The sequence below is a fragment of the Bartonella taylorii 8TBB genome (genome assembly GCF_902825155.1).
GTDB lineage: Bacteria > Pseudomonadota > Alphaproteobacteria > Rhizobiales > Rhizobiaceae > Bartonella > Bartonella taylorii_A.
The window spans coordinates 230,686-346,028 of record NZ_CADEAG010000001.1; the positions used below are offsets into that span (position 1 = coordinate 230,686).

A 115,343-nucleotide genomic window follows, 5' to 3' on the forward strand; every position below is an offset into this window, starting at 1 on the left:
GCACGCTATGACTTTCAAAACGCAGAGCAATCACACACGAATACCGCACATTCTGCCACACAGATAAAGCAAACTACAATTATAGGTCTGTTACGCATGAGCGAAAAAAATGGTTTTTTTCCACGCAAAAATAATCCTGACACGAACTTATGGTACACGCGCGATCTTCCCGCTATGGCACAAAAGCTTGGTCTCCCTACTGTTGCTCCTTATTTTATCGATGCTGGGAAAAAAACAGCTACACAAGCAACTCTCCCCATAGCCGGTTTGACCATTGTACACTTTCAAAACAATCATCTTGTCTATGCTATTACGTGGTTTACCTTAGCTGCAGGCGTTCTAGGAGCCTTTCTTTTTCTACTACGGCAAAAAAGCTAAAAAAGATAAGAAGCAACACCTCATAAAACATAGCTGTTAAATGGCTTTGCTTTAAGCAAGCATATACTCCCATAACAGCGCATACCCTACACCACCGTGTTGGGAATTTTACACGCCATTCTCTTTGCTTTTTCAAGAAACAGCAGACACAAAGGTGAATACACAAAAACCACCCATACACGTGCCCTCTTCATTGCAGAAAAAACAGAGAAAAAAAACGCCGCTCCCCATAATAAAGCATTCTCTCAAATGCCCCCACAAATTTTAGAAAGACTTATGAGAATAAAGCCGCGCAATTGAATCAATATTGCCACGATAGATGCCAAGATCATTAAGCTCATATGTTGAAAGATGACTCAACGCATTAACCGTCCGCCGATAACGACGCCAATTATTATAAGAACGCAAAATATTCATACTCTTCACCTCAACCTACGTTACTCTTTCTAAGGTATAAGGTAGAGCAAAATACAAAAAAGAGTTGTGCTATAACTTCATAACAGATATGCATACACAACATAATAAGCTCATTTAAAACTTATCTCTTTCTAAACAGTGAGCTCATTAAAAGCCGTTAATGGTGAAAATGCGGCAAATCTATAAAAATCATAGCCAGACCATGCGCAGCAACATCACTTTTTCATCACACATTAAGCTACCCAGTGGAAAAACTGCTGTTGTACCCACTTCAGCAGCTGCTAATAACTACACCCAGTTATCACAAAAGAAGCTTATTAAAACACTTGTCTCGTTTGAAAAAAGCACCCCTGAAAACTGTTAATGACGAAAATGCCGCACACCTGTAAAAACCATAGCTAAACCATGCGTATCGGCAGCGGCAATCACCTCTTCATCACGCATTGACCCTCCCGGTTGAATAACCGCTGTTACACCCGCTTCAGCAGCTGCTAATAAGCCATCTGCAAAAGGAAAAAAAGCATCCGATGCAACCACAGACCCTTTCGCAAGAGATTCTGTTAAGCCTGCTCTCCTTGCACTTTCTTCAGCTTTACGCGCAGCGATTTTTGCTGAATCAATGCGGCTCATTTGGCCCGCACCAATTCCAACTGTTGCGCTGTTTTTTGCATAAACGATAGCATTTGATTTGACGTGCTTCACCACCCGAAAAGCAAAATGAAGATCACGCATTTCATCTTGACTTGGCACTCGCTTTGTTACCACTTGCAGTTTGAGATCATCAACTACCACATTATCACGCGACTGCACTAAAATCCCACCCGCAAGCGTTTTAGCAATCAACCCTCCACAACGGGGATTAGGGACACCACCTGTTACCAGCAAACGAAGATTTTTTTTGCCTGCAATAATTTCACGTGCCGCCATTGTCGCATCAGGAGCAATAATCACTTCCGTGAAAATTTTAACAATCTCTTCCGCACATTCTTCATCAAGAGGTTGATTTAACGCAATAATTCCACCAAACGCTGAGACATTATCACACCGTAGAGCTTTCAAATAAGCCTCTTTCAAACTCCGCCCTTCTGCAACGCCACAAGGGTTTGCATGTTTAATAAGAGCAACAGCAGCAGTCCTTTTGGGATCAAATTCTGCCACAAGCTCAAATGCCGCATCTGTATCATTCATATTGTTATAAGAGAGTGCTTTGCCTTGCAAAAGTTCAGCTGTTGCAACACCATAACGTTTGTCACTATTGCGATAAAATGCCGCCTGTTGATGCGGATTTTCCCCATAACGCATAACGCTTTCAAGATGACCAGAAAAACTTTGCCAAGATGGTGTTTCAATTTTTAAATCCTGTGCAAACCATGCCGCTATCGCCGCATCATAAGCAGCAGTGTGTTCATAAGCACGCATTGCTAATTGACGTCGTATGGACAAGCTTAAACACCCATCATGCTTATTTAATTCAGCGAGAACCAACTCATAATCACGCACCGCTGTTACAACACCTGTATAAGCATGATTCTTTGCCGCAGCGCGGATCATTGCCGGTCCACCGATATCAATATTTTCAAGAATTGTTTGCCTATCCGCTCCAGATTGTGAAGTTTCTTCAAAAGGATAAAGATTCACTACCAGAAGATCGATTCCACGGATACCATGTTTCTCCATCGCATCTGCATGACTAGGATTCTCTCTTACCCCTAAGAGAGCACCATGAATTAAGGGATGGAGTGTTTTGACACGTCCATCCATTATTTCCGGAAACCCTGTAACTTCAGCAACATCTTTTACTGGTAAACCAGCAGTCATTAAGGCTTTAGCTGTTCCTCCTGTTGAAATCAATTCAACACCATAAGCGTGAAGCGCTTGTGCAAATGCAACCACACCCGTTTTATCAGACACAGAAAAAAGAACACGGCGAACCCGATGAAGATCAGGTATGGGAAAATTTTTTGCAACAACACCCATAACAGGAACCCTAAAAATGAAATGGTTAAAATTCTAACAGAACTGACTTATATGCATAAAATCAGTTTACACATTCATAGCACATGCCTTTATCAAAATACACTGAAAGGATAGAACGCTTTTTTTAACACACTAGAAAATAACTTTCTTTATCAATGTTATAAAAAAGCAAATCATTGTTCTAACGAACGGCGGATAAAACGCCAACGAACCTTTTCCTGAAATGCGGGACGAAAATATAAAACAATCTGTTGTGTGCGTTGCGGACCTGTTAATGCAGCAAAATCAATTGAATCTTCAAGACAAATATCAGCGTCAGGTGATATAAAATACCACACGTGCTCATCCCCCACAGCTAAACGCACACGCTTGCCATCGTAGTTGACTTGAACTTGCGGGTGAAGATGAAAGCGAACGGCAACATTATTTTGTTCACTTTGATCTACCTTATGTCTCTTGGAAGGCCCCTTGTTTGGCATAAAAAAGCGATCAAAACCCTCGATCATTTCCCCATTTGTCGCTAAAATAAGACCACGTTCATGAACAAGATTAAAAGGCCGCACATAACCATTATGGCTCGCAATAAAACCCGTTTTCTCTGAATCCTCTATACGACGCACTTTAACATCCGTTGGTCCCTCAAGCAAAAATGAAACGCCACTTCTCTTTTTTTTATGAAAAATTCCCACCGAACAATCATTAATCGTTGCTGTTGAATGTGCTGCTGTGACACGCCCTAAATGTCGATATTCCTCACGCCCATAAGGATTAACACCCGTGTTGATAATAAAGCGGCTCCCTTGTGAAGACATTTCAAAAGACAAACACCCTGAACAAGCGTGCTCCGCAGCAGAGCGTGGGGGAAACTTTCCTGTATCCGCAAGCACTGTCGTTTTATTGGCTTGTAAACGCTGAAACCCTGAATGGCGTGCATAACTAAAAGGATGCCCCGCAGTCTCATCAAGCTGCAAAATTGCCAATAAGCGTTCGGAAACAAGGGGGCCAACCCCATTAAAATGCGCTAATGTTTGGTCTTCATGAATAAAAAATCGTAAAGCTGGCAACATACGCTCAACAGAATCAATCAAAACACGCGGTGCTGTTTCATTGCTGTGCATAAAAAGATGACGTAAAGACAATAAATCCGATAACAAATTGAGTAAAATGATAGGACTACGCGAAATATGTCCACCATCAACCAAGATTTGGTGTGAAAGCTCTTCGATGAGGAAGGTTTGCACCTTTTTTTTCATTGCCGCAGAAACAGGTAAAGCAAGAGATGCAAATGTCAAAGCTGCTGCTGCTTGTAAACGTTGATCATTGTTTTCCATACTAGAAATCGTGACACGCAAATAACGAAATTGGAAACCAAGCGCACGCAAAAAGTGTTTCTCAAACCGCTCACTTGCTCCTTGCAAGAGCATTTTCGAATGACAGATCCACGAAATTAAACGCCGTGCTACAACCGGTGCACTCCAAGCAAGCCCCGTTACTTTTTTGCCACCATGATGAAGCCAATCTTCTAAGAGAGAACGCGCATGTGCCGCAGCTAAATCACTCTGTGCTGCCGCCATATGCCGCAACCAATGAAAATCATGAAGAGCTGCTTCCCATTCCGGTGTTGGTGGAACTAATGAAAAAGGGGAAGCAGCACCAGAATAAACAATATGGCCGGCAAAAGCAAAACGACCGTGATAAAATTCGTGTGCCATCACCGGATCAGCTAAATGCAAATCAACGGGATGCGCTAAAATTTTATGGGGACGAAACCCTGAAAATCGCCAACGAAACAGCGGCCCTACCCATAAACGCCGCATAAATTGGTGTGCCCCATATACTAAATCGGACGTTTTTACCTGAGGTCCTCTTACCGCAATTGCCACAATCTATCTCCATACATGCTGAATCATGTACAATTTCGGCCATTTTAGTAAATGAACCGTTAATTAAGATACTTTCCGCAAGCGCGCTGCAAAAAAACCATCCATTCCTAAAAACACTTTTTTCTCATCAGTAAAATTTTTGTGACAAAAATCAGCAGGCGTTGTTCGCAAAGTCCCCGCAAAAGTGAGCAAATGCGCCAGTGCGCCCATTTCCTCTGCACAAATAGGTTCTAAAACAATGTCACCACGTGCCGATAAAACTTTCTCAATGAGATCTTCACCTTCTTCTCTCGCCAATGAACAATTGGAAAAAACAATGCATCCCCCCTTCTTTACCAAAGCAATTGCCGCCGAAAGTAAATCATATTGCAACGCCGCTAATTTAATGACATCGTCTATCGATTTCGTCCATAAAATATCCGGATGACGCCGTATTGTTCCTGTGGAAGAACAAGGAGCATCAAGAAGAACAGCATCAAAAAGCTGTTCGGGATGAAAATTTCTCACATCCCCCTGCCAAGTGCGAACTGAAAAATGAAGCCGCTCCATATTTTCTTTTAAGCGCTTTACCCGATTAGCAGACATATCAACAGCTGTCACATCAGCCCCCTGCAAAGCTAATTGTGCTGTTTTTCCTCCCGGACTCGCACAAAGATCAGCAACATTTTTGCCCTGAATATTTCCAAGTAAACAAGCAGGCAATGCTGCAGCAAAATCTTGCACCCACCAAGCCCCTTGCCTATAGCCTGGTAAATCAGAAACAGAACAATCCACATGGCTTAACCGAACCGAACCATTGGGCAAAACAACACCGCCAAGCCGCTTAGCCCATCCAACACTGTCGGATTTAACTGTCAAATCGAGAGGGGGCGGAGTACTTTGAATTTCTAAAATCTGTTCAGCCTTTTCTTCTCCATAAGCTGACATTAACAGCTCCCCAAACCACACCGGAATTCCTTCAACGGTAGGAAGCTGTTGGCGCAACACATCTGCCTCACGTGCAACATTGCGTAAAAGAGCATTCACCATCCCTGAAAAACGGTGCATACGAGGATCAAGTTTAGCTACACGCACCGCTAAATCAATCGCAGCATGATCAGGAATATCAAGGTAAAGAATCTGTGCCACACTGATATGCAAAAGATGTTGCAATGAAAATGCTTGCGAAGGCAAAGACCGCACCAAAAAGCGTGATAAAGCAACTGTAATTTGTCCCCGATGACGCAACGCCGCTGCCAAAATAGCACGACACAGTAAACGATCTCGATGTGAAAAACTTAAATATTGTGGATGTCCATATTCATTATCCGTTAAACCCGAAAGAGACGCATGCTTATCAAGCACCGCCCCTAAAAGACGAACACACACCTGCCGAACAGCTAATCCCGGAACATTTTTTTCGGACACCTGCCCCGCTTTCTCGCGCTTCAAAACAACACCTTTATGCTTTTGTTCTCTTAAGAGCTCTATGATCGCGTTCTTTTTGAATCTTCATAACGAAGCCAAGAAGGACGTTTTGTAACGCGTCGAACAGTACCATTTTCCTGATTATCTGATACACGGGTTTGCACATTATGCTCCAAATCTTCATAATCTAAGCCCTTGCTTTTTTCATGCCAATCACCTTCTTTATTCCATCCCATACCTTTGCGTATAGCCCCCTTCATCTCCTCTGCTTGTCGACGAAGAGCCGCAATACGATTCGCAGTCGCCGGATGGGTAGAAAAAAGGCTATCAGCTCCTTCTCCGCTCAACGGATTGATAATAAACATATGTGCTGTTGCCGGATTATGCTCTGCTTCCTCATTGTATATTCCACGCCCACCATCGGCAATTTTACGCAATGCCGAAGCCAACCATAAAGGATTACCACATATTTCAGCTCCCCGCCGATCAGCAGCATATTCACGCGTACGACTAATAGCCATTTGCACCAACATTGCCGCAAAAGGCGCCACAAGCAAAGCAATAATGCCCCCAAGCCCTCCACCATGAGAATTTTCTGAAGAATTACGCGGCCCCCCCATAAAAAAAGCGAAATTCCCAAGCATAGAAATCGCTCCCGCAATCGTTGCAGTCAGAGTCATTGTTAACGTATCACGGTGCTCAATATGTGCTAGCTCATGCGCCATAACACCCGCAATTTCTTCCACACTCAATTTCTCTAACAACCCAGTACTCGCAGCAACAGCTGCATTTTGAGGATTGCGTCCCGTAGCAAAAGCATTTGGCTGCGCACTCTCAATAACATAAATTTTTGGTTGAGGAAGAGAAACTTTTTGTGCTAAATCGCTCACAATCTTATAATAAACTGGTGACGAATGCTGATCAACTTCACGCGCACCATACATGCGTAAAACGATTTTATCCGAATTCCAATAAGAAAAAAAATTCAAACCACTTGCCATCAAGAGAGCAATGATCATACCACTACCTCCCCCAACAAGATAACCAACCCCTATAAAAAGAGCGGTCATAAAAGCCAAAAGCATTGCCGTACGCATTATATTCATTACTCAAAAAACTCCATGATAAAAGACAATCATTTCTATATGATGGGGTTTTCTTTCTGCTTCTTCAATGGAATAGGTGTAAAATGGATAGAAAAGATAAGAAAATAAGCAAGCAAAATGCAACCACGGATAAACAGCAATTCCTCTCTCCCGCAGCACAACGCGCCCTAAACGAAGCTGAAGAAAGACGTAAGCATAAAATAAAGGAAGAAGTACCTTTAGAAAATGGTGGACGCGGTGGTAAAGACCCTTCACGCTATGGAGACTGGGAAATTAAAGGCCGCGCCATCGATTTTTAAAAGAATCATATTGACTTAAAAAAAACAAATACCCTCTTAAAGAAAATCCGTTTTTGGCAGGCAAAAACGGATAATATTTATTTTCTCTGCAAAAATTTTAAAAGTACGGTTTATTACTTTTAAGTGCAATCACGCTTCTTCTGCTACTGCAGCAGCTGCTTCTTCAGCAGCTTGCTTTGCTGCCGCAATGCGCTCTTGTGCCTTTTTGCCAGGTTCACCTTTGTGTGGATTATTGCGGGACGGACGCTTTTTTAAACCAGCCGCATCCAAAAACCGTAAAACGCGATCTGTTGGCTGTGCACCTTGACCAAGCCAATATTGAATACGTTCTTCGTTCAGCTTCACACGTGGTCCATCTTTAGGTAACATGGGATCCCATGCACCAACACGCTCAAGAAACCGCCCATCACGCGGACTACGAACATCCGCAACCACAATGTGATAGTAAGGACGCTTTTTAGAGCCTCCACGGGACAAACGAATTTTTAATGCCATATTTTATCTCCTATTTTCAGCTCTGGCTTTCGTTTAAATTTACTTGCTTTGTTTTTGTTCTTCAGCAATCAACTCATGATGATGCACAACCTCTTTAATGATAAACTTCAAAAATCTTTCAGCAAAATCAGGATCGAGATGGCTATCTATAGCCAATTGGCGCAACCGCTCAACTTGACGCTGCTCACGCAAAGTGTCGACTGTAGGCAAATCATAACGCGCCTTTAAGTGCCCAACAGCTTGCGTACAACGAAAACGCTCTGCCAAAATATGAACCAACGCTGCATCAAAATTATCGATAGAGACACGCAAATGGGCTAATTCATTCAATATTTTTTCCTGCATGATATTTCCTTCTTTCTTTACATCTTATTTTTTCTTGAGATGCTGAGGAAACATCCCCTTATCGGCAGTGTTATTGGAAAGACTAGGAAAAGTAAGCCCCCCACGCCCTGGAAGACCAGGTAAAGCCTTCCCTCCATTACTACTTTCAATCTGTTTTTGAAGTGTTGAGAGCTGCTTTGGATCAAACCCCGATAAATCAGGCAGAACTTTTGAATCGCTACCAACAGCTCCCATACTACCAAGCCCCATCTTAGCACCAAGCCCTCCTAACATTTTTCCCATCAAACCGCCTTTGCCCTTACCTCCCATAGCCTTGATCATATCAGCCATTTGACGATGCATTTTCAAAAGCTTATTAATATCAGCAGCACTTGTACCAGAACCCTTGGCAATCCGTTGTTTACGACTATGTTTCAAAACTTCAGGATGAGCACGCTCTAAGGGGGTCATTGACGAAATAATAGCCAATTGACGATTAAACAAACGATCATCAAGTCCCGCAGCAGCAATCTGATCTTTTACCTTACCAAAACCAGGCAACATTCCCATAATGCCGCCCATTCCGCCAAGTTTTTTCATTTTCTGCAATTGTTCCGCAAGATCATTGAGATCGAATTTTCCAGCCTGCATTTTTTTTGCAAAAGCGGCCGCTTTCTCATGATCCATTGTTTCAGCAGCTTTTTCAACTAAAGAAACAATATCACCCATTCCGAGAATACGATCAGCGATGCGGCTGGGATGGAACTCTTCCAAAGCATCTATTTTTTCACCAGTTCCAATTGCTTTAATCGGCTTCCCTGTAACAGCACGCATTGAAAGAGCCGCACCACCACGGCCATCACTATCCATACGTGTTAAAATAATTCCTGTAATTCCTACACGCTCATCAAAAGAACGTGCAAGATGAACAGCATCTTGACCAGTAAGACTATCAGCAACCAACATAATTTCATGAGGCAGAGAACATGCTTTAATCGCAGCCAATTCAAGCATTAAAGCTTCATCAATATGGTTACGGCCTGCTGTATCAAGAATCAACACATCATAACCGCCTAGTTTAGCTGCTTGTACCGCACGTGTTGCAATATCGACGGGAGACTGATCCGCAATAATAGGCAAACTTGCAAGTTGTGCCTGTTCTCCTAATTGGCGGAGTTGTTCCTGTGCTGCAGGACGGCGTGTATCTAATGACGCCATGAGAACTTTTTTATTATTTTTGTCCGTGAATCGCTTTGCAAGCTTTGCTGTTGTTGTTGTTTTTCCCGAACCTTGTAAACCTATCATCATGATAACAACAGGTGCTGGTGCATTTAAATCACTCAGAACGCCTTCATTTCCAAGAACATTAACCAATTCATCATGAACAATTTTGACAACCATCTGTCCAGGTTTAATTGATTTAACAATTGCAGCCCCAACAGCTTTTTCACGGACCCTATCGGTAAAAGAACGCGCGACATCAAGTGCAACATCAGCTTCCAATAAAGCGCGACGAATTTCGCGCAGAGCCTCTACTACATCCTGATCCGACAAAGCTCCACGCCCTGTCAAATGAGACAGTATGGAGCCAAGGCGCTCTTGTAAGGATTCAAACATTATCTACCTCATTGCTGCATAACACACAAACCAAAGTGGCATCCGAGGACGCATCGCGTTGTCGGATGTTGACCTCTGAGATCTCTTTATACCCTTAAAACGGGGTCTCAGTCAGTGGCTCCAAGTTAATTTTGTACCGAAAGCTCTTTCTTTCAAACAATAAAACCCTACCTTTGTCAAGATTTATCATACAATATCTTTAAAGAGAGCAAGAACTATACTTCAAAATTCTTAACCTCAACAGGCATAAAACAACCTGTTTCCTGTTCCATATTCCATAATTCACCGCTTGAAATATTAAACCAAACCCCATGCAGCGTTAAAATACCCTGATCTTTTCTTGCCTTTATCCACGGAAATGTTTCTAAATTCTTCAATGAATGACAAATAGAAAGTTGCTCTAATGCGATCTGCTGTTCTGACGCGGACAGCGACTTATTGCCAATAACTGCTTGTGCTGCTGGCGCCAAAAGGTTTATCCATTGACCAATAAAATCATTTGACGATAGAGACTTACACTTCCCCTTAAGAGCCGTGCTAATGCCCCCACAATGCGCATGACCAAAAACAACAATATGCTTAACTTCAAGCAATTGCACCGCATATTCAAGAGCTGCTGATGTTGCATGATATTGGTCATCCGGAGAAAAAGGAGGAACCAAATTTGCCACATTACGTAGCGTAAAAATTTCGCCTGGTTTAGTATCAAAAACTGTTTCTGGTACTACACGTGAATCACAACAAGCAATAACCAAAACCTCCGGTTTTTGCCCCTCAAGCGCTAATTGTTGATAATGCGCTATTTTATATGAAAAATGATTTTTTATAAAGGATCGGTAACCACTTAAAAGTCTTCTTGGTAAACACATAATTCTCTATTTACTTTCATTTGTATATTTTAACAAACAGATTATTAACATAAAAAAATACTAAAAATGTCCTCTCATCGTTGCAAAATATTTCCCTAGAAGAGCAAATTATTACTGTAAAACGAAAGCAACAAGTTTATCCTCTCCAAATAAATAACTATTCTCTTTAGAGAGAAGGTGTTAAAGTGCAGGAAACAATATAATGGTCTGCTCCTATTGGAGAAAAGACCCCCAAGAAACAAAGAGGGAAGATTATTGTGTTACAACAAAAAACATCAGAGATAAAAAACAATCAAGATAAAATAGAACAAATCCTTTTTGCTCATACCGATAAAGAAGATGTCGCCTGTTACGAGAACAAGGAACTCCAAAAAGCCGCGAGCATCGCCGTTGACGCTTTTAATCTCCATAAAGCAGGAAAAAGTACCATCTGCTTTGAACAAAATTTGACCCGTAACAACAAACCCATAACCGTTATCACCCTTGTCAACGATAATAAACCCTTCCTGCTTGATTCGATTTTAAATGTCTTTAATCAGCACAAAAATCATATTTATTTGATTGCGCACCCCGTCCTTGATTGTGCCTCAGGACAACGCATCAGCCTCATGCAAATTCATATCGAGCCATTAAACGAACAGCAGATACAAAAACTCCAAGATGAGATCGCCTTAGTTCTTGAACAAGTTAATGCAGCTGTGCAAGACTGGAAAGCTATGCTTAAAGAAGTCGAAAAGCATATCCATGCCTATCAAACAAATCTCCCAGCCCACTACAAACAAGAAGGCGAAAAAGCCATTGAATTTCTTAACTGGTTGATGGACCATAATTTCATCTTCCTTGGCATGCGCACTTATAACTTCACCAAAAACCAAGAACCTACAAAAGCCTTTACAGCCAGCGACATTGAATTGGGTATTCTCACCGATGCCTCTATTCGTATTATTGGCGATGCACGGGTGGAAGAACCTCCCCAAGAAATCCTCTCTTTTATGGAAAGCGATAACCTGCTTATTGTGACGAAAGCCAACAGCCGTTCAAAAATTCACCGTCCTGTTTGGCTCGATTATATTGGTCTTAAAATCTTTGATAAAGAAGGCAAGTTATGTGGAGAATTGCGCATTGTAGGGTTATTTACTTCCTCAGCTTATACGCGCTCTATATCGCAAATCCCTTTCTTAAAGGAAAAAGCAAAAACCATTATTCAACGCCTTGGATACAATCGGGCTGACTATTCTGGAAAAGCACTCATCAGTGTTTTAGAAACATATCCAAGAGATGAAATGTTTCGCTCTGACGTTGATACATTGACAGAAAATGCCAAACTTATCCTGCAATTAGACGAACGCCCACGTCTACGAGTACTCGCCCATGTTGATTCTTTTGGGCGCTTTGTTTCTATACTTGTCTATGTTCCTCGTGACCAATATAGCAGCAATATTCGCGAAAAAATTGGTGAATACTTTGTTGAACTCTACAAAGGTGATTTTTTCGAATCCTATCCACTCTTCTTAGAAAGCACCCTCATCCGCGTTCATTATATCATCCATCGCAAAGGGAGCGAAAGCGCCCCTGTTGTTGAGCGCACAGTGCTTGAACAAAATGTTCGTTCCATAGCACGCAGCTGGGAAGACAGCGTTCAAACCATAGCTATTACCCGCAAAGCAACAGACCAACAAATGCGTTTAGCTAGCCAATTTCCCAACAGCTATCGTGATTTATTCTCAGCTGAAGATGCAATTGAAGACGCCGGAAATATTTTAAGTCTTCATGATAAAAAACCGCTTTTCGTTACTTTTTATCATACACACAACAAAGAAAAACAAAGCATTTCTCTTCGACTCTTTCACCGCCGTGAAGCACTAGCCCTTTCCAAGCGCGTACCACTCCTTGAAAATATGGGGTTTCGGGTCATAGCTGAGCAAACACTTGAATTACCAGATGGCAATGGACACTCTGTGTATCTTCATGTTATGCAACTAGAAAGCGCCTTCCAACTTTGTATCGATTTCGACAAAAACGGTCAAAAGCACGCCGAAACATTTGAAGCTATTTGGTCCCACGATGCTGATAATGATGCTTTTAATGCTTTAACCCAAACAGCTCAACTTGATTGGCATGAAATTGTCATTTTGCGCCATTATGGACGCTATCTCCAACAAGCTGGAATCCCTTATTCACAAGACCGCGTTGCCCAAACTTTAAACGCCTATCCAGACATTGCCCAAGATCTTTATGCTCTGTTTTATTTGAAATTTCATCAAAGTCATACAGAAAAAGAACGAGAAAAAAACCAACAGGACATTCAACAACGCATTGAAGAAAAGTTGCAAAAAGTATCAGGTTTAGATGATGATCTCATCTTACGTCGTTATCGTAATCTTATCGATGCGAGTTTACGCACAAATGCCTATACTCCTCTAGAAAATGGTAACCCACGGCGTATTTTAGCAACCAAGTTGGATCCACGCCAAATTGAAGGCTTACCTGAACCGCGTCCTTATCGAGAAATTTTTGTTTATGGACCAGAAGTTGAAGGGGTGCATTTGCGCTTTGGTCCTATCGCACGTGGTGGAATTCGTTGGTCTGATCGTGCATTGGATTATCGCACTGAAGTGCTCAGCCTAGTCAAAGCTCAACAGGTTAAAAATGCAGTCATCGTTCCTGTTGGTGCAAAAGGTGGATTTTATCCTCATCGCCTTCCCCAAACCAATGACCGCGGCGTAATCATAGAAGCCGCACGTCAAGCTTATATTGACTTTATCACGGCTTTACTTTCCATCACCGATAATCTGGTTAACGGTAAAATAAAAACTCCTCACAACATCATCTGTCATGATGACCATGATCCTTATTTTGTTGTAGCTGCCGACAAAGGCACAGCAACCTTTTCTGATACAGCAAACAGCATCAGCCAAGCAAACCACTTTTGGCTCGATGATGCTTTTGCCTCTGGAGGTTCAGCAGGCTATGACCACAAAGCCATTGGGATTACAGCTAAAGGTGCATGGGAAGCAGTTAAAAGACATTTTCGAGAATCTTTTAATCACGATATTCAAACAACTCCCTTCACCTGTATCGGCGTTGGTGACATGTCTGGCGATGTTTTTGGCAATGGAATGCTCCTTTCCAAACAAACAAAACTTATTGCTGCCTTTGACCACCGCGATATCTTTATTGACCCAGATCCAAACATAGCTGAAAGCTATGCAGAACGTATGCGCCTCTTTCAACTTCCTCGCTCAAGCTGGCAGGATTACGACCATACAAAACTATCAAAGGGTGGTGGTATCTTTTCACGCACAGCAAAGACCATTACTCTCTCACCCGAAGCAGCACAAGCCATTGGCTTTGAAAAACAAACGGGAACACCCTTTGAAATTATCTCTGCACTTCTTAAAGCACCTGTTGATCTTCTATGGTTTGGCGGCATTGGTACCTATATCCGTGCAACAACAGAAACTGATGCACAAGTAGGGGATCGTGCGAATGACGCACTCCGCATTACCGGTGAACAGGTTCGTGCAAAAGTTATTGGTGAGGGCGCTAATCTTGGCGTTACGCAACGTGGTCGAATTGAATATGTCTTAAACGGTGGACGATGCAATACGGACGCCATTGATAACTCTGCAGGTGTTAACTGTTCAGATGTTGAAGTCAATATCAAAATTGTTCTCGCATCAGCGCTCCGTGCAAAAACACTTACAAAAGAAGCACGCAACGAACTCTTGAAAAAAATGACTCCACAAGTTGAACAATTAGTCCTACGCAACAATTATTTGCAACCTCTTGCTCTTTCTTTGGCTGAAAGCCAAAGTATTGCTGACTTGCCTTATCAGATACGCTTTATGCATGATTTGGAACAAAAAAAGCTTCTAGATCGTAGAGTTGAAATTCTTCCTGATGAGCAAATTTTGCGGAAAAGAATAACACAAGGTCAAGGCCTTATACGTCCAGAACTTGCCGTTATTTTGGCATATGCCAAATTAACTCTAAAAGAAGAAATCGTCCACAGCCCCATTATTGATGATTGTTATTTTGATGCAATCTTGTTGAACTATTTCCCAACTCAAATTCAAACAAGCTTTGAGAAAGAAATCATTAATCATCAGTTGCGTCGTAATATTATTGCAACACTGATTGCAAACGATATTGTGAATCGTGGAGGACCTACTTTTGTTAATCAACTACAAGATGCAACAGAACAAAAGGTTGAAAATATTATCCGTGTTTTCATTGCAATCCGTGACGGTTTTGAAATACCCCAATTATCTAATCAAATTGATAAGCTTGATAATAAGATACCCGGTCTTGTCCAAAACAAATTCTACGCAACTATTACTTCGATGCTCTTTGAGACAACAAACTGGGGTTTGCGCAATACGGACCTTTCGACTCCATTAGAAGAACTTGTAAAAACAATGAAACAAGCTCGTAGCGTTATTGAAGAACAACTGACACACTCCAACGATAAAGATATTAATCAAAAAATTAAAGAAAAAACGCTCCATTATAGTGAAGAAGGAGCACCAAAATCTTTAGCAAAACAATTGGCTCTGTTAGAAGCTGCTCCAATAATTTGTGACATTTCTTTGATTGCAAAACAAAGCAACAGCGACCTTATTAAAACAGCAGAAATCTATTTTTCACTAGCTCAAATCATTCGTATAAACCGCATTAATGAAGCAAGTCGAACAATTCCTGTACTGGATTATTATGATAGTATGGCTTTAAGCCAAGCCAAAGAAAATATTGCCGAAAGCTTACGAAAAATTGTTACGAAAATCTTGAAAAATTATGGAGCAAAAGAAACTTCCTTTGCTGCTTGGAAAAAAACAAATGAAGAGCAAATTCATAATGTAACCAACCGCATTGGTACCCTCATTGAAAACGATCTCAACATTTCTCGTTTTACCTTTGCAGCAGGGATGATTGCTCAACTGCAAAAAACTACCTTTCAAACTTAAAGCGGTGCGAGACGGCCAAGTTTTAAAAAACCTAATTTTGCCCATCCATGACTAACCAACAAAGGGATAACAGGATAGCCATCTGCATTTTTAGGCATAGCACCCAAAACAAAAAATAAAGCTTGTAGATTATTAGCTTGCTCAGGAAACAAGCGCTGCATAGTGGTAAGAAGATCCATATGCTTCACAAAGACAAGTTCAAATTTTGCTGTCAAATATCCTTCATTATCAAAGGAAAAGGGTCCACTTATACCCAATACACCACCTGTATGGAAAACCAATTCACCACGCTTTAAAATGCCGCTTTTGCCATACAAATGCTGTTTCCAACTGTCTCTTCCCTTTTCAAACAGATGAGGCACATCATTAAGCGCCCATGTCAAATTGCCATCAATTTTTGGAAAATCAACAAGGTAAGGTGCAAGAAACATGGAAGAATCCAAACTATCAAAGGTAACATGCCCTGATAAGCGATTCTTCTCGTGCTTAATATCAAACCGTACGAATTCTGCCGTTATTTTTGGGGGCTCACTTTTTTGATCTAACGGATACACAACTGTGTCATCAACATCTCTCAAAGAGACCTGATCTTCAACATTTTCTTGTGTTGTTTTTTTATCAGTCGTCTGCGATTCTAATTTACTTTGTAATTTTTGATCTTCACCAGATGTGGTAAGGATAGAAACTTTAAGCCCTTCAGCCATAAGCTTCAGTGTTTTCCCCACCCTCCAAGAAGGCTCAGTTTCAATCACCAAATTGTGCCAGTATGATACTATAGGAGTTTTTCCGGCAAAAAGAATTGATGCAGGAGAATGAATATTAAATTCTATCCGATGGGGTGCATAAATTGGTGCACCAACCGTCAAACGCCCCGTTGATAAAGAAAACCCGCGCAAAGGCCAAGCAAACTGAAACTGATCACAAACAACACCAATACGTAACGGATAACCATTCTTGCGTAGATGTTCGCATACAACCGTCATATCCCGCGAAGACGCATCTGCGAGTATAACGGAAGCACGATCTTCTATTTTACGTGAAAAAAAAACCAGAATGAGCTATAAATGAATATCAGAATAAAGCAAAATATCCCACAAAGCAAATAGCTTAAAGAAAAGCTTTTCCGTATTGATTTCAATGGAAACAACATAGACAAAATGAAAACGCTCCTTATCTCACGATGATGTTAACTCTCACACACCTACGACGGATGTACAAAAAATTTGTTGCAATGCATTTTCAAACCATTGGCTTAAAGCCTGATCGTAGATTAAACGGCCTTTCAAATGTGCAGAAGCGGGTTGAGCACCTTTTTCGGTCAATTTATGCGCTGATCGAATCACTAAACGTCGCATCATAGCACGCGTGAATTCAGCATGAAATTGCAAGCCCCATGCATTGTTCCCATAACGAAAAGCTTGTGTAGGATATGTGCAACCTGTTGCCAAAAGCACTGCCTCTTTAGGTAAATCATAAATACCTTCATCATGAAAATGGTAGACCATTTCTGGCCAATTCATCAACGCCTTTCCTTGTGAAGTAGCTTCTAAAGGATACCAGCCAACTTCAACAGTTCCATCGCTTCTTGTACCAACACGCCCTCCTAGATTTTGCGCTAACATTTGTGCCCCAAGACAAATACCCAAAAAAGGCTTATTCTCTTTCAATGACAAAGAAATCCAATCAATTTCTTCATTAATATAAGCTTCCCTGTCATTCACACTCATCGGTCCCCCCAAAATAACGACACCAGCATAGTGCTCCAATGTATCAGGGAGTTTTTGTCCTAAAATAGGACGATAAACATCAAGAACAAAACCGTTTTGTTGCAAAAATTTCCCCAAACGACCAGTATATGTAGATCGACGATGAATAACGACTGCAATTCTCGGTTTGCTCTTTCTTGGCTTTTTATCGAGACACCTTTGACTTAAAAACATTTTTTAACTACTCACTTTTACAACCAAGTAAAGTTTTATTTTTTAAGCACAAAAGAATAATTTTGGCGAACAATATTCACTATAACCCTCTTTTTTAAAATAAACGAAATTTCTTCTTTGGCAAAGGATCCCCCTCTTCTTCTGTTTTAACCCCAGGATCATCAACATTTAAGTGAGTTTGACTGAAAGCTTTAACAGCTTGCTTTTTTGTAACTTGTTTCTCTACCTGCATATTATGCAAAAAAGAATCCTCTACAGGAGGTAATTCTTCAAGCATTTTAGTTTCAACACCAGAGCCTTCTCCCACAATATCTTCATCTTCTTTATTTTGTTTTTTGGGCACAATATCGGCAGCCTCTAATGTGAGAGGAGGCATGCGGGAAGGCGCTCTCCATTCAAAGCAACCTAGACGTCCACTTATTGGAGAAACCGGCAACCAAGAAGAAAAAATGGTCTCATCACAAATCCACACCGGATCGCGTTCAGCACGAAGTGCCAAGGAAAGCCATTGACGCACGGCCCCCTGATTATTTCCCTGTGCCTCTTCAATATCTGCCAACAACAAATAAACACTTTCTCGCGGATGATATTGCAGTGCTTTTTGAGCTTGCTCCCTTGCGAGTACCATTTCACCAGAATCCAAAGCAGCTTTGGCAATCAGGAAAGTCGATTCAAATGTATCTTTATTATAAGAAGCAAGTGTCTTAGCCTTTTTCAATCGCCCAATGGCCCCTTCTTCTCTTTTAAGATAAAGCGCCCCTAAATCAGGATGAGGTTCTTTCTGCCAAGCTGTAATAATCATTTTATCCGCTTTACGCGTTTCATTTAATTTATAAAGAATATCAGCGGCAATGACTGTTATTGGAACGAAATCAGGTGCCAATTTATGTGCTTTTAAAATAGCAGTACGTGCTTCAGCAGGGTGAGTCTCAAACAGATGAAGAGCCTGCCCACTTAATAGCAAAGCCTGTGTATGTTGACGCTCTGGAGTTGAGCGGGCAGAGCGCGGTAAAGTTTTTTGTGCTCGCTCAAAGATACCGAGTGCTTTGTCCCATTGCCCACTCACGCTGAGCTGATCAAGTACTGCTTGATGAGCCCATAAAAGTGCTGGCGATAAAGCCAACGCTTCTTCTGCATATTGCTGTGCTGCTTCATAAGCTTTGCTCTTCATAGCTTCACGAAACAAACCGTATAGCCCTGCCAATTTTGTCGGCGCTTCTTTTCTCATCTCTTCATAAAGACCAATGGCGCGCAGAGAATTATTTTGCAAAGATAAGGTTTGAGCTTGTAAAAGCTTTACTAACGGCTCATGTTTGCCTGCAAGATATTTTATAACTTGAGCTTCCATTTCTTGTGCCAAAATACCATCTCCAGCAAAAACTGCAAGAAGCCCCTGTGAAAGAGCTTCATAACCACGCTTTTGGTGACGTTTATAAAAGTAATTGGAGAGAGCACGAGGTAGAGAAAAAAATACAGATAAAAGCCACCATAAAAACGCCAGAATCCCGAACAGTAAAATGAGCGCACTTAAAGCTGTGAGCAATGAAAAAGAAAACCGAAAGTGCAAAAATGTTATAATAAAAACACTATTGTGATTAGCTACCCACCCAAAAGCAAGACCGAGCACACATACAACAAAACTATAAATAAAAACACGTATCATCTTGAGCCTATTTACATCTTTGTTGCCTTAAAAGATCCTTGTTGCACGGACACAAGCAACTGTTGAAGAAAATGATGAACAGCAATATGTGTTTCAAGCTGATGAACAAAATCCACCGAAACATCTTTTGCATTTTTGGGCAACATTTGCCATTCACTCAAAGCCTTTTCATAATCACCCGCTTGAATAGCAACTTCCATCCGTGCCGCAATTGCCCCCAATGTCATACCTTCAACATTGCCAATCGGCCGTGAAACAATGAGACCTTTTACCCATGCCAAAATCCGCCCAAAAAAACCAACATCTGACGCAACATCATTTTGCGTACCAACGATTGCATCCGCAACACGAGCAAAATCAGCTGAAAGTTGCGCTGAACTTGGAAGACCGACCATGGCTGTCTTTTGCAACAGATCAAGTCCATCAATTGAAGGTGATAATTGCTGTAACAGTTTTAATTCATTACTATAAGATCCACCACGCTCTACAGCGTTTTTTAGAGAACTGATTGCAATAAAGAGTGCCGTATTTATTTTCTGCTCATCATTTTTTGCAGCAATTTCTTCCTGCATAATCTTTAATTGTTGTTTTAACACAGCAAGATCATTTGCATTGCTTTGTCCAGCGGACAAAGCTGTTTCTATCTCTTTTGATACATCTGCTAAAGTTTGCGCAGATTCTTCAAGACCTCTCACTTTTTCCTCTAAAACCACAAAAGCTTTTCTGTTTTCTTCTTGCGATGCTTCATCATTTCGCGTTGTTTCAACCTGTCGTGATGAAAAAGAGGAAAACTCTGTTTTCAACGCATCAATTTCTTGAAACACTTGCCCCAATTGCTCTCTTATTTCTGCTCCTTGACTTTTTGCAGTTTCGGCAATCTGTAAAGCTTTTTCCTCACCCATATGATTTTCAGCTAAAGAAGAAGGAAGTAAACCCGCCCATTGAAACCCTATAAAAAGACCTAAAACAATGAGACCACCCAAAATTCCTGAAATAAGCGAGAACAGCCAAGTTAAACCAGACACGTGTTTACTCTGCATACTTTGTTTCTCTATTGTACCCGTTTCTACGGAGTTTTGTATGATTTTCTCTGAATCATGATTCACGGCTTCATGTTCAATCGCAGGCTTTTTACGGCGATCACCAACATAATGTGGTTTAACTTTTGGTTTTGAAGAGTCTACCATCTTTGTCACTTTTTGTGTATAATTTCTTTTAACGATAAAATAATAGAATGAAAAAAGTTTTAAAAATTAAGATTTTCTCAAATATCATAACCTATTTTACACTCTCTTCTTACAAAGAGTATAACTTCCCAGAAATTTCCAACTCCACACCTTTATCAGGAACAGTTATAATTGTATACTTAAATAAATAGGCTTTTGAAAACACATCAGCATTCTATACTAAAAGATACAACTTCATTTTTAACCAAAGCCATTCACTTTAGAGAAAGTGCTAAAACACATTTTTTCATAGAGAAACAAACTCCAAAAGAAGTTCCCCCAAGAGAAATTCTTTGCATCTTTGCCTATCCGTGGTACGCACACAGGAAAGAATCTTCAACATAAGGTTTTATTTGAAATGCGCCTGTTGGGAATAGAAACAAGTTGCGATGAAACAGCGGCAGCTGTCGTGGAATACAACAATGAAGAAAGCAGCAAAATTCTTTCCAATATTGTTTGGAGCCAAATTGATCATCATGCACCCTACGGCGGTGTTGTTCCTGAAATTGCCGCCCGTGCCCATGTTGAAATTCTCGATAGTTTAATTCTGAAAGCACTAACAGAAGCGAATACAAAATTAAAAGAGATTGATGCCATTGCAGCCACAAGTGGCCCTGGTTTGATAGGAGGGTTGTTGGTAGGTGTTATGAGTGCAAAAGCACTCTCTCTTGCCACTGGAAAACCTTTTATTGCCGTCAATCATCTGGAAGGGCATGCTTTAACAGCCGTGCTAACGCATAATGTCGCGTTTCCCTATTTATTGCTGTTAGTTTCAGGTGGTCATACACAAACAATTCTTGTTCACGGGATAGGCAACTACCAGCGTTTAGGAACCACTATTGATGACGCGTTGGGAGAAGCTTTTGATAAAACAGCAAAACTTTTAGGTCTTCCTTATCCGGGCGGTCCAGCACTTGAAAAAGCAGCTTTATTGGGTGATAAAAATCGTATCCCTCTTCCACGACCTTTAAAAGGTGAAAAACGGCTAGATTTCTCTTTTTCTGGTCTCAAAACCGCCGTTCGGCAAGCAGCAACAGCCATGGCTCCCCTTACAGAAAGTGATGTTGCCGACATTGCGGCAAGTTTTCAAGCAGCAGTTACCGATACAGTACATGATCGCGTTCATCTGGCTCTTCAACACTTTACCCATGAATATCCCCTCTCTCACTATCAAAACCGCCGTCCTCCTGCTTTAGTTGTCGCAGGCGGAGTTGCCGCCAACCAAGCCATTCGATCCACGTTGCAAGAACTGGCACACCAACACGGTTTTGAATTTATAGCTCCCCCTCTTTCCTTGTGTACGGATAATGCTGCAATGATTGCTTTTGCTGGTGCACAAAAACTCGCACGAGGAGAAACAAGCCCTCTTGATATTGCCCCCCGCTCACGCTGGCCTTTAGACGAAAAAGCTGCCCCCTTAATCGGGATGGGACGCCGTGGCACAAAAGCATAAGAAAAAGAGAGCAGTGCTTATATCATCCACGAAGAACAATATGGAACACCATTATTGAACATCTGCCTGTTGCCATTATCCCCATTGCTATTATCACTTATCACTGTATATTTTAAGCTTTTGGAACCAATCTTCTTGCACCATTTTTTCAACTCAAAACGCCGTATTAACGAGTTTTTCCAGACCAAAGTTAAAAAACGCCTAAACTTCTCATATTTAACGCTTTACTTTAAGCCTATTTTTCAACGACACGCATATCTTTTCTACCGGAAATGAGCGAGAGAAGATAAGACATCTCCATAAACCATATAAAATATATAGCTCATTTTTCTACCACACCTCAATTATTTCCAACAAAGAAGAAACAAATCGATAATATGCACCCTTTACTCCACTCCATTTTAAAAATCATACTTGATGGTGTTATATAGATGTTTATAAAAAACACACATGACTTATGAAATACAGGACAGTCTATGAAAAGGAGAGCGCATGGCGTATTGGCTTTTTAAATCTGAACCCCATAAATGGTCATGGGACATGCAAAAACAAAGAGGTGCTGATGGCGAACAATGGGATGGTGTCCGCAATTATCAAGCCCGTAACAATATGCGCGCAATGAAATATGGTGATAAAGGTTTTTTTTATCATTCAAATACAGGATTAGAAATCGTAGGCATTGTAGAAGTCTGTGCTGAAGCACATCCTGATTCTACCACCTCTGATCCACGCTGGGAATGTGTGGATATCCGTGCACTCTGTGATATGCCAACACCTGTTTCATTAAAACAGATTAAAGCAAATCCAAAACTGGAAAACATGGTGCTGGTCAATGCCAGTCGCTTATCAGTACAGCCCGTAACAGAAGATGAATGGAGAGAAGTCTGTTTGATGGGCAACCTTAAAGAAACATCTCTCGTTACTTCCAAACCCATTGTACAACAAAGCCCATGAAGAGTATTAATCCATTGGGCACCACTATTTTTACTTATGCAAGGATTAAGCCGGCGCCTTTATTCTCTTTACAAGCTCAAAGTGTTACAACTACTCTTACATTGAGGTAGTTCATGAGAGCCATATTTTCTCCTTTCTTAAACGGTTTTATCTACACGTCAACTCCACTTGTGACATACAAGCGAATGATTTTTATTGCATCATGAACAGAACTTATAAGGAAAAAAATGAACCGCTATACCCTTTTAATCGTTGAAGAAAATGATGATCTACGCCCTATTTTGGTAGAACAATTGCAAATGCATAAGGAATTTGAAGTATTCCAAGCAAAAACGGCTGAAGCAGGAATAACAATAACCCAAGAGAAAAATGTTGATCTCGCTATTTTTGGTATTAAACTGTCTGATCTTGATGGCTGTAAAGCCATTAAGAAATTACGCGCCGAAGGATTTCGCGCTCCCATTATCATGATCACAAATCATGATACAAACTGCGATACTATCTTAGATCTTGAAGCAGGCGCTAATGATTATGTGACAAAACCCTTTCGCTTTGCAGTGTTATTGGCACGAATCCGCGCCCAATTGCGTCAATATGAGCAAAATAACGATACAGTCTCTTACATCGGTCCCTATACTTTTAAACCAGGACAAAAACTTCTCATTGACCAACACAACAACAAAATACACCTCACAGAAAAAGAAACAGCGATTCTTAAATATCTCTATGACACCAATGACAAAACCGTAAGTCGTGAAACACTGTTAGAACAAGTTTGGGGTTACAATGAAAACATTGTCACTCATACCTTAGAAACCCATATTTATCGTTTACGACAAAAAATTGAAAAAGACCCCTCTAACGCACAGATTCTCATCACAGATCAAAATGGCTATCGCTTAAACCTTTAAAACTTATCGAACATTGACAGCTTCAAAAACGCTTTTGCCGATAGCATCGGCTTACACCTTGCATAAGTAAAAATAGTGCAGCCCAATGAGTTTTGTGTTAACCCTTCACGGTTGCCGTCGTGAAATAGGCTTTGGAGCAAGGAGAGAAGAGTTTTCGTAAGCTTGTGGAGATAACGCAGGAATAAAAACACGCCGCGATTGACGACGCTGTACAAGCAAGCCTTGATAAATACGTTTCTGTGCCTGACATATTAAGAGGCCACCAAAATAAGGCAAAAGATAGCGTGCAAACGGCTCATAAAAAAATGAGAACAACCGCGAAACACAACCTGAAGAAGGCGTATAATGTACAATTTCTTGCACTGACTCAGAAATAAAATTTGTTTTTTCAAACAAACGAGCGATCTGTTGCCGACTATAAGGTTCACCGTAACCAAAAGGTGTACAAGCGTTGCGCGCCCAAAAACCAGGGCGATTAGGGACAATAACAATCAAGTTGCCATTGGGAGCTAAAACACGCCATATTTCATTCAGTGTTTCACATGAATTTTCTGTATATTCAAGTGCATGTACCAGTAAAATACAATCAACAGAAGCATCAGGAAGCGGCAAATCTTCTTCAAAAACGAGTGCTGTAGCAACTTTCTCAGCACAAGGCCAAGGTGAAGCACCCTGAGCAGCCGGCATAAAAGCGAAACATTGTTGTGCACGTGTACGCAACACAGAAAGATAAGGAAGCGCATACCCCAAACCCATAACCCGTTTATCAGTAAGATCGGGCCACCATAAATTTAATTGGTCACACAATGTCGCCTGAACACGCAGTCCAAGTGCCGAAGCATAAAAATCTCTCAGTGTAATTATATCCAATTCAATATACCGTGTAGGAAAAAACTTCAAACATCACAGGTTCTCATATATCCCACTTATATGGACTCCTGCCTTCTCTGCGCAATGACTAAAGCTGTAACATTTCATATTTTAAACCAAAATAACTCTACAGAGCATTTTTAGGACCACTTCATGACAAACACTTTTACCATGCTTTTTATCCTTGAACTTCACATCTTACAAAAGTTTCCAACGCATTCTTTTTGACATCAGTTAAAAGAAATACAAAGCGATTAATTAAAACGAAGCAACCTTTCAAGATAGTTTTTTTCTGCTTCCAGAATATGCTCTTTACCAAGCCGCTTGCGAATTTCTTCCAAAATTTGTCGCGCACGCATTTGATTACTTTCTTGTGGTATAATGGCACCTTCCTGCCCTTCTTGATCCGTTTTTGAAGAAAGTGAGCGTCCCAGCGGATCTTCAGGACTAGGAACAGCATTTTGATTTTCTCCGGCTTCTTTAAGCACTTCACGCATTTTTTCTAAAACATTTTGTGCACCTTGCCGCAAAGCTTCTAAAGCATCTGACTGATTTTGTATGGATATTTGATTATTTCCGTGTTCAAGAGCATTTTCTGCAGAATTCATTTTTTCTTCTGCCCTTTTGAAGGCACTATTTGGTCCAAACCCTTGAGCTAATAATTCTTTTTCTAACATTGATAATTCAGACTGCAACTCAGCTTGACGTTTTTTTAAAGATTCTCTTTGCTTTTCCGGTATACTTTCTCCACGCTGTTGTTCCATTTCTAATTGATGTGTTTCATTGAGAATTTCTTGCTGACGATGCATCAAATCTCCAAGCTGATCCATTTTTTCTTTCATTTGTGCAGATTTACTCTGACCCTTCTCCTCACTTTGAGTACCTTTTTGCACTTGCAAATGATCAAGAGTCTGTTCAACTTCAGCCAACAGCTGTTCAGCTGCTAAAGAAGAACCCATTTTGGCCATTTCTTCAATTAAATTGAGCTTTTTTTGTAATGAATCTTCAGAAAGATTAGGACGGCTAAAATTGCCATTGTTAGGACTGCTCTTGTCTTGTGCATTTTCAGCCAAAGCGTGAATATAATTATCCATAGCTTGGCGTAAATCTGCCATAAGGCGTTCAATTTCTGTAGCTGGAGCACCATAACGAAGTGCATCACGTAAAGCAGCTTGTGCTTGTTTTAAATTTTTCTGAACAGATTCGAACTGATTGCCTTCAATACCCAAAGCTATCTGCCATAAATAATCAACCACACTACGCAAATCATCCTCTGTTTCTGCCATAGAAAGCCTTGTCCATGCACTCTGTAGAACAAGAAAATGTGTGATATTTTTCAGCCCCTCTTCTGGACGCACAAGCAAAGCAGAGAGCATATCGAGTACACGCTCTTTTGCAGAAGCATCAAGAACCAGTAAACTACGCAATTCAATCACTGCGCGCGCAACAGGATTTGAAAAAACACGCTGTGGTAATGTCATAACAAAAGTTTTGCTACGGCCTTGTTGCCCCGCGCCATCTTCTGCCACAAGAGTTATTTTAACTTCTGAACCAGCCCACGGATGCGCTGATACATCTTGTACCGTCCTCATTTTACCCTTTCCACCACGTGGAAGAAGAAGCTTTATTTCAGGTGCGTTATAAAGAGAAGACGCACTTTTGTACTGATTAAAAAAAGGCTCTATTTCAACAAAAGCTTTTGTCACACTATAATCATCATCCAGCTCATACTGAAGTTCTAACGAACCAGTCAAAATCCGCCCTGGTTTTTCCAGCCAACGAATTGTTGGGGGCTGATCTTTAATCACCTGCAAATGCCACTGCTGTTGCTTGTGACGTGATGAAACAAACAAACCTATTGAATGTTTTAAATGTGTTTCAAAATGAACAATGGAATCATTCAAAGTCCCTTTTTCGTTTTTTTTTGAAAACAAAACTTCGCGCCCATCGTCTTCAGATTTTGCTTTTACTGTAATACCAGCACCATTGACAACACGTACAACGACGTCACTCCCTTCAGGAACTGCAAGCTGTTTTTTCTCATCTTTTGTTAAATAAATAGGTGCAACACCGGTATAAGCAGGCGGTGTAATCCAAGCATCAATCCGCATGGTTGTTTCATCAACAATAGGACGAAAATCAAACGCATCTGCCAAACGTCCCCCAAGCGAACCAAAAGAAAAACTAAAAGCACACACACAAAGGAGAATACATAAAGTCCTCAGAGCCAGAGGATCATGAACTACACTATTAGGATAGATAAACCCAGTTTTTAAATGGCATAATTGTTTCGCCATGCGGCGTTGATGTTCACGCCAAATAATTACACTAATATCTTCACTATTTTCGAAACACACATGATCGGTTTGAGCACTTAAAGGCTGATTTTTAAGGCTGTTTTCTTGTTCAAGACGCTGATTAATTTCCCTCGTTGTAGGAAACCGAAAATGAATAAGGAAAAATAAACTCCCCACAGCAAAAAAAAGTATAAGCCCAAGTAAGAGTAAATGTAGCCAATAACCTAGAATACCAAAAATACCAAACCAACTAAGCGAACAAAAGAGACTAAGAACTAAGAAAAACGGCAACAAACGTACCCATATCCGCTCGAATGAGAGGATAAACCACATTAAAATGCGCACATACAAAAGCTTTATTCTTGCAAAACTTTTGATGTTTTCATTTTTCATAGACAAACATTTGTCCCCTTTTACAATGGCGAATTGCGATCATAAAATCCATACAAGACTATTTCCAGAAAATAAATTGTTTCATCAAAGTTTAGTAAAAATAAGACCACAAATACCTAACAACGCTAGAGCCAATCTGGAATATGGTCACAGCCTATCAATTGCGCATAATCAAGACGCGGACGAATGACCGCGTAACGCGTATCCTGAACAAGAACTTCTGGCACCAAAAGCCGGCTATTATAGGTACTCGCCATCACCGCACCGTAAGCACCTGCTCCCGTAATCGCCAAAAGATCACCTGGTGCTAAGATCGGCACACAGCGATCTAATGCTAAATAATCGCCGGTTTCACAAACTGAACCAACAATATCTGCCTGAATAAGCGATGCATCACTTGATGTTTGTTTCACAAGCACTACATTCTGCCAAGCCTCATAAAGCGTTGGACGTATAAGATCATTCATCGCAGCATCAACAATAACAAAATTCCGCCCTTCTCCTCTTTTTAAATAGAGAACAGAAGTCACCAACACACCAGCTTCTCCCACAATGCTACGCCCCGGCTCCACGATAATATTGATCCCTAAAGGTGCAATATGCTTCTTTACAAGCACTGCATAATCAAAAAGAGAAGGTATGTTATATTGTTCATTACCGTATGCAATACCAAGCCCACCACCAATATCTATATGCGTTATCGCATAACCATCGCTCCACAATTGACGCACAAAATCTGCGATAATAAAAAATGCCTCCTCAAACGGTTTTAAATCACAAATCTGACTACCAATATGCATATCGACACCACAAACATGTAATCCAGGTAAAGAATCCGCTTTTTTATAGGCCTCTCTTGCTAACAACAGTGGAATACCGAATTTATTCTCAGATTTTCCCGTTGTAATTTTCTCATGAGTCTTTGCATCAACATCTGGATTAATGCGTAGTGAAACCCGTGCTGTTTTTGAAAGCGCAACAGCACGGGCTGACAATTGTTCAAGTTCCTGCTCTGACTCAACATTAAAACAGTAAATATCTTGAGAAAGAGCAAAATCTATCTCCCGCACTGTTTTACCAACTCCAGAATAAACAATACGATGCGCAGGAATCCCAACAGCAAGAGCACGCCGCAATTCACCTTCTGAAACAACATCAGCTCCCGATCCATTCAAGCTAAGAAGCCGCAAAACAGCTTGATTAGAATTGGCTTTAACCGCATAAGCAATCAAACTCGGTATCTCTTGAAATACCTTTTGATACTCTTGAAAACGTCCAACCAATGCACTAGCCGAATAACAATAAAAAGGTGTTCCCACATCCTGTGCAAGAGCAGAAAGCGAAAGCCCTTCAGCATGAAGCATGCCTTGATGATAGGTAAAAAAATGCATATTTCCCCCTTACTGTATCAAACGATCAAGCACAAAAGATTTATCTTCTTTACTTTTAAGTGAAGATGCTCCTCGCACAGGTTTTTCCGTAGTTGAATAAGGCATTTCTAATGGCCCTTTACGGCCGCACCCAACAATAAAAACACACCCCACAAGGACAATTGTTAAACTCTTTAAAATGATTTTCATACGCCCTTCTCTCTCCTATCAAGGCTTTTTCATTTTTTGGATTTACGATCCAACCATTCAGGCAGTTACAAGGCGTTTTTTCCAATAAGCAATTTGACAAAGTATTTCTGAAGGCGCCGTTCCACCAAAACTTTTACGACTTTCAACTGATTTTTCAACCGTTAAAAAATCAAAAAGCGCTGCATTAATATCCGGATATATCGCTTGAAGTTCAACCAATGGCAAATCATTCAAAGCACATTGTTTCTTTTCTGCCAATGCTACAGCACGCCCAGTAATATGATGTGCTTCACGAAAAGGAAGCCCTAATTCACGCACAAGCCAATCGGCAAAATCCGTTGCAGTTGCATAACCAGAATCAGCTGCTTGTTTCATAGCTTCTTTATTAACTTGCAAATCACCTATAATCCCTGTCATTGCTGCCAGCGCTAATTCTAGACTCAAAGCTCCATCAAACACATATTCTTTATCTTCCTGCATATCTTTTGAATAGGCAAGGGGCAAACCTTTCATCACCGTTAACAACCCAATCAGAGCTCCATTCAGTCGCCCAGTTTTTGCACGCACAAGTTCTGCAGCATCGGGATTTCTTTTTTGTGGCATAATGGATGAACCGGTTGAAAAAGCGTCTGATAAACGAATAAAATAAAATTGTTCACTTGACCAAAGGACAATTTCTTCCGCTAAACGGGAAAGATGCATTGCACAAAGAGCACCAACGCTTAAAAATTCCAACGCAAAATCACGATCAGAAACACTATCAATCGAATTGCGTGTTGGTTCTCGAAAACCTAATGCTTTTGCTGTCATAAAACGATCAATTGGAAAGCTAGTACCTGCCAAGGCTGCAGCCCCTAAGGGTGATTCATTCATTCGCTCAACTGCATCACGTATCCGCGATAAATCTCGACCAAACATTTCAACATAAGCCATCATATAATGACCAAATGTTACAGGCTGCGCCGATTGCAAATGCGTAAAGCCTGGCATAAATGTATCGATATGCTGTTCTGCTCGAACAAGCAATTTCTCTATCAATCTTTTTAAAGCTTGCGCTATCCTCTGTGACGCCTCACGTACCCACAAACGAAAATCAACAGCAACTTGATCATTGCGTGAACGCGCCGTATGCAAACGCCCTGCTACAGAACCAATCAACTCGCAAAGTCGTGCTTCAATATTCATATGAATATCTTCAAGTCTTCGTGAAAAAATAAACCGACCGTCCTCAATTTCTTGACGAATAAGCTTTAAACCATGAACAATTTTTTCATAATCTGATTGTGAAATAATCTCCGTTTGCACTAACATCGCGGCATGAGCAAGTGAACCTTCAATATCTTGCCGATAAAGTTTTTGATCAAAATCAATTGAAGCATTAATTTCTTCCATAATTGCAGCAGGTCCTGCTATAAAACGGCCACCCCACATTTGGTTCTTTAACTTCTCATCTGTCATACTCTGAAACCACCCATAAAAAGGATAAAAATTATGATTCCTAAAACGCAAAAAAAGAAGAATAAAAAGGGGTTCTTCATCGCATCATTTTTTGTTGTCGTGATCTTAGCTACTGTCAGTTTATACGCAATAAAAAGCCCTTATGACAAGATAGTGTCCTTTTTCACCGACTTTATTTCAGGAAAAAATACCGAAAAAATACAAGAAGAAAAAATAACGGCGATCAGAAAAGCAGCAAAAGGCTTTTTTACCCACATGCGATTTGTTGATACGCCCGCAGATATGAATCAACTTTCTTTCAAGGATATTCAAGGAAAAGACCACAAACTCGCTGAATTTACTGGAAAACCGCTGTTGATCAATCTATGGGCTATTTGGTGTGCTCCCTGCCGCACAGAAATGCCCGAACTGGCGCAATTAAAACGTGAAATGGGTGGAGAAAATTTCGATGTCATAGCTATTAATATAGACAAAACAGCTTCTTCTGAAAAAATTCAGCAATTTTTACAAGATATTCACGCTGATAATTTGCTTTATTATCGCGATGAAACAATGAATATTTTCAACAACATTAGAAAACAAGGACTCGCTTTAGGATTACCCGTCACACTTCTCATCAATAAAGAGGGGTATCTTATTGCTTCATTCAATGGTGCTGCTCCATGGGCCAATGACGATGCTAAAACACTTATAAAAGCTGTCATGAAAGAAGCCCAATAACTTAATAACCGCGCCTTTTTAAACGTTGTATAACGAGATCTAGTGCTGACAAGAAAGAAGAACGATCTTTAGGAGACAAAGGACGAGGTCCTCCTGTTATATGCCCTTGTCCTCGCAAATCTTCCATCAAATTACGCATCGCCAGAGCTTGACCGATTGAACTTGCATCAAAAACACGCCCCGATGGCGAAAGACAAACACCCCCAGCCCGCACAACGCGTGCTGCTAAAGGGATATCACTAGTAACAACGATACTAGCCTCATGTACATGTTCTACAATCCAATCATCCGCGCAATCAAGTCCACCAGAAACGACCACTCTTTCAATGAGGGTTTCATCTGGAAGAGAGAAAAAACGATTTGCTACAATAAAGGTTTTTAGCTGATAACGATTCATAACACGATAAATTTCAGCTTTTACAGGACAAGCATCCGCATCAATCAACAAGGTGATGGCAGGTTTTACTCGTGTATTCGTTTCTTGGCTTCCACGCAACGATAGAGGTTCTTTCATTCATCTGAAGATCGTAAATGCTTGCGATAAAACATTATCGCTGCGTTTATTTCACCTCCCAAAATAAAAATTGCACTTAACATATAAAGAAAAATAATCGCAACCATAATAGATGCTAACCCCGCATAGGTAGAAATATAATCAAACATTGTCAAATATTGCGCAAAAGCAATAGAAGCCATAAACCACACTGACATTGTCACCACGATTCCTGGTAAGATATCTATAAATTTCCGTCGCTCTGCTGGGAGCCATTTATGAACAATCAAAAGACTTACAAAGAGAACAACTGCTGCAGTTATGTAACGCCATAGACGAATTATACCAATATATTCGATAATGAAAAAAGAATGATTTTGCATAATTTTGATCAGTAAAGGTGCTAAAACCAATAAAAAGCTGATCACAACAAGACCAATGGTGCCAAGAATTACAAAAAATAAACTTTGAAAACGACAAAACAACAAACTACGTCGATCAACAACACGATAAGCCTTATTTAAAGCTGTACGCAAAGCCTCTATCCCATTAGAGGCAAAATAGGCTGCTCCAATGACAGAAACTGTTAACACACCCCCTCGTTGAACAGTTAAAACATTGATAATTTCCTGAGATAAAGGCTCTGCAATGACATCTGGCAGCAACTGCACAAGCGCTTTTATTTTTTGCGGCGTATAAGTAAAAGCACCGATAAAACTAGCAAGAGATGTCCCAAAAATAACGAAAGGGAAAAATGCTAAAAGCCCCGACAGCGCGACATGACTGGCAAAAGCACTCCCATTCCCACGCCAATAATGATTTACTGCATCAACAAGAATACGATAGCTATACCAAAAGATACTTCTTAACAAATCTTAATACTTTCTGGTAACACTCTTCCCAATCTATTCAAGTTTTATAAAAATCATCAAAGCCTAAAAACAATCTTCGCCAATATAAAGGGCAATGATCAATATGGTCAAGCCTCACTTTGTATCAAAACCACAAAGAATGCTTCAAGAGCCAAAGACTATAAAAATCTATACATATCAACCGTTGATACTGTCAGGAAAACAGGTAAAGCGTCTACAAAAACCTATCCAAAGCAACCTGTGATATTACAAAATTGGACACACACTAAATGACTTTTTTAAACCCTAGTCATCTCTACCCGATCAATTGCTTATCTTCTTTATGGCAATTCACAACTTAAAAGAATATAGATTTCTAGAAAAAGTTTCGTTTTCATCCCCTCTCTTTAGAAACATTATGACGTCCAAAATCAGGAGCATCAATTTCCTGACCCGCAGCAATAATATTACGGCGTACAGCACGCGTACGAGTAAAAAAGTTAAACAATGTTTCACCATCTTCCAAATGAATTGCCCGTTCTAGAGAAGCAAGTCCTTCATTAAAACGGCTCAACATTTCTAAAATAGCATCCTTATTATGCAAACAAATATCTCGCCACATAACAGGATCAGAAGATGCCAAACGCGTAAAATCACGAAAACCCGAAGCAGAATAAGCAATCACTTCTGAATTCGTCACTTTTTCTAAATCACTCGCTGTCCCAACAGTATTATAAGCAATCAAATGCGGCAAATGCGAAACAATCGCCAAAACAAGATCATGATGTTTAGGAGTCATCTTCTCGACACGCGCACCACAAGCCTCCCAAAACGCTGTCAATTGCGCGACAGCTACAGCATCACTTTCAGCAAAAGGGGTTAAAATACACCAGCGATTCATAAATAAATCAGCAAAACCAGCATCTGGTCCTGAATATTCAGTTCCCGCAATCGGATGACCAGGAATAAAATGAACGGTTTTGGGTAATAAAGGCGCCGTTTCCTCAACAACCAAAGCTTTTGTAGAGCCAACATCAGTCACAATCGCTCCCGACTTTAAATGATCACGAATGGTTTTTGCCACCTCCGCACTCGCTCCAACAGGAACAGAGACAATCACTAAATCTGCTCCTTCAACAGCTTCCGCATTATCGGTTGTATAAAAATCCCCAAGTTCCAATTCACGCGCTCTTTTCAAGGTTTCTTGCCGTCGCGTTGCAATAGAAATTTGAACCGCGAGATTTTTCTTTTTAATCACTCTTGCTAAAGAAGAACCAATAAGACCGATCCCAATGAGTGCTATTTTTTCAAACTGAATATGGAGCATCTTTCACCTTTAAAAACTCTTTGAAAACGGTAACATAACTACGATTTGTCTCTCTGTTTGTTCAAGATTTATGTACCAAACATTTAAAAAACCACAACCGATAAAAGAATAAATAAAGTCAGGTGCAGCTCAATAATTACCCGCACAAACTACTAACAGGTTATTTTTACCAGGAAAACGCACAACAAATAAATGATAGAAAACGTAACATCAAGCGCTAAAATTTGACAATCCATTGCTTACAAACATGCATTACTAAACAGATAACAATTCTTCGTATAGTGGAATTACATTGTGCCAAACCTTCTGGTAGCAACAATCAATATAACTTTTTCAAATATTGAAAATTCAGCTAAACAAATTGTGCAAAAAGATACCGTAATTCTAAAAGCATTTTCTCTTCCGCCAACGCCATAAATCAAGTCAATAAGTCACCAAAAACACAACTGAATATTTTAACCAGCCATTTGGCGCCGCGCAACAATTGTAAGCCCCAGCAAAGCTTGACGAACGATAGCTTCACCCAAAAGCGGATTCTTACGACTCTCTAAAACAGCGCTCTGAATTCTTTCCATTGCGTAAGAAATATGTTCCATTTTCCAATATTTTAAAGCCTGTTCAACTATTTTTTTCCGTTGAAAAAAAATCGGTGGTCGCGCTTGAGAAATCACTGTAAAAGGTGCTTTCCCTTCAACCTCCACTTGATAACGCAAAAGCTGTAATTGCTGAAAATGCCTCTGTGCCGTACTCAAAATAAAAAAAAGCGCACCATGCAGTGCTGCATGTCTACTAAAATGAGCCTCAAAACCTGTTATATCACCCAATAAAAGAGCATCAATCACTTCATCTAGAGAAAGAGCACTCACATCGCTCACAACAGCCTTCACATCTTCAAGAGTAATATGGACATTTGAAGCATAAAGACAAAGCTTCTCCAATTCACTCCGTGATACGAGACGATCCCCTCCCAAACTTTCGTGCAACCACTTGCGCGCATCCAAAGAAAGGGTCTTCTTAAAATGACCTAAAACCTCATCAATCAAGCCATCAAGAGAACGAGCATCATCGGCAAAACAGGGAAGGGCCATCGCTTTTGATGCCGTTTCAACAACATTGCGTAAGCCTGTTCCTTTTTTTAAATCCCCCGCTTCAATGAGAATAAAACATGCCTCCGGTGGTTCCTCAATTAAAAACTTCAAGGCTGTAAGAAAGCCTTTTTGGTTAGCACTGTTAGAGACCCATATCAAACGATCTCCGCCAAAAAGCGATAAAGTACGCGCTTCATTTCCCAAACGAGCAGGATCTTTATCAATCTCAGCAGCATCCAAACGAATCATTGAAAATGGATCTTCTATGGCCACCCGTGTAAGCTTCGCAAAACGCTGTGCACGTTCACAAACCAGACCACGATCTGGTCCATAAATGAGAACGATAGGGAAAGAACGTGAAAGACGCGTTAGAAAAGAGTCAACTTCATGCGCTTTTTTCTCAGCCAAAATATTAATCCATTAACAGTTCATCATCATCAAGAGCTTCCCCGCGAACTTTCTGAAACATACCAATTAAATCATTTACATTCAAACCCTTACGCTCTTCTTGAGACACATCAAAAATCACTTTACCACCATGCAACATCAGCGTCCGATCTCCATGATCAAGGGCCTGACGCATAGAATGCGTCACCATAATAGTTGTTAATTTTTTCTCTTCAACGATTTTTTCGGTTAACCGCATCACAAAATCAGCCATTCCTGGATCTAATGCTGAAGTGTGCTCATCAAGCAATAAAACATCCGCATGCGCTAAAGTAGCCATCACAAGACAAACTGCTTGACGTTGTCCGCCTGATAAACTGTCCATAGGATTATGGATATACGCTTCAAGACCAATACCTAATTGAGCAATTTCATCTCGGAAAAATTGCCGTTTTTCATGATTTAAGGCTGAACGCAAACCACGGCGGCTCCCTCGAAGAGCAGCAAGAGCCAAGTTTTCTTCAATTGTTAAAGAACCACAGCTTCCTATTAATGAATCCTGAAAAACACAAGCAACCCTCCCAGCGCGCTCACTTACAGATTGCCTAGAAACATTTTGTCCATTAATCACCACTTTTCCTGTCGTAGGAAGGGTTGCGCCTGCTAAAACACTAAGCAAAGTTGATTTACCAGCGCCATTTGAACCAATAATCGTAACAAAACTGCCACGATCAATCTTGAGGTTAATATCAATTAATGCCTGTTTTTCTAAAGGCGTTTGCGGTTTAAAAGTAACCCCAACATGAGAAAACTCAATCATGTTTACGCCTCCCCAAATAGCGTGGTACAATAAGTGTTAAAACAACCAAAAGCGCGGTGATCAATTGAAGATCGGTCGACGTATCAATACCGATCCCTTGTGCTTCAAAAGCAAACTGCACTGCAACGCGATAAAGCACAGATCCCACAATACAACTGATAATAATCCAGAAAATATTGCGCGTACGAAAGAGAGTTTCACCAATAATAACTGCTGCTAAACCGAAAACAATCGTACCAATTCCACCGGTAATATCGGTAGCAATCGCGGTTTGAATATAAAGGGAACCTCCAAGCGCAACGCATGCATTTGAAAGACCCATACCAAAATAAATCAACGCTGACGTATGAACCCCTTGCGCCGTAGCCATCCGTGGATTAGCACCCATCGCCCTCATAGCAAGACCGATTTCACTTTCCAAAAAGCGCCAAATTAAAAATGCCACAACTAACAATACAGCACCAACAAAAAGAGGCCGCACAAAAATATCAGACAAACCAAACAAATCATAAAAGGGTGTTAAAGCAGTATCAGCACGTGCTAAATTAACATTAGATCCTCCCATAATCCCCATAATACGGAGATTAATCGTATAAAGCGCTGACATCGTTAAAATGGAAGCCAAAAGATTTAAAATACCAAAATGTAAATTCAGCAAAGCTGTTAATAATCCAGCTACCATACCTGCACAAAAAGCGCATACCATAGCCGTCCATGGATTAAAACCTAAAAGAATCAAAACACCACAAACACACGACCCGAGAAGAAAAGAACCATCGACAGTTAAATCAGGAAAATCTAAAACGCGAAACGAAAGATAAACCCCAATTGCAACAAATGCATAAATAAGACCTAATTCTACAGCACCAGAAAACGCAAATATATTCATCCGGAAATTCACTCCATGAAAACTTAATGTACTTTTATCGTGTCAATGGAAATCTACTGAATAACCTTTGTTGCACGTTCAAGAACCGCTTGTGGAATGATGATACCAGCTTTTTTAGCCGCTTTCATATCAATGCGGATATCATTATTAGCTCCCTGCACAATATCAATATCGCCGGGCTTTTCACCCTTCAAAATACGCACAACCAACTTGCCAGCATCAATTCCTACATCATAGAAATTCACGCCCTGAGTCATAAAAGGTCCGCGTCCAATAGAGTTAGCATCGACAGTAAATAAAGGAGTGTTCGTTTCCTGTGTAACTTTTGACGCTCCCTCTAAAACAGAAAGAACCGTATTGTCAGCGGGAATAAAAATAAGATCCACCTTACCAACTAAAGCGCGTGTCGCCGCCTGAACATCAGAAGGTTTAGACGCCGATGAAGGAATGATTTCAATTCCCACTTTGTTCGCTGCATCTTTTAACACCTTAAGTGTTGAAACAGAATTGGCCTCAGAAGCATTATAAAGATAACCAAGTTTTTTCAAATCTGGTTTCACCTCTTGCAAAAGCTTAAGACTTTCTGCAACATCTATATGATCAGAAGCCCCCGTCACATTGCCACCAGGTTTGGTAAGCGAAGACACTATTTTCGCTCCCATAGGATCAGAAATTGCAGCAAAGACAATAGGAATTGTTTTCGTTGCCGCGAACATCGTCTGTGCTGAAGGAGTACTAATTGCAACAATTACATCAGGTTTATCACCAACAAATTTACGCGCAATTTGCGTTGCTGTAGAAATATTGCCCTGCGCTGATAAAAAAGTGAGTTCTAAATTTTCACCTTGCTTATAACCATTTTCTGCAAGCACATCTTCCACACCTTTACGAACTGTATCTGCAGCAGGATGTGCCATAATTTGTGTAAGTGCAACTTTAACGTGTTTAACGTGATCACCCGCTTTTGCAAAACTATTGATGATAAAAAAAGCTGCAACTGCAATCCATAATACATTTACTCTTCTCAACATTTCACTCCGCCCCTTTTTTGCAACAATCGATAAAGGAGATAATTTATTACTGAAGAATCTTCCAAAATCAATCTTTATTTCCCTTTTTGAAACATGAGTAAATAAATCAAACTGAAATGTTATTTTTTTGTTGCAATTCGCAAAAGCCTACGCCATACAAGCAACACTTGAAGCAAAATATGTTTCGAATCGGTGAGCGGGTGTAGCTCAGGGGTAGAGCACAACCTTGCCAAGGTTGGGGTCGTGGGTTCGAATCCCATCGCCCGCTCCATATGAATTTTGCATTTGTTATTGTATGTAGCTTATCAGCAGATTTTGTGTATTTTGCAGCAATTTGTTTTTTTCAAAAGATTTTTAAGGGGTTCTCAAAGGGTCTTCAAAAGCCTTACAAAGTTCATTAAAACTTCTTTAAAAATTGCACATACAGCTTTAATCTAAAGCAAAGATTTGTGATTCCATCCTTTTCATATACAGCATTCGATTTGTTGTCATAAAATAAGTAAATGCAAAATCTTTAAGAGGAAAAAACATGAAGAATACACTGTGGTTTAGCCAAAAAAGCTAACCGCTCAATCAACGTGCAAGAAAATGGGTGTGCGAACGAATGAACCTAACAATATGCAATATTTTAGCCCATGCCATTGGGTCACAGCTTCTAAAAATTGTGTCTACAAAACCGTACAATAATAATCCAACGGCACACATATATAGTTTTTTCGCAATGCTTCAAACTGAACCTGATAAGCAAAAGTGCGCTGCAATAATCACTTCTTGCAGCTCTAGCAACTGACACAAGGGTGCAAGCATCTCTGTGCCACCTACCACTAAATAACGATATTGCTCATCATTTTTTATCATACCCCCCACTCTTTTGTTTTAAAAATGTGCACATTTCATTAGCAAGCCGCTCACAACGTACCCGTACCTCTTCACTTATGATTTTCCATGTACGACCTTCATCATCCGATGCAAAATCTTGCTTGGATGAAGCAACTTGACATTGTAGCACATAACCATAAAGCGTGCGCACCACCGACAATAAATGCTCACATGGTTGTGCGCATTTTTTAGTTGCACTACCATGTGAGATAAGCCCAACCGGTTTCTTTAAAAAAGCATCATAAGCCAAACTATCAAGAGCATTTTTTAAAACACCCGAATAAGACCCTTGATAAAGAGGACTAGCGAGTATAACACCATCAGCCGCCGCAATTGTTTTAACAAACTGACGAACGGCAGCACTTGGATTAGACTCTACATGGTTATGATAATCTGGATCAGTAATCGGCAAAGGCTGTTCACGTAAATCAACCCAATGAAGAGATGCACCACGCATCAATAGACAATCAGCCAAGTAGTTGGCTAAGATTCTTGTTAGCGATGGTTGACGTATAGACCCCAAAATAATAGCAATATTCAATAAGGTTCTCCTTTATCTTTTATCCCATAGTTCATAAAAATGGTGAAGTGGTCCCCGACCTTTCCCTACTTGCAAAACGCTTGAAGCAGATAAAGCCCCATGCAAATAGTCTTTTGCTTGTTTAACTGCGCAAACCAAAGGCTGTGTAGGCAATAAAGCTGCAATTGCAGCTGAAATGGTACAACCTGTACCGTGATCATTGGTAGTTATGATACGTGAAGCTTCAAGCGTCACGATCCCCTCACAATCACAATAAAGGTCTGGACTAGAACAATCGTAATTTGCTGTACCCTTGCAAGCAAGAGTGCTCAAATGTCCCCCCTTCAACAAAACTGCATTACAACCTAAAGTCAAAAGCCGAGGACCATATTGGTACATAGCGTTTAACGACCATTGCACTTCACATCCCAACAACATAGCAGCCTCAGGCAAATTAGGTGTAATAATTGTTGACATCGGCACAAGAACATCACGCATAATTTCAATTGTATCAGGCTTTAAAAGAACATCACCACTTTTTGCGACCATAACGGGATCAAAAACAATAAAGCGCGCTTTGTGATAAGCAAGACGCTCTGCTATAATCTGCGCAATCTGAGCATTTGCTACCATACCAATTTTAACAGCATCAACATGGATATCCTCAAAAACAGAATCAATTTGATCAGCGACAAAAGAAGCATCCAACGCCTGAAAAGCACGTACACCTTGTGTATTTTGTGCAACAACAGCTGTAACCACACTCATACCATAGGTTTTCATGGCTGAAAAAACCTTCAAATCCGCTTGCATTCCAGCGCCACCAGAAGGATCAGTCCCCGCAATAGATAAAATCCGTGGAATAAAAAAAGTGTTTTGGCTCCCCTGCAACCTCATTAATCTGTTTTCCTCATATTTTTAAATAACAGAAAATAGCTAAAAATAGACTTTTGAAAAAACATAAAGAAAGATGTTTTCTCGTGTAAAGTAGGTTATATATACACTCTCTTCGTAGATATAAAATGGAAAATATAGTGCTTATCCTTCGTTCTCTTCTTTTTACGTTCGCTTTTTATACAACAACTTTTATACAAATGATTCTTTACGCTCCCATCTATTTTCTCATGCCACGCAAAAAAGCGTGGATTGTGCCTAAAACATGGGCGCGCGTCACACTTTTTCTGCAAAAATATATTGCGGGTACAAACTATGAAATTGAAGGATTAGAAAATCTCCCTAAAGGAGCCTATATTATCGCTCCCAAACATCAATCTGCGTGGGAAACTTTCAGCCTTGTCCCCTATTTTGATGATCCCGCTCTCATCCTAAAGCGTGAACTGACGTGGATTCCATTTTTTGGCTGGTACATGGCAAAAACACAAATTATTCCCATAAACCGAACAACGCCCATTAAAGCTTTAAAAACCATCATACAAAAAGCAAAAGAAAAAGCAAAACAAGGGCGCCAAATTTTGATCTTTCCCGAAGGAACACGCCGACAGCCAGGACAGGAACCAGATTATAAATCAGGGATTATTGCTCTCTACAATGAATTGGGACTTCAAGTTGTTCCCATTGCACACAATGCTGGTTTATATTGGCCACGAGGCAATTTTCGCCGCTATCCTGGAACAATCCGTGTTCGCATTCTTCCCCCCATAGAAGCTGGTTTAAGCAAACGTGATTTTTTGGACCAACTCGTCCAAAAAACAGAAAAAGCCTGTGATGAATTGCTCTTATTAGCAGCCCAAGATCCTAGCCCTCCACCTATGCCCCCCTACGCTGTTAAAAAGCTTCAAAAACTGAATCACTATGAATCAACAGATTGATTTATAAATAATAATTTATTGCCTCTCATATTGATTTAAAAGTACCAAATACAGGATATCTTATTTCCTCTTTTATAACGGATTATCAAAAAGTTTGATTATCCATTATAAGAGAAAGCAGAATATAGAAAAATTGAAAAAGAGGTGAATATACCTCTTATGAACGCTCTCAAATGCAAAAAAAATTATAACATTGAGAGTATATAACGCCAATATACACCTGCATAAGCATAAAGATGCTGATACCAAAGACGCTTTATGTTACACTTTTCATGAGCAGTAACTAGGGTAGAAGGCAAAGTGAGATGCTTTTTTAAAGCAAGTACGTAAATGAACAGCACAATGGATGCTCCTGCAAGCATAATACCATCAGAGAATGTTAAACATTGTACAGCCTTCGTTAATGAAACGATATTACTCTAAAGTAATTTTGCAATTAGCAAAACCGAATTCAAGGAGAAAAATAAAGATACGCGTTGGTTTTACCCCTGAAAAAAACTCATAGGGTATTAACTATCTGCTCTCTATAATCATGGACTCAAAAATTTTATGTACTACATTAAAATAATTCTAAATCAATGATAAGAAGGTATTGGACTTAAACTTAATGCAACGACTTGTTCATCATCTGTTTTTATCTTTCTTTTTGAGTTTGACAAGCACCCTTGCTCTAGCTCAACCCTTTATCTCTGTTGACGTTGCAACTGGCCGCATCTTAGAGCACAATCAAGCCTTTGAACGCTGGTATCCTGCCTCCTTAACAAAATTAATGACCGCTTATGTCATTTTTCGCACCATGAGCACAGGGGAAATTTCACCCAACAAACACATCACCATTAGCGAATATGCGGCGAAAGCTCCCGCACACCGTTCAGGTTACAAAGCTGGTTCTGTTCTCACACTTGATACAGCCTTAAGCATTACTCTGGTTAACTCCACCAATGACTTGGCTATTGCCATGAGTGAAGCGGTTGCAGGTTCAGAAGAAGCTTTTGTGCAACGAATGAATAGTGAGGCTCAACGCTTAGGAATGTTTGGAACGCATTTTTCTAATGCAAGTGGATTACCAAACCCATACAATTATTCCACAGCACGCGATATTGCTCTTTTAGCGGTTCAAATTCGTCGAGAATTTCCTCAATATGCTCATTATTTTTCTATACCAGCCATTGATTTTGGTGACAGACGAAAAATTCAACCCAATTCAAACAACCTCATTGGTCGTTTTAACGGCATAGACGGCATGAAAACAGGCTTTATCTGTGCCTCTGGCTTTAATCTTGTTGCCTCAGCAACCCGCAATAAACGCACGATTATTGCTGTCATTTTAGGTTCTAACAATGTGAGTGAAAGAGAAGAAAAAGCCGCACAACTGCTTGAAACAGGTTTTTTGCACCAAGGATCGTCGCAATTAACATTGGTAACACTAGAGCCCTATGGAACTAAAATAGCACAAGCGACCAACATGAAACAACAAACATGCACTCTTGAAGCCGCAAAAATGCATGCAAAATCTTATGATGATCAAGGAAATATTATCCTCACCTCACCTTTTATTACTGCTTTACCTTCTTCCACTCTTCCTTTACAAGTGCGCCTCATTTATACACCACCAACGCGTAAAGCAAAAGCAAATCCGCTAAAAAAATTCCACACTTCGTATAAAAAACAAGCAAACCATCCTATAACAAAAGCCAAAAGCCACAACCGATAATGAATATCAAAACAAAACGCATCCCTCTTACGCTTATTACCGGTTTCTTAGGCTCTGGCAAAACAACTTTACTCAACCGCATGCTACGCGATCCTCTTTTGGCTGAGAGTGCTGTTATCATCAATGAATTTGGTGAAGTGAGTATTGACCATCTTCTGGTTGAAAAGGCGACAGAAGGAATTATTGAACTCACCAATGGTTGCTTATGCTGCGATTTACGCAGTGATCTCATTGATACACTGATTGATTTGATTGATCGCGTTCATACAGGAAATATCAAACAACTCAATCGCATTATCATTGAAACGACAGGAATAGCTGATCCAGCCCCTATTATACAAGTTCTTCTAACCCATCCTACTTTAATCCAAACAGTATCTATCGATTCTATTCTTGCAACATTTGATACATTAAGCACGCTTTCCATATTTGAGAGCTATCCTGAAATACACAAACAATTAGTACTTGCTGACAAAATTATCCTCACAAAAACAGACCTTACTGCCCCAAAAGTGCTTTTAAATACGCTCATCAACACACTCAAAGCGATTAACCCTACAGCGCAAATCATCGATGTCCATTCTGATCAATGCTGCCCAAGTGTATTAATAAATAAAATATTATGGGATGAAAAAGGAGAAAATACACAACTGAAACAGTGGCTCACGCTTGCTCCCCACAATCACGCTCATCATTTGACCATTCGCGCTTTTTCATTAGAGTGTGAAGAACCAATGGACTATGCCACTATCGAGGCTTTTTTAGATCTCCTAAACAACCTTTATGGCACAAAATTATTACGTATTAAAGCAATTATTGCATTACGTGATGACCCGCATCACCCACTTGTATTACACGGCGTACAGACATTCTTCCACCCACCAATAAGACTTCCAGCATGGCCAAAAGGAATCACAAAAACGCGTTTTGTCATCATTGCCGATGGTGTTGAAAAAGAAACAATACAAAAACTCCTTGATGCTTTTTTAAACAAACCAGCAATAGATACTGCAGATAAAACTGCTATATTGGATAACCCTCTGATTATTCCAGGGATGAAATTTTAACTTCTTCACTCTTTTGAACAAAAATCTTTAATAACAATACCGTGGATTTTTGAATATGCTCCATAATATATCACCATAAACGCTAACACATCATTTTATCCCCTCCCATCACCCTAAAAAATGAAGATTCTTAATCCTCACCAATCTTTAATCAGATTGATTTCTCTTAAATGGATACTACCTGCTAACCATTTATATGATTCATTTCATAAGCTCACCGAACAAATTCGGCTCTGAATATTCCGTTAAACTACACACTTTTATACTTGGTTAATGCAAAAAACTACAACCAGTCAGAAATGACTTTGTATTTTCAATATGCATGAGTGTGCCTTATATCACCCATACTGAAAGACAACACTCGACATTACAGATATAAAGAATAAAGCATTCTGAAAAAAATCAAAGGGAGCTCCCATTTTACGATAAAATCGGCATTCACTGCGTTAGAGCAGCTGAAATTTGATCAGTGTTATGATTGAAAACATAACGTTTTTCGTACACATAAACCTTTGGAGGTTTACGATTCTCCTCAAAGAAATCATAACCTTCTTTAAGCATAACCCAAAATTGATAATGAGGATCATCTCTATGACGCGTCATATTGGCATCAGTCATGCGAAAAGGAAAAGCCTGCAACTGAAATTCTCTCTGTCCACCTCTGAAAGCATCACGTGCAAAAGCATAAATCTGTGCCATATTCTTATCACTCATGGAATAACAACCAGCAGAAAAACAAGAACCGTGCACCATAAGATTGCTTCCTGTTCGGCCATGGACCTGATCATAAAGGTTAGGAAATCCTATATTAAAAGAAAGATAATATTTAGAATAGGGATTCATTTGATTTGCACTAACAGTGTAAAAACCTTCCGGCGTCTGAAAATCTCCTTCCTTATATTTAGGTCCAAGCTGACCAGACCATTTGCAAATGCCATAGCGCGCCATTAGCACAAAAGGTCCTGAACGGGACTGTTTCCAAACTTCGGCAATATTTTCTTCCTTAAAAAACCGCATCATAATCGGCGCATAGGGATCGATATTATGCAAAACCATTCTATTTTGAATTTCTTGTGGAAGCGGTTGCTCAACTTTAGCACGGATAGAAGCTGGCAATCTTATTCCACATGCTGTTAATATCCCCACTGCAAACAAAACACACACTGCAAAAAACCTGTTGAATGTCATCAAATAAAACTCCGATACACCCCTCACAAAAAATGAATTATGTTAAAGACCTACCAATTTGAAGATATTTTTCCCAACGGTCTTGTTTAAGAGCTTCCCCATCTTTTCCAGCCATAGCCTTTAAAGCCTCTGAAATAACGTTACCTGCTTCATCAATAACAGTCTCTTTTCCTCGATGTGCACCTCCCAAAGGCTCCGGAATAATGCCATCAATAATCTTTAACCGATACAAATCTTGAGCAGTAATACGCATATTCATTGCCGCATCTTTTGCACGAGTTGGATCACGCCATAAAATAGAAGCTGCGCCTTCTGGAGAAATAACAGAATAAATCGAATGTTCTAGCATATACACTTTGTTAGCGGCTGCGATTGCTATCGCTCCTCCTGATCCGCCTTCTCCAATAACAACCGAAACCACAGGAACTTTTAAGCGCAAAGTCATCGCTGTTGATTGAGCAATTGCCTCTGCTTGACCGCGCTCTTCAGCGCTCACACCAGGATAAGCCCCTGCTGTATCAACAAAAGTGAGGAGTGGCAAACCAAAACGGTCAGCCATCTCCATAATACGTACAGCTTTGCGATACCCTTCTGGACGTGCAGAACCAAAATTATAACGCAAACGCGTTTGCGTATCGTGACCTTTCTCTTGACCTATGTATGCAACGGCTTCACCTTTAAAGCGGGCGAGGCCTGCTTGAATAGCCTCATCTTCAGCAAACTTGCGATCTCCTGCCAAAGGTGTGACATCACTCAGCAAACGTGCAGAATAGTCCATAAAATGAGGACGATCCGGATGGCGAGCTACTTGCGTTTTTTGCCATGGCGATAATTTCTTGTAAATATCGCGCAATGCCATCTGAGAACGCATTTCAAGACGTGCAATCTCGTCGCTCATATCAAGGCTGCCTTCTTCTTGAGAAATCTGTTTTAATTCAAGAATCTTCCCATCGAGATCAGCAACTGGTTTTTCAAAATCAAGATAATTATACATTGTACCTAACTTATTTGGTATCACTTATACACTTATAAACCGTTTTATAAAGTATTTTTCAAAAACATCTCCTTTTCTTTACCCAGCCTTCTGCTCATCGGCAAGTGGATGATGCTCATTGACTAAACGATAAAGTCCTGTTTCCAACACATGGGTATAAATCTGGGTGGTAGCAATATCAGAGTGACCTAACAAATGTTGAACAGCACGCAAATCAGCACCATTCTGCAAAAGATGGCTAGCAAAAGCATGGCGCAACACATGGGGAGACAAGCTGTCATCTTTTATTCCTGCTCTTCTGGCAAGTCTTTTTAACTCCCGCGCAACAACTTGACGAGCAATATACCCTGTTTCTGAACGCGCAGGAAAAAGATAAAGACTTACCGCATCCTTTCCTTGATCACGCAAGTCTAACCACTGTGAAAGAACTTGACATGCTTTTTTTGATAACAGCACCATTCGCTCTTTTTTACCTTTACCACGAACGAAAATATAAGCCTCCTTCCCTCGAACAGCCTGCACGGGAAGACTCACCAACTCACTAATACGGAGCCCTGTTGCGTAAAGCATTTCAATCAACACCTGAAGACGCAATGCGCAAAGATAATCCTTAGTCCCATAATTTGTTTGATTCACTTCCAACTGCGCCAAATCAAGTAATTTTGTTACCCCATCTTCACTGATGATTTTAGGCAAAGGACGCCCCTGACGAGGCGCATCAATATCATGAGAAGGATCATCTGCTCTCAATCCTTCTGCATAAAGAAATTGATAAAATTGACGCAAAGTCGATAAACGGCGTGCTTGTGAAGATGCTGCAAAACCAAGAGTATGCATAAGCGATAAAAGAGCAATTAAATCTTCTTTTTGTGCTGAAAAAAGCGAAACAGAATGCGAAGACAATTCATCTTGTGCCCACTGCAAATCATGCTGATAAGCCGCAAGCGTATGAGAAGAAGCCCCTCGCTCCGCACTCATCATCTCAAGGAAATGATCTATCACAGCATCACTTTTCATTTCATTCATTCGCTTTTGAAGAAAAATCTAATGAATCCAAGGGGACACTGATATAAGTATCCACAGTTACCGGCTCAACCCAAACTGTAAGAGCAACCATCATACTAAAAAGAATAACAAGCGAAATGAAAAGAATCATCAAAAATCTGGTCAATGTTGGCATAAGATAATAAACTATTTCCAAAATACTCCATCTCTTATCATACCTTACAAAGATTAACAGGAATTGACTTTAAAGCAGATAAATGCCGAAATAAGCTATGAAAAGTAATCAACCTAAATATATCTCGATGACACAGATAAAGAATCAGCTCTTATCAACTCTTGATAAACGAGCACTTGTGCTTGTAGGTCTTATGGGCGCAGGCAAATCAGTGATCGGAAAACGCGTTGCTACCATACTCCATTTACCCTTTTACGATTCTGATCAGGAAATCGAAAAAGCTGCTAACATGACCATTACTGAACTCTTTGAAACTTATGGTGAACCGGAGTTTCGTGCTCTTGAACAGCGTGTTATTCTAAACCTCATTAAAAAAAAACCTCTTGTTTTAGCAACAGGTGGCGGTGCCTACATAAACCAAGACATTCGAAAAGCTATTCATCAAAATGGAATATCTATCTGGCTCAAAGTTGATCTTGATATCCTCATGAAACGTGTTTCACGGCGCCCAACTCGACCACTTCTTCAAACAGCAAACCCTAGGGAAACCATGAAAAAACTCATGGAACAACGTTATCCTATCTATGCAAAAGCAAATTTAACAATTAACAGTCACAAAGAAAGCCGTCATACCGTAGCAAAAAATGTCATACGATCTGTACAGCACTACCTCTCCACAGAGGAGAACGATAGGAATAACAAACATGCAAGCCAAAACCGTTACTGTTAAACTGGACAAGCGCTGTTACGATATCATTATTGGCCCAAATCTCATTGCTCAAACGGCTTTGCAGATTAAGCGTTCTCTTCACCAAAAAGATTTTCATCAAACACGTTTAGCAATTGTTACAGATACAAATGTTGCATCCCTTCATTTGGATACATTACAGGCAGAGTTAACAAAAAATAAAATTCATGCTGTTCCTATTGTTGTAGAAGCAGGGGAACAATCAAAATCATTTTCAACTCTGCAGACTGTTATTGATAAAATTCTTGCTGCACGTTTAGAAAGAGGTGACAGCGTTATTGCTTTTGGTGGTGGTGTCATTGGTGACCTAGGAGGATTTGCTGCAAGCATCATACGCCGCGGCATGAACTTCATTCAGATGCCTACAACGTTGCTTGCACAAATTGATTCTTCTGTTGGTGGAAAAACTGGAATCAATAGCCGATTTGGTAAAAATCTTATTGGTACTTTTTATCAACCACACTGTGTTATCGCTGATACTTGTATCCTTGATACACTTCCGTTGCGTCAATTTCGCGCTGGTTACGCTGAAATGGTTAAATATGGGCTCATTAACCAACCTGATTTCTTTGAATGGCTTGAAAAAAACGGGCAAAAAATTTTTTCTAATGGTCCTATGCGAACAGAAGCCATTGTCCGCTCGTGCCAATTTAAAGCTCACATTGTAGCACGCGATGAATACGAAACAGGAGAACGCGCACTCTTAAACCTTGGTCATACATTTGGACATATGCTTGAAACAGCAACAGCTTACGACTCAAACCGTTTAATCCACGGCGAAGCTGTAGCAATTGGGATGACTCTAGCACACCAATTCTCCGCTCAACTGAATTTAATAAACCCCACACTCACACACCGCATCGAAACACACCTTAAAGCAGTGGGATTGCCTACACAACTACAGGATATTCCAGGTAAACTACCAGATGCTGAAACACTGATGACTCTCATCTCCCAAGATAAAAAAGTCTCACAAAACAATTTGACCTTCATCTTAACACGCGGACTTGGCCAATCATTTATTGCAAAAAATGTCTCTCCAGAGGCAGTTTTAACTTTTCTGGAACAAAAATTAGCGAAAATTCGTTAATTCATATTGAATATAATTGATTCGTTTTTATACTTCTATTAAAGAAATAAGCGTGATGATGTCTGCGTAGCTCAGTAGGATAGAGCACAGGATTCCTAAAGAAATTGGGCGCTTTAAGGAGAAATCCTCAAAGTGGATCTGCTCAAATTCGGGGAAAGCTTTATGGGGGACTCCCATGCCAATCCCGAGCCAAGCCTCTCTTCAAAGGAGAGGAAGGTGTAGAGACTGAACGGGCAGCGCCTAAAGAGCGTAAGCTTCAAGGTGAAGAGACAGTCCAGACCACAAACAGTCTGTAAAGCTGGCGGTGAAAATCGAAGTGGTATGAATCCTGGGGTCGCAGGTTCGAATCCTGCCGTAGACACCATCGCATAAGTTAAATTACTCTTCTGCTTAATATAGGGAAGCATTATGAAAAAAACTCTACATATTTTAGGATTTTTGACCGCTTCAAGTCTATTTCTCTTTAGTTCAGGAAATACCTTCGCTGCTTCTTTAATCATTGAAGTACCAGACAACCCAGAGCCAACAACACGAACTATTGCCTACCAATGTGATACTGGAAAAAGCAAAGAACGCGTTGAAGCGATCTATCTCAATGCCGATAATATTTCATTGGTTGATTTCAAATGGAAAGGTGATCGCGTTATTGCTGCAAATGTCATTGCCGACACAGGGAAAAGATACGAAGGAGCGCAGTATATTTGGTGGGAAATGAACAACGAAGTCAAACTTCATGATCGTATTCGTGATCCAGAAGGAAAAGAACTCATCCGCTGTAAGGATGAATCAACGTTATTATTCTAAATAATCAGGTAAACATTATGAAAAAAAATTTTTTTAATTTACAATTTTTAGCCGTTTTGAGTTTGTCCCTGTTTAACTCAATCAGTGCTTTTGCTGGCTCTTTGGTCATTGAGGTACCAGACGATCCAGAACCAACAAAAGAAACCGTTATCTATCAATGCAGTGCTGAAACAAAAAAAGAACGTGTTGAAGCAACCTACTACAATGCCGGTGAGATTGCACTCGTTGATCTCAAATGGAACGGAAAGCGCGTCATAGCTTCCAATGTCATTGCTGCTTCTGGAGCAAAATATGTGGGAGGTGAATATGTTTGGTGGACAAAAAAAGATGAGGCGACATTTTATAACCTCATTAATGATCCAAAGGAAGAAATGCCGCTCAACTGTGTAGAAGAAAAAGGCACAGAATAAAGAGGGTTCTTACATACTAAAAATCACGCTGGTTCTTATCGCTTGATATTCCTTCTAATGTAGATGTCTGTTCTTCTGTCTGACGCGATAAAAGAGCCAGCGGTTTTTCTTGTTCGTTTTCTGAATGGTCTCGATAAGCCCCCGCTTGCGATACCAACATGGAAGCCACGGGTATTGTCACAAGCAAAAAAATCATCAATAATATTTCATGAAACACAAAATGATGGTCTACAAACGTGGAATAAAGAAACGAGGAAATAAGAATACTACCTGCCCCCCAACTTGTGCTCAGTGAAAGCATATGCAAACGCTTATAAAAACTGGAAAGACGCACTAATCCTATCGCCCCAATCAATGTGAGACCAGATCCCAATATTAAAAAAACTGTGATAACAATAGCAACCACAAGCGATACATCATCATTCATTCAATAATCTCTCCCCGCATTAAAAATTTTGCCAAAGCAATGCTTGATACAGGACCCAAAAGCCCAATAATGAGAGCTGCTACAAAATAAATGGTTGTTCCTGAACGAATATCAAATGTAAGAAATAAAAGAATCGTGGTTATATAAAGGGCATCCAACCCTACAATCCGATCTTGCGCCCGTGGACCACGAATCAATCGAAAGAGCGCTGGAATCATCGCCAAACATAAAAAAAACTGCGAAAAAAAAATCCCCCAATAAAGGATCATCATACTCATGAAAAAATCTCCAAAAGCAACTGCTCATACCGTTGTTTTATAAACTGTTGGTAGTTATATCCATTTTTAAAATTTAAAACATGAAGCAAAAGCTCACCATTTTTTCTATTATAGGCAATCCAAACAGTTCCTGGAGTGACAGAAAGGATGCATGCTAAAATAGCCAAAGCAGTACGACTCTCGAGCAAAAGAGGCACTACAATAAAACCCGATTGCTGTTTTTGAGACCTTTTTGTTAAAACAAAACAAACCACCGAAATATTTGAAATTATAGAATCGATAAATACACGAAAAATGAGACGAAAGACTGCACTCCAGTTTTTAATCGTGATCTTTTCCGGTTCAAGAAACCGCATCACCCAACCACTAAACAAACCAATTATAATCCCTAAGAGCAATTGGCCTAAATTAAAACCGTTCAAGGTCAACCACATAAAAACAATTATGCCACTGAAAAAAGGGAAAGGACAAAAATAACTCATCGATTCATCTCCCTCTTTTTGAGAGAAAAATCACCTAAAACGCTCCCAATATAGTTTTGAGGATCATACAAAGTTTTTGCTGTTTCAGACATATAGTGGCTAACAGGACCGGCTACAATTGTTATAAGAAAACACAAAGCAAGGAGAATAGCAATGGGTGCAAATTCAATGATCTGCACACGCGGAACTCTTCCTTCAAGAGAAACCCAAAAAGTTCGAATACCTGTTCGTGTCAAAGCAATTAAAGCGGAAAAACCAGAGAGTGTAACAAAAATAATAAAAAGCCAATCCTGATAGTCTGGTAGAGAATCAGACACATTCTCCTTAGTATGGTTTAAGATTGCCACGAACATCATAAATTTAGCAACAAAACCAGAAAAAGGTGGCAAACCAATAATCAAAAGAGCACTGATACCAAAACAAGCCCCAAGAATTGCCAAAGTTACCGGCAAATAGGTACCCACTTCATCTTCTTCCTCCTCTTCATCATCACCATACACTTCCATTGTGACAGTCAACACATTTGCAGCTACATCTTGGCAACGTTCAACCAGCTCGACCAGAAGAAAAAAAGCACCAAGTGCTAAAGTCGAAGAAACAATATAAAAGAGCGCACCTGCTGTCAGCGCCGTATTACCGATCCCAATCGCTGCCAATAATGTACCAGAAGAGACAAGAATACTATAAGCTGCCAAACGTACTAAAACTTGGCTAGCCAACACCCCAATAAAACCAAAAGCCATAGTGGCAAGCCCACCATAAAACAAAATCGTATGACCAAAATGGCTAAAATATCCACTTTCAGATCCAAACCATAACAACGTCAAACGTAAAATAACGTAAATACCCACCTTACTTAAAAGTGCAAAAGAAGCCCCAACAGGCGCTACTGCTGCACTGTAAGTCGGCATTAACCAAAAATTAAGCGGCCACATGCCTGCCTTGAGTAAAAAAGCGATACCCAAAAACGCAGCACCTATTTCGAATAAAACAATATCTTCAGCAAGTATATGTTTCATTTTTACAGCCAAATCGGCCATATTAAGAGTGCCAACGACTCCATAAATGAGAGCCGCACCAGTTAAAAAAAACAATGAAGCAACAAGATTAACCACAACATAATGCAACCCCGCACGCACACGTGACTGACCAGAACCATGCAATGCAAGCCCATAAGAAGCCGTTAACATCACTTCAAAAAACACAAATAAATTGAACAAATCACCTGTCAAAAAAGCGCCGTTTATTCCAACCATGAAAAATTGCATCAGTGATTGAAAATGAGAACCAGCTTTGTACCAATGAGCCTGTGCAAAAACTAACGCGCTCGTCATCAACAAGCTGGAAAGTAAAAGCATCATAGCGCTTAAACGATCAAGGACCAAGACAATTCCGAATGGAGAAGGCCAATTGCCAAGCTGATAAACATGCGAAGCAGGAGCAATTTCAAGAACACAAATAATTAATAAAACAGCAATAACAACCAATAATCCTGCAGAAAAAAGACCTATAAATGATTTAAGTTTTGCATGGCGTTCATCATAAAAAAGAAGAAGCGCTCCAGTACTTAAAGGTAAAAGGATAGGCAAAATGAGAAGATGCTGCACGCAAGCTTCCATCACTGCACCTCACGTCCATCAACGTGATCTGAACCTGTTAATCCTCGTGAAACCAGAAGTATAACCAAAAATAAGGCTGTCGTCGCAAAACCAATCACAATTGCTGTTAAAACCAAAGCTTGTGGAAGAGGATCGACGTAATTTTCTGGATTGATCACCATGGAAGGATCAACAATCGGTGCAGCATTGCTACGCGGTCTACTCATTGAAAACATAAAAAGATTGACACCATAGGACATCAAAGACAAACCGAGAATAACTTGAAAAGTTCGTGGGCGTAACACAAGCCAAATGCCTGATCCAACAAGAACACCAATAGCCAAAGAAAGAACAGTTTCCATTAATTTTCCTTCTCCTCCAAAAGTGGTTTCTTACCAATTCGGTAACTACGAATTGACTGGTGTGCAAGTGCAATTAAAATGAGAACAGTTGCTCCCAACACAAGAGAAAACACACCAAAATCAAACAAAAAAGCAGATGTTATAGGGACATTTCCAATCAACGGAAGATGCATATATTGAAAAAAAGAAGTTAAAAAAGGATACCCAACGAGCCAAGCCCCTACTCCCGTTGCAACTGACAACAATAAACCAAACCCCATCCAACGCAAAGGCAAAACTCTCAAATGATTTTCCACCCAACGAATATCACGTGCAAGATATTGCAAAATAAAACCTATCGCTAGAGTCACACCACCGACAAATCCACCTCCTGGAAGATCATGCCCCCGTATAAATAAATAAACCGAAAAAGCAATAATAACTGCAAAGAGCCAACCCATGATAACAGCAGGAACAGTGAGATAATTCAACACTGTATCCCCCACATTCCGATCAGGCTGTGCCATATCAAAAGCTTTCTGAATACGTTGTTGAAAAGGCGCGTCAATACTTTCAGGAGCAGGACGAAACCGTCTTAAAAGAGCAAAAACAGTGAGTGAAACAACACCTAAAACGACAATTTCTCCCATGGTATCAAAACCACGGAAATCAACTAACAACACATTCACAACATTGCGACCACCAGCACCAGAATAAGCATTGGTTAGAAAAAAATCAGAAACTGTCGTACCTTGAGGACGTGTCATCATCGCAAAGGAAAGCCACGCTACCCCAGCACCTCCCACAAGAGCCATAACGAAATCACGGAAACGACGCAAACGCACAAAAAAACGAACAGACTTTGGAGAAGGATTATGCAAACGCTTAGGCAACCACCGCAAACCAAGCAATAATAAGACAGCTGTCACAACTTCAACAACCAATTGTGTTATTGCCAAATCTGGTGCAGAAAGCCATAAAAAGGTTGCACAAGTCATCAAGCCAGCGCCGCTTAAGAGCATGAGTGATGCAAGGCGGTGAAACTTTGCTTGCCAAGCAACTAAAAGCGCACATAATCCGCCAACCACCCAAAGCGCAAGAAAAGGAACATCAAGCGGAAAAAATGGTAACGAGCCTGCTGAAATTAAACCATCACACCAAAGCAAAAGGCCAACAAATATAAAACACACCCAAAAAATCCAGTGCAATTGTATTTGCAAGCGACGTGTTGACAAAACAGATTCCACCGCACGTGCCCATTTCCAAGAAATAATCACGAGAACACGTTCAAAAATACGGGGTCCTTTTAAGTGACGAAAAAAGGGAGGACCATCATCACAAGATAAAAAATAACGATGCCCAACAGCATAGAGCAATCCTCCCCCTAATAAAGCCACCAAACTCATCATTAATGGAGTATTAAAACCATGCCAAACAGCCAAACTATAAGGAATTGTTATCGGCCCTAAAACAGAGACAGCTGCATTATCCAAAATAGGCCCTATTGTTAAATTAGGAAAAATACCAACCGCCAAACAAATAAACACCAAAAGTTCCATGGGTAAACGCATAAAATGCGGTGGTTCATGGGGCGTTTTGGGTAAATTAACAGGTTTTGGTCCTAAAAAGACGCTATGAATAAAACGTATAGAGTAGGTCACACTAAACAGACTAGCCAGCGTTGCTACATAAGGCGCAATCCAATCAAGCCATGATTCCATATGCGTTTCAACCGCTTCAGCAAAAAACATCTCTTTCGATAAAAAACCATTCAACAAAGGGACTCCCGCCATCGCTGCACTCGCGACTAAAGCAAGCGTTGCAGTAATAGGCATAGAACGATAAAGACCTGTCAGCTTACGCATATCACGTGTTCCCGTCTCGTGATCAATAATGCCCGCGGCCATAAATAAAGAAGCTTTAAAAGTAGCATGGTTGGCCATATGAAAAATCGCCGCAACACATGCAAGTGGGCTTCCAAGACTTAAAAGCGTGGTAATCAATCCAAGATGGCTAATCGTTGAGTAAGCAAGCAACCCTTTCAAATCTTGCTGAAACATAGAAAAATAGGCACCAAGCAACAGTGTTGAAAGTCCTGAAAAGCCAACCAACCAAAACCAAGATTCTGTTCCAGATAGCACGGGCCATAACCGAACAAGTAAAAACAATCCTGCTTTCACCATTGTTGCCGAATGCAAATAAGCCGATACGGGTGTCGGAGCAGCCATCGCATTGGGCAACCAAAAATGGAACGGAAACTGCGCACTTTTTGTCAACCCTCCCAATAAAATACAAATAAGAACAGGATTATAAAGAGGACTTGACCGGATCATATCACCAGACTGCAATACCTTATCCAAATCAAAACTGCCAACGATATTGCCAATCAATAAAACCCCAATAAAAAGGGTGAAACCACCAAAGCCTGTGATAGTTAAAGCCATACGCGCACCTTCACGCGCACTCGCATTATGGTACCAATACCCAATCAACAAAAAAGAAAAAATACTAGTAAGTTCCCAGAAAACAACCAAAAAAATAAGATTGCCTGATAAGATTATTCCTGTCATCGACCCCATAAAGGCCAGAAAAAAAGAAAAAAACCGCGGTACAGAATCTGCCGGATCCATATAATAACGCGCATAGACAACAACAAGCAGTCCAATTCCTGTAATGAGCAAGCAAAAAAGCCATGATAAACCATCCATACGAAAGATCAAATCACTTCCCCATTCTGGAAGCCAAGAAATATCTAAACGCACTACACGATTTCCACGCACAGCAGGATAAAGCATTATTGTAAAAAGAAAGCTGAAAAGCGCAATGGCTCCCGCAAACCATGCTTCATTATTTTTTGCTGTCGAACGAAAAAAGCCAATAACAGCACTTCCACAAAAGGGAAGCAAAACGAGCAATACCAACATTGCTTCCCGTGTTGTCATTCTTTAAGCTCCATCCTACCCTTAATATTTTGTCATCGACAAAATAAAATTTACATTATCCCTCATCCCACACTTAATGATAATAAGATTTAATAAAACTTAAAAGCATTTAAAATTTTCAAAAAACTACTGGTGCGTGAAAAAACATCACAGCATACAAACTCCCTTTTTATTTTAAGAGCAGTAACGAGCACGGCAAGATTCTGATAAAGATTTTTTTATATTTAACAGTTTTTATCCTTTAAAAAAGCGCGAAAGACACTGCTTACGAGGACCATGAAAAGGCTGATAGCTATTATCATCTTTATTGTAAGAACGATAACGCGCACGACAAGATTCGATATGTTGTTTAAGTGCTCCTAGCTCCTTTTCTTCTAAAGAAGAGATTAAAAACATCCTTCTCGCATTTGATGTAACTTTTAATGGCGCGCGTTTTGTGTTTAGCTGTGGTAATGCAACAAAGGCTGCTTCAGGATACCACCAATTATCTCTATACTCAACATAACCACGCCGATAATTATGATACCCCTTGAAACCATTAAGCTCTCTACGCCCCGTAAAAATCAAAGGCACCGAACTCTCTTGAACAAAAGCTTGAGGGACTACTTTAGCTTTAGCATCGCTTTTATTTTGCACTAAATCAACAATATTAGTTGTTATAATGAAAAAACTTCCAACGAATACGAGAGCTAAAGCATAATATAATTTTTTTGTCATACACATAACACAAGTCTCAAAACAACAAAAACAAAACTCAGTTGCAGAAAGCCTCTCTATTGCTAGACAAAAACAGATTCTTTTTTTAAAACTGCTTTTTCTTGAGACATTCTGTTGCTCTTTGTACTAAACGTTAATCTTAACAATAAGATCCCTTCAAAAGAGAATGGATAAAGGATGATAAAAACCCCCTATTATCTTATAGATAAATCTAAGCTCATAAAAAATATGGAAATTATCGCTCGCTTACGCGAAATGTCCGGAGCAAAAATTTTGCTTGCTTTGAAATGTTTTGCCACATGGAGTGTTTTTGATTTTATGTCTGAGTTTATGGATGGAACCACATCATCCTCTCTTTATGAACTACATTTAGGAAGAGAAAAATTCGGCAAAGAAACCCATGCCTATTCAGTTGCTTGGGCGGATGATGAAATTGATGAAGCTTGTAGCTATGCAGATAAAATCATCTTTAATTCAATCCAACAGCTTCAACGTTTTGCCAACGCTACAAAAACCATTCAACGAGGTTTAAGGTTAAATCCAGGCATCAGTGCATCAAATTTTGATCTTGCCAATCCTTCTCGTCCTTTTAGTCGTTTGGGTGAAACGAACCAAAGCGCGATTAAAGAAGTTTTACCTCTCATCAATGGCTTGATGATCCACAACAATTGTGAAAATGCTGATTTTAATCTTTTCAACAAAATGTTGAGTCACATGGAAGAAAAATTTGCAGAACTCTTTACTGCGGTTGAGTGGATAAGCCTAGGTGGTGGAATTCATTTTACAGCTGAAAATTACCCTTTAGAAGCTTTTGCAGAACGCTTAAAACATTTTTCAAAAACCCATGGTGTCACCATTTTTCTGGAACCTGGAGAAGCTGCTATTACCAAAAGCACCACATTAGAAGTAAGTGTTCTTGATACATTATATAATGAAAAGAACCTTGCTATCGTTGATAGCTCAATTGAAGCCCATATGCTTGATCTTCTCATTTATCGTGAAAATGCAAAGTTAGAACCTAATCAAGGGCCTCATGAAATTATGGTATGCGGAAAATCTTGTCTCGCTGGTGATATTTTTGGAACATTTCGGTTCCCTGAACCTCTTCAAATAGGTGATAGATTGTCTTTTCAAGATGCAGCAGGCTATACAATGGTTAAGAAAAACTGGTTCAATGGTGTTGCAATGCCTGCAATTGTCATTAAAGAATCTGATGGAACGCTAACAATTCAACGCCAATTCAGCTATAGTGATTACCAAAAGAGCCTTTCATGATCAAAAACCATATAACAAAACCATCATGCGACAATATTAATTAAGGAGATAAACCCAAAATGAAGAAAAATGTCCTCATTATTGGTGCTGGAGGTGTTGCACAAGTAGTTGCGCATAAATGTGCCCAAAATAACGATATTCTCGGCGATATTCATATCGCTTCACGAACGCTCAAAAAATGTGAAGCCATCATTACTTCTATTAAAGAAAAAAATGCAATGAAAGAACAAGGTGTTCTTATGGGCCACGAGCTCAATGCAATGAATATAGAAGCAACTGTAAATCTCATAAAAAAAATCAAATGTGAAATTGTCATCAATGTTGGATCAGCCTTTCTTAATATGTCAGTTCTTTCAGCTTGCATCGAAACCAAATGCGCTTATATTGATACTGCAATTCACGAAGATCCTTTAAAAATTTGTGAAACACCTCCTTGGTATGGTAATTATGAATGGCCCCGTCGTCAAGAATGTGAAAAAGCTGGTATAACTGCTATTTTGGGTGCAGGTTTTGACCCAGGCGTCGTGAATGCTTATGCAGCGTTGGCGCATAAGTGTTATTTTGATAAGATAACAGATATTGATATTATTGATATTAATGCCGGAAACCACGGACGTTGGTTTGCCACAAATTTTGATCCAGAAATTAACTTCCGAGAATTTACAGGACGAGTATGGTCTTGGCAAAATAGAAAATGGGTTTCCAATCAAATGTTTGAAGTCAGCCATGAATGGGATCTTCCCGTTGTTGGAAAACAAAAAGCTTACATGACGGGACATGATGAAATTCATTCATTATCCAAAAATTTTGATGTTCAAAATGTCCGTTTCTGGATGGGATTTGGTGAACGTTATATCACTGTTTTTACAGTTCTAAAAAATCTCGGGCTTTTATCCGAGCAACCTATTAAAACGGCAGAGGGACAAGAAGTCGTTCCTTTAAAGGTCGTAAAAGCTGTCTTACCCGATCCCGCCTCTTTAGCACCAAACTACACAGGAAAAACTTGTATTGGAGATCTCATTAAAGGTGAAAAAGATGGAAAACCAAGAGAAATTTTCATCTATAATATAGCCGATCACAAACAAGCTTTTAACGAAACCGGTGCCCAAGGCATTTCTTACACAGCCGGTGTACCAGCCGCCGCCGCAGCCCTTCTTATTGCCACCGGCGAATGGGATGTTAAAACCATGGTCAACGTAGAAGAATTACCACCACATCCATTCCTCAAACATCTTGATCATATGGGACTCTCCACTTGGATACGAGAACAACAAGAAGAAACAAAATTACAATTTTAAGACTTTACATACTAATAATGGATACAGAAAAACCGCCCTTAAAAAAGGCGGTTTTTTCAAAAAGCATCATAGAGTACTAAAAAGCACACTTAGATTTAAATATGAAGTGGCTTAGCAAATGTAGCTAAAGCTGCCTCCCGCACTGCTTCTGATAAAGTAGGATGTGCATGGCAACAACGCCCCAAATCTTCTGATGAGCCACCAAATTCCATTAAAACTGCAATTTCATGGATCATTTCACCAGCACCAAATCCAAGAATATGTCCACCTAAAACCCGATCTGTCTTTTTATCAGCAAGGATTTTAACAAACCCATCATTTTTTTGCATCGCGCGTGCACGACCATTCGCCATGAAGGGAAATTTGCCAACATTATACTCAATACCGGCAGCTTTAAGTTCTTCTTCTGTCTTTCCTACACTGGCAATCTCGGGCTGTGTATAGACAACACTAGGAATGACATCAAAATTAACATGTCCCTTTTGACCTGCCAAAATTTCTGCCACAGCAACGCCTTCTTCCTCTGCTTTATGCGCCAACATCGGTCCTTTAACGACATCACCAATCGCATAAATTCCTGGAATACTGGTCTGCCAATGCGCATCAATAACAATAAAGCCGCGCTCATCCAACTGAACACCAACCTCGATCAAACCAAGACCTTCCGTGTATGGAGAACGTCCAGTAGCAATGAGCACAACATCAGCTTCTAAAGTTTCAGATTCACCACCTTTGACAGCTTCAAAGGTTACCTGAGCAGTTGCTCCAGATTGTGTAATAGCTGTTACTTTTGCACCGGTCTTATACTCAATACCCTGCTTTTCCATTAACTTTTGAAATTGTCGTGAAACTTCTCCATCCATTGATCCTAAAACTTTATTAAGATATTCAATAATGGTAACTTTAGCTCCCAAGCGACTCCAAACCGAGCCAAGTTCTGAACCAATAACACCTGCTCCAATAACAATCATGCGCGTTGGGACTTTTTCAAGGGCAAGCGCTCCCGTAGAAGATACAACTATCTTTTCATCAATTTCAACATTCATCCCCGGAATGCCTGAACTTTCTGAACCCGTAGCAATAATAATATTCTTTGTTTCAATAGTTTCCTTGTTACCATCTTTAGCAACAACTTCAATTTGACCTGCGCTTAAAATTTTGGCTGTACCAAAAAAAGTATCAACTTTATTCTTTTTCATCAAAAAAGAAACGCCACTCGTATTGGCTGTTACAACAGCTTTTTTATGTGCCATCATCTGTTCAAGATTAAGCTTAGATTTTGCAATAGAAATACCAAGAGTTTCAAAACCATGCTGTGTTTCAGCAAATACTTCTGAAGCATGCAACAACGCTTTAGAAGGAATACAGCCAATATTGAGACATGTACCTCCTAATGTCGTACGCTTTTCAACAATTGCTGTTTTAAGCCCCAGTTGCGCTGCTTTTATTGCTGCAACATAACCACCTGGTCCGGCTCCAATCACGACCACATCATAAGACATCCGTTTTTCCTTTCATCCTGAAAACTGTATTTTTACAAGTCAAGAACAAGGCGTTCCGGATCTTCTAAACTTTCCTTAACACGCACAAGGAAAGTCACAGCCTCCTGCCCATCTACAATACGATGATCATAAGAAAGTGCCAAATACATCATGGGGCGAATCACAACTTGTCCCTCAACAACCATTGCTCGTTCTTTAATCGCATGCATTCCCAAGATACCAGATTGTGGTGCGTTTAAAATTGGTGTCGACATTAACGACCCATAAACCCCTCCATTGGTAATGGTAAAAGTTCCGCCTTGCATATCAGAAACTGCTAATTTTCCATCACGAGCAAGACGACCCAAACGACCAATCTCTTTTTCTATCTCTGCGAGTGACATTTGATCCGCATCACGAACCACCGGAACGACAAGCCCCTTATCCGTTCCAACAGCAATTCCCGCATTGACATAATTTTTGTAAATAATATCTGTTCCATCAATTTCTGCATTAACAGCAGGAAGTTCTTTTAATGCATGACAAACAGCCTTGGTAAAAAATCCCATAAAACCAAGCTTAACACCATGTTTCTTTTCAAAAAGATCTTTATAACGCTTGCGCAAATCCATTACCGCAGACATATCAACCTCATTAAATGTGGTTAACATTGCCGCTGTATTCTGTGCATCTTTAAGACGACGAGCAATTGTTTGACGCAGTTTCGTCATACGAACCCGCTCCTCCAGCGTTGTCTGAACTGGAACAACAGAAGAACTGAATTCAGAGGCAGAGCTAGCTGTAGAAGCGGCAGGAGAAGGTGTTTTTGTTCCTTGAGCCAACACATTAAGAACATCTTCTTTGAGAATTTGTCCACGTTTTCCAGAACCTAAAACATCACTTTTTGTGATATTATTTTCAGCCATCAATTTTGCTGCTGAAGGAGCAGGAGGCATTGTATCATTTGAAAAAGACGACTCCAAACCAGAGGGAACTTCTGCAACAGGTGTAACAGGAGGCGAAAATGATTGAGAAACACCAGTTTCCCCAGCTTCAATCGCCCCTAAGAGCGCATTCACTTTAACCGTATCGCCTTCCTTTGCAATGATCTCAGATAATTTCCCCGAAACAGGTGACGGAACCTCAACTGTTACCTTATCAGTTTCTAATTCAACCAAGGGCTCATCCATAACAACGGCTTCGCCAAGTTTTTTAAACCATTTACCAATTGTAGCTTCGGTAACCGATTCGCCCAAAGTAGGAACACGGATTTCAATAGTCATAATATTTTTCCATACATCAGAGTAGTCATAAATTAAGAACCTAACGCGTCTTTAAGAAACGCGGCAAGCTGTTCAGCATGTTGTACCATCAATCCCGTAGCCGGCGATGCACTTGCAGAACGCCCTGCATAACGTGCACGTGAATATCGCGCATTAATATGCGTCAACACCCATTCTAAGTAAGGCTCAATAAATGACCAAGCCCCCATATTCTTTGGTTCCTCCTGGCACCAAACAACCTCTGCTTGCAAAAAGCGTGACAATACATCCACCAAAGCTTTTGCTGGGAAAGGATAGAGCTGTTCAACGCGAAGCAAATAAATATCATCCACACCCCTTTTTTCACGCTCTTCATAAAGGTCGTAATAAACCTTACCGGTACAAAGAACGACACGGCGAATTTTATTGTCTTTCTGTAACTTAATAACAGAGGTTTTGAGACATTCTGCATCATCAAGTAATAAACGATGGAAACTTGTCTCTGGTCCCATTTCATTGAGAAAAGAAACCGCTCGTTTATGGCGCAAGAGAGATTTTGGTGTCATCAAAATCAACGGTTTACGGAAATCGCGTTTAATTTGCCGACGCAAAATATGAAAATAATTGGCAGGAGTCGTACAATTAGCAACCTGCATATTATCTTCTGCACAAAGCTGAAGAAAACGTTCTAAACGTGCTGAAGAATGCTCTGGTCCTTGCCCCTCAAAACCATGAGGCAACAAACACACAAGACCAGACATACGAAGCCATTTACGCTCTGCAGAAGAAATAAACTGATCAAAAATGACCTGTGCTCCGTTAGAGAAATCACCAAATTGCGCTTCCCAAAGCGTCAATCCCCGTGGTTCAGCAAGAGAATATCCATATTCGAAACCAAGAACGGCTTCTTCAGAGAGCATAGAATTAACAACCTCATAAAATGCCTGCCCCTTTTGTAAATTATTCAAAGGGATATAACGTGCTTCATTTTCCTGATCGTAAAGAACTGAATGACGTTGTGAAAAAGTTCCACGTTCGACATCCTCACCGGAAAGACGAACTGGTGCTCCTTCTAAACAAAGAGAACCAAAAGCCAAAGCTTCAGCTGTTGCCCAATCAACACCTTCACCACTTTCAAAAATTTTAGCGCGGTTGCTCAAAAAACGCTGTATAGTTTTATGCACATGAAAGTCTTCTGGAATCTCAACGAGTTTCTGACCAATTTCCTTTAAGATCTTTAACTCAACACCCGTCGTTCCATTATGTTTCTCTTCAGCATTATTGGAAGCTTTAAGGCCCGTCCAACTCCCATCAAGCCAATCAGCTTTGTTCGGCTTATAAGAAACACTTGCTTCCAACTCAATCTCAAGTTTATCTCGCCACAGATTCTTTTGCTGTTCAATCTCTTCAGCAGTAATCACTCCTTCCGTGATCAGTTGATCACCATAAAGCTGAAGAGTTGTTTTATGGTTACGGATAGCCTTATACATAAGCGGCTGTGTAAAAGAAGGTTCATCACCTTCATTATGTCCATAACGGCGATAACAGAACATATCAATCACCACGGGCTTATGAAAAATTTGACGAAATTCCGTCGCTATTTTTGCAACAAAGACAACAGCTTCAGGATCATCACCATTCACATGGAAAATTGGTGCATCAATCATTTTTGCTACATCTGACGGATAAGGAGAAGAACGCGAAAAACGTGGATCAGTTGTAAATCCGATTTGATTATTAATAATGACGTGAAGAGAACCAGCAACGTTGTAACCTTTAAGACCTGAAAGACCAAAAGTTTCTTGGATAACACCTTGCCCTGCAAAAGCAGCATCACCATGAATAAGCAATGGCAAAACCTTTGAGCGCTCACTTAAGGAGAATTCGTCAGTATATGTAGGACCCACAAGTTGATTTTGTTTAGCACGCGCCTTTCCAATAACAACCGGATCAACAATTTCAAGGTGAGATGGATTAGCCACAAGTGATAAGTGAACTTTTTTACCATCAAATTCAAGATCAGCTGAAGTTCCTAAATGATATTTAACATCACCAGAACCCTCTACATCATCGGGTTTATAAGACCCTCCTTTGAATTCATGAAAAATAGCCCGATGTGGTTTCGCAAGAACTTGTGAAAGAACATTTAAACGACCACGATGCGCCATTCCTAAAACAACTTCCTGCACCCCCAAAGCACTACCACATTTAATAATCTGTTCAAGAGCAGGAATCAGAGACTCACCACCATCAAGCCCGAAACGCTTTGTTCCTTTGTATTTTGTATCTAAAAACTGCTCAAACCCTTCCGCCTCAATAAGCTTGTTAAGTATAGCTCTCTTACCTTTTTGTGTGAAAGCAATGTGCTTATCTGGTCCTTCAATACGTTCTTGGAGCCATGCTTTTTGAGCAGGGTCAGAAATATGCATATATTCCACACCTATCGTTGAACAATAGGTACGATTGAGGATCTCAAGCATTTGTGGAATAGTTGCATATTCCAGCCCTAAAACATGATCAATAAAAATGGGTCTCTCATAATCAGCAGAAGTAAAGCCGTAAGCCTCTGGAGAAAGTTCCTTGTAATCCTCAATTTTTTCCGCCAATTGGAGAGGATCGAGCCGAGCACGAAGATGCCCACGTGCACGAAAAGCACGAATCATCATGAGCGCATGAACAGAATCACGCGTTGCTTGAATAATATCCTGTTCGCTAGAGGCTTTTCCTTTTCGCGCAGCACCAGTTGTTGCTTTTTCCTTTAATTTATCACCAATACGCTTTTCAAGAACAGACCAATCACCATCAAGAGCAGAAACCAACTCACCATTTGCCTTTAATGGCCAATGATCACGTTGCCAAGTTGCCCCTTCTGCATTTTTCAGAACATCCTCCTTGTCATCTTGAAGTGTTTCAAAAAAAGCACGCCACTGTGAATCTACACTGGTGGGATTTTTTTTATATTCAGCATAAAGTTGATCTATATAGTCTGCATTTCCACCATACAGAAACGACGTTTTTGCAAAAAGACTATTTATTTCGTCCTGCCTTGCCATACACTTCTCCGGAACATTTATTCCGTCTCCTTACATCTCTTTTCGACCTTATAAATGCTTACAAAGCAAACGAGGGTCAGAAAATTCAAAAAAGCCACACTTTTATACCTACTTTTCATCTGAATGAAAGATACACCTTTATCCAGATGAAATTCTTTTTTAGCCCTTCAAAACTGACATCAAAGTCTTGCCTATCTGTGATGGTGAAGGAGAGACCCGAACTCCTGCTGATTCCATTGCAGAAATTTTATCTTCTGCTCCACCTTTACCACCAGAAATAACAGCACCAGCGTGCCCCATTGTGCGTCCTGGAGGAGCTGTACGACCAGCAATAAAACCAACCACCGGCTTTTTACGACCTTTTCTTGCTTCATCGCGAAGAAATTGTGCTGCTTCTTCCTCAGCACAACCACCAATTTCACCGATCATGACAATAGATTCGGTTTCATCATCCGCTAAAAACATTTCCAACACATCAATAAATTCTGTGCCCTTAACAGGATCACCACCAATACCAATAGCTGTTGTCTGTCCAAGACCTTCATGACTCGTTTGGAACACCGCTTCATATGTTAAGGTTCCCGACCGTGAGACAACCCCGACAGAGCCTTTTCTAAAAATAGAACCAGGCATAATACCGATTTTACATTCATTTGGTGTAAGAATACCAGGACAATTAGGACCAATGAGACGTGATTTTGATCCTTCTAATCGCGCCTTTACTTTAACCATATCCATAACAGGAATGCCTTCCGTAATGCAGATAATTAAACGGATTTCAGCATCAATAGCTTCTATAATAGCTGCTGCGGCTCCTGCAGGCGGAACATAAATAACCGAAGCATCTGCACCTGTCTTTTCTTTTGCCTCAGCAACACTGGCAAAAATAGGAAGAGTTTCACCTTTTGAACCTTCCCACGTTTCACCACCCTTTTTAGGATTAACGCCCCCAACCATTTGCGTACCATGATAAGCAAGCGCTTGTTCTGTATGAAACGTTCCTGTTTTTCCTGTAAGCCCCTGAACCAGAACTTTTGTATCCTTATTCACAAGAATTGACATCACTTAAGCTCCCTTCACGGCTGCAACAATTTTTTGAGCAGCATCATCTAAATCGTCAGCGGGAATAACGTTTAAACCACTATCACTGATAATCGCTTTACCCTGCTCAACATTTGTGCCTTCAAGACGAACAACCAAAGGAACCTTTAAACCAACTTCCCGAACAGCAGCAACCACACCTTCAGCAATAACGTCACAACGCATAATGCCACCAAAAATATTGACCAAAATGCCTTTAACATTTGGATCAGCGGTAATAATTTTAAAAGCAGCAGTCACCTTTTCTTTTGAAGCGCCACCACCAACATCGAGGAAATTTGCGGGCTCAGCTCCGTAAAGCTTAATGATATCCATTGTTGCCATAGCAAGACCTGCACCATTGACCATGCAACCAATTGTGCCCTCAAGAGCAACATAAGCAAGATCATGCTTTGATGCTTCGATCTCTTTTGGATCTTCTTCTGAGATATCACGCAATTCCAAAATGTCTGGATGACGGAACAGAGCGTTATTATCAAAAGAAACTTTCGCATCAAGAACACGCAAATGACCATCCTTCATCACAACAAGCGGATTAATTTCAAGGAGGCTCATATCTTTCTCACAAAACACCTTATAGAGAATTGGAAAAAGCTTTTCACCATCTTCCCGTGCACTATCGTGCAATTCCAACGCATCACAAAGCCTTGTACAATCAGCAGAAGTAACGCCATGTGTAGTATCAATGGGTAGAGTTAATATTTTTTCTGGCGTCTCTTCAGCAACGGTTTCAATATCCATACCCCCTTCCGTTGAAACAACGAATGCAACCCGACCAACTGTACGATCAACCAATAATGAAAGATAAAGCTCCCGTTCAATATCAGCACCATCCTCAATATAAAGGCGATTGACCTGCTTACCTTCTGGACCAGTTTGTTTGGTTACCAAAGTTTTACCAAGCATTTCTTGGACATTTGCAATAACTTCTTCAACAGATTTTGCAAGTCTAACCCCTCCTTTTGCATCAGGAGAAAGTTCTTTAAACTTCCCTTTACCGCGACCACCAGCATGTATCTGACTTTTAACCACATAGAGTGGCCCAGGCAATTTCTGTGCCCACTTTTCAGCTTGCTCTACAGAATAAACAGCAACACCGTTTGCAATTGGTGCTCCATATTCATGAAGCAGACGTTTGGCCTGATATTCATGGATATTCATGCATTTGTCCTTTTCTTTTACAGATAACTTTACTATTAACCTTCAAATCCTAATATAAATACTCTGTTTTAATGAACAGAATCTTGTTCAATTTATTTGAGACTAGGCACAAGTGCGATACAAGCTTCACAAAGCTTTTGCACAGAATTCACTGAACGCTCAAAAGCATTTCTTTCCTCTTTATCGAGATCAATTTCAATGACCCGCTCAACGCCACCTGCACCAAGCACAACGGGAACACCGACATATGTATCATTAACTCCGTATTCACCTGAAAGATAGGCAGCAACAGGAACAACACGCTTAGTGTCCTTCAAATAGGCTTCAGCCATAGAAACAGCAGAAGCTGCTGGTGCGTAAAAAGCAGAACCTGTCTTCAACAAATTGACAATCTCTGCACCACCATTACGGGTACGCTGGATAATTTGATCGATTCTTTCTTGTGTTGTCCAGCCCATCTTCACAAGGTCAGGCAAAGAAATACCACCAACCGTTGAATAACGCACCAAAGGCACCATTGAATCACCGTGCCCTCCTAAAACAAAAGCCGTCACATCTTTAACAGAGACCTTAAATTCCTCAGACAAGAAACGACGAAACCGTGCAGAATCAAGAACACCAGCCATACCAACTACTTTATGTGTAGGAAGACCTGAAAATTTCTGCAATGCCCATACCATTGCATCAAGGGGGTTGGTAATACAAATAACAAATGCTGAAGGCGCATATTCTTTAATCCCAGCACCGACTTGTTCCATCACTTTTAAATTAACGCCCAAAAGCTCCTCGCGGCTGCTTATACCAGGTTTTCGCGCAACGCCTGCTGTTACAATAACAACATCAGCACCTTCAATTGCCTCATAAGCATTCGCACCTTTTAAACTGATGTCAAAACTATCAACGGGTGAAGATTCGGCAATATCAAGAGCTTTACCTTGTGGTAGGCCTTCTGCAATATCAAATAAAACAACATCACCAAGCTCTTTAAGCCCAATAATATGTGCTAAAGTGCCACCAATCATACCTGAACCAATGAGAGCTATTTTTTTCCGTGCCATTTCTTTATTCCTAACATTAGAGAACACAGCGCACACATATAAGCGCCAGTATTCTGAGTATTTTTTTGACCTTAGTCCTATTTTAAACAATGTCATTAAAGAAAGAAAAAGATACGAAATCCTTCTCCTCGTAAAAGCAAAAATCCTCCACACAAACGATTATTAGAAACTTATTATGATGTATCGATAAAATGAATTTTAAAAAAATACAACAGAATTATTACCTTGTATTTAAATACAAAGAGTTATTGTTTTCACAGTTTACGTAAAGGTAAATTACTTAATTTTTACTTCTTCAAAAGAAACCGCTCTGCCCAAAGTTTCAAATAATCCTGACTTTGCATTTCAAAAAGACGCGATTGTATCCTTTTAAACTCAAATGTTTCTGTAGTCTGTGCACGTCCTTTATATAAGTCCTCAAGGACAGCTGCCGCTGACATAAATAATCTTATGTGGCGTTCATAGAGAATATCAATAAGTAAAATAAACCGTTTGGTTTCATTGCGGCATGTATCATCCATCACCGGCACATTATCAACAAAAATTGTATGGTAATGCTCTCCCAAGGCTAAATATTCAGCCGCTGCCAAAGGTTTTGCACATAAATCTTGATAATCAAAGCGTGCGCAACCCGCTCCAGAGCGCGGAATATGAACAAGACGTCCTCTTAGAGAAAGTTCATCAGATGTTTCCTTGTGTCCTTGCAGCACGAGTGCCCACGCCTGATCCATATATTCATTTGCTTGCGCCCCCAACGGCGTTACATACACCTGTTGTAGATTTGATTTTTCAAGACGATAATCTGTTTTTGCATCAAGATTAATAATACGAACATAAGCTTTCAAAACTTGGATAAAAGGCAAAAAGAGCTCTCGGTTTAAACCGTTATAGTAAAGATTATCAGGAGCAACATTTGAAGTCGCAACAAAGAGAACTCCTTTATCAAAGAGAGCAGAGACAAGGCGCCCCAATACCATAGCATCAGCAATATCTGTTACACTAAATTCATCAAAACAAAGCACCTTAGCTTCTCGTGCAAGATCTTCAGCAACAGCTAAGATGGGATTATCTTGTCTGGCTTTTGCATCTTTTGATGCTTGACGATAAACATTAATGCGCTCATGCACATCAGCCATGAAATCATTAAAATGAGCACGCTTTTTACATTTCTGCGGCAAACAAGAAAAGAACAAATCCATCAGCATGGTTTTGCCTCGTCCTACTTCACCATAAATATACAACCCCTGATAAGAACCATCTTCATCACCTTGTTTTGCAACACAAGCAAAGGTTTGTTTTTTTCTTTTAAACAGAGACCAAAATGTCCAAGATCGAGAAACACTTTGCTCCGCAATCTTTTGTAATAAATGATCAAAATGCTCTGCTAAAGCCAATTGAGCCGGATCAAACCTGATTTCTCCTTTATATACCAGCTCCTGATAGCGCGTTGAAACTAAAATCATCCAAATAACCTTTTGCTACCCGTTCACAATGAAAATACAAACTCTTTTCACAGACTGGTGCGCATATTTCTTATTTTTTTATAAATAGCAACAACGGTCTAACGGCTTAAAACAACTTGATGATCATCAAGTGTACGTCCCTCAAAACGATCAACATTGGAAGAATAAAGAGTGACGATAACACGTCCTGAATTATTATAAAAATATAATCTTTTTCCTTTAATAGCCCATGAACTTACCTGAGAAACGATTCCTGGACAGTGTAAAGGGCGAGCACGGTATCCTTGGCCAAATTTTGTTTGTGGCGTTGCAATTCGGCAAACTTTACCACTCATAGAAAGATTCCACACCCCAGCAATACTTGCAGGAAACAAATCAGTGGCATTGCTTGGCAATTCGAGACTGGCCATTCGTTCATCACTCTGAGAATCTCCTTTTTCATACATCGAAACATCTGCTGCTCCAGATGCTGACAAACGAGAAGACGAAGGATCAGACATGACTTCTGTTGGCATTTGTTGAAGTGGATAAAAAACTTCTAATGTATTGCTACCATCATTCCTGTCAAACCGCGATGTTGAACATCCCCCTAAAAATGTTACAGTCGATAGTGCGACGAAAAGCGAAATTTTTGAAAATGGCATACCTATACTCTTTCCCAGGACAATAAATAAACTTACTTAAAAAAGTGGTGAACATTTGTTATACGGCATTTTACAAAGATAGATTAATAAATTTAAAAAAATAGGATAAAAATTGCTTATTTCGAACGATAATAATTTTTGCACTATGTTTTATATTCATTAACACTGGAAATTTATAAGATTTTCAGTCATATATCTTTTGTAGGCAACACTATAAATAGAGAAATTTCATGAAAATACCATTCAGCAAAATGAACGGTCTTGGAAATCAAATCATTGTTGCTGATATGCGTGAAAGCACACATGCACTCACACAGCAAGCAATCCTTACCCTCTCGGCAGATCCTCAAACACATTTCGATCAAATTATGGCTATTCACAAAACCACAAAAAATGAAGCTGACTTTCGCATCGAAATATGGAATGCTGACGGCTCGATAGCTAAAGCCTGCGGTAACGGTACACGTTGTGTCATAGCATGGCTCACAGACCACAATTTCGGTGAAAACTTTCGATTAGAAACACCCGCTGGAATTATCGAGGGTAAACGACAAACCAACAATCTCATCTCTGTTGACATGGGATGCCCAAATTTCAATGCAAAAGAAATGCCTGTTTCACGTGAAATAATTGACACCAATCACGTAGAAATTACTGCTGGTCCCTTAAAGGATGCATGCCTTGTCTCTGTTGGTAATCTCCACGCTATTTTTTTTGTTGAGAATGATATTCAACACTTTCCATTAGAAAAATATGGACCAAAACTTGAACATGATCCCCTTTTTCCAGAACGGTGCAATATTTCTATTGCGTATGTAGTGTCACAAAAAAGCCTAAATTTACGCACATGGGAACGAGGAGCTGGATTAACACAAGCGTGTGGGAGCGCTGCCTGTGCGAGTGCAGTGGCCGCCTATCGGCGTGGGCTCACAGAACGCCATATCGATGTGAACTTACCAGGGGGAGCACTTAATATTTTTTATCGAGAAGACAACCATATTATCATGACAGGTCCAACTAATTATGAGTTTAGTGGCTTTCTTAACCCTTTAACAGGGAGCTACAAAAAGGATCACGTTTAATGGCAATAGAAATTGTAACATTTGGTTGTCGTCTGAACAGCTATGAATCGGAAATCATACGCAAAGAAAGCACTTCTTCAGGTCTGGATCAACTCAAAGATGGTGCAATCATCTTTAACACCTGTGCCGTCACCGCCGAAGCCGTAAGACAAGCAAAACAAGCTATCCGCAAAGCAAGACGCGAAAATCCTCATGCGCGCATTATTGTGACAGGATGTGCTGCACAAACAGAAGCGCAAAATTTTGCCTCCATGACAGAGGTGGATCTTGTTTTAGGGAATGAAGACAAACTCCATGCGCATTCTTATCGTCAACTTCCTGATTTTGGTATCAATCATTCCGAAAAGTTGCGTATCAATAACATCATGGAAGTGCAAAAAATTGCTCCCCATATGGTGAGTGCAATGGAAGAGCGCACACGCGCCTTTGTACAGGTGCAAAATGGATGCGATCACCGTTGTACATTTTGTATTATCCCTTATGGGCGGGGACCATCACGTTCAGTTCCCATGGGCGCTATTATTGAACAAATTAAACACTTGACGGGCAATGGTATTCAAGAAGTAGTTCTGACAGGTGTTGATCTTACAAGTTATGGCCACGATCTCCCTGGAAAAGCCACTCTAGGAAAATTAACTTCAACAATTTTGCATCATGTTCCTGACTTGCCTCGTTTACGTCTATCATCAATCGATTCTATTGAAGCAGACGAAGAACTCATCAATCTTTTAGCCTATGAAAAAAGGATCATGCCCCATTTGCATTTATCCTTGCAAGCAGGCGATAATATGATCCTAAAAAGAATGAAACGGCGGCATCTGCGCGAACATGCAATTCAATTTTGTCAAGATTTGCGTGCCAAACGTCCTACAATGGTTTATGGAGCCGATTTCATTGCTGGTTTCCCGACTGAAACAGAAGAAATGTTTCAAAACAGTCTTGCTTTGGTCAGTGAGTGTAATTTAACACATCTCCACGTCTTTCCTTTTAGTCCAAGAGAAGGAACACCTGCCGCACGTATGCCACAAATTAACCGTAGAATAGTGAAGATGCGTGCAGAAAGATTGCGCAAAGTAGGTGAGGAAGCTTACCAAAGGCATCTTGTTCGTTTACAAAATAGCCAACAAACAATTCTCGTTGAAAAAGATGAAATCGGACGAACAGAAGATTACACTCTTGTACAAATCAAAGGTGCAAAAGCTGGAACAATTGTTCAAGCCCTTATCGTTGATCATGATGGCGATAAATTGATTGCTGTCCTCCCAAAATTAAACGCAGCTTGAGCAGGAAAGCCCTTATGACAAAATCTTTTATAAAAAAAATATTCTCTTTTAACAAATCTAAAGAGCAAGAAACAGAACAAGTTTCCACTCCTTATGAAACCGATATAGAAGAAGAAATTGAATACAAAAGTGAAACAACAAAAAACGATCAATCCTCTCTAGAGAGAGAAAAAGAGGAACAGGCAGAAAATCAAAATACCACACCTGTAAAGTATGATGAGAAAATTCCATTTTCTGAACCACATTCTCGCAAAGTAATTGTCACAGATATAATCCGTGAAAAAAAAGTTGAAGAGTTTTCATCTATATCCCCTGTTGAACAGAAAAAGACAGCGTGGTTTGGACGCCTTAAAAAAGGTCTAGCCCTTTCCTCACAACGTTTAAGTGAATCGATTGGTGGCCTTTTTGTTAAAGGAAAGCTTGATGAAGAAACATTGCAAGAACTGGAAGATATTCTTATTCAAGCTGATCTTGGTGTAGAAACGGCTACGCGCATCACCGATACTTTAGCTTCTAGTCGCTATGAGAAAAATTTATCTCCAGATGACATTCATACTATCGTAGCTGACGAAATCAAAAAAGTATTGGAACCTGTTGCAGTTCCACTAGAACTTGATCTTAGTCATAAGCCTCACGTTATTTTACTGGTAGGCGTAAATGGCACTGGAAAAACGACAACGATTGGAAAGCTTGCAGCAAAACTCACCGCAGGAGGGCTAAAAGTTATGCTGGCTGCTGGTGATACATTTCGCGCTGCCGCTATTGAACAGTTGCATGTTTGGGGAGAACGTACAGGATCTCCTGTTATTTCCACAAAACTCGGTGCAGATGCTGCTAGCTTAGCATTTGATGCTTATGAAAAAGCCAAAAAAGCAAACAGCGATGTGTTGATCATTGATACAGCTGGACGCCTACAAAATAAAACTGAATTGATGGACGAATTGGCAAAAATTATTCGTGTTTTACGTAAACATTCTCCCCAAGCTCCCCATACAATCCTTCAAACACTTGATGCAACTACTGGGCAAAATGCACTCAATCAAGTGGATATTTTCCGCAATATTGCTGGTGTTAATGGTTTAGTCATGACAAAGCTCGATGGTAGCGCACGAGGAGGGATTCTTATTGCTATCGCAGCAAAATACAAATTACCCATTTACTTTATCGGTATAGGAGAGAATATTGAGGATCTTCAACCTTTTTCTGCCTCTGAATTTGCCGAAACTATTGCAGGAAAACACACATGAAACAATCTTCTTTTAAACCTGACTCATACAATAACCCCAATTCGAGGAATATGAATAACAATCAAAAAAAGCCTCTTTCACCAACACTTAAGTTTGTCTTGGAAATGGGGCCATTAGTTGTTTTTTTCCTTGCCAATTATAAAGGCGAATGGTTGATAAACAATATTGGACTTTTTAAAAATTTTAATAAACCTATTTTCCCTGCAACAGCTATTTTTATGGTAGCGATCATTGTTGCACTAAGCTTATCATGGATTCTAGCACGAAACATTCCTATAATGCCTCTTATCTCGGGAATATTTGTTCTAGTCTTTGGATTTTTAACTCTTTGGCTTCACAACGATACTTTCATAAAAATGAAACCAACAATTATTAATAGTTTATTTGCTCTCATCCTCTTTGGTGGAATGTTTTTTAAAAAACCACTTTTGCGTTATGCCTTGGATTCTACTTTAAAACTCGATGATTTAGGATGGCAAAAACTTACCTATCGTTGGGCATTTTTTTTCGTTTTTCTTGCCTTTTTAAATGAAGTTATTTGGCGTAATTTCAGCGATGATTTTTGGACTAGCTTTAAAGTATTTGGTGTTATGCCTCTAACAATCCTTTTCATGCTTACCCAAATGCCCCTTATCCTTAAACACTCACAGGGACTTTTTACAGAAAGAGACAAATCTGATTCTTAAATAGAAGACATCTATAATTATAGATTATTTTGTAGATTTATCATTGTACACTGTTCATAGGGAAAAGATATGTTAATTGAACAGTTCATCTGTCGAAACGATAATTTTGGTGTACTTATTCATGATGAAAAAAGCGGCTATACAGCCGCAATTGACGCACCTGAAAGTGAAGCGATTCATAACGCCTTAAAACGCCGTAACTGGACACTTCAGACTATTTTTGTGACTCATCATCATCACGACCATGTAGAAGCACTAGAAGAGTTAAAACAAGTTTATAAGGCTGTCGTTATTGGACCAGAAGCAGAAAAAGAAAAGATTAATCATCTTGACCAAACACTTCAACCTGATGAAAGTTTTTCCTTTAGCACACACCCGCTTTTAGCTCTTTCAACACCGGGTCATACTTTAGGCGCATTATCTTACTACTTTCCCGAAGAGAATTTACTCTTTGCTGGAGATACATTGTTCTCACTCGGTTGTGGACGACTTTTCGAAGGAACACCTGCACAAATGCTCAATTCATTAAAAAAGCTTCGTCAGCTTCCCGATGAAACACTTCTTTATTGCGGTCATGAATACACTAAAACCAACGCTCTTTTCGCATTGACACTTGATCCACATAATCAAAAACTTCATAAAAGGGTAGAGGATGTTTTTTTATTGCGCGCAAAAGACGCCATGACTTTACCTGTAACCTTAGAGCAAGAAAAAGCTACCAATCCCTTTCTCCGCTGGGATGATGCTACGTTGCGAAGAAACCTTGCAATGGAAAAAGAAACAGATGAAGAAGTCTTTGCTGAAATTCGAAGAAGAAAGGATAGTTTTTAACCATGTTGAAGCCTGTGTTGCGTTTGTTTCTCCTTTTTCTTTTTGTGATACATACCCAACTAACAATGGCAAAGGAAAAGGAAACAGACAATAAATTCAATTTCCCGCATGTCATTGCAAATTACACCTTAACAGAAGATTTGCTTTTAAAAATGGAAAAAATTGAGAAAGAAGAATGTGAAAACTTACCACCAGAATCAAAAGTATCCAATATCCCATTTTACAGTAGCATTGAGGAATTTACCGCTTATATTTCCGATCAACCAAAACTAATGAATATTTTAAAAAACAATAACATCACGCCTAGAGATTTTGCTGTCAGTTGCAATGCTCTTCAAACAACATTAATAATGCTTTACGAAAATATTTATTACGAGAATCCTAAAGAAAAAGATTCTCTTTTTCATGAAAGAAATACTGTAGTTTCAGATAATTTGGAATTTGGTAAAAAACATATGCATAGAATATGGACTGTTGTAAGCAAAGTTTGTGACTGTCTTATTTAAAAAAATTGATCAACTTCGCAAACGAAGAAGTCTTTGCTGAAATTCGAAGAAGAAAGGATAGTTTTTAACCATGTTGAAGCCTGTGTTGCGTTTGTTTCTCCTTTTTCTTTTTGTGATACATACCCAACTAACAATGGCAAAGGAAAAGGAAACAGACAATAAATTCAATTTCCCGCATGTCATTGCAAATTACACCTTAACAGAAGATTTTCTTTTGAAAATGGAACAAATTAAGAAAGAAGAGTGTGAAAACTCACCATCAGAATCAAAAATATCCAATACTGAAAAAGCATCTGATATTGAAATTAAACACGATGACAGTGTTGAAGGATTCGCAGATTCTATTTCTAATCAACCAAAATTAATGAATATCTTAAGAAAAAACAATATCACACCTAAAGATTTTGCTATAGGTACCCGCGCCCTTCAAGCAACATTAACAATTTTAACTTTTCCTGAACTTCTCAAAAAAGAGGGGCTTTCTTTTAATGAAAGAAATACTGTAGTTTCAGATAATTTGGAATTTGCTAAAAAACATATGTATAGAATGCTTGTTATTTTAAAAAGGCGTTGTAAATAGAATCCGTATTATTTTGAATAATTAGCTAAGGTGGTAAACGCTCTTTAATTTTGTAAACGCCGACAAATATCATCTAATTGTTCTAATGAAGAATAGTGTATTTTTAAATCACCACCTTTTTTACCATGCCTAATGACAACTTTCATTCCGATGACATCTGCAAGTAATTTTTCTAAAGATTTTGTTTCTGTGTCTTTCTCAACGGTGGTTCGTTTTTTGACTTTAGGATTTGCTTGTTCATATGCAAGTATTTCCGTTTGGCGTACTGAGAGACCTTCACGAATAATTTTTTCCGCCAAATCCTGTGGATTGTCGACGGTAATAAGACAGCGCGCATGACCAGCAGAGAGTTGGCCATCAGTTAAAAATTGTTGTACCTTTGGTGGAAGTTTTAACAAACGAAGTGTATTTGCAACATGACTTCGACTTTTTCCAATTACTTGTGCTAAATCTGCTTGCGTATAACCATGCTCATTCAGCAAAATTTCATATCCCATTGCTTCTTCAATAGGATTAAGATCGGCACGTTGAACATTTTCAATAATTGCTAATTCCAAAGCCGTCTTATCATCCACATCGCGAACAATGGCTGGTAATTTACTTAAGTTGGCTCGCTGTGCAGCACGCCAACGCCGTTCGCCAGCAATTAATTCAAACCGATGAGGATGATCACGTGATGGTCTTACAATAACAGGCTGAACAACACCGTGCTGGCGAATTGATTGTGCTAAATTATCAAGTTCTGAATCGGTAAAACGGCGTCGCGGATTATGTGGATTACACGAAATAGATTCAAGTGGAATAAATCGTTCAGAAACAGAAGAAGCTGTATTGGACTCTGTAAATTTGTCAGTATTTGCTGAACGTGTAAGATCGTTGTTTAAACTGATATCCCCAATTAATGCCGCCAATCCACGACCCAGTCTTTTTTTTGATTGATCATCATTCATAATTTTGCTCTTTGAGTTTTTTTACAAAATTCTTTTACATTTTTAAGCAGCAGCGCGTGCTTGTTTTTCACGCTGAATTACTTCCGATGCTAGACGTAAGTAAGCTTGACTACCAGCACATGTTAAATCATAAAGCAATACCGGCTTACCAAAAGAGGGGGCTTCTGATACGCGGACATTTCGTGGAATAACAGTACGATAGACTTTATCTCCCATAAAAGATCGTACATCTTCAACAACTTGATTTGAAAGATTATTACGTCCATCATACATTGTTAGAACTATACCTTGAATTTCTAAAGATGGATTAAGTACAGATCTCACTTGCTTTACTGTTTCAAGCAATTGACTTAAACCTTCAAGTGCTAAAAATTCACATTGCATAGGAACCAAAACAGAATCTGCAGCTCCCATAGCATTGAGTGTTAAAAGATTAAGTGACGGGGGACAATCAATTAAAATATAACTGAATTTTTTTTCCATTTTAGGATCATCACAGAGAGCTTTACGTAAACGTTGAATGCGATCTTTTGATGAAGAAATTTCCATTTCTACGCCTAAAAGATCAAGAGTAGAAGGCACAATATGGAGATTGGGTACAGCTGTTTTTAAAGCTGCTTTTGTGACTGAAACCCCTGAAACCAAAACATCATAAGAGGATAAAGGACGGCTATTACGATCAATTCCCAATCCTGTACTGGCATTACCTTGTGGATCAACATCCATAATAAGAACATTTTCCCCAATAGCTGCCAAAGCTGTTGCAAGATTAATTGCTGTGGTTGTTTTGCCGACCCCACCCTTTTGGTTTGCAATAGCGATAATCCGTGTTTCGCTCATTTTGCTTTACCCTCTACATGATCGAACATGAGAAATTTCTAATATAATAGAACTTTCATCAATTTTACTCTTATGTTTTAGCAGATCAAACCGCCAATTGGCAGAGGCATTTTTTATTTCTGTAGCGTAATCCCTACCTTTTTGCAAAAGAGCTATTGTTTTTTTTGTGAATAAAGGAAAAATGAGTTGTAAAAGAGCATCCAGCGAAGCCAATCCTCGTGCTGTTATAACTTCTGGTTTTTTTATTTTTTGGTAAACATCCTCAATTCTACAATGATAAACTTTTGCTGGAAGATTAAGTTGAGCAATGACCATTCGTAAAAAAGCTACTTTTTTACCATTACTTTCAACGAGATCAATATGTCCTGCTTTTTTTTGTTTCAGAAAAATAGCAATAACAATTGCGGGAAATCCACCACCTGAACCAAGGTCACACCAATGAAGAAAATTGCTGTGTAAAGGATATATTTGTGCCGAATCTAAAATATGACGTGTCCAGAGAACTGGTATTGTTGTAGAAGATATTAAATTAATATGTTTGTTCCATTGAATTATTAAAGCTTCAAATTGTATTAAATCCTCCATCGTTTCACGTGAAACAAAAGGAACAATATTTAAAAGTGCTTGATATTTTTGTTCTGTAGAAATATCCATTAAACAAATTGAGCCTTTTCACGTCGTTGGCGTTGAATATACGTAATAATAAGCGATAATGCCGCGGGCGTCATACCATCAATTTTTTGAGCATCAGCAATTGAACGCGGGGATATTTCTTGAATTTTTGTTTTTAGTTCATTTGAAAGACCTGAAATTGCCTGAATATCAAGAGAAGAAGGGATTTCTAAACGCTCATCTCGCTGAAGAGCAGCAATATCTTGTGCTTGCTTTTCTAGATAAACTGCATACTGCGCTTCAATTTCTAAAGATTCAACAGTTTTAGAATCAATTGATCGCAATTGTGGCCAAAAATGTGAAAGACGTTCTATCGTCATATGAGGATAAGCAAGAAGATCATAAGCCGAACGCCGAATTCCATCGTGATTTACCTGTAATCCTCGAGAAGATGCTTCATTAGGTGTTAGAAAAAGTCCCTGACATATTGATCGTGCTAAATCAAGACGTTGTTGTTTTTTCTGATAAAAATCCCAACGGTTTTGACCCACAATACCCCATTGTTGTGCCAAAGGTGTTAAACGAGCATCAGCGTTATCAGACCGCAGAGACAAACGAAATTCAGCACGTGATGTAAACATTCGATAAGGCTCACAAACCCCACGTGAAATTAAATCATCTATCATAACACCAATATAGGCTGTAGAACGACTTATAAGAATTTCATCTAATCCAGAAACTTTCCGTGCAGCATTTAATCCAGCTAAAAGTCCTTGTGCTGCAGCTTCCTCATATCCTGTTGTACCATTAATTTGCCCTGCTAAAAACAATCCTGGTAAAGAACGCAATTCTAAAGTTTTAGTCAGTTGTTGTGGATTAACAAAGTCATATTCAATAGCATAACCAGGTTGTAAAACCTTAACATTTTCTAGCCCTTCAATTGTTTTCAATAAAGAAATTTGGACATCTTCAGGAAGAGATGTAGAAAGACCATTTGGATAAATAGTATCATCATTTAATCCTTCTGGTTCTAGAAAAATCTGATGTCCATCACGTTCCCCAAATTTAATAATTTTATCTTCAACTGAAGGACAATAACGTGGTCCTAATCCTTCAATATTTCCAGAATATAAAGCAGACCGATGAATGTTTTCACGAATAATTTTATGCGTTTGCGCATTCGTACGTGTTATTGCACATTCAATTTGTGACTGTTCAATTTTTTCTGTTAAAAGAGAAAAGGAAACTGGATTTTCATCAGCTTGTTGTTTGGGAAGATACTCCCAACGAATTGTTTTTTTACTGAGACGAGCTGGAGTTCCTGTTTTTAACCTTCCAAGATTTATATTATAATTTTTTAAACGTTCAGCAAGTTTAACACTCGACTGTTCTCCCATCCGTCCAGCAGGCCATTTTTTATCACCAATATGAATAAGCCCATTTAAAAATGTCCCTGTAGTTAAAACAACAGCACCAGAAAAAAGCTTTCCCTGTTTTTTTAAAACAACACCTGAAACATAATTATCTTTAACAATAAGATCAATGACTTCATCTTCAAGTAGAATGAGATTATCTTGTTCTTGTAAAAAACTCTGAATTGCTTCTTTATAGAGTTGTCTATCAGCTTGTGTACGCGGTCCTCTTACTGCGGGTCCTTTGCGTCGATTAAGTAGTCTAAATTGAATTCCAGCAGCATCTGCTGCTCTCCCCATAAGACCATCCAAAGCGTCTATTTCACGAACCAGATGTCCTTTTCCAAGCCCACCTATAGCGGGATTACAAGACATTGTCCCTATTGCTGATATTTTATGCGTAATGAGTGCGGTCCGCGCTCCAACACGTGCTGAAGCTGAAGCAGCTTCACAGCCTGCATGACCACCCCCAACAACAACAACATCATATAATTGCATTTGTTTCATCCTATAGAAAACCTATTCTCAAGTTTCACGTGAAACAAGATGTAAAATACACAATCTTTTAGATCTGTCTATGAAATAATAAATGTTTCACGTGAATCATTATTTACCAACACAAAACTCTGAAAAAATAATATCAAGCAAATCTTCAACATCTATATCTCCTGTAATCCTCCCAAGAAAATCACTTGCACGGCGAAGATGTTCTGCGCGTAAACTTAAATCAAGAGTATGATGATTTATGGAAAATTCTATCTCTTTAACAGCTTCTTTTAATAACTGAAGTTGCCTTTTACGTGCTGGAACAAGATTTCCGATTTCAGCAGCACGACGTAAACAAAATGACTCAAGTTCTTTAATAAAAGAATCAAAATTTAAACCAGTTATTGCAGAAAACTGTATAGACCAATGATTTTCATTTTTTTCATAAAGGTCAAGCTTATTACCAACACGCCATATTTCAGCCGATGTTTTTGGTAATTCGATCTCTTTTGGATTTAGCATATCATAAACTAAAATAACTAAATCAGCATCCCTAACATGCTGCCTTGCCACTTCTATTCCTAATTGCTCAATTTTGTTTTCTGTTTCCCTAAAACCAGCAGTATCCGTCACAAAGACCGGTAAACCACCAAAAACAAGTCTCATTTCCAAAGCATCACGAGTCGTTCCTGCTTCTTCTGTCACAATAGCAACAGGTCTTCCAGCCAAACGATTCATAATACTTGATTTTCCAGAATTTGGAGCACCAGCAATGACAATCTTTAATCCATCACGTAAAATACTAGCACGCTCTCCTTCAGCAATATGTTTGCGAAGAGAAGCACAAAATTCTTCCATATTTTTCCAAACTTCATCAGATATTGAGTTTGGGATATCAGCTTCATCAGAAAAATCAAGCTCTGCTTCTATAAAAGCACGTGCTTTTATAAGCTTATTACGCCAATCACGATAAAGAGTTGTTAAACGTCCACTTGTCCCCATAACTGCTAAACGTCGCTGACTTTCCGTTTCTGCCTCTATTAAATCAGCAAGACCTTCTGCTTGAACAAGATCTAATTTTCCCTCTATAAATGCACGACGCGAAAATTCACCTGCCTCTGCAACACGACATCCAGTAAATGTGGATAACTCATCGAGAAAACGATTAACAACTGCTTTTCCTCCATGTAAATGAAATTCTGCACAATCCTCCCCTGTAAAACTATGAGGAGCAGGAAAAAAAACAGTTAAAGCAGAATCTAGAAAACTACCATCACGAGCAGTAAGATTTCCATAATGCATAAACCGTGCTTTTGGTAAGCAACCACAAAGCGTTTTAACTACATTTACAACATGGGGACCAGAAAGCCGAATGACCGCAACCCCTGAAGGCAACAACCCACTCGAAACAGCAAAGATTGTATCCACAGGATGTATCCCAATCAAAAAAATCCAATATTTCTACGTATTCATTGAATCAAAGAATTCACTATTGTTTTTTGTTTGTTTGAGTTTATCAATCAAAAACTCAATTGCATCTGTTACATTCATAGGCGCCAAAATGCGACGAAGTACAAAAATTTTATGTAAATCTTGTCGTGCTACTAAAAGCTCTTCTTTACGTGTTCCTGACTTTAATATATCCATAGCTGGGAAAATTCGCTTATCAGCAACTTTACGATCAAGAACAATTTCCGAATTACCAGTACCTTTAAATTCTTCAAAAATAACCTCATCCATACGACTACCAGTATCAATCAAAGCCGTTGCAATAATGGTTAAAGATCCACCCTCTTCAATGTTACGTGCTGCACCAAAAAAACGTTTTGGACGCTGTAGCGCATTTGCATCTACACCACCTGTTAAAACCTTACCTGATGAAGGAACAACCGTATTATACGCACGTCCAAGACGTGTAATAGAATCGAGAAGAATAACGACATCACGCCCATATTCAACAAGACGTTTTGCTTTTTCAATAACCATCTCAGCTACTTGCACATGTCGAATTGCTGGTTCATCAAAAGTAGAAGAAACTACTTCTCCTTGTACAGAACGCTGCATATCAGTAACTTCTTCTGGTCGTTCATCTATTAAAAGAACGATAAGATAACATTCAGGATGATTAGTCGTAATAGAATGAGCAATATTCTGGAGTAAAACTGTTTTTCCTGTTCGAGGAGGCGCTACAATTAATCCTCTTTGCCCTTTTCCCAAAGGTGATATTAAATCAATCACCCGCGATGACATATCCTTCTCTGTAGGATCTTGTATTTCCATTTGAAAACGTTCATTAGAATAAAGGGGAGTGAGATTATCAAAATGAATTTTATAACGAATTTTCTCAGGATCTTCAAAATTAATTGTATTAATTTTAAGAAGAGCAAAATAACGTTCCCCCTCTTTTGGACTTCGTATAGGACCTTCAACGGTATCCCCTGTTTTCAAAGAAAACGATTGAATTTGTGCCGGAGAAAGATAAATATCATCAGGTCCTGGAAGATAATTAGCATCAGCAGACCGCAAAAATCCAAATCCATCTTGTAAAACTTCAACAACTCCTTCTCCAATAATTTCCACATCTTGCAAAGCAAGTTTTTTCAAGATAGCGAACATTAATTCTTGTTTACGCATTAGAGAAGCATTTTCAACTTCCAATGTTTCAGCAAAAGAGACAAGTTCAACGGGATTTTTACTTTTAAGTTCTTGTAGTTTCATTTCTTGCATGAAATATGCTCTTTAGAGTGACGGGAAATTATCCTTGAATTAATTTACGGAAATTTTTGAGAATGGAACATTCTTATAAAGGAAAAAGATTTTACACTCAATTTTCTTAATCTGCAAGCACCATTTATATGAATTGTATTCGTATAATATTAAGTAATTGTATAAAAGATCAGTTATGCAAATTGGAAAATAACATCTTTTATAAAATAAATATAGACTTATTTCAGATATTTTAATTGAATATAAAATTAGTTTATATCATTAACAAATCAATACCTAAAGGTATTTTCATATAATAAATTTTTAAAAAAAGAGTTATTTTTATTTTTGTCTGTGTTTAGTGTGAATTACTAGTTATACTTAAATTATCCTCAATTTTATCAACAGAGAAAAAATAAAAAAAAATAAACACAACACTATCTTAAAGATATTATCCCCACTCTTCTTTTATAAAAATGATTCAATGATCACAACCATTCAATTTGTGCATAATAATATAAAATTTTTTCTAAATTCTAGTTTTACAAAAAATCTCAGAGTATATGCACATTTGTTAACAAGGAGTTAAAATTTTTGTGACAAAAGAAAAAAAATCCTTTCATTTGCATATGCTTTCTGATGCAACAGGAGAGACATTAATTTCTGTTGGTAGAGCCGTTGCTTCACAATATACAATGAGCCAAGTAACAGAGCATATTTATCCAATGATTCGTAATGAAACACAGTTGGAGAGAGCTCTTAATGAAATACAACAAGAGCCGGGTATTGTTCTTTACACAATCATTGATAAAAAAATAAAACTCCTTCTTAGGAAAAGATGTGAAAAAATAAAAGTTCCCTGTATTGACATATTACATCCTGTTCTAGATGCTTTTCAGACATATCTTGGAATGCCGACCAATTTACGTGCGAGTGCACAGCATGATCTCAATGCAGATTATTTTCGCCGTATTGAAGCACTTGATTTTACAATAGAGCATGATGATGGGCAGTCTTCCAATGATTTATCGGATGCAGACGTGATACTTGTAGGAATCTCAAGAACTTCTAAAACGCCTACGAGTATCTATTTAGCAAATCGTGGAATTAAAACAGCTAATGTTCCTCTTATTCCGAGTATTGATTTACCAGAAGCTCTTTTGGAAGCAAAAAATGCTTTGATTATTGGTTTAATAGCTTCAGCTGAAAGAATTTCACACATTCGTCAAAATAGAGATTTGGGGGATAGTTTTGCCCTTGAAAGTTATACGGATCGCGTCAGTATAGCTGAAGAATTGACTTACGCAAAACGTATTTGTGAACGTTTTGGTTGGCCTATTATTGATGTCACAAGACGTTCTATTGAAGAAACAGCTGCAGCTATATTTGAACTTTTGTCGCGATTTCGTGAAGGAAAATGAAAGAAGACTCTCATGCTAGCAGATACGTTAATCTTAGCATCCCTTAGTTCTTATCGTGCACAATTATTGAAAAAAGCAGGTTTAAATTTTTTCATTGAAGGAGCTTCTTTTGATGAAAGAGAAGTAGAAAAGACAGAAAAAACAAAGACTCCTAAAGAACTCAGTTGTTTTCTTGCAAGTGCAAAGGCAAAAAATGTTTCTGATCGCTTTCCTTATGCCTTGGTCATTGGTTGTGATCAAGTACTTGATTTGGAAGGACAGGTTTTTCACAAAGTCAAAAGTAGCAAGGAAGCACATCGACGTTTATCTGATCTATCAGGAAAAACTCACGCTCTTCATAGTGCAGTAGCTTTATTTCACAATGGTCAAGAAATTTGGGTGGAAGCCTTTAGTGCCCATATGTCGGTACGTCCTCTCTCGTCAGAATTTATTGAACGTTATTTAGCACGTGTAGGAACAGCTGTTTTTAACAGCGTAGGAGTTTATCAAATTGAAGGAGAGGGAATCCATCTTTTTGAAAGAATTGATGGAGATTTTTTTACTATTATTGGTTTACCTTTGTTACCTTTATTAGCAAAATTGCGTCATTTGGGAATTATTGATGGTTAACTTTACAATAAAACGCGAAAAAATAATTTCTCCACGTGCTTTTGTTGTTGGCATTCCTATTCATCATTCAATGTCGCCAAAAATTCACAATTTTTGGCTTAAACAATATAATTTACAAGGTGAATATCTAGCACAAGAAGTAACATCTGAAAAATTTAGTGATTTTCTTACATCTATGCAAAAAAGGGGTTTTTGTGGGGGCAATGTTACTCTGCCACATAAACAGGAAGCTTTTCATTTAGCAAATTATAAAGATGATGTAGCAACAATGATTGGAGCTGCTAATACACTATGGTATGAAAGGGATAAACTTTGTGCCACAAATACTGATGCTTATGGTTTCAGTGCTAATCTTGATGATTCTATTTCTGATTGGGTTGGGGAGACAGCTCTTGTTTTTGGTGCTGGTGGCGCTGCACGTGCAATCTTATATGCTTTAAAAGAGCGTGGATTTGAACGTATTTTCTTAGCTAATCGTACAAAAAAACGGGCAGATGATTTAGCTGAACATTTTGGAAAACCTGTTAAAGTCCATGATTGGCACTGTTCTAGCGAAATACTTTACCAAGCTGATTTAATTGTCAACACGACTTCTGTGGGGATGACAAATCCACACGAGAATAAAAGTGATTCTTTTTTTTGCGATTTTAATAAAACAAAAACATCAACGTTGGTAACAGATATTGTTTATACACCATTGATGACGCCTTTTTTACAACAAGCAAAAGCACACGGTTTAAGGATAGTAGATGGACTTGGTATGCTTTTACATCAAGCTGTTCCTGGTTTTGAACGATGGTTTGGAATGAGACCACAGGTTACGAAGGCATTACGAGCAGCAATTTTAGAGGATATGGGTGAAAAAAAGGAATGAAAATTATAGGACTTACTGGATCAATTGCTATGGGAAAATCAACAGTTGCTAATTTTTTCAGACAAGCTGGTATTTCTGTTTTTAATGCTGATGAAGCGGTACACCAACTTTACGAGCGTGAACCAGCTTTATCGCTTATAGCACGTACATTCCCTACTGTTATTGAAAATGGTAAAGTTAATCGCCTAAAGCTTTCTGAAATTTTGATGAACAATAATGAACAATTACAAACATTAGAAAAAGTAATTCACCCTTTAGTTAAAAAAAAAGAAAAAGAGTTTATTGATACAGCGCGCCAAAAAAGAGAAAAATTAGTTGTTCTTGATATTCCACTTCTTTTTGAAACGAAGAGTGAAAAACGTGTAGACAGTGTAGTTGTTGTCTCTGCTCCACGAGAAATACAAAAAAGGCGTGTAATGATTCGTCCAAATATGAATGAAAAAAAATTTGCCTTGATCAATGCTAGACAAATGTCTGATGAAAAAAAACGAGAACGTGCTGATTTTATTATTGATACAGGAAAAGATTTAGAGAATACACGTCAACAAGTTTTTTGCCTGATAAAAAGTTTGCTAAAGAAGTAAAATAATGCGTGAAATTATTTTTGATACAGAAACAACAGGTTTAGATAAAGAGAAAGATCGCATAATCGAAATAGGTTGTGTAGAGATGATTGATCGTTATCTTACGGGACGCCGATTCCATGTTTATTTGAATCCGCAAGGCGTTATCATTCCTGATGAAGTTGTAGCAATTCATGGATTGACCAATGAACGCTTAAAAAATGAAAAAATCTTTAGTGATATTGCTGATGAGTTTTTGGAATTTATTAATGGCGCAACAATGATTGCACATAATGCGAGTTTTGATATTGGCTTTCTTAATGCAGAATTAGAACGAGTGAATAAACCACTTATCAGTGTTGATAACATTCTTGATACATTAGCCATGGCGCGGCGTAAATTTCCCATGGGTCCTAATTCTCTTGATGTTTTGTGCAAACGCTTTGGAATTGATAATAGCCATCGTGTTCTTCATGGTGCTTTGCTTGATGCGGAGATTCTCGCCGATGTTTATATTGAACTCATTGGTGGAAAGCAGGGCGTATTGGGTTTTGATAACAGGGGGAGTATTGATGAGGATACTCAAAATGACAAAGATGCCCTCTACGCAGTTAAATTTCGCCCACAGCCTTTACCTTCAAGACTAAGTGCACAAGAAAGAAGTATGCATGCTGATTTTATCAACAAAATGGTTAAAAAAGCTCTGTGGAATGACTTTGAAGTTTCTGAATAGTTCGGCCACCCTTTCCCTGAAAAAGTTATTTGAAAACTTAGGAAGAACAAAGCCTCTAGAAATGTGTTCTTCAAAAAAATATGGTCGTTGTGGGGAGGGGAACACCACAACGACCCTGTCGCTACATAGCACCTCAGCTATCATAGGAGGAGCAAAATGAAAGCTATTATATCCTGTAACAGCAAAGAAAAGCTCTAGGTACTAAACATAAGTCGTAGCGACTTCATGAAAAGAAAAAATGGCTTTTTAGAGGCAGATCGATAAATTTTAAAAATAATAGTGAAAAAAATATATAAAAGTGAATTGTTTTTTTGAAATGGAGAAATGAAATTGTCATGAAAGCAACAGATCATCTTTTTTTGGTTGATGGATCGGGCTATATTTTTCGTGCTTACTACGCTTTGCCACCTTTAAAGCGCAAAAAGGATGGGCTTCCTGTGGGAGCTGTAGCTGGTTTTTGTAATATGCTGTGGAAATTGCTCTGTGATGCACGCAATACAGCTACCGGCGTTGTTCCAACGCATTTTGCTGTTATTTTTGACTATTCATCCGATACATTTCGGAAACAAATTTATCCACAATATAAAGCTAATCGGGAGACACCTCCTGAAGATCTTATTCCTCAATTTGCTCTAATACGCCAAGCAACAAGGGCTTTTAATTTGCCTTGTATCGAAAAGGAAGGATTTGAAGCGGATGATTTAATTGCTACCTATGCAACACTGGCAACAAAGATTGGGGCAAAAACAACGATTATCTCTTCTGATAAAGATCTTATGCAATTAGTAAATACGCATGTATCTTTATATGATGGAATGAAAGATAAGCATATCGGTATTTCTGAGGTTGTAGAGAAATGGGGTGTTGTTCCTGAAAAAATGGTCGATTTACAAGCTTTGATTGGAGATCTAACAGATAATGTTCCAGGAATTCCAGGCATTGGTCCCAAAATTGCAGCCCAATTGTTAGATCAATTTGATTCTCTTGATCTTTTGTTACAGCGAGTGACAGAAGTTAAGCAAACAAAACGACGTGAAAATATTCAAATTTATAGTGAACAAGCAAAAATTTCTCGTGAACTCGTTCGGCTTAAAACAGATGTACCTGTAGATAATGATTTAGATGATTTTGTTTTAGAATCACAAGATGGTCCACGCTTAATCGCTTTTCTTAAAGCGATGGAATTTACGACATTAACACGTCGTGTAGCAGCGACAACAGAATGTGACGCAGCAGTTATTGATGCACTCGATATAAATGTTGAGTGGGAAAAACCCACTCATGGGCGTGATTTTGATGTTAAAAAAATTGAGGGAGCATCTTTTCATGATTTTTCTGAAAATTCTCCACAATGTTTAGCACAAAAACGTAAAGATCAAGCTCTTACCCAAAAAATTACAAGAGATACCTATACAACTATTCTTGATGAAGAAATCTTGAAAAAATGGTTGTCAAAAACACAAGAGCAAGGCTTCTTTGCTTTTGATACTGAAACCACTTCTCTTGATCCACTGCAAGCAGAGATTGTTGGTTTTTCATTGGCATTACAGCCTGGAGAAGCTGCTTATGTACCCCTTGAACACGTTGAAGGAGGAGATGATCTTTTAGGCGGTGGGCGCATTGTCAAACAGATTGAGGTACAAAAAGCTTTGGCACTTTTAAAGCCGATATTAGAAGACCAGTCGGTGTTAAAAATTGGTCAGAATATAAAGTATGATTGGTTGGTGATGAAGCAATACGGCATTGTGATACGCTCTTTTGATGACACCATGCTTTTATCATATGTTTTAGATACAGGAACTCTAACACATAATATGGACGATTTATCTGAGCGTTGGCTTGGACATAAACCGATTGCTTACAAAGATCTAACGTATAACGGAAAAAAGATAACTTCTTTTGCGCAAGTGGATTTAAAACAGGCAACTCTTTATGCAGCGGAAGATGCCGATGTAACGCTGCGTTTGTGGCAAGTTTTAAAACCGCAACTTGTGGCGCAAGCGATGACAAAAATTTATGAGCGTCTTGATCGACCACTGGTAGAAGTTCTTGCAAGAATGGAAGAACGCGGGATTCTTGTTGATCGACAGATTTTATTGCGTCTTTCAGGAGAATTAGCGCAGGCTGCTTTTCTTCTAGAAGAGGAAATTTATCAATTGGCTGATGAAAAGTTTAATCTTGCCTCGCCAAAGCAATTGGGTGATATCCTTTTTGGCAAAATGGGATTACCTGGAGGTGCTAAAACCAAGGGGGGACAGTGGTCAACCTCTGCGCAGACCTTAGAGGAATTAGCTGCTGAGGGTCATATTTTACCTCGTAAAATTATTGATTGGCGTCAACTTGCAAAGCTAAAATCCACTTATGCAGATGCTCTACCTTCTTACATTTTACCAAAAACAGGGCGTGTTCATACCAATTATTCTTTGGCAACAACATCAACGGGGCGGTTGTCATCATCAGATCCCAATTTACAAAATATTCCAGTGCGGACTGCTGAAGGGCGTAAAATACGCACGGCTTTCATCGCTCCAAAAGGACATGTACTACTATCGGCTGATTATAGCCAGATTGAATTGCGCATTCTTGCACATATTGCCGACATTACGGCGCTAAAGGAAGCTTTTGCAAAAGGTCAGGATATTCACGCTATAACGGCATCGCAAATGTTTGGGGTTCCTATAGAGGGAATGCACTCAGATATAAGACGACGTGCAAAAGCGATTAATTTTGGCATTATTTATGGCATTTCAGCTTTTGGATTAGCCAATCAATTGGGTCTTTCGCGGCAGGAAGCTGGGCGTTATATTCAACTTTATTTTGAAAGATTTCCGGGAATTAAAGACTATATGGAAACGACTAAAACATTTGTACGCCAAAATGGTTATGTAGAGACTATTTTTGGACGCCGTATCCATTATCCGGAAATAAAATCAGCTAATCTACAAGTCCGTTCTTTTAATGAACGTGCTGCTATCAATGCACCGATTCAAGGATCAGCGGCGGATATTATCCGTCGTGCCATGATTCAAATGGAAGAAGCTTTGGAAAAAGAAAAACTATCGGCAAAGATGCTGCTACAAGTGCATGATGAACTCATTTTTGAGGTACCAGAAGACGAAAGTGAAAAAACCATGGCTGTTGTTAAAAAGGTTATGGAAAATGCTACAATGCCGGTTCTTTCTTTGTCTGTACCACTTGAAGTGAAAGTAATGGTTGCTCAAAATTGGGAGGAGGCACATTAGCCTTTTTCGCTTATTTTGTTTTTAAGAATGGTCATTGCATTGGCAAGATCAAGATAAGCTTTGATAGGCAAATGATCTGAAGCAATACGTGCAAGTGGTGAATGATGATTTTCAATATTTGTTAGCAATTGATGGGGAAAAGCAAGAATTCTATCAAGAGCCAAAAAGGGAAAACGAGAAGGAAAACTTGGTACAGTTCCAAGTGTGCTATCAAAATAGGGAGAGAAATGATTTAAAGAAGAGCCTTTTCCTATCCGCCATTCATTAAAATCCCCAACGAGGAGTGTCGGCATAAGGGGGCGTTTTTGCAGAAGTGCAAGGAGCGTTTTTGTTTGTTGATTACGAGAATGGCGTAATAAGCCAAAATGAGCGGCAATAATACGTATAAGGCCTACTTCCATTTCAAACTCTACAATCACAGCACCACGTGGTTCAATACCAGGAAGAGTGACTTGTAGGATATCGCGTACATGTCCTTTTCGCAAAAAAAGAGCGTTCCCATGCCAGCCATGCCCTTGAGGTGACATGGTATTCAGAGGCACTGGAATCAGACCTGTTTCGGCCTTTAATAGTTGAAGATCAATCAAGCCAATGCGTTCACCAAAACGTTTGTCTGCTTCTTGAAGGGCAAGAATATCAACGCGCAATTCAGCAATAACACGTACAATACGCGTAGGATTAAAAATTTTATCAACACCTACGCATTTATGAACATTATAGGAAGCAACAGTAAGATCATAGTTATTGTTCTGATTGATTATCTCTGATCGATGATGAGAATGGCTGCGAATAGTATGTAAAAGGGAACCACGAAGCTTTTGCTGGATAAATGCGGTAAACTGAGGAAATTTTTGCTTATAAGGTATCTTTGTCATTTTATGAAGAGGGTTGTACTAAGAGGTAAGGGTAAGCATTTGTGCTAAAAACAAAAGAACCTTGTTTCTTTTTAGAAACAAGGTTCTTTAATTGAGCTATAACTTTGACTTTTACAATCAATCACGGTTTGAGCCAAGAAATTGTAGCAAGAAGACAAACATATTGATGAAATCAAGATAAAGATTCAGTGCACCCATAATAATCTTACGACCTTTCGTGTCACTTTCATCTCCTTCGTAATACATCAACTTAATGCTTTGTGTGTCGTAAGCTGTTAAACCAGCAAAAATCAACACGCCAATCACGGAGATAGCAAATTGCAAGGCACTTGATCCAAGAAAGATATTCACAATCATAGAAAAAAACAAACCGATCAAACCCATAAAAAGGAATGAACCTATCGCCGTAAGGTCACGCTTTGTTGTATAACCATAAAGTGAAAGAGAACCAAAAGCCGCAGCGGAAATAACAAATGTTTGCACAATACTTTCTGTCGTATAGCGCAAAATGATTGAGGACAGTGAAAGCCCAACGAGAGCAGCATAACCAAAAAAGAGACTGCGGGCTGCACTTGTACTCAACGTGTTGATTTTGAAACTGAGGAATAATACTGCCACAAGTGGTGCAAACATAACAATATAAGAGAGCGGCGATGTATAAAATGTTACTCCAAACGAGGTTAAGTAAACACTGCTATTGATTTGAGCGGCTGCCTGGCTCATATCTGTTGTCGTTGCTAATGATGCAATTGCGTAAGCAGCAGCGGCTGTAATAAGCAAACCAATGGCCATTGTATTATAGACGCCCAGCATATAGCTGCGCAATCCTTGATCAATTGATGCATCGGCACGGGAAACAGACGCCGAACGTAAATTTTTAAAATCAGCCATAATATAAAGTCCTTTAGCATATGTTCCACCAGATGTTGGGGTTAAAAAAGATCTATGCCATTAAAACCGTAAGCTTGTGTAAGCTCTTACCTTAGCATATACAACCAACCCCAGGCGCCGCTGGCGGAATTCCAGCATACCTTCCCTTATTATGGAGATTTATTTTAAAATTACAAGAGACTTATCTTGGGAAGAAACCTTACAAATTGGTAAGAAAGATATTTATTTTCAATAAAACCATTAAGTCTTTATTTATAACGCTTTTGTGAGGGAGAAGGTTAAAGTAGACTTTTTTATTGCTCATAATATAATATCAAATCTATTAGGCACCACTATCTTTGTGTTTATGAAACTACAAACAGCACCAATCATTATATTTTGATTACCAATGTTGCGTCTGCAAGTTCCATCAAAGGTATATTGTATTATTTAAAACAGCATTTTCAAAACATATACCAATTCATCTATTGATCTTTTATTAAATGTTTTTTCTGTTTTAGAGTAAAGCAGTGTGAAACAGTCAAATTCCGCAATATCAAAGAGTCTGAATTCGATATGAAAAATGGTTACTTGTATTTAAAATTAATGAGTTAATTTTATAATTGGAAGATATGTAAAAAAGAGAGCAATGAAAGAATGAAAAGAATTTGTGCAATTATTTTAGTATAACGACTATAGCCATTAAAAAAACAACGCGGAAAATGATAAAGTAAAAAAATGCAGTTTTTTTAAAAAAACAGTTTGCCCTTGATGCTTTAAAAGCATAGCTGTAAAAATAACAGAACAGAATTCTTTTAACAAAACGATAACATAAAATCGTAAAAAACGATTTCCATAATATAAGGTATGAAGATGTGCATATCTTATCAATATATTCTATGAAATGCGATTGTTTTTGGCAAATGAACAAGCTTTTATTCAGACGGTTTACGATTCTAAGAATGTTTTGCTTTTACCCAAATTCGTAATTCTTCAATTAAGATAGCAATAACACCAAGTGTGATAAACGTATCTGCAAGATTAAAAATAGCAAAATAAAAAATATCATCAATATGAAAGAGGATATAATCAATAACATGGTGGAAGCGGATACGGTCAATAAGATTGCCAATTGCCCCACCGATGATAAGGGTAAGACCAAAACGCGTTAATGATTTATTATATTCAACCTTTTTCCAAAGCCATAAGAGAAAAACAATAATAATAAGTGTAATGGCAATAAATCCCCATTGAGAAAAGGAGGAAAAAAATGAAAATGCAATACCAGAATTACGCACATGGTAGAGAGAAAGAAAAGGAAGAAGCCGGCTTGCTGTTCCTAAGGGCATATTGTGCATAATCCAGTATTTGACTGCTTGATCAAGTCCTACTGTCAGAACCAAGCCAAGGAGGAAAAAAGGCAGTGATTTACGTATCATGTTCTGGCCTCATATGTTCCAGTTTTAAATAAGGACGGCGGATTTCATAAAGCATGAGAGCTGTTGCTATCGCCAAATTAAGCGAATCAGCCCGCCCACTTTGTGGAATACGTGCGAGTTTATCACAACGATCTGCAAGAATATCTGGTAAACCTTGTTTTTCATTTCCCATGAGAAGTATAACAGGACCATTTTTGAAATTAATTGTACGATAATCGGTAGATCCCTTGAGATGCGTGCCGACAACCGTGCCTTTTAAATTTTGAGACCAGGTTAAAAAGGTGCTTTCATCACAGTGATAAAGTGGTATAGAAAAAACCGATCCCATTGTTGCCCGTACTGTTTCGGGTGAGAAAGGATCTGTTGTTTCTCCAATCAAAATAACACCTTTAGCTCCTACTGCATCGGCAGTACGAATAATGGTGCCGAGATTTCCAGGGTCACGCACCCGATCAAGCGCGACATAAACGGCATCGGCTTCTCCTTTTATCATTTCAAGTGGTTGCCATTGTTGTTTGAAGATACCAATAACTGTTTGTGGATTATCGCGACGGGTAATGGATTCCATCACTTTTTGTGAGGCTTTAATGACAAAACCGCCATTTGCCACGGTGCGTGCAGCGGTGTTTTCGATAGCAGTGTTCTCCATTTTGCTTTTAGAAAAAATGAGTGTCTGTATTGTCCAGCCGAGGTTGAGAGCATCAATCACCAATTTCGGTCCTTCTGCCATGAAAAGACCTTCTCGATTACGGTTTTTTTTCTGGTTAAGTGCTCGAATGTCCTTGATGATAGGATTGCTAAGGGAGCTGATTTCTTTAACTTTACCGATTTTTGGTATACACATATTCAGGCAATCCAACGGCTAAAAAGAGAAGTGGAAAGGGCGCGTCCCGCGGATTCTTCACGCAAGATTAGTTCTCCTGATTCAACCGTACCACCAAAATTTATGAATTCATCACGCATTAAAGTGTGAAGTGCGTAGAAGGAAGCACGAATAGAATAAGTGGTAAGTACGATAGAAAGAGGTTTATTGGAGAGAAGTTTACGACAGTTTGTGATCATAGCTGGTAAATGATCAAACAGTTGCCAAATTTCGCCATGGGGTCCACGCCCATAGGCAGGAGGGTCGAGAAGAATCATATCATAGTTTTTTTTCCGACGCAGTTCGCGTTCGACAAATTTTATGGCATCATCGCAAATCCAGCGAATAGAGCTACCTGATAATCCTGCTTTTTCTTGATTAGCTTTTGCCCAAGCGATAGCTTTTTTAGATGCATCAACATGTGTAACATTTGCGCCAGCACGTGCTCCAATCAGAGAGGCAATACCTGTGTAGCCAAAAAGATTGAGCAGCTTGATCGGACGTGTTGTGTTGACAATTTGTTCTTCCATAAAACGCCAATGGGCATCTTGTTCAGGAAAGACTCCTACATGACGAAAGGAAGTAAAACGACCTAGAAAGGGCAGCCCATTCCAAGAAAGTGGCCAAGTTTCACCAAGCGGTTTTTTAGGAAAATACCAACGACCAACACCTTCTTCATCTCGATTGCCTGTGAAAATAGCATCAACATCAGCCCATTGTTCTTGTGATAAAACGGGTTTCCATAGTGCTTGACCTTCAGGACGAATAATGCGGTAAGCTCCATAACGTTCTAATTTTTGCCCATTCCCAGAGTCAATGAGAGCATAATCTGCACTCATACTTGTTTCTAAAATAAGAGGTAACTTTTCCTGCGGATATTTATCGTTGCGTTGAGGTTTAAAGCATTGTGCAGGCATGTTCGCTATCATAATACAGATTTTTAAAAATTTGTGTTAAAAGGCTCTTAAATTTCTCATAAGAGTGCAAAAGCTTAAAGTGAATTAAAGCATGTATAGGAAAAAAGAGGAAGAGTACTTTTAATTCTGCACAGAACCAGTCGGGAAAAAGTTTCTCTAAAGTATTATTATACCATGTCTGTGATCGACGTTTTTAATTTTTCGAGCTCAGCTTTACTTTTTTTGAGAGCTTTTTTACATTTATGATACGCAAACCAATTTATTAGGCTTCCTAATAAAATACCAAGACCGAAAAAAACAAAGAACCATATAAAAAAAGGAGCGTGATAAGTAAAATTTCCAGAGCTTATCTGAAAAGGATCAAGGGTTAATGTAACCATCTGACGATTAGCTACGATAATAGCAAGCAAAAATGCTGTGAGAATCACTACAATAATTGCTAAAAGGATACGCTTGATTGTCATAAGTTTACTCATTGGTTAAGACGATCACGCAAATCCTTGCCAGTTTTGAAAAAAGGAATCCATTTTTCTTCAACGACGACGGCTTCACCTGTTCGTGGGTTACGGCCGTTACGGGCTGAACGGCTTTTGACAGAAAAAGCTCCAAAACCGCGAAGCTCAACACGATTACCATTCGCAAGTGCTGTTGAAATTTCCTCAAAAATGGCGTTTACAATATTTTCCACGTCACGTTGAAAAAGATGTGGATTCTGACGGGCAATAATTTGCACAAGCTCTGATTTAACCAAAATAGCCTCGCTTTCACACAAAAAGATTTTCTATAATTGTGCATTCCATGTATGCATATTACAATATATAAATGGATGGAAGCAAAATAAAACCAAGAAAAAACAAATTGCAAGAAACAAAATTTTAAAATACACCTTATAGGGGGGTATAAAAATTGAAAAATGCGGAACATTTAAGAGATTAGGATAGTATGTCCGTACACAATCATCATGAAGACTTTTTAACGCAATCATCTTTTGGTGATGTTTTTAAAAAAGCATCCCGTCATTCGCGTCGCATTAGCGTATTAAAATTTCTTTTACCTCTCTTAGCATTGGCTATAGCTCTTATTTTTTGCTGGTTTACATTTTTCTTTGTTCCCGTTGCTTCTGACCCTTTGACTGTGAATAATGAAGGGGAGGGGGTAATGAAATTGACAATGCGCAATCCAAAATTAGAAGGTTACACGCGCGCTCATGAACCTTATTGGCTTAAAGCAGAAGAGGCATTTCAAGGTCGTACACGTTCTGGAGTGATTGGGTTGCAAAACATTACGGCCGAGGTATCTGTGGGCAAACAAAAACGCGTTTTTCTTGATGCGCAAGGGGGATCTTACGATAATATGAATGGTTATTTACAATTGGATAAGCCATTCACCATTACAACAAATGACGGAATGATTGCACAGTTTATAGCAGCAGATATTAATTTATCAGAAGGGCAATTAAATACGAAACAACCCGTCAATATTCAGCGTGCAGGTTTACATCTTGCAGCAAATGCTTTGCAAATTCGAGAAAAAGGACAAAATATATACTTTCATGGTGGTGTGCGTTTAGTGTTTGACAAACAATGAGAGAGTATCGATACGAACCTTAAGTGATCTTTATGAAAGAGAAGTATGTGTATATATAAACAGAAGAATATGAGAGTGATGAGATGAAGCTGAGGGGATCATACAAAGAATGGGTGTGTGTAGCTTTGGCTTTGAGCATGGGCATATTAGGGTTTGGAACAGTTTTGGGATATGCTGAAGGTGCTCATTTTGGGATTAATTTATCAAATGACAAAGAACCGTTAGAACTCTATGCAAATTCTTTAGAAATACGTGATAAAGAGGGGATAGCACTCTTTAATGGTGATGTTTCGGTGGTTCAAGGTGAACGTCTTCTGCGAACAGCAAAATTAATTGTTTACTACGATAAAGCGCATAAAGGTGCTAATAAGAACCAAGTAGATACGAAGGCATTATCACCTGCTTGGTTTGGCTCGACAAGTATTAAGAAAATGGAAGCTTTAGGAAAAGTTTATATAAAAATTGCTACACAAATCGCTACGGGTGATAAAGGTGTTTTTGATGGAAAGTCTAAAATAATGAGCTTGACAGGGAAGAATGTTGTATTAACTGACGGTGATAATGTAGCAACGGGGTGCAAATTAACGGCAGATATGAAAAGCGGAAAAGCTTTTCTAGAAGGATGTGAGACATCTGAGAAAAAGGGCCGTGTTTCTATCATTTTTAAACAAAGTCAACAGAATGGCCATTAAGATTTCATGTTTGGAATCAAAAGAAAAAAACAGACGGACAAACATGATCTTGCAGGTGAAGCTTTAAAAAAGCGCTTAAAGGGGACTTTAATTGCCAGTCATTTGATTAAAGTTTACCGTGGAAGACAGGCTGTTAATGGTGTTTCTTTTGGCATTCGTACTGGAGAGGCTGTTGGCATTTTAGGTCCCAATGGTGCGGGAAAAACAACCTGTTTTTATATGGTTACGGGACTCATTAAATCTGATGGAGGGTCCATTAAAATTGATGGCTTTGATATCACGCATCTTCCGATGTATCGACGTGCTCGTTTGGGTATTGGGTATCTTCCGCAGGAAGCTTCTATTTTTCGTGGTCTTTCAGTAGAAGATAACATTAAAGCTGTTTTGGAGGTCGTTGAAAAAGATCGCCTTAAGCGGCGTGAAGAGTTAGAGAGTCTTTTACATGAATTTAAAATTGAACATTTACGTAAAATGCCTGCACTTTCCTTATCAGGGGGTGAGCGTCGGCGACTTGAAATCGCACGTGCTTTAGCTTCTCGCCCAAATTTTATGTTACTTGATGAACCATTTGCAGGAATTGATCCTATCGCCATTTTTGATATTCAGCAGCTTATTCGTCATTTAACACGACGTGGAATTGGTGTTTTGATAACGGATCATAATGTGCGCGAAACATTAGGGCTTGTCGACCGTGCCTATATCATTCACGCAGGACAAGTATTAGTTCATGGTTCTCCTAACGATATTATCAACAATGTTGATGTACGCAGAATTTATTTAGGAAATCAATTTTCTCTTTAATTTTACAGCTTCTATAAGTCCTAATTTAAGCTTAAATAAATCAACATGATAAACAGAAACATCATTTCCACATATTCAGCGACTTAAAACCATTCCACAAAAGAGGATGAATTTTATTTTGATCTTTTGTTAATTATTTTTGCTACATGATCAAAAACAAGAGTTATTCCATTGTAAAAACTGTGATGATGTTTTTAAAATCTTAAAGGTAAATAAGGGGATACAGTTTAGTTTTTGAAATGTAAAAAGGAGAGAATAGGTATTTTTTAGAGGAGATAGCAATAGGATATTTTCTGGAAATTTCTGTTTATAATGTTATTGCTGAGGAGCTCCTTATTTATGCCAAAGCTTTTTTTAATTATCGTAAATTTAAACTGAATTTTTGCTGAGTATTGAAAAAGGACCTCATAAAGCTGAGATAGTTTTATTATTTTAGCGGTTTAGTTTGCTTTTGATTGTACCATGGAAAAGATACTACTAGATTAACCTGATAATGAATGATAAACGAGGCTATAAATAAATGCGCGTGTTGTTGGAAGGTATACAGATATTAATATTTTTCTTTGTTAAATCAAACAACATATCGATGATGCTGTTTTCGGATATTTTTATGGTAACATCAAGGGTTATGTTTATTACGGTTGTCAAATAGGACTTGTTGTATTTTGTTGGTTTGCATTACGCGTTTAAAAGTGGGTGCACAGCTGCAGATATAAGGATGAGTCTGTGATTTTAAAACAGTCGTTGGATGATTTAAAGTTTTTAGATCATTATGTAGCACTCAAACCACATAGTCATTGTCAAAATAAAGTGCCATTTTACCGCGATACGCTTCTCACTTTATAGAAGCTGGTTCTTAAAAGGAAGAATAAGATCTGATGAAGAATTGTACACTAACTCTTATAACGAAAAGGTCGATAAGTTTATGAATAATGGTCTTTGCTGGTATTGTGGGGAAATTAATTTTATGGACAACGTTATTTCCTTATTTTCTCATGCTGTTAACGAGGAGCTGAATTACTATCTATTGTTGCGCTGAGAGTGATATTGGATGAATTGAAATATCACCCGTTATAAATTGAAAAATAAAGTCACATGCGATGATGCGAGAAAGTGAAAGAACTTTAGATAACACCGTTTACAAGTTTATAGGTGAGCATTTGAGCGTGTAAAAGGAAAATTAAAGTATGAATTTGAGTGAGTTAATTGCACCGGAAGCAATTATTCCGGTTCTTAAAGCAAATTCGAAGAAACAAGTTCTGCAAATTTTAGCCGAAAAGGCGGCTGAGCTGACAGGTCTTAGTGAACATGTAATTTTTGATATTGTTTTACAACGTGAAAAACTAGGTTCAACGGGGCTGGGCGGTGGTATTGCGATTCCTCATGGAAAATTACCGGATATTAACCGAATTGTTGGCATATTTGCACGCCTTGAAAGCCCAGTTGATTTTGAAGCTCTCGATGACGAACCTATTGATCTTGTTTTTCTCCTTTTAGCGCCTGAGAACGCTGGTGCAGATCACTTAAAGGCTTTATCACAAATTGCACGTGTTCTACGTCATACTGATGTTGTTCAAAAATTGCGCAACACCCATGATGCAAATGCTCTTTATGCTTTATTAATTCAGAATTCAGAATCAAATGCAGCTTAAAGGGTGGTGGGATATATTATTGCCGATGGTGCACCACAGAGCACGGTTGGAAAATAATATAATTTGCGCTTAAGAAACTGAAATCACTGATCATATTGTGTGGTTTTGAAGAAATTGCTCCCAAAGAAATTCTCATTTCAGAGAACAAGGGGCCAGAAACAAATTATGGCTTTTGTTATTTTTTTTATGTGTGAAGTATCTACTATAATACTCTTTACTTTGGTGTTCATCCGTTAATTTTATTTTTTGTGTGCAAGCTGCCTCAATAGGAGTAATTAATTAAGTGATCGTTTAAAAAACTATAAAACAGAGGGTTTAGGAACGGTTGTTGAAAGGAAAAGAAATTGACATGTTTGTTCATAAATCACATTAAAACAAGACACGACATTTGCCAAAAGAATTCCTCAGAATTTTTGGGTAAAGGAGAATGGAGATTATTGAGTACATTAAAACAATATAATGAAGTTAGTGTAGATTACTCGAATCATTTCAGAAATTGGCAATAAAAAATGATAAAGCAAATGGGGAGAGTAAATAGAATCAAAACAAGAAAACTCCATTATATACACGATAATTGAAGCAGTAGTTGCATATTATTAAGGCTTTAAAATTGTAAAAAGTTAGTGTCTAGACGATATTGAATATGAAGTGTGGACACACTATAATCTGTACAAAAATAGAATATTTTGCGATTTTTATTAACGTAGATGCATGGGTTCTTGAGTTTTATGAATGATATTCACAGAGCTATGAGATTTGTATTATTTTTTGATAATATGCATTTCTAAGATTTTGTAGCAAATTTCTTGCGGTAAAAGGACGTAGTTTATTTTGAATTCCAATTGCTTAAAAAGATAGATTTTTATACGAGAAACAAAATTTGTCGCATAAAATCAAAATGTTGTTTCTTTTAATCTAGTTATTGAATAAAAAGTTCATATTTTAGTAACGACTAAAAGGTCACAATTAAAAGTAAGAAAACTGTTTTGATCAACGTAAAAGTATTTTGTTTGTTAAAAAGATTGAAGCAACTGAATTAGGATATTGACGAGTTTTTGTAGAACTTTTCCAATGAAGAGAATCTTGTTAGAGATTAAAGAAGTGAGTTAAATGAAGATGTTTGAAAAGACTGTTATTGCTGCATCTATAATGGTTCTTGTTACAGCTGGAGCAACATGTGCACAAGCGCCAAGCCGTTTAAATCAATTTGAAGCTTGGGGAGCCTATTCTTATAAGTCGCCAGAAAATACAATTTGCTACGCATTGTCAGTACCTTTAGAATCGCTTCCAACGACAGTTAATCATGGCGATAATTTCTTTTTGGTAACCAGGCGCTCGAATTCGCCTGTCTCCTTTGAACCACAATTCATGGCTGGTTATACCTTTAAAGAAGGGTCAAAAGTTATTGTGACCATTGGAGAGAAGAATTTTGATTTTTTTACAAAGGATTCCTCCGCTTGGTTGGCATCACCAGAGTCAGAAAAACAACTTGTTTCTGCTATGCGTGCTGGGATAAGTATGACAGTGAAGGCCATCTCAAAACGAGGAACTTATACAACCTATACCTATTCCTTAAAAGGGGTCACCGCTGCATTAAATGCGGTCCAGAAATGCCATTAAGGTCTCTGTAACTCTAAAAGTGTAATATAAATTGGAAAACAATGGCCGTTTCATATGACCTTAGACCAGTTGGTTCATGTCTAGCACGAGACACAGACAATGTTGTCGTGAAGGAAAATTCTAAGCTCTCCCTAATTGGCTTATCGCAAGATGAAATGATGCAGGCCTTAAAGACTGTCGGTGTGCCAGAACGTCAAATACGTATGCGTGTACGCCAAATATGGCATTGGCTTTATGTGCGTGGCGTTTCAAATTTTAATGAAATGCTGAATATTTCTAAACCAATGCAAGAAATGCTTAAAAGTCATTTTTCTATTGCGCGTCCGGAAATTGTTGGAGAACAAATATCAAAAGATGGTACGCGTAAATGGCTCTTGCGTTTTCCAGCACGTGGTGCTGGAAGGCCTGTTGAAATTGAAACAGTTTACATTCCTGAAGAAGGGCGCGGTACTTTGTGTCTTTCATCTCAGGTAGGGTGTACGCTAACCTGTTCTTTTTGCCATACGGGAACGCAAGTTCTTGTTCGTAATTTAACAGCGGAAGAGATTTTGGCACAGTTATTGATTGCGCGCGATTGTTTAGGGGATTTTCCTGATAAGAATACTCCTGATGGAGCAATTGTTCCAGTTGAAGGACGCAAAATCACCAATATTGTTATGATGGGAATGGGAGAACCACTTTATAATTTTGAAGCAGTTAAAAAAGCTTTATTGATTGCTTCCGATGGAGATGGGCTTTCTTTATCAAAACGTCGGATTACGCTTTCAACCAGTGGGGTCGTTCCTGGAATTATCCGAACCGGAGAGGAAATTGGTGTCATGTTGGCGATTTCACTCCACGCAGTACATGATACGCTAAGGGATATGCTTGTTCCAATCAATAAAAAGTATCCACTTGCTTTGTTAATGAATGCTTGCCGTAATTATCCTGGTCTTTCCAATGCAAAGCGAATTACATTTGAATATGTTATGCTGAAAGATATAAATGATAGTTTAGAGGATGCTAAGCAATTGATTCAATTACTGAAAGGGATTCCTGCGAAGATCAACTTGATTCCCTTTAATCCGTGGCCAGGGAGTAATTATCAATGTTCTGATTGGGAACAAATCGAGCGTTTTGCTGATGTAATTAATAAAGCAGGCTATGCTTCACCTATTCGAATACCGCGTGGGCGCGATATTTTGGCTGCATGTGGTCAGCTTAAATCGGTTTCAGAGCGTTTACGAAAATCTGAGCGTTTACAATCTGAGAATGCTGTTGCCTGTAAATGACTCAATTTTCAGCTATAAGGAGATGGAGGGCAAAGCTGGTAAAAGTACCAGCAATAAGCCAGTTAAGAAAACGCATATAAAGAGGATTTTGTTTGAGGCTTTTCAAAAGTTTGTGCGCCATAAAAACCGCGGAAATTGTAATAGGGAGAGAAATAGGGATATAAGAAAGTCCTAAAATGAGTAATTTTTGTGTTGCCATAGGATCTTTAGCATTGATAAATTGCGGTAAAAAAGTCACATTAAAGAGAATGATTTTGGGATTTAAAAGATTAATTCCAATACCAGCAAGATAGTTGCGTTTAGAGCTTTGGTATTTAGATGGTACTGGTTCAACAGAAAATGTTAAGTGTTTACGTAATGCTTGAATAGCAAACCATAAGAGGTAAAAAGCGCCAGCAATTTTAAGAAGAACAAAAGCGTGTGGTGAAGCAAAAATAAGAGCTGACAAACCAAGTGCTACAGCGGTAACTTGAATGGCAAAGCCTGTTGCACTTCCTAAAGCGCACATAATTCCAGCTTTTTTGTTTTGTGTGATGGTTCGTCCTATAGAAAGCATCATATCAGGTCCTGGAATAAGTGCTAAAATCAACGATGCCGCAGAAAACTGTATTAAAATAGACCACTCAGGAAGAAATGACATATAAACCTCTTCATTATTGTGTAAAGAGGTCCAAATAATTTACACCTCTTACAAAAAATGCTTCTTTACACTTTCTTGTTTTTTTTTGCATCTTTTAAATGCTGCTCAAAAGGAGTTTATTTTCATTCTTTGCATAATTCTAAATTCAAAGAAAACAAACACAGTAGAGTTCTAAAATGAAAAAATGGCAAAATGTTAAAAAAGTTGTTTTGGCTTATTCAGGGGGACTGGATACGTCAATTATTCTTAAATGGTTGCAAAGTGAATTAGGTGTTGAAGTTGTAACCTTTACAGCCGATTTGGGGCAGGGTGAAGAGTTAGCGCTTGCCCGTCGTAAAGCTGAAATGCTTGGTGTTAAAGAAATCTATATTGAAGATTTGCGTGAAGAATTTGTGCGTGATTTTGTCTTTCCGATGTTTCGAGCTAATGCAGTTTATGAAGGGACCTACCTTTTAGGAACGTCAATTGCTCGTCCACTCATTGCAAAGCGTCTTATTGAAATTGCCAAAGAAACAGGAGCAGATGCAATTGCTCATGGGGCAACAGGAAAAGGTAATGATCAGGTACGCTTTGAGCTTTCTGCTTATGCACTTAATCCTGATATAAAAATTATTGCTCCATGGCGTGATTGGTCTTTTAAAAGCAGGACAGATTTGATTAACTTTGCGCATGCACACCAAATTCCGGTGGAAAAGGATAAGCAAGGTGAGGCACCTTTTTCGGTTGATGCAAATCTATTGCACTCGTCATCAGAAGGAAAAATTTTAGAAGATCCGGCACTTCCTGCTCCTGAATATGTGCATATGCGTACTCTTTCTCCGGAAGCTGCTCCAGATCAAGCAACTAGAATCACTATTGGCTTTAAAGAAGGTGATGCAATCTCGATCAATGGGAAAAGTTTATCGCCTGCGAAATTACTTTCTGAATTGAATAGTTATGGACGCGACAACGGTATCGGTCGGTTAGATTTGGTAGAAAATCGTTTTGTCGGTATGAAATCGCGTGGTATTTATGAGACACCAGGAGGAACCATTCTCTTAGCTGCTCATCGTGCGATGGAATCTTTGACATTGGATCGGGGGGCGGCTCATTTGAAAGATGAATTAATGCCGCGTTATGCAGAACTTATTTATTACGGCTTTTGGTTTTCTCCTGAGCGCAAAATGTTGCAAGCTGCTATCGATTTATCCCAAGAAAATGTTGAAGGTGAAGTTATATTAAAGCTTTATAAGGGTAATGTGATTGTTGAAGGACGTCAAAGCAAAAAGTCGCTTTATTCCAATAAATTAGTGACCTTTGAGAATGATGAAGGTGCTTATAATCAAAAAGATGCCGCTGGTTTTATTAAATTAAATGCCCTGCGTTTGCGCACATTAGCAGCACGCTCATTAACACACACAAAAACATAACAGAAACCATTTTGACAGTGTTAAGCGCAGAACAGCTTTTATATCAAAAGTTGAAGAAGGTAATTTCTTTGATTGATTTTGGTCGCAGATAGATTATTTATCAATTTTGAGTTCAATGCTAGAGGTTTTGCTTTCTTGCCGATAGGTGTAATAAGAAAAACCTATAAGAAGAACGATTAAAGCGCCGATAATCAAAACAAGTAAATTGCGATTCATAATATTCACACTTTTATTGACATAAAATATAAGCAAAACAATAGGGCGGATGCTGATTATGGCAAGAGTATGATAAGAGTTTATGCCTTTTCACTTGCTATTATTGACGAATAAATTCAAGAACCATACACCATATCGTGAAAGAGTTTAATTTTTAGGATAAAGAAATGATGCGTGATCAGTGTGATGCCCTTAGCCTTACGCCAGAATTAAAAGATGCGGCTGTTCAATCGAGAGCTTGGCCATTTGAAGAAGCACGTAAGATTATAAAGCGGTATGAAAAAACAGGTTATCCAGAGAGTGTAATATTTGAAACTGGTTATGGACCTTCTGGTTTACCGCATATTGGAACCTTTGGGGAGGTAGCACGTACAACCATGGTGCGTCATGCTTTCCATATTCTCACGGAGAATAAAGTTAAAACAAAACTGCTTTGTTTTTCTGATGATATGGATGGTTTGCGCAAAGTACCTGATAATGTACCTGATCGCGAAAAGATGGAAAGTTATCTTGGTCAACCGCTCAGTCGTGTACCAGATCCTTTTGGCGATAGTTACCCTTCTTTTGGAGTAGCAAATAACGCACGTTTGCGCGCTTTTCTTGATCGTTTTAGTTTTGACTATGAATTTGCAAGTGCCACGGACTATTATAACTCCGGTCGTTTTGATGAAACACTTTTAAAAATACTTATCTGTTACGACAAGGTAATGGCAATTATCCTACCAACATTGGGTGAAGAACGGCGGGCTACCTATTCTCTCTTTTTACCTATTTCTCCTTTTTCTGGAAAAGTATTACAAGTGCCAATGATTGCTCGTAATATTGAAAAAGGAACAGTTACCTATATTGAACCTGAAACCGGAGAAACCATTGAAACGGAGGTCACAGGTGGCAAGGTTAAATGCCAGTGGAAGGTGGACTGGGCGATGCGCTGGAAAGCACTCGGAGTTGATTATGAGATGGCGGGTAAAGATCTTATTGATTCTACTAATCTTTCCTCTAAAATTTGCAAAATACTTGGTGGAAATCCGCCAGAAGGATTTAATTATGAGCTCTTTTTGGATGATAAGGGGCAGAAAATTTCCAAGTCCAAGGGAAATGGTTTAACCATTGATGAGTGGTTAACTTATGCACCAACGGAAAGTTTAGGGCTTTACATGTTTTCAAAGCCTAAAACAGCAAAACGACTTTATTTTGATGTTATTCCAAAAGCCGTTGATGAGTATTATGCGCATCTTTCAGCCTATGGTCGTCAAAGTTGGCAAGAGCGGCTTAATAATCCCGTATGGCATATCCATAATGGTTGCCCTCCGCAGGTTGATTTGCCTGTATCCTTTGCGATGCTCTTAAATTTGGTTAGTGCTTCAAATGCGGAGAATAAAGAGGTTCTTTGGGGTTTTATTTCTCGCTATGCTAAAGGAGCTAATGCGAAAGTTTATCCAGAACTTGATCAGTTGGTACAATTTGCCATTAAATATTTTGATGTCTTTGTCAAACCAAACAAAAAGTTTCGAACACCAGATAACGATGAACGCATAACATTAGAGCAAATCGATGCAAAATTAGCTAGTTTGCCGGAAAATGTTGATGGAAACATTCTTCAAAATGCGCTTCTGGATGTTGCACGTTTAACGGAGCGTTATCAAGACCATAACAAAAAAAGCCCTGAAGGAGGTCCAGGTGTTTCAAATATCTTTTTTCAAATGCTCTATGAAGTCCTTTTAGGGCAAGAACGAGGACCACGATTAGGATCATTTATTGCACTGTATGGGATTAATGAAATGCGGGCACTGATTGCTGAAGCGCTTGCACGGTCGACGGGGGAATAATGGAACAGAGAGCGCAGGAGATAAAACGGCGGCGTACATTTGCGATTATTGCTCACCCTGATGCGGGCAAGACAACACTAACAGAAAAACTTTTATTGTTTGGTGGAGCGATTCAACTTGCTGGTGAAGTAAAGGCGAAAAAAGATCGTATCCAAACCCGTTCCGATTGGATGAATATTGAACGCGATCGTGGTATTTCTGTTGTGACCTCAGTCATGACATTTGAATATCAAGACCATATCTTTAATTTATTAGATACTCCAGGTCATGAGGACTTTGCCGATGATACGTACCGTACTCTCACGGCAGTTGATAGTGCTATTATGGTGCTGGATGGTGCACGCGGAATTGAACCGAGAACACTGAAATTGTTTGAAGTGTGTCGGATGCGGGATATTCCTATTATTACTTTTGTCAATAAAATGGATCGTGAGGCGCGCGACCCTATAGAACTTTTAGATGAAATTGAAGAGAAACTTGCGCTTGATACCGCGCCAATAACATGGCCCATTGGTATAGGTAAAGATTTTGTTGGAACATTTGACCTTCATCATGACCGTTTTCGAAAAAAAGATGATGAGGTTACGCAACAGACGGTTTCTGGACCTGACGAAGTTGCAAAGTTGCTTCCTGAAAATCAACGCTTGTCTTTTATCGAAGGAGTAGACCTTGCGCGAAGTGCTTGCAAAAATTTTGATCTGCAAGCTTTCCGTGAAGGACATATGACACCGGTTTATTTCGGTTCGGCTTTAAGAAATTTTGGTGTTCGTGATTTGATCAATGCGTTTATTGATTTTGGTCCAAGTCCTCGTAATCAGTTAGCAGATCAACGCAATGTCATAGCGATGGAACCAAGAATGACAGGGTTTGTCTTTAAAATTCAGGCTAATATGGACCCACATCATCGTGATCGTATTGCATTTTTGCGGGTGTGTTCAGGAACGCTTGAGCGTGGTATGAAGACAAAGCTGGTACGGACTGGAAAGTCAATGACACTTTCAGCACCGCAATTTTTCTTTGCCCGCTCGCGTCAAATTGCTGATCAAGCTTATGCCGGTGATATAGTTGGTCTTCCAAACCATGGAACGCTGCGAATTGGTGATACTTTGACTGAAGGTGAAGAGATTCTTTTTAAAGGTGTACCCAATTTTGCACCGGAAATTTTACGTCGTGTTTGTTTGGGTGATCCGATGAAAGCAAAAAAGCTCAAAGAAGCTTTACAGCAAATGGCTGAAGAAGGTGTCGTGCAATTATTTATTCCTGATGATGGGTCACCTGCTCTTGTTGGGGTCATTGGTGCATTACAAATTGATGTTTTAACGGAGCGACTTAAGGTGGAATATTCTTTACCGGTGAGTTTTGAATCAGCACGTTTTAATGTATGTCGTTGGATTTCAGCAGAGACAAAAGATGATCTGCAAAAATTTCTTACCAATCACCGCTCTGCGATTGCGCATGATTTGGATGGTGATCCAGTTTTTTTGGCAGAAAATCATTTTTCATTGAATTATGAAGCAGAGCGGGCTCCAAAAATAAAATTTGCAACTTTTAAAGATTATCAAATACGCTCTGAATAAACAAAAGCTTCTGTTATGATAAAAGAAGTTATTTTTTTACAAATCAGCACAAAGGAGAGATAAAATCTCTCTCCTTTGGGAAAAAGTTACTATAAATGGACTTAACGAAGCCCCTCTTTGATCCATTCAGAAACACGCCCTTTAGAAGCAGCACCAACCATATTCGATGAGACATTTCCATTTTTGAACATCAATAGAGTAGGAATCGATCGTACTCCGTATTGGGTCGCCAATTCTGGATTTTCATCAATATTTATTTTGGCAATTTTGATCTGATCTTGCATCTCTGTTGAAATTTCATCCAAAATCGGAGCAATCATTTTGCAGGGACCACACCATTCTGCCCAAAAATCAACCACAACAGGGATGGAAGAGGTGAGAACTTCACTTTCAAAATTGCTCTTATCAATTTTTATACAGCTCATTATTTTATCCTTTATATCCATTTCTATAGATTGGTATAATGGCACTTCATATCAAGTTATTGCAAAGATAAATTATAAGAGAAGTTCTTTAGCTTATAAGGCAATTTCATCAAGAAGTGCATCGAGTTTTTCCGGAGAGAGTTTGAAAATTTTTGCTTCTTTACTGTAAACAAGAAGAGCTTGGATTTCTTTATCAAGATGAATAGCTTGCAGCAATTTTCGGTAAAGAGCCATTTGTAGTAAATAATGTGGGGCGATAGCAGCTTCGTTTTCTGGTGGGATTCCTGTTTTAAAATCAGCAAAGATAATGCTATTTTTTGTGATGCATAGGCGGTCAATTTGACCAGAAATTGCCTGTTCTTTTCCACGGATTTTGACAGTGCCCATTAAGGACACTTCAGCATGTGAATGGCCAGAAAAGAGGGGCTTGAGATACGAATGATTTAAAATTTTCCAAACATGACAAAGTGCTTTTTCTTTTTGGGACTCCTGCCAATGAGAGGCTTTGGTGTTGAGATAGTGTTGGGCATAATCTCGACGTTTTTCGGGAGGGCAATTGGGCAAATATTGCAACAATCGGTGAACAATATTACCATATTCAATGAAAAAAGCTCTGTTGGTATTTGTTTCTCCTAAGACAGGCGAGATGCTAAGATATTTTGAATTGGGAGAAATCTCGGTATCAGCCTCAATGGAAAGACTAGCAACAGATGGCCTCAGCGGTTTTGGTAACACCGGTTCTGCTGGTACTTTATGGGAGAAAAAATCTGGTAGAGGTGGAAGTGCTTGGCACTCAGCACAAGAGACTTCTTGGTTTATTGGGGCAGAAGAAGAATCTGTGATGCAATAACGCCAAGCTGCAATATCTTCTGCAGGACCTTTGATGGAAACTGCATGCGGTTTGAGAGCTTTCTTTACCAATTGTAGCCACGTATGAGGGGTGTTTCTCTCACTACTATACCCGCAAACAAACAACCGATCTTCCGCGCGTGTCATTCCTACATAGAGAAGGCGCCTATATTCCTCTTCTGCACGCTGTTTTAAGCGCGAGATTGCCTGTTTAGAGGGCATTGTATCAAATTCTGCATTAGGACGCCAGATAAAAGCTTGTTGGTCGCTTAAATGTGCTTTGTTCAAGGGAACTTTAAGCAAGTGAGGTGCATGCTGGGGATGCCAGATTGCACTACCAGGATCAACAAGAAACACAACGGCAGCTTCCAGTCCTTTTGCAGCATGAACAGTCATGATACGAATTTCTTCATGGTTTTGGTCAAACTCACGTTTAATTTCTGGTTCACTTATACTTAATGTTTCCAAAAAAGCTTGTAATCCTGGTAAACCCGTTTTTTGAATCGTAAGTGTGTAATCCATAAAAGCATCAAGTACATCATTTGCTTCCGATCCTAAGCGCGCTAGAATCTTTTGTCGTCCCTTATCATTATTTAAGATATGGCTATAGAATTCGAAAACTGGTATTTTATCCACTAAAGTACGATATTTACTCAAGTTTTCAAAAGCATCTTTAAAAGGGAAATGCGATGATGATTGCATACAAAGGCTTTGCCAAAGGGAACCTGTACGGTGAGCGGCAAGTTGATAAAGTTCCTCTTCGCTAAGTGCAAAGAGTGGACTTTTTAAAACACAAGCAAGAGATAAATCATCTTGTGGTTGTAAAACAAAACGTCCAAGTGCCATTAAATCACGCACACTCATATGTTTTGTAAGCTGTAAACGGTCAGCACCAGCGACAGGTACATTGCGTTGTTTAAGAGCACGAGAAAGCGCTAAGGCAAATTGATCACGTTTACGAACCAAGACCATAATATCACTTGCACGCAATAAACGCCCCTTTGCTGGAAGCATTTCTCCATTGTGTAACCAGCCTGCAATAGTTTCAGCAATTTTTTCTGCTAAACGTACTGCGGGTGTGTCTAACTGATCAACAGTTGCATGCCAATCATCAGGAAATTCGTTTGTTTCTTTGGAAATGGCATCCCATAGAATAACTTCACCTGGGCTATGAACACGAATAGCTTCATGTACCGTTTTTGTATTTTCTGCTGAAAGCCCTTTATAATTTTCTGGTGTTTCAAAGACAAGATCAACGCTTTTAAGAACATCGGGTGTGGAGCGAAAAGAATAATTTAGTTGTATTTTTTCAAATTTCTGCTTCGCTTGTTCTGCTTTTTTTTGAATAATTTTGCCATTTGCAGCAAAATTTTCTGGAGCAGCGCCCTGAAAAGAATAGATAGATTGTTTTTCATCTCCAACAGCAAAAAGAGTACGTATGTTTGTGCGTTGACTATAACCTGTGAAAAATTCTTGTGCCAAAAATTGAATAATTTGCCATTGCTCAGGGTTGGTATCTTGTGCTTCATCAAGCAGAATATGATCAAGTCCATTATCAAGTTTATAGTGCACCCATTGGCTTGCACCTTTACGCTGTAACAAATGGAGCGTGCGTTCAATGAGATCATCAAAATCTAAGAAACCATTGGCTTTTTTTAAATTCGCATAGATTTTGAGATACATGGCACAAAGCTGAAAAGCAGCCATATTGAGTGTAACGATTTTTAAGCATTGATATTTTTCTAAAAGAACAGAAAGTTTGTTTTGTTTATCTTCAAGCATTTGTTGAATAAAGGGCCAAATTTCATCTGATTTTTTACAAGATAAACGTGAAAAACTACGGGGCTTTCCTGTTGTGGTAAAATAGATATCGGAAATAAAGTTGATAATGGTTGTTTCATCACGAGCTTTCGCTAATTGAGAAAATTTCGCGATCATATCCTTGAGGTGTTGGTTGCCGTAAGTTTGGCAATGTGTAAAAGCATAAAGAGGCAGGCAAGCAGTCTGTTGAATTTTTTCCAACAACCGTTGGTTTGTTTCATCGGGTGCTAAATTAAACAGCGCACGCAATTTTTCTTCTCCATTTTCAGAGAGAAGAGAAGACAAGAAACCAGACAGTTTATGTTGCTTTTCAGTTGTTTCATACAGCAATTGGTTAAAAGTGTGTTCACTGATAATCTTAAGCAGCTGTTTCAAAGTGGGCTGTGCATCATTATGCTTTAAAAGTTGGCTGCGGGCTTCTTGTAGTAATTTTTTGCGGTTGACATCATCTATGAGTTCGAAATGTCCAGCAATATTGGCTTCTAGCATAAATTGATGCAAAAGAGATTCGCAAAATGCATGAATAGTTTGTATTTTCAAGCCACCAGGTGTTTCTAGGGCACGAGCAAAGAGTTGGCGTGCATAAGTTATTTTTGTTGCATTGATAGGTTTGTTTTCAAGTTGCGATAAGATTTCTTTAAGCTGTGCATCATCGAGCTCATTCCAGCTGGAGAGTGTACGAAAAATCCGCGATTGCATAACAGCGGCGGCGGCTCTCGTATAAGTAAGGCATAAAATACGTGCTGGAGGAGTACCGTTTAAAAGCAAACGAATAACGCGTTCGGTTAGAACATGGGTCTTTCCAGAGCCTGCATTTGCAGAAACCCATACATTTGTTTTTGGGTGTGTTGCCGTTGCTTGTGCATCAAGGGCTGCTTCTGGAATAGAAAAAAAAGTCATGACTGATCTCCTCTATGAAATCCAGTTGACCATTCCCATAAGCGTGCCAGATGATCATAGTCACTTTCATATTGTTTTATCATGGGGACTGCGTGCGAAAGATAGCCTTGTCGTGGATTTTTATAATACTCCATTAATGCGATAAGATGTTCCCATGCTTTTTCACCGAGACTAATGACATTTTGGTGCTCTTTTTCCCCTTTCTTTGAAAGAATTGATTTAGGAGTAATTTCACCTTTTCCATTGAGGGGAATGTAAAATAAATTTGAGGGGATAAGATTTTGAAAATCTGTAAAGGCTCCTTTCATTAACAAAGCTGTTTCCAGTGCTAATTGTGGAAATAATAAATCACGAACTTGTTTTGATGAGGGAGGCGTACTGGTTTTAAAATCGATAATTTCAACCGTTTTGTTTGCTAATACATCAATACGATCAGCACGTCCTGAAAGAGTTACCCCTGTTGTACCTATGGGTATTTTTTCGGATACTACTTCGGTATGTCGTTCTCGAGGCCCTAGACTTTGTTCCCATTGAAGAATGAAAGGAGCAAGATTTTCAAAATTTGTCCACCAGATTGTTTCAATATCGGCAGGTAAATTGCACTTATCAAATTCTTGTCGTCCAAGTGTGAGGAGTATATCTAATGCATTTGCGGCATTTGGATTTTTTACTTGTGTTCCAAAAGCAGCAAGAATAGCATGATAAAGCGTTCCACGTTCAGCCGCGCAAGGGTCATGGATGAGTGCTTTAAGTGGTTTGAGACGCAAGATTTTTTTGGCATAAATGGCATAAGGATCATACCTCAACGTTTCTATTTCAGTGATCGAAAAATGGCGAGGGCGCATATCAAGGGGCGGTATTGGGCAAGGGCGTTTTGCACAGACAGCCATGTTTGTATTGTCAAGCATTTTTGCCCAATGGAGCACCCTTTCACCTCGTGCACGGATTTGTTTCCAGACCTGTTTTCCTACGACAGTTTCTAAACGTTGTAGCCAGCGTGAAGGGAGTGAAGGAACATGATTAACCCGTAGTGCTCGGCTCATCACTACTTTATTCATTCCCATAGCCCATTGAAAATCATGTGCAGAAAGACCAATACGCTGTTCTGGCGGTTCAAGAGTTAACATCATTTTCATCGGCCGCGATAAAAAAGCATCATTACGGGTTGTGATAGGCCATGATCCTTCATTGAGACCACCGATGACCACTGTATCAACTGTTTGCAGACGTGATTCCAAAGTGCCCCAGATGAATAAGCGTGGATGTCCTCCAGGGGAAGGTGTGACCGAGCGGGTTGCTATAAGCGCTGAAAACATAGCGGGCCATTCGCAAAG

Annotated in this window: 103 protein-coding genes, 1 tRNA gene and 1 pseudogene (2 of these 105 only partly in view); 40 read left to right on the forward strand and 65 right to left on the reverse strand. The window is 39.1% G+C overall.

The features are described 5' to 3' along the window. Nucleotides 1-378 carry the 3' end of an SURF1 family protein gene (locus J7R13_RS01125; RefSeq protein ID WP_208437089.1) on the forward strand. It extends 399 nt beyond the left edge of the window, so only the last 378 of its 777 coding nucleotides appear in the window; its start codon lies beyond the left edge, outside the window; it ends in the stop codon at nucleotides 376-378. A 264-nt stretch (nucleotides 379-642) separates the two neighbouring features. Here J7R13_RS01125 and J7R13_RS01130 read toward each other — a convergent pair whose 3' ends face one another. The 5 genes from J7R13_RS01130 to htpX all read right to left on the reverse strand — a co-directional run bounded on the left by J7R13_RS01130 (nucleotide 643) and on the right by htpX (nucleotide 7,168). After that, the gene (locus J7R13_RS01130) at nucleotides 643-795 is read right to left on the reverse strand and encodes a DUF1127 domain-containing protein (protein WP_208437090.1); all 153 of its coding nucleotides are present in this window, start codon (nucleotides 793-795) and stop codon (nucleotides 643-645) included. Nucleotides 796-1,155: 360 nt separating this feature from the next. After that, a complete protein-coding gene (purH, locus tag J7R13_RS01135; protein ID WP_208437091.1) occupies nucleotides 1,156-2,772 on the reverse strand; it encodes a bifunctional phosphoribosylaminoimidazolecarboxamide formyltransferase/IMP cyclohydrolase in 1,617 nt (538 codons plus the stop codon). A gap of 173 nt (nucleotides 2,773-2,945) precedes the next feature. After that, entirely contained in the window at nucleotides 2,946-4,655 is a 1,710-nt protein-coding gene (locus J7R13_RS01140) for a heparinase II/III family protein (protein ID WP_208437092.1), read from the reverse strand. A 63-nt stretch (nucleotides 4,656-4,718) separates the two neighbouring features. Continuing rightward, nucleotides 4,719-6,086 (reverse strand): RsmB/NOP family class I SAM-dependent RNA methyltransferase, encoded by a 1,368-nt coding sequence (locus tag J7R13_RS01145; protein WP_208437093.1) that lies wholly within the window; start codon nucleotides 6,084-6,086, stop codon nucleotides 4,719-4,721. A gap of 35 nt (nucleotides 6,087-6,121) precedes the next feature. Next, entirely contained in the window at nucleotides 6,122-7,168 is a 1,047-nt protein-coding gene (gene htpX, locus J7R13_RS01150; RefSeq protein ID WP_208437094.1) for a zinc metalloprotease HtpX, read from the reverse strand. Between the two features lie 83 nt (nucleotides 7,169-7,251). On the opposite strand from htpX, the gene J7R13_RS01155 reads away from it, so the two are divergent. After that, complete coding sequence (locus tag J7R13_RS01155) at nucleotides 7,252-7,467, forward strand: DUF1674 domain-containing protein (protein WP_208437095.1); 216 nt, start codon at nucleotides 7,252-7,254, stop codon at nucleotides 7,465-7,467. A gap of 129 nt (nucleotides 7,468-7,596) precedes the next feature. Here the strand turns inward: J7R13_RS01155 and rpsP are convergent, their stop codons facing one another. The 4 genes and pseudogenes from rpsP to J7R13_RS01175 form a co-directional block, all read right to left on the reverse strand. Then, entirely contained in the window at nucleotides 7,597-7,962 is a 366-nt protein-coding gene (gene rpsP, locus J7R13_RS01160) for a 30S ribosomal protein S16 (protein ID WP_208437096.1), read from the reverse strand. A 16-nt stretch (nucleotides 7,963-7,978) separates the two neighbouring features. Beyond that, nucleotides 7,979-8,307 (reverse strand): annotated as a pseudogene (locus J7R13_RS01165) (chorismate mutase). Nucleotides 8,308-8,331: 24 nt separating this feature from the next. Continuing rightward, nucleotides 8,332-9,903: a signal recognition particle protein gene (gene ffh / locus J7R13_RS01170; protein WP_208437097.1), complete on the reverse strand. Its 1,572-nt coding sequence runs from the start codon at nucleotides 9,901-9,903 to the stop codon at nucleotides 8,332-8,334. A 215-nt stretch (nucleotides 9,904-10,118) separates the two neighbouring features. After that, nucleotides 10,119-10,772: a carbonic anhydrase gene (locus tag J7R13_RS01175; RefSeq protein ID WP_425523221.1), complete on the reverse strand. Its 654-nt coding sequence runs from the start codon at nucleotides 10,770-10,772 to the stop codon at nucleotides 10,119-10,121. Nucleotides 10,773-11,029: 257 nt separating this feature from the next. Here J7R13_RS01175 and J7R13_RS01180 point away from each other — a divergent pair, with 257 nt between their 5' ends. Next, nucleotides 11,030-15,739: an NAD-glutamate dehydrogenase gene (locus J7R13_RS01180; protein ID WP_208437098.1), complete on the forward strand. Its 4,710-nt coding sequence runs from the start codon at nucleotides 11,030-11,032 to the stop codon at nucleotides 15,737-15,739. Here the strand turns inward: J7R13_RS01180 and J7R13_RS01185 are convergent. The 4 genes from J7R13_RS01185 to J7R13_RS01200 all read right to left on the reverse strand — a co-directional run bounded on the left by J7R13_RS01185 (nucleotide 15,736) and on the right by J7R13_RS01200 (nucleotide 20,529). Next, nucleotides 15,736-16,722, reverse strand: a complete 987-nt coding sequence (locus tag J7R13_RS01185) for a DUF2125 domain-containing protein (RefSeq protein WP_246786251.1) — start codon at nucleotides 16,720-16,722, stop codon at nucleotides 15,736-15,738. The genes J7R13_RS01180 and J7R13_RS01185 overlap by 4 nt on opposite strands. A 210-nt stretch (nucleotides 16,723-16,932) precedes the next feature. Next, nucleotides 16,933-17,679, reverse strand: a complete 747-nt coding sequence (locus J7R13_RS01190; protein ID WP_208437099.1) for a glutamine amidotransferase — start codon at nucleotides 17,677-17,679, stop codon at nucleotides 16,933-16,935. A gap of 94 nt (nucleotides 17,680-17,773) precedes the next feature. Further along, nucleotides 17,774-19,342 (reverse strand): heme biosynthesis protein HemY, encoded by a 1,569-nt coding sequence (locus tag J7R13_RS01195; protein WP_208437100.1) that lies wholly within the window; start codon nucleotides 19,340-19,342, stop codon nucleotides 17,774-17,776. 11 nt (nucleotides 19,343-19,353) lie between these two features. Next, nucleotides 19,354-20,529 carry a COG4223 family protein gene (locus J7R13_RS01200; RefSeq protein ID WP_208437101.1) on the reverse strand — a complete coding sequence of 392 codons (1,176 nt, stop codon included), beginning with the start codon at nucleotides 20,527-20,529 and terminating at the stop codon, nucleotides 19,354-19,356. Between the two features lie 397 nt (nucleotides 20,530-20,926). Here J7R13_RS01200 and tsaD point away from each other — a divergent pair, with 397 nt between their 5' ends. From tsaD to J7R13_RS01215, 3 genes are all read left to right on the forward strand, one after another. Next, entirely contained in the window at nucleotides 20,927-22,021 is a 1,095-nt protein-coding gene (gene tsaD / locus J7R13_RS01205) for a tRNA (adenosine(37)-N6)-threonylcarbamoyltransferase complex transferase subunit TsaD (protein ID WP_208437102.1), read from the forward strand. A gap of 492 nt (nucleotides 22,022-22,513) precedes the next feature. Continuing rightward, the gene (locus tag J7R13_RS01210) at nucleotides 22,514-22,975 is read left to right on the forward strand and encodes an EVE domain-containing protein (protein ID WP_208437103.1); all 462 of its coding nucleotides are present in this window, start codon (nucleotides 22,514-22,516) and stop codon (nucleotides 22,973-22,975) included. A 227-nt stretch (nucleotides 22,976-23,202) separates the two neighbouring features. Then, complete coding sequence (locus tag J7R13_RS01215; RefSeq protein WP_208437104.1) at nucleotides 23,203-23,886, forward strand: response regulator transcription factor; 684 nt, start codon at nucleotides 23,203-23,205, stop codon at nucleotides 23,884-23,886. 105 nt (nucleotides 23,887-23,991) lie between these two features. On the opposite strand, the gene J7R13_RS01220 is transcribed toward J7R13_RS01215, so the two are convergent. From J7R13_RS01220 to argH, 5 genes are all read right to left on the reverse strand, one after another. After that, complete coding sequence (locus tag J7R13_RS01220) at nucleotides 23,992-24,786, reverse strand: class I SAM-dependent methyltransferase (RefSeq protein ID WP_208437105.1); 795 nt, start codon at nucleotides 24,784-24,786, stop codon at nucleotides 23,992-23,994. Between the two features lie 224 nt (nucleotides 24,787-25,010). Next, entirely contained in the window at nucleotides 25,011-27,446 is a 2,436-nt protein-coding gene (locus J7R13_RS01225; protein ID WP_208437106.1) for a TIGR02302 family protein, read from the reverse strand. Nucleotides 27,447-27,571: 125 nt separating this feature from the next. Beyond that, entirely contained in the window at nucleotides 27,572-28,837 is a 1,266-nt protein-coding gene (lysA, locus tag J7R13_RS01230; RefSeq protein WP_004857980.1) for a diaminopimelate decarboxylase, read from the reverse strand. 9 nt (nucleotides 28,838-28,846) lie between these two features. After that, entirely contained in the window at nucleotides 28,847-29,026 is a 180-nt protein-coding gene (lptM, locus tag J7R13_RS01235; RefSeq protein ID WP_004857983.1) for an LPS translocon maturation chaperone LptM, read from the reverse strand. Nucleotides 29,027-29,083: 57 nt separating this feature from the next. Continuing rightward, nucleotides 29,084-30,484: an argininosuccinate lyase gene (gene argH / locus J7R13_RS01240; protein ID WP_208433636.1), complete on the reverse strand. Its 1,401-nt coding sequence runs from the start codon at nucleotides 30,482-30,484 to the stop codon at nucleotides 29,084-29,086. Between the two features lie 33 nt (nucleotides 30,485-30,517). Between argH and J7R13_RS01245 the strand changes: the two genes are divergently transcribed. Continuing rightward, nucleotides 30,518-31,204, forward strand: a complete 687-nt coding sequence (locus J7R13_RS01245) for a TlpA family protein disulfide reductase (RefSeq protein ID WP_208432354.1) — start codon at nucleotides 30,518-30,520, stop codon at nucleotides 31,202-31,204. A 1-nt stretch (nucleotide 31,205) separates the two neighbouring features. Here the strand turns inward: J7R13_RS01245 and J7R13_RS01250 are convergent, their stop codons facing one another. The 7 genes from J7R13_RS01250 to J7R13_RS01280 all read right to left on the reverse strand — a co-directional run bounded on the left by J7R13_RS01250 (nucleotide 31,206) and on the right by J7R13_RS01280 (nucleotide 38,090). Beyond that, entirely contained in the window at nucleotides 31,206-31,718 is a 513-nt protein-coding gene (locus J7R13_RS01250; RefSeq protein WP_208437107.1) for a YaiI/YqxD family protein, read from the reverse strand. Next, on the reverse strand, nucleotides 31,715-32,569 hold the full coding sequence (locus J7R13_RS01255; protein WP_208437108.1) for a YihY/virulence factor BrkB family protein: 855 nt from the start codon (nucleotides 32,567-32,569) through the stop codon (nucleotides 31,715-31,717). The genes J7R13_RS01250 and J7R13_RS01255 overlap by 4 nt, the downstream gene beginning before the upstream one ends. 373 nt (nucleotides 32,570-32,942) lie before the next feature. Continuing rightward, complete coding sequence (locus tag J7R13_RS01260; protein ID WP_208437109.1) at nucleotides 32,943-33,875, reverse strand: prephenate/arogenate dehydrogenase family protein; 933 nt, start codon at nucleotides 33,873-33,875, stop codon at nucleotides 32,943-32,945. A 455-nt stretch (nucleotides 33,876-34,330) separates the two neighbouring features. Continuing rightward, on the reverse strand, nucleotides 34,331-35,371 hold the full coding sequence (holA, locus tag J7R13_RS01265; protein WP_208437110.1) for a DNA polymerase III subunit delta: 1,041 nt from the start codon (nucleotides 35,369-35,371) through the stop codon (nucleotides 34,331-34,333). 4 nt (nucleotides 35,372-35,375) lie between these two features. Next, complete coding sequence (locus J7R13_RS01270) at nucleotides 35,376-36,170, reverse strand: ABC transporter ATP-binding protein (protein WP_004857998.1); 795 nt, start codon at nucleotides 36,168-36,170, stop codon at nucleotides 35,376-35,378. After that, entirely contained in the window at nucleotides 36,163-37,059 is an 897-nt protein-coding gene (locus J7R13_RS01275) for an ABC transporter permease (protein WP_006590272.1), read from the reverse strand. The genes J7R13_RS01270 and J7R13_RS01275 overlap by 8 nt, the downstream gene beginning before the upstream one ends. A 53-nt stretch (nucleotides 37,060-37,112) precedes the next feature. Then, a complete protein-coding gene (locus J7R13_RS01280) occupies nucleotides 37,113-38,090 on the reverse strand; it encodes an ABC transporter substrate-binding protein (protein WP_208437111.1) in 978 nt (325 codons plus the stop codon). Nucleotides 38,091-38,286: 196 nt separating this feature from the next. Here J7R13_RS01280 and J7R13_RS01285 point away from each other — a divergent pair. Then, a tRNA-Gly gene (locus tag J7R13_RS01285) sits at nucleotides 38,287-38,361 on the forward strand. 455 nt (nucleotides 38,362-38,816) lie between these two features. Here the strand turns inward: J7R13_RS01285 and J7R13_RS09800 are convergent. From J7R13_RS09800 to thiD, 3 genes are read right to left on the reverse strand one after another with little or no spacing between them, the layout of a single operon-like run. Then, nucleotides 38,817-38,948 (reverse strand): hypothetical protein, encoded by a 132-nt coding sequence (locus tag J7R13_RS09800; protein ID WP_281432482.1) that lies wholly within the window; start codon nucleotides 38,946-38,948, stop codon nucleotides 38,817-38,819. Next, complete coding sequence (locus tag J7R13_RS01290; protein ID WP_208437112.1) at nucleotides 38,935-39,510, reverse strand: NADPH-dependent FMN reductase; 576 nt, start codon at nucleotides 39,508-39,510, stop codon at nucleotides 38,935-38,937. Before J7R13_RS01290 ends, J7R13_RS09800 begins: the two co-directional genes overlap by 14 nt. A gap of 12 nt (nucleotides 39,511-39,522) precedes the next feature. Next, nucleotides 39,523-40,386, reverse strand: coding sequence for a bifunctional hydroxymethylpyrimidine kinase/phosphomethylpyrimidine kinase (gene thiD / locus J7R13_RS01295; RefSeq protein WP_208433644.1), 864 nt, complete (start codon nucleotides 40,384-40,386; stop codon nucleotides 39,523-39,525). A 125-nt stretch (nucleotides 40,387-40,511) separates the two neighbouring features. Here thiD and J7R13_RS01300 point away from each other — a divergent pair, with 125 nt between their 5' ends. From J7R13_RS01300 to J7R13_RS01310, 3 genes are all read left to right on the forward strand, one after another. Then, the gene (locus J7R13_RS01300) at nucleotides 40,512-41,318 is read left to right on the forward strand and encodes a lysophospholipid acyltransferase family protein (RefSeq protein ID WP_051016683.1); all 807 of its coding nucleotides are present in this window, start codon (nucleotides 40,512-40,514) and stop codon (nucleotides 41,316-41,318) included. A gap of 607 nt (nucleotides 41,319-41,925) precedes the next feature. After that, a complete protein-coding gene (locus J7R13_RS01305) occupies nucleotides 41,926-43,032 on the forward strand; it encodes a D-alanyl-D-alanine carboxypeptidase family protein (protein ID WP_208437113.1) in 1,107 nt (368 codons plus the stop codon). Next, nucleotides 43,032-44,099, forward strand: coding sequence for a CobW family GTP-binding protein (locus J7R13_RS01310; RefSeq protein ID WP_208437114.1), 1,068 nt, complete (start codon nucleotides 43,032-43,034; stop codon nucleotides 44,097-44,099). The genes J7R13_RS01305 and J7R13_RS01310 overlap by 1 nt, the downstream gene beginning before the upstream one ends. Nucleotides 44,100-44,537: 438 nt before the next feature. Here J7R13_RS01310 and J7R13_RS01315 read toward each other — a convergent pair whose 3' ends face one another. The 4 genes from J7R13_RS01315 to J7R13_RS01330 form a co-directional block, all read right to left on the reverse strand. After that, a complete protein-coding gene (locus J7R13_RS01315) occupies nucleotides 44,538-45,287 on the reverse strand; it encodes a L,D-transpeptidase family protein (protein ID WP_208437115.1) in 750 nt (249 codons plus the stop codon). Between the two features lie 37 nt (nucleotides 45,288-45,324). Beyond that, nucleotides 45,325-46,281: an acetyl-CoA carboxylase carboxyltransferase subunit alpha gene (locus J7R13_RS01320; protein WP_208437116.1), complete on the reverse strand. Its 957-nt coding sequence runs from the start codon at nucleotides 46,279-46,281 to the stop codon at nucleotides 45,325-45,327. Between the two features lie 78 nt (nucleotides 46,282-46,359). Continuing rightward, nucleotides 46,360-47,298, reverse strand: coding sequence for a site-specific tyrosine recombinase XerD (locus J7R13_RS01325; protein WP_208437117.1), 939 nt, complete (start codon nucleotides 47,296-47,298; stop codon nucleotides 46,360-46,362). 1 nt (nucleotide 47,299) lies between these two features. After that, complete coding sequence (locus tag J7R13_RS01330; RefSeq protein WP_208437287.1) at nucleotides 47,300-47,482, reverse strand: hypothetical protein; 183 nt, start codon at nucleotides 47,480-47,482, stop codon at nucleotides 47,300-47,302. A 76-nt stretch (nucleotides 47,483-47,558) separates the two neighbouring features. Here J7R13_RS01330 and J7R13_RS01335 point away from each other — a divergent pair, with 76 nt between their 5' ends. From J7R13_RS01335 to J7R13_RS01355, 5 genes are all read left to right on the forward strand, one after another. Beyond that, entirely contained in the window at nucleotides 47,559-48,191 is a 633-nt protein-coding gene (locus tag J7R13_RS01335) for a shikimate kinase (RefSeq protein ID WP_208437118.1), read from the forward strand. Continuing rightward, entirely contained in the window at nucleotides 48,166-49,299 is a 1,134-nt protein-coding gene (gene aroB / locus J7R13_RS01340) for a 3-dehydroquinate synthase (protein WP_208437119.1), read from the forward strand. The genes J7R13_RS01335 and aroB overlap by 26 nt, the downstream gene beginning before the upstream one ends. 104 nt (nucleotides 49,300-49,403) lie before the next feature. Next, a complete protein-coding gene (locus J7R13_RS01345; RefSeq protein WP_208437120.1) occupies nucleotides 49,404-49,595 on the forward strand; it encodes a hypothetical protein in 192 nt (63 codons plus the stop codon). Between the two features lie 112 nt (nucleotides 49,596-49,707). Then, a complete protein-coding gene (locus J7R13_RS01350) occupies nucleotides 49,708-50,103 on the forward strand; it encodes an MliC family protein (RefSeq protein ID WP_208437121.1) in 396 nt (131 codons plus the stop codon). A gap of 17 nt (nucleotides 50,104-50,120) precedes the next feature. After that, nucleotides 50,121-50,513 carry an MliC family protein gene (locus tag J7R13_RS01355; protein WP_208437122.1) on the forward strand — a complete coding sequence of 131 codons (393 nt, stop codon included), beginning with the start codon at nucleotides 50,121-50,123 and terminating at the stop codon, nucleotides 50,511-50,513. A gap of 16 nt (nucleotides 50,514-50,529) precedes the next feature. Here J7R13_RS01355 and mnhG read toward each other — a convergent pair whose 3' ends face one another. The 7 genes from mnhG to J7R13_RS01390 all read right to left on the reverse strand — a co-directional run bounded on the left by mnhG (nucleotide 50,530) and on the right by J7R13_RS01390 (nucleotide 57,304). Further along, on the reverse strand, nucleotides 50,530-50,940 hold the full coding sequence (mnhG, locus tag J7R13_RS01360; protein ID WP_004858025.1) for a monovalent cation/H(+) antiporter subunit G: 411 nt from the start codon (nucleotides 50,938-50,940) through the stop codon (nucleotides 50,530-50,532). Beyond that, on the reverse strand, nucleotides 50,937-51,218 hold the full coding sequence (locus tag J7R13_RS01365) for a K+/H+ antiporter subunit F (protein ID WP_208437123.1): 282 nt from the start codon (nucleotides 51,216-51,218) through the stop codon (nucleotides 50,937-50,939). The genes mnhG and J7R13_RS01365 overlap by 4 nt, the downstream gene beginning before the upstream one ends. Then, a complete protein-coding gene (locus tag J7R13_RS01370) occupies nucleotides 51,215-51,700 on the reverse strand; it encodes a Na+/H+ antiporter subunit E (RefSeq protein WP_208437124.1) in 486 nt (161 codons plus the stop codon). The genes J7R13_RS01365 and J7R13_RS01370 overlap by 4 nt, the downstream gene beginning before the upstream one ends. Further along, nucleotides 51,697-53,319 carry a monovalent cation/H+ antiporter subunit D gene (locus tag J7R13_RS01375; RefSeq protein ID WP_208437125.1) on the reverse strand — a complete coding sequence of 541 codons (1,623 nt, stop codon included), beginning with the start codon at nucleotides 53,317-53,319 and terminating at the stop codon, nucleotides 51,697-51,699. The genes J7R13_RS01370 and J7R13_RS01375 overlap by 4 nt, the downstream gene beginning before the upstream one ends. Further along, nucleotides 53,319-53,660, reverse strand: a complete 342-nt coding sequence (locus tag J7R13_RS01380) for a Na+/H+ antiporter subunit C (protein WP_208437126.1) — start codon at nucleotides 53,658-53,660, stop codon at nucleotides 53,319-53,321. The genes J7R13_RS01375 and J7R13_RS01380 overlap by 1 nt, the downstream gene beginning before the upstream one ends. Next, a complete protein-coding gene (locus J7R13_RS01385; RefSeq protein ID WP_208437127.1) occupies nucleotides 53,660-56,581 on the reverse strand; it encodes a monovalent cation/H+ antiporter subunit A in 2,922 nt (973 codons plus the stop codon). Before J7R13_RS01385 ends, J7R13_RS01380 begins: the two co-directional genes overlap by 1 nt. A 234-nt stretch (nucleotides 56,582-56,815) precedes the next feature. Further along, nucleotides 56,816-57,304, reverse strand: coding sequence for a BA14K family protein (locus J7R13_RS01390; protein WP_208433303.1), 489 nt, complete (start codon nucleotides 57,302-57,304; stop codon nucleotides 56,816-56,818). A 171-nt stretch (nucleotides 57,305-57,475) separates the two neighbouring features. Between J7R13_RS01390 and J7R13_RS01395 the strand changes: the two genes are divergently transcribed. Both J7R13_RS01395 and J7R13_RS01400 read left to right on the forward strand, forming a co-directional pair. After that, nucleotides 57,476-58,573, forward strand: a complete 1,098-nt coding sequence (locus J7R13_RS01395) for a carboxynorspermidine decarboxylase (protein ID WP_208437128.1) — start codon at nucleotides 57,476-57,478, stop codon at nucleotides 58,571-58,573. Nucleotides 58,574-58,632: 59 nt separating this feature from the next. After that, the gene (locus J7R13_RS01400) at nucleotides 58,633-59,871 is read left to right on the forward strand and encodes a saccharopine dehydrogenase family protein (RefSeq protein WP_208437129.1); all 1,239 of its coding nucleotides are present in this window, start codon (nucleotides 58,633-58,635) and stop codon (nucleotides 59,869-59,871) included. Nucleotides 59,872-59,966: 95 nt separating this feature from the next. Here J7R13_RS01400 and lpdA read toward each other — a convergent pair whose 3' ends face one another. From lpdA to J7R13_RS01440, 8 genes are all read right to left on the reverse strand, one after another. Beyond that, the gene (gene lpdA / locus J7R13_RS01405) at nucleotides 59,967-61,373 is read right to left on the reverse strand and encodes a dihydrolipoyl dehydrogenase (RefSeq protein ID WP_208437130.1); all 1,407 of its coding nucleotides are present in this window, start codon (nucleotides 61,371-61,373) and stop codon (nucleotides 59,967-59,969) included. Nucleotides 61,374-61,405: 32 nt separating this feature from the next. Next, nucleotides 61,406-62,635, reverse strand: coding sequence for a 2-oxoglutarate dehydrogenase complex dihydrolipoyllysine-residue succinyltransferase (odhB, locus tag J7R13_RS01410; RefSeq protein ID WP_208437131.1), 1,230 nt, complete (start codon nucleotides 62,633-62,635; stop codon nucleotides 61,406-61,408). Nucleotides 62,636-62,667: 32 nt separating this feature from the next. Continuing rightward, nucleotides 62,668-65,667, reverse strand: coding sequence for a 2-oxoglutarate dehydrogenase E1 component (locus J7R13_RS01415; RefSeq protein ID WP_208437132.1), 3,000 nt, complete (start codon nucleotides 65,665-65,667; stop codon nucleotides 62,668-62,670). A 159-nt stretch (nucleotides 65,668-65,826) separates the two neighbouring features. Continuing rightward, nucleotides 65,827-66,729, reverse strand: a complete 903-nt coding sequence (gene sucD, locus J7R13_RS01420; protein ID WP_208437133.1) for a succinate--CoA ligase subunit alpha — start codon at nucleotides 66,727-66,729, stop codon at nucleotides 65,827-65,829. 3 nt (nucleotides 66,730-66,732) lie between these two features. After that, the gene (gene sucC / locus J7R13_RS01425; RefSeq protein WP_208432369.1) at nucleotides 66,733-67,929 is read right to left on the reverse strand and encodes an ADP-forming succinate--CoA ligase subunit beta; all 1,197 of its coding nucleotides are present in this window, start codon (nucleotides 67,927-67,929) and stop codon (nucleotides 66,733-66,735) included. 92 nt (nucleotides 67,930-68,021) lie between these two features. Then, entirely contained in the window at nucleotides 68,022-68,987 is a 966-nt protein-coding gene (gene mdh / locus J7R13_RS01430) for a malate dehydrogenase (protein WP_208437134.1), read from the reverse strand. Nucleotides 68,988-69,274: 287 nt separating this feature from the next. Continuing rightward, nucleotides 69,275-70,450 (reverse strand): cell division protein ZapE, encoded by a 1,176-nt coding sequence (gene zapE / locus J7R13_RS01435; protein ID WP_208437135.1) that lies wholly within the window; start codon nucleotides 70,448-70,450, stop codon nucleotides 69,275-69,277. A 98-nt stretch (nucleotides 70,451-70,548) separates the two neighbouring features. Then, complete coding sequence (locus J7R13_RS01440; RefSeq protein ID WP_208437136.1) at nucleotides 70,549-71,094, reverse strand: AprI/Inh family metalloprotease inhibitor; 546 nt, start codon at nucleotides 71,092-71,094, stop codon at nucleotides 70,549-70,551. A gap of 230 nt (nucleotides 71,095-71,324) precedes the next feature. Here J7R13_RS01440 and dapF point away from each other — a divergent pair, with 230 nt between their 5' ends. The 7 genes from dapF to J7R13_RS01475 all read left to right on the forward strand — a co-directional run bounded on the left by dapF (nucleotide 71,325) and on the right by J7R13_RS01475 (nucleotide 77,309). Next, nucleotides 71,325-72,176: a diaminopimelate epimerase gene (dapF, locus tag J7R13_RS01445; protein WP_208437137.1), complete on the forward strand. Its 852-nt coding sequence runs from the start codon at nucleotides 71,325-71,327 to the stop codon at nucleotides 72,174-72,176. Further along, nucleotides 72,176-73,459, forward strand: coding sequence for a tRNA (N(6)-L-threonylcarbamoyladenosine(37)-C(2))-methylthiotransferase MtaB (mtaB, locus tag J7R13_RS01450; RefSeq protein ID WP_208437138.1), 1,284 nt, complete (start codon nucleotides 72,176-72,178; stop codon nucleotides 73,457-73,459). The genes dapF and mtaB overlap by 1 nt, the downstream gene beginning before the upstream one ends. Nucleotides 73,460-73,473: 14 nt before the next feature. Continuing rightward, complete coding sequence (ftsY, locus tag J7R13_RS01455) at nucleotides 73,474-74,706, forward strand: signal recognition particle-docking protein FtsY (RefSeq protein ID WP_208437139.1); 1,233 nt, start codon at nucleotides 73,474-73,476, stop codon at nucleotides 74,704-74,706. Continuing rightward, nucleotides 74,703-75,392, forward strand: a complete 690-nt coding sequence (locus J7R13_RS01460; RefSeq protein WP_208437140.1) for a septation protein A — start codon at nucleotides 74,703-74,705, stop codon at nucleotides 75,390-75,392. The genes ftsY and J7R13_RS01460 overlap by 4 nt, the downstream gene beginning before the upstream one ends. 69 nt (nucleotides 75,393-75,461) lie before the next feature. Beyond that, complete coding sequence (gloB, locus tag J7R13_RS01465; RefSeq protein ID WP_208437141.1) at nucleotides 75,462-76,223, forward strand: hydroxyacylglutathione hydrolase; 762 nt, start codon at nucleotides 75,462-75,464, stop codon at nucleotides 76,221-76,223. A gap of 2 nt (nucleotides 76,224-76,225) precedes the next feature. Further along, nucleotides 76,226-76,729: a hypothetical protein gene (locus J7R13_RS01470; protein ID WP_208437142.1), complete on the forward strand. Its 504-nt coding sequence runs from the start codon at nucleotides 76,226-76,228 to the stop codon at nucleotides 76,727-76,729. A gap of 70 nt (nucleotides 76,730-76,799) precedes the next feature. Further along, nucleotides 76,800-77,309: a hypothetical protein gene (locus J7R13_RS01475; protein ID WP_208437143.1), complete on the forward strand. Its 510-nt coding sequence runs from the start codon at nucleotides 76,800-76,802 to the stop codon at nucleotides 77,307-77,309. Between the two features lie 44 nt (nucleotides 77,310-77,353). On the opposite strand, the gene J7R13_RS01480 is transcribed toward J7R13_RS01475, so the two are convergent. The 6 genes from J7R13_RS01480 to rho all read right to left on the reverse strand — a co-directional run bounded on the left by J7R13_RS01480 (nucleotide 77,354) and on the right by rho (nucleotide 84,336). Next, on the reverse strand, nucleotides 77,354-78,259 hold the full coding sequence (locus tag J7R13_RS01480; RefSeq protein WP_208437144.1) for a ParB/RepB/Spo0J family partition protein: 906 nt from the start codon (nucleotides 78,257-78,259) through the stop codon (nucleotides 77,354-77,356). A 42-nt stretch (nucleotides 78,260-78,301) separates the two neighbouring features. Beyond that, entirely contained in the window at nucleotides 78,302-79,099 is a 798-nt protein-coding gene (locus J7R13_RS01485; RefSeq protein ID WP_208437145.1) for a ParA family protein, read from the reverse strand. A gap of 6 nt (nucleotides 79,100-79,105) precedes the next feature. Beyond that, on the reverse strand, nucleotides 79,106-79,753 hold the full coding sequence (gene rsmG, locus J7R13_RS01490; RefSeq protein WP_208432376.1) for a 16S rRNA (guanine(527)-N(7))-methyltransferase RsmG: 648 nt from the start codon (nucleotides 79,751-79,753) through the stop codon (nucleotides 79,106-79,108). Continuing rightward, nucleotides 79,753-81,621, reverse strand: coding sequence for a tRNA uridine-5-carboxymethylaminomethyl(34) synthesis enzyme MnmG (gene mnmG, locus J7R13_RS01495; protein WP_208437146.1), 1,869 nt, complete (start codon nucleotides 81,619-81,621; stop codon nucleotides 79,753-79,755). The genes rsmG and mnmG overlap by 1 nt, the downstream gene beginning before the upstream one ends. Nucleotides 81,622-81,729: 108 nt before the next feature. Beyond that, nucleotides 81,730-83,037, reverse strand: a complete 1,308-nt coding sequence (gene mnmE, locus J7R13_RS01500; RefSeq protein ID WP_208437147.1) for a tRNA uridine-5-carboxymethylaminomethyl(34) synthesis GTPase MnmE — start codon at nucleotides 83,035-83,037, stop codon at nucleotides 81,730-81,732. Between the two features lie 33 nt (nucleotides 83,038-83,070). Further along, nucleotides 83,071-84,336, reverse strand: a complete 1,266-nt coding sequence (gene rho, locus J7R13_RS01505; protein WP_004856222.1) for a transcription termination factor Rho — start codon at nucleotides 84,334-84,336, stop codon at nucleotides 83,071-83,073. 575 nt (nucleotides 84,337-84,911) lie between these two features. On the opposite strand from rho, the gene J7R13_RS01510 reads away from it, so the two are divergent. From J7R13_RS01510 to polA, 6 genes are all read left to right on the forward strand, one after another. Then, the gene (locus J7R13_RS01510) at nucleotides 84,912-85,736 is read left to right on the forward strand and encodes a pyruvate, water dikinase regulatory protein (protein ID WP_208437148.1); all 825 of its coding nucleotides are present in this window, start codon (nucleotides 84,912-84,914) and stop codon (nucleotides 85,734-85,736) included. 12 nt (nucleotides 85,737-85,748) lie between these two features. Continuing rightward, complete coding sequence (locus J7R13_RS01515) at nucleotides 85,749-86,345, forward strand: Maf family nucleotide pyrophosphatase (RefSeq protein ID WP_208437149.1); 597 nt, start codon at nucleotides 85,749-85,751, stop codon at nucleotides 86,343-86,345. Continuing rightward, entirely contained in the window at nucleotides 86,338-87,219 is an 882-nt protein-coding gene (locus J7R13_RS01520) for a shikimate dehydrogenase (RefSeq protein WP_208437150.1), read from the forward strand. The genes J7R13_RS01515 and J7R13_RS01520 overlap by 8 nt, the downstream gene beginning before the upstream one ends. Continuing rightward, the gene (coaE, locus tag J7R13_RS01525) at nucleotides 87,216-87,803 is read left to right on the forward strand and encodes a dephospho-CoA kinase (protein WP_208437151.1); all 588 of its coding nucleotides are present in this window, start codon (nucleotides 87,216-87,218) and stop codon (nucleotides 87,801-87,803) included. The genes J7R13_RS01520 and coaE overlap by 4 nt, the downstream gene beginning before the upstream one ends. A 4-nt stretch (nucleotides 87,804-87,807) precedes the next feature. Then, a complete protein-coding gene (gene dnaQ / locus J7R13_RS01530) occupies nucleotides 87,808-88,515 on the forward strand; it encodes a DNA polymerase III subunit epsilon (RefSeq protein WP_208437152.1) in 708 nt (235 codons plus the stop codon). A 335-nt stretch (nucleotides 88,516-88,850) separates the two neighbouring features. Next, complete coding sequence (polA, locus tag J7R13_RS01535; protein WP_208437153.1) at nucleotides 88,851-91,757, forward strand: DNA polymerase I; 2,907 nt, start codon at nucleotides 88,851-88,853, stop codon at nucleotides 91,755-91,757. On the opposite strand, the gene J7R13_RS01540 is transcribed toward polA, so the two are convergent. The 7 genes from J7R13_RS01540 to ihfB form a co-directional block, all read right to left on the reverse strand. Continuing rightward, complete coding sequence (locus J7R13_RS01540) at nucleotides 91,754-92,632, reverse strand: endonuclease/exonuclease/phosphatase family protein (protein WP_208437154.1); 879 nt, start codon at nucleotides 92,630-92,632, stop codon at nucleotides 91,754-91,756. The genes polA and J7R13_RS01540 overlap by 4 nt on opposite strands. Before the next feature lie 117 nt (nucleotides 92,633-92,749). Next, nucleotides 92,750-93,523 carry a Bax inhibitor-1/YccA family protein gene (locus tag J7R13_RS01545; protein ID WP_208437155.1) on the reverse strand — a complete coding sequence of 258 codons (774 nt, stop codon included), beginning with the start codon at nucleotides 93,521-93,523 and terminating at the stop codon, nucleotides 92,750-92,752. Nucleotides 93,524-94,458: 935 nt separating this feature from the next. Then, a complete protein-coding gene (gene lspA / locus J7R13_RS01550) occupies nucleotides 94,459-94,941 on the reverse strand; it encodes a signal peptidase II (RefSeq protein WP_208437156.1) in 483 nt (160 codons plus the stop codon). Then, entirely contained in the window at nucleotides 94,931-95,785 is an 855-nt protein-coding gene (locus tag J7R13_RS01555) for a TrmH family RNA methyltransferase (protein WP_208437157.1), read from the reverse strand. The genes lspA and J7R13_RS01555 overlap by 11 nt, the downstream gene beginning before the upstream one ends. Before the next feature lie 2 nt (nucleotides 95,786-95,787). After that, nucleotides 95,788-96,720: a class I SAM-dependent methyltransferase gene (locus J7R13_RS01560; protein ID WP_208437158.1), complete on the reverse strand. Its 933-nt coding sequence runs from the start codon at nucleotides 96,718-96,720 to the stop codon at nucleotides 95,788-95,790. Between the two features lie 167 nt (nucleotides 96,721-96,887). Further along, nucleotides 96,888-97,184, reverse strand: coding sequence for a lipopolysaccharide assembly protein LapA domain-containing protein (locus J7R13_RS01565; protein WP_208437159.1), 297 nt, complete (start codon nucleotides 97,182-97,184; stop codon nucleotides 96,888-96,890). A gap of 8 nt (nucleotides 97,185-97,192) precedes the next feature. Further along, entirely contained in the window at nucleotides 97,193-97,471 is a 279-nt protein-coding gene (ihfB, locus tag J7R13_RS01570) for an integration host factor subunit beta (protein WP_035009128.1), read from the reverse strand. A gap of 191 nt (nucleotides 97,472-97,662) precedes the next feature. On the opposite strand from ihfB, the gene lptC reads away from it, so the two are divergent. The 6 genes from lptC (at nucleotide 97,663) to rlmN (ending at nucleotide 104,343) form a co-directional block, all read left to right on the forward strand. After that, complete coding sequence (lptC, locus tag J7R13_RS01575; RefSeq protein WP_208437160.1) at nucleotides 97,663-98,307, forward strand: LPS export ABC transporter periplasmic protein LptC; 645 nt, start codon at nucleotides 97,663-97,665, stop codon at nucleotides 98,305-98,307. Between the two features lie 83 nt (nucleotides 98,308-98,390). After that, complete coding sequence (locus J7R13_RS01580) at nucleotides 98,391-98,999, forward strand: LptA/OstA family protein (RefSeq protein ID WP_208437161.1); 609 nt, start codon at nucleotides 98,391-98,393, stop codon at nucleotides 98,997-98,999. A gap of 6 nt (nucleotides 99,000-99,005) precedes the next feature. Continuing rightward, the gene (gene lptB, locus J7R13_RS01585; RefSeq protein WP_208437162.1) at nucleotides 99,006-99,800 is read left to right on the forward strand and encodes an LPS export ABC transporter ATP-binding protein; all 795 of its coding nucleotides are present in this window, start codon (nucleotides 99,006-99,008) and stop codon (nucleotides 99,798-99,800) included. Nucleotides 99,801-100,987: 1,187 nt separating this feature from the next. Continuing rightward, on the forward strand, nucleotides 100,988-101,452 hold the full coding sequence (gene ptsN / locus J7R13_RS01590) for a PTS IIA-like nitrogen regulatory protein PtsN (RefSeq protein WP_208437163.1): 465 nt from the start codon (nucleotides 100,988-100,990) through the stop codon (nucleotides 101,450-101,452). Nucleotides 101,453-102,568: 1,116 nt separating this feature from the next. Further along, entirely contained in the window at nucleotides 102,569-103,072 is a 504-nt protein-coding gene (locus J7R13_RS01595; RefSeq protein WP_208437276.1) for an invasion associated locus B family protein, read from the forward strand. A 41-nt stretch (nucleotides 103,073-103,113) separates the two neighbouring features. Continuing rightward, nucleotides 103,114-104,343: a dual-specificity RNA methyltransferase RlmN gene (gene rlmN, locus J7R13_RS01600; protein WP_208437164.1), complete on the forward strand. Its 1,230-nt coding sequence runs from the start codon at nucleotides 103,114-103,116 to the stop codon at nucleotides 104,341-104,343. A 1-nt stretch (nucleotide 104,344) separates the two neighbouring features. Here rlmN and J7R13_RS01605 read toward each other — a convergent pair whose 3' ends face one another. Further along, nucleotides 104,345-104,983, reverse strand: coding sequence for a LysE family translocator (locus J7R13_RS01605; protein WP_004858110.1), 639 nt, complete (start codon nucleotides 104,981-104,983; stop codon nucleotides 104,345-104,347). Nucleotides 104,984-105,159: 176 nt separating this feature from the next. On the opposite strand from J7R13_RS01605, the gene J7R13_RS01610 reads away from it, so the two are divergent. Next, the gene (locus J7R13_RS01610) at nucleotides 105,160-106,392 is read left to right on the forward strand and encodes an argininosuccinate synthase (RefSeq protein WP_004858111.1); all 1,233 of its coding nucleotides are present in this window, start codon (nucleotides 105,160-105,162) and stop codon (nucleotides 106,390-106,392) included. 93 nt (nucleotides 106,393-106,485) lie between these two features. Here J7R13_RS01610 and J7R13_RS09805 read toward each other — a convergent pair whose 3' ends face one another. After that, nucleotides 106,486-106,608 carry a hypothetical protein gene (locus tag J7R13_RS09805; RefSeq protein ID WP_276577406.1) on the reverse strand — a complete coding sequence of 41 codons (123 nt, stop codon included), beginning with the start codon at nucleotides 106,606-106,608 and terminating at the stop codon, nucleotides 106,486-106,488. A gap of 167 nt (nucleotides 106,609-106,775) precedes the next feature. Between J7R13_RS09805 and J7R13_RS01615 the strand changes: the two genes are divergently transcribed. Then, nucleotides 106,776-108,437: a lysine--tRNA ligase gene (locus tag J7R13_RS01615; RefSeq protein WP_208437165.1), complete on the forward strand. Its 1,662-nt coding sequence runs from the start codon at nucleotides 106,776-106,778 to the stop codon at nucleotides 108,435-108,437. Then, nucleotides 108,437-110,014, forward strand: coding sequence for a peptide chain release factor 3 (locus J7R13_RS01620; protein ID WP_208437166.1), 1,578 nt, complete (start codon nucleotides 108,437-108,439; stop codon nucleotides 110,012-110,014). Before J7R13_RS01615 ends, J7R13_RS01620 begins: the two co-directional genes overlap by 1 nt. 101 nt (nucleotides 110,015-110,115) lie before the next feature. Here J7R13_RS01620 and trxA read toward each other — a convergent pair whose 3' ends face one another. From trxA to addB, 3 genes are all read right to left on the reverse strand, one after another. Beyond that, nucleotides 110,116-110,439, reverse strand: a complete 324-nt coding sequence (gene trxA, locus J7R13_RS01625) for a thioredoxin (protein WP_208437167.1) — start codon at nucleotides 110,437-110,439, stop codon at nucleotides 110,116-110,118. 93 nt (nucleotides 110,440-110,532) lie between these two features. Then, nucleotides 110,533-114,009: a double-strand break repair helicase AddA gene (addA, locus tag J7R13_RS01630; RefSeq protein ID WP_208437168.1), complete on the reverse strand. Its 3,477-nt coding sequence runs from the start codon at nucleotides 114,007-114,009 to the stop codon at nucleotides 110,533-110,535. Continuing rightward, on the reverse strand, nucleotides 114,006-115,343 hold the 3' end of the coding sequence (gene addB, locus J7R13_RS01635) for a double-strand break repair protein AddB (protein WP_208437169.1). 1,785 nt of this gene lie beyond the right edge of the window; 1,338 of the gene's 3,123 nt are visible here — the last part of the coding sequence; its start codon lies off the right edge, out of view; its stop codon occupies nucleotides 114,006-114,008. Before addB ends, addA begins: the two co-directional genes overlap by 4 nt.

Bases quoted from the DNA above. Each gene is read 5' to 3' on its own strand.
- lpdA (WP_208437130.1), bottom strand. From the start codon at position 61,373: ATGTCTTATGATGTGGTCGTGATTGGAGCCGGACCAGGTGGTTATGTT.
- lspA (WP_208437156.1), bottom strand. From the start codon at position 94,941: ATGATACGTAAATCACTGCCTTTTTTCCTCCTTGGCTTGGTTCTGACA.
- J7R13_RS01395 (WP_208437128.1), top strand. From the start codon at position 57,476: ATGATAAAAACCCCCTATTATCTTATAGATAAATCTAAGCTCATAAAA.
- J7R13_RS01355 (WP_208437122.1), top strand. From the start codon at position 50,121: ATGAAAAAAAATTTTTTTAATTTACAATTTTTAGCCGTTTTGAGTTTG.
- mnhG (WP_004858025.1), bottom strand. From the start codon at position 50,940: ATGAATGATGATGTATCGCTTGTGGTTGCTATTGTTATCACAGTTTTT.
- J7R13_RS09800 (WP_281432482.1), bottom strand. From the start codon at position 38,948: ATGATAAAAAATGATGAGCAATATCGTTATTTAGTGGTAGGTGGCACA.
- thiD (WP_208433644.1), bottom strand. From the start codon at position 40,386: ATGAGGTTGCAGGGGAGCCAAAACACTTTTTTTATTCCACGGATTTTA.
- J7R13_RS01460 (WP_208437140.1), top strand. From the start codon at position 74,703: ATGAAACAATCTTCTTTTAAACCTGACTCATACAATAACCCCAATTCG.
- dnaQ (WP_208437152.1), top strand. From the start codon at position 87,808: ATGCGTGAAATTATTTTTGATACAGAAACAACAGGTTTAGATAAAGAG.
- J7R13_RS01365 (WP_208437123.1), bottom strand. From the start codon at position 51,218: ATGAGTATGATGATCCTTTATTGGGGGATTTTTTTTTCGCAGTTTTTT.
- J7R13_RS01400 (WP_208437129.1), top strand. From the start codon at position 58,633: ATGAAGAAAAATGTCCTCATTATTGGTGCTGGAGGTGTTGCACAAGTA.
- J7R13_RS01320 (WP_208437116.1), bottom strand. From the start codon at position 46,281: ATGTATAATTATCTTGATTTTGAAAAACCAGTTGCTGATCTCGATGGG.
- J7R13_RS01310 (WP_208437114.1), top strand. From the start codon at position 43,032: ATGAATATCAAAACAAAACGCATCCCTCTTACGCTTATTACCGGTTTC.
- J7R13_RS01250 (WP_208437107.1), bottom strand. From the start codon at position 31,718: ATGAAAGAACCTCTATCGTTGCGTGGAAGCCAAGAAACGAATACACGA.
- J7R13_RS01565 (WP_208437159.1), bottom strand. From the start codon at position 97,184: ATGACAATCAAGCGTATCCTTTTAGCAATTATTGTAGTGATTCTCACA.
- J7R13_RS01595 (WP_208437276.1), top strand. From the start codon at position 102,569: ATGTTTGAAAAGACTGTTATTGCTGCATCTATAATGGTTCTTGTTACA.
- J7R13_RS01325 (WP_208437117.1), bottom strand. From the start codon at position 47,298: ATGAAAAGTGATGCTGTGATAGATCATTTCCTTGAGATGATGAGTGCG.
- J7R13_RS01200 (WP_208437101.1), bottom strand. From the start codon at position 20,529: ATGGTAGACTCTTCAAAACCAAAAGTTAAACCACATTATGTTGGTGAT.
- sucC (WP_208432369.1), bottom strand. From the start codon at position 67,929: ATGAATATCCATGAATATCAGGCCAAACGTCTGCTTCATGAATATGGA.
- J7R13_RS01390 (WP_208433303.1), bottom strand. From the start codon at position 57,304: ATGTGTATGACAAAAAAATTATATTATGCTTTAGCTCTCGTATTCGTT.
- J7R13_RS01305 (WP_208437113.1), top strand. From the start codon at position 41,926: ATGCAACGACTTGTTCATCATCTGTTTTTATCTTTCTTTTTGAGTTTG.
- J7R13_RS01470 (WP_208437142.1), top strand. From the start codon at position 76,226: ATGTTGAAGCCTGTGTTGCGTTTGTTTCTCCTTTTTCTTTTTGTGATA.
- J7R13_RS09805 (WP_276577406.1), bottom strand. From the start codon at position 106,608: ATGAATCGCAATTTACTTGTTTTGATTATCGGCGCTTTAATCGTTCTT.
- J7R13_RS01155 (WP_208437095.1), top strand. From the start codon at position 7,252: ATGGATAGAAAAGATAAGAAAATAAGCAAGCAAAATGCAACCACGGAT.
- J7R13_RS01130 (WP_208437090.1), bottom strand. From the start codon at position 795: ATGAATATTTTGCGTTCTTATAATAATTGGCGTCGTTATCGGCGGACG.
- J7R13_RS01350 (WP_208437121.1), top strand. From the start codon at position 49,708: ATGAAAAAAACTCTACATATTTTAGGATTTTTGACCGCTTCAAGTCTA.
- htpX (WP_208437094.1), bottom strand. From the start codon at position 7,168: ATGAATATAATGCGTACGGCAATGCTTTTGGCTTTTATGACCGCTCTT.
- J7R13_RS01185 (WP_246786251.1), bottom strand. From the start codon at position 16,722: ATGACGGTTGTATGCGAACATCTACGCAAGAATGGTTATCCGTTACGT.
- J7R13_RS01375 (WP_208437125.1), bottom strand. From the start codon at position 53,319: ATGGAAGCTTGCGTGCAGCATCTTCTCATTTTGCCTATCCTTTTACCT.
- aroB (WP_208437119.1), top strand. From the start codon at position 48,166: ATGCAAGCCAAAACCGTTACTGTTAAACTGGACAAGCGCTGTTACGAT.
- mnmG (WP_208437146.1), bottom strand. From the start codon at position 81,621: ATGCAATTATATGATGTTGTTGTTGTTGGGGGTGGTCATGCAGGCTGT.
- J7R13_RS01370 (WP_208437124.1), bottom strand. From the start codon at position 51,700: ATGAGTTATTTTTGTCCTTTCCCTTTTTTCAGTGGCATAATTGTTTTT.
- J7R13_RS01475 (WP_208437143.1), top strand. From the start codon at position 76,800: ATGTTGAAGCCTGTGTTGCGTTTGTTTCTCCTTTTTCTTTTTGTGATA.
- J7R13_RS01580 (WP_208437161.1), top strand. From the start codon at position 98,391: ATGAAGCTGAGGGGATCATACAAAGAATGGGTGTGTGTAGCTTTGGCT.
- J7R13_RS01440 (WP_208437136.1), bottom strand. From the start codon at position 71,094: ATGCCATTTTCAAAAATTTCGCTTTTCGTCGCACTATCGACTGTAACA.
- J7R13_RS01280 (WP_208437111.1), bottom strand. From the start codon at position 38,090: ATGTTGAGAAGAGTAAATGTATTATGGATTGCAGTTGCAGCTTTTTTT.
- J7R13_RS01300 (WP_051016683.1), top strand. From the start codon at position 40,512: ATGGAAAATATAGTGCTTATCCTTCGTTCTCTTCTTTTTACGTTCGCT.
- addA (WP_208437168.1), bottom strand. From the start codon at position 114,009: ATGACTTTTTTTTCTATTCCAGAAGCAGCCCTTGATGCACAAGCAACG.
- J7R13_RS01615 (WP_208437165.1), top strand. From the start codon at position 106,776: ATGATGCGTGATCAGTGTGATGCCCTTAGCCTTACGCCAGAATTAAAA.
- J7R13_RS01270 (WP_004857998.1), bottom strand. From the start codon at position 36,170: ATGATTGAGTTTTCTCATGTTGGGGTTACTTTTAAACCGCAAACGCCT.
- lptB (WP_208437162.1), top strand. From the start codon at position 99,006: ATGTTTGGAATCAAAAGAAAAAAACAGACGGACAAACATGATCTTGCA.
- coaE (WP_208437151.1), top strand. From the start codon at position 87,216: ATGAAAATTATAGGACTTACTGGATCAATTGCTATGGGAAAATCAACA.
- J7R13_RS01260 (WP_208437109.1), bottom strand. From the start codon at position 33,875: ATGCTCCATATTCAGTTTGAAAAAATAGCACTCATTGGGATCGGTCTT.
- argH (WP_208433636.1), bottom strand. From the start codon at position 30,484: ATGACAGATGAGAAGTTAAAGAACCAAATGTGGGGTGGCCGTTTTATA.
- J7R13_RS01515 (WP_208437149.1), top strand. From the start codon at position 85,749: ATGCTAGCAGATACGTTAATCTTAGCATCCCTTAGTTCTTATCGTGCA.
- lptC (WP_208437160.1), top strand. From the start codon at position 97,663: ATGTCCGTACACAATCATCATGAAGACTTTTTAACGCAATCATCTTTT.
- J7R13_RS01560 (WP_208437158.1), bottom strand. From the start codon at position 96,720: ATGCCTGCACAATGCTTTAAACCTCAACGCAACGATAAATATCCGCAG.
- J7R13_RS01555 (WP_208437157.1), bottom strand. From the start codon at position 95,785: ATGTGTATACCAAAAATCGGTAAAGTTAAAGAAATCAGCTCCCTTAGC.
- mdh (WP_208437134.1), bottom strand. From the start codon at position 68,987: ATGGCACGGAAAAAAATAGCTCTCATTGGTTCAGGTATGATTGGTGGC.
- zapE (WP_208437135.1), bottom strand. From the start codon at position 70,450: ATGATTTTAGTTTCAACGCGCTATCAGGAGCTGGTATATAAAGGAGAA.
- J7R13_RS01275 (WP_006590272.1), bottom strand. From the start codon at position 37,059: ATGAATATATTTGCGTTTTCTGGTGCTGTAGAATTAGGTCTTATTTAT.
- J7R13_RS01195 (WP_208437100.1), bottom strand. From the start codon at position 19,342: ATGATACGTGTTTTTATTTATAGTTTTGTTGTATGTGTGCTCGGTCTT.
- odhB (WP_208437131.1), bottom strand. From the start codon at position 62,635: ATGACTATTGAAATCCGTGTTCCTACTTTGGGCGAATCGGTTACCGAA.
- J7R13_RS01335 (WP_208437118.1), top strand. From the start codon at position 47,559: ATGAAAAGTAATCAACCTAAATATATCTCGATGACACAGATAAAGAAT.
- J7R13_RS01540 (WP_208437154.1), bottom strand. From the start codon at position 92,632: ATGACAAAGATACCTTATAAGCAAAAATTTCCTCAGTTTACCGCATTT.
- trxA (WP_208437167.1), bottom strand. From the start codon at position 110,439: ATGAGCTGTATAAAAATTGATAAGAGCAATTTTGAAAGTGAAGTTCTC.
- J7R13_RS01380 (WP_208437126.1), bottom strand. From the start codon at position 53,660: ATGGAAACTGTTCTTTCTTTGGCTATTGGTGTTCTTGTTGGATCAGGC.
- J7R13_RS01485 (WP_208437145.1), bottom strand. From the start codon at position 79,099: ATGAGCGAAACACGGATTATCGCTATTGCAAACCAAAAGGGTGGGGTC.
- ftsY (WP_208437139.1), top strand. From the start codon at position 73,474: ATGACAAAATCTTTTATAAAAAAAATATTCTCTTTTAACAAATCTAAA.
- J7R13_RS01210 (WP_208437103.1), top strand. From the start codon at position 22,514: ATGGCGTATTGGCTTTTTAAATCTGAACCCCATAAATGGTCATGGGAC.
- J7R13_RS01225 (WP_208437106.1), bottom strand. From the start codon at position 27,446: ATGAAAAATGAAAACATCAAAAGTTTTGCAAGAATAAAGCTTTTGTAT.
- lptM (WP_004857983.1), bottom strand. From the start codon at position 29,026: ATGAAAATCATTTTAAAGAGTTTAACAATTGTCCTTGTGGGGTGTGTT.
- J7R13_RS01315 (WP_208437115.1), bottom strand. From the start codon at position 45,287: ATGACATTCAACAGGTTTTTTGCAGTGTGTGTTTTGTTTGCAGTGGGG.
- rpsP (WP_208437096.1), bottom strand. From the start codon at position 7,962: ATGGCATTAAAAATTCGTTTGTCCCGTGGAGGCTCTAAAAAGCGTCCT.
- sucD (WP_208437133.1), bottom strand. From the start codon at position 66,729: ATGTCAATTCTTGTGAATAAGGATACAAAAGTTCTGGTTCAGGGGCTT.
- J7R13_RS01610 (WP_004858111.1), top strand. From the start codon at position 105,160: ATGAAAAAATGGCAAAATGTTAAAAAAGTTGTTTTGGCTTATTCAGGG.
- tsaD (WP_208437102.1), top strand. From the start codon at position 20,927: ATGCGCCTGTTGGGAATAGAAACAAGTTGCGATGAAACAGCGGCAGCT.
- J7R13_RS01175 (WP_425523221.1), bottom strand. From the start codon at position 10,772: ATGTGTTTACCAAGAAGACTTTTAAGTGGTTACCGATCCTTTATAAAA.
- J7R13_RS01190 (WP_208437099.1), bottom strand. From the start codon at position 17,679: ATGTTTTTAAGTCAAAGGTGTCTCGATAAAAAGCCAAGAAAGAGCAAA.
- J7R13_RS01520 (WP_208437150.1), top strand. From the start codon at position 86,338: ATGGTTAACTTTACAATAAAACGCGAAAAAATAATTTCTCCACGTGCT.
- rsmG (WP_208432376.1), bottom strand. From the start codon at position 79,753: ATGGATATTTCTACAGAACAAAAATATCAAGCACTTTTAAATATTGTT.
- J7R13_RS01545 (WP_208437155.1), bottom strand. From the start codon at position 93,523: ATGGCTGATTTTAAAAATTTACGTTCGGCGTCTGTTTCCCGTGCCGAT.
- J7R13_RS01215 (WP_208437104.1), top strand. From the start codon at position 23,203: ATGAACCGCTATACCCTTTTAATCGTTGAAGAAAATGATGATCTACGC.
- polA (WP_208437153.1), top strand. From the start codon at position 88,851: ATGAAAGCAACAGATCATCTTTTTTTGGTTGATGGATCGGGCTATATT.
- purH (WP_208437091.1), bottom strand. From the start codon at position 2,772: ATGGGTGTTGTTGCAAAAAATTTTCCCATACCTGATCTTCATCGGGTT.
- rlmN (WP_208437164.1), top strand. From the start codon at position 103,114: ATGGCCGTTTCATATGACCTTAGACCAGTTGGTTCATGTCTAGCACGA.
- J7R13_RS01605 (WP_004858110.1), bottom strand. From the start codon at position 104,983: ATGTCATTTCTTCCTGAGTGGTCTATTTTAATACAGTTTTCTGCGGCA.
- rho (WP_004856222.1), bottom strand. From the start codon at position 84,336: ATGCAAGAAATGAAACTACAAGAACTTAAAAGTAAAAATCCCGTTGAA.
- J7R13_RS01620 (WP_208437166.1), top strand. From the start codon at position 108,437: ATGGAACAGAGAGCGCAGGAGATAAAACGGCGGCGTACATTTGCGATT.
- mtaB (WP_208437138.1), top strand. From the start codon at position 72,176: ATGGCAATAGAAATTGTAACATTTGGTTGTCGTCTGAACAGCTATGAA.
- J7R13_RS01480 (WP_208437144.1), bottom strand. From the start codon at position 78,259: ATGAATGATGATCAATCAAAAAAAAGACTGGGTCGTGGATTGGCGGCA.
- J7R13_RS01385 (WP_208437127.1), bottom strand. From the start codon at position 56,581: ATGACAACACGGGAAGCAATGTTGGTATTGCTCGTTTTGCTTCCCTTT.
- J7R13_RS01245 (WP_208432354.1), top strand. From the start codon at position 30,518: ATGATTCCTAAAACGCAAAAAAAGAAGAATAAAAAGGGGTTCTTCATC.
- J7R13_RS01415 (WP_208437132.1), bottom strand. From the start codon at position 65,667: ATGGCAAGGCAGGACGAAATAAATAGTCTTTTTGCAAAAACGTCGTTT.
- gloB (WP_208437141.1), top strand. From the start codon at position 75,462: ATGTTAATTGAACAGTTCATCTGTCGAAACGATAATTTTGGTGTACTT.
- ffh (WP_208437097.1), bottom strand. From the start codon at position 9,903: ATGTTTGAATCCTTACAAGAGCGCCTTGGCTCCATACTGTCTCATTTG.
- ptsN (WP_208437163.1), top strand. From the start codon at position 100,988: ATGAATTTGAGTGAGTTAATTGCACCGGAAGCAATTATTCCGGTTCTT.
- dapF (WP_208437137.1), top strand. From the start codon at position 71,325: ATGAAAATACCATTCAGCAAAATGAACGGTCTTGGAAATCAAATCATT.
- lysA (WP_004857980.1), bottom strand. From the start codon at position 28,837: ATGCATTTTTTTACCTATCATCAAGGCATGCTTCATGCTGAAGGGCTT.